Annotated in this window: 102 protein-coding genes, 2 pseudogenes and 2 riboswitches (2 of these 106 cut by a window edge); of the genes and pseudogenes, 73 read left to right on the forward strand and 31 right to left on the reverse strand. The window is 68.2% G+C overall.

Features of this window, described 5'->3' with window-relative positions; translation table 11 throughout:
• The 3 genes from trxA to ACT535_RS06315 all read left to right on the forward strand — a co-directional run.
• A protein-coding gene (trxA, locus tag ACT535_RS06305; RefSeq protein WP_476363714.1) for a thioredoxin crosses the window boundary here: on the forward strand, nt 1-251 show its 3' portion. It extends 223 nt beyond the left edge of the window; the window shows 251 of its 474 coding nt (coding positions 224-474); its start codon lies off the left edge, out of view; the stop codon is at nt 249-251.
• 90 nt (nt 252-341) lie between these two features.
• A complete protein-coding gene (locus ACT535_RS06310) occupies nt 342-680 on the forward strand; it encodes a Rieske 2Fe-2S domain-containing protein (protein ID WP_476363715.1) in 339 nt (112 codons plus the stop codon).
• 55 nt (nt 681-735) lie between these two features.
• Nucleotides 736-1959 (forward strand): NAD(P)/FAD-dependent oxidoreductase, encoded by a 1224-nt coding sequence (locus ACT535_RS06315; RefSeq protein WP_476363716.1) that lies wholly within the window; start codon nt 736-738, stop codon nt 1957-1959.
• Nucleotides 1960-2360: 401 nt separating this feature from the next.
• Here the strand turns inward: ACT535_RS06315 and aroB are convergent, their stop codons facing one another.
• Nucleotides 2361-4151 carry a 3-dehydroquinate synthase gene (aroB, locus tag ACT535_RS06320; protein ID WP_476363717.1) on the reverse strand — a complete coding sequence of 597 codons (1791 nt, stop codon included), beginning with the start codon at nt 4149-4151 and terminating at the stop codon, nt 2361-2363.
• Nucleotides 4152-4682: 531 nt separating this feature from the next.
• On the opposite strand from aroB, the gene ACT535_RS06325 reads away from it, so the two are divergent.
• The 4 genes from ACT535_RS06325 to ACT535_RS06340 all read left to right on the forward strand — a co-directional run bounded on the left by ACT535_RS06325 (nt 4683) and on the right by ACT535_RS06340 (nt 10739).
• The gene (locus tag ACT535_RS06325) at nt 4683-6995 is read left to right on the forward strand and encodes an ATP-binding protein (RefSeq protein ID WP_210254635.1); all 2313 of its coding nucleotides are present in this window, start codon (nt 4683-4685) and stop codon (nt 6993-6995) included.
• 245 nt (nt 6996-7240) lie between these two features.
• A complete protein-coding gene (locus tag ACT535_RS06330) occupies nt 7241-8827 on the forward strand; it encodes a serine hydrolase (RefSeq protein WP_476363718.1) in 1587 nt (528 codons plus the stop codon).
• 37 nt (nt 8828-8864) lie between these two features.
• On the forward strand, nt 8865-9362 hold the full coding sequence (locus tag ACT535_RS06335; RefSeq protein WP_476363719.1) for a DUF6790 family protein: 498 nt from the start codon (nt 8865-8867) through the stop codon (nt 9360-9362).
• 30 nt (nt 9363-9392) lie between these two features.
• Entirely contained in the window at nt 9393-10739 is a 1347-nt protein-coding gene (locus ACT535_RS06340; RefSeq protein ID WP_476363720.1) for an ABC1 kinase family protein, read from the forward strand.
• A gap of 178 nt (nt 10740-10917) precedes the next feature.
• On the opposite strand, the gene ACT535_RS06345 is transcribed toward ACT535_RS06340, so the two are convergent.
• Together ACT535_RS06345 and ACT535_RS06350 are read right to left on the reverse strand one after the other, a co-directional pair.
• Nucleotides 10918-11631 carry a sulfate transporter family protein gene (locus tag ACT535_RS06345; RefSeq protein WP_476363721.1) on the reverse strand — a complete coding sequence of 238 codons (714 nt, stop codon included), beginning with the start codon at nt 11629-11631 and terminating at the stop codon, nt 10918-10920.
• A gap of 118 nt (nt 11632-11749) precedes the next feature.
• A complete protein-coding gene (locus ACT535_RS06350) occupies nt 11750-12244 on the reverse strand; it encodes a DUF3574 domain-containing protein (RefSeq protein WP_476363722.1) in 495 nt (164 codons plus the stop codon).
• 189 nt (nt 12245-12433) lie between these two features.
• Here ACT535_RS06350 and ACT535_RS06355 point away from each other — a divergent pair, with 189 nt between their 5' ends.
• The 8 genes from ACT535_RS06355 to ACT535_RS06390 all read left to right on the forward strand — a co-directional run bounded on the left by ACT535_RS06355 (nt 12434) and on the right by ACT535_RS06390 (nt 21620).
• Nucleotides 12434-13084: a TetR/AcrR family transcriptional regulator gene (locus ACT535_RS06355; RefSeq protein WP_476363723.1), complete on the forward strand. Its 651-nt coding sequence runs from the start codon at nt 12434-12436 to the stop codon at nt 13082-13084.
• A gap of 101 nt (nt 13085-13185) precedes the next feature.
• Nucleotides 13186-14430, forward strand: a complete 1245-nt coding sequence (locus ACT535_RS06360; protein ID WP_476363724.1) for an efflux RND transporter periplasmic adaptor subunit — start codon at nt 13186-13188, stop codon at nt 14428-14430.
• Nucleotides 14430-17561, forward strand: a complete 3132-nt coding sequence (locus ACT535_RS06365) for an efflux RND transporter permease subunit (protein WP_476363725.1) — start codon at nt 14430-14432, stop codon at nt 17559-17561. Before ACT535_RS06360 ends, ACT535_RS06365 begins: the two co-directional genes overlap by 1 nt.
• 120 nt (nt 17562-17681) lie before the next feature.
• On the forward strand, nt 17682-18146 hold the full coding sequence (locus ACT535_RS06370; protein WP_476363726.1) for a nuclear transport factor 2 family protein: 465 nt from the start codon (nt 17682-17684) through the stop codon (nt 18144-18146).
• Nucleotides 18146-18709: a TetR/AcrR family transcriptional regulator gene (locus ACT535_RS06375; protein WP_476363727.1), complete on the forward strand. Its 564-nt coding sequence runs from the start codon at nt 18146-18148 to the stop codon at nt 18707-18709. Before ACT535_RS06370 ends, ACT535_RS06375 begins: the two co-directional genes overlap by 1 nt.
• Nucleotides 18710-19001: 292 nt before the next feature.
• Nucleotides 19002-20120: a methionine ABC transporter ATP-binding protein gene (locus tag ACT535_RS06380; RefSeq protein ID WP_476363728.1), complete on the forward strand. Its 1119-nt coding sequence runs from the start codon at nt 19002-19004 to the stop codon at nt 20118-20120.
• On the forward strand, nt 20113-20799 hold the full coding sequence (locus ACT535_RS06385; protein ID WP_476363729.1) for a methionine ABC transporter permease: 687 nt from the start codon (nt 20113-20115) through the stop codon (nt 20797-20799). The genes ACT535_RS06380 and ACT535_RS06385 overlap by 8 nt, the downstream gene beginning before the upstream one ends.
• A gap of 29 nt (nt 20800-20828) precedes the next feature.
• A complete protein-coding gene (locus ACT535_RS06390; RefSeq protein WP_476363730.1) occupies nt 20829-21620 on the forward strand; it encodes a MetQ/NlpA family ABC transporter substrate-binding protein in 792 nt (263 codons plus the stop codon).
• A gap of 18 nt (nt 21621-21638) precedes the next feature.
• Here the strand turns inward: ACT535_RS06390 and tam are convergent, their stop codons facing one another.
• Nucleotides 21639-22412: a trans-aconitate 2-methyltransferase gene (tam, locus tag ACT535_RS06395; RefSeq protein ID WP_476363731.1), complete on the reverse strand. Its 774-nt coding sequence runs from the start codon at nt 22410-22412 to the stop codon at nt 21639-21641.
• A 343-nt stretch (nt 22413-22755) separates the two neighbouring features.
• Nucleotides 22756-23790: a glutamine synthetase beta-grasp domain-containing protein gene (locus tag ACT535_RS06400; RefSeq protein WP_168460985.1), complete on the reverse strand. Its 1035-nt coding sequence runs from the start codon at nt 23788-23790 to the stop codon at nt 22756-22758.
• A gap of 538 nt (nt 23791-24328) precedes the next feature.
• Between ACT535_RS06400 and ACT535_RS06405 the strand changes: the two genes are divergently transcribed.
• The 4 genes from ACT535_RS06405 (at nt 24329) to ACT535_RS06420 (ending at nt 27790) form a co-directional block, all read left to right on the forward strand.
• The gene (locus ACT535_RS06405) at nt 24329-24526 is read left to right on the forward strand and encodes a DUF2735 domain-containing protein (protein ID WP_476323462.1); all 198 of its coding nucleotides are present in this window, start codon (nt 24329-24331) and stop codon (nt 24524-24526) included.
• Nucleotides 24527-24631: 105 nt separating this feature from the next.
• Entirely contained in the window at nt 24632-24946 is a 315-nt protein-coding gene (locus tag ACT535_RS06410; protein ID WP_168460989.1) for a hypothetical protein, read from the forward strand.
• 378 nt (nt 24947-25324) lie between these two features.
• Nucleotides 25325-27031, forward strand: coding sequence for a uracil-xanthine permease family protein (locus tag ACT535_RS06415; RefSeq protein ID WP_476363732.1), 1707 nt, complete (start codon nt 25325-25327; stop codon nt 27029-27031).
• 78 nt (nt 27032-27109) lie between these two features.
• Complete coding sequence (locus tag ACT535_RS06420; protein WP_476363733.1) at nt 27110-27790, forward strand: hypothetical protein; 681 nt, start codon at nt 27110-27112, stop codon at nt 27788-27790.
• A gap of 1 nt (nt 27791) precedes the next feature.
• Here the strand turns inward: ACT535_RS06420 and ACT535_RS06425 are convergent, their stop codons facing one another.
• Genes ACT535_RS06425 through ACT535_RS06440 form a run of 4 tightly spaced genes read right to left on the reverse strand, consistent with a single transcriptional unit; the run spans nt 27792 to nt 32896 of the window.
• On the reverse strand, nt 27792-28349 hold the full coding sequence (locus ACT535_RS06425) for a sarcosine oxidase subunit gamma (protein WP_476363734.1): 558 nt from the start codon (nt 28347-28349) through the stop codon (nt 27792-27794).
• Nucleotides 28342-31347, reverse strand: coding sequence for a sarcosine oxidase subunit alpha family protein (locus tag ACT535_RS06430; RefSeq protein WP_476363735.1), 3006 nt, complete (start codon nt 31345-31347; stop codon nt 28342-28344). Before ACT535_RS06430 ends, ACT535_RS06425 begins: the two co-directional genes overlap by 8 nt.
• Nucleotides 31347-31634 (reverse strand): sarcosine oxidase subunit delta, encoded by a 288-nt coding sequence (locus ACT535_RS06435; RefSeq protein ID WP_476363736.1) that lies wholly within the window; start codon nt 31632-31634, stop codon nt 31347-31349. Before ACT535_RS06435 ends, ACT535_RS06430 begins: the two co-directional genes overlap by 1 nt.
• Nucleotides 31635-31642: 8 nt before the next feature.
• Nucleotides 31643-32896: a sarcosine oxidase subunit beta family protein gene (locus tag ACT535_RS06440; RefSeq protein WP_476363737.1), complete on the reverse strand. Its 1254-nt coding sequence runs from the start codon at nt 32894-32896 to the stop codon at nt 31643-31645.
• Nucleotides 32897-33381: 485 nt separating this feature from the next.
• Between ACT535_RS06440 and ACT535_RS06445 the strand changes: the two genes are divergently transcribed.
• From ACT535_RS06445 to ACT535_RS06470, 6 genes are read left to right on the forward strand one after another with little or no spacing between them, the layout of a single operon-like run.
• Nucleotides 33382-34302: an AAA family ATPase gene (locus tag ACT535_RS06445; protein WP_051460815.1), complete on the forward strand. Its 921-nt coding sequence runs from the start codon at nt 33382-33384 to the stop codon at nt 34300-34302.
• Nucleotides 34303-34315: 13 nt separating this feature from the next.
• Nucleotides 34316-35302, forward strand: a complete 987-nt coding sequence (locus ACT535_RS06450) for a DUF58 domain-containing protein (RefSeq protein ID WP_476363738.1) — start codon at nt 34316-34318, stop codon at nt 35300-35302.
• Nucleotides 35299-35931 carry a DUF4381 domain-containing protein gene (locus ACT535_RS06455; protein ID WP_476363739.1) on the forward strand — a complete coding sequence of 211 codons (633 nt, stop codon included), beginning with the start codon at nt 35299-35301 and terminating at the stop codon, nt 35929-35931. The genes ACT535_RS06450 and ACT535_RS06455 overlap by 4 nt, the downstream gene beginning before the upstream one ends.
• Nucleotides 35928-36986 (forward strand): vWA domain-containing protein, encoded by a 1059-nt coding sequence (locus tag ACT535_RS06460; protein ID WP_476363740.1) that lies wholly within the window; start codon nt 35928-35930, stop codon nt 36984-36986. The genes ACT535_RS06455 and ACT535_RS06460 overlap by 4 nt, the downstream gene beginning before the upstream one ends.
• Entirely contained in the window at nt 36986-39019 is a 2034-nt protein-coding gene (locus ACT535_RS06465) for a vWA domain-containing protein (RefSeq protein WP_476363741.1), read from the forward strand. The genes ACT535_RS06460 and ACT535_RS06465 overlap by 1 nt, the downstream gene beginning before the upstream one ends.
• Nucleotides 39016-40815: a BatD family protein gene (locus tag ACT535_RS06470; RefSeq protein WP_476363742.1), complete on the forward strand. Its 1800-nt coding sequence runs from the start codon at nt 39016-39018 to the stop codon at nt 40813-40815. Before ACT535_RS06465 ends, ACT535_RS06470 begins: the two co-directional genes overlap by 4 nt.
• Nucleotides 40816-40899: 84 nt before the next feature.
• Here the strand turns inward: ACT535_RS06470 and ACT535_RS06475 are convergent, their stop codons facing one another.
• A complete protein-coding gene (locus tag ACT535_RS06475) occupies nt 40900-41793 on the reverse strand; it encodes a LysR substrate-binding domain-containing protein (protein ID WP_476323497.1) in 894 nt (297 codons plus the stop codon).
• Between the two features lie 126 nt (nt 41794-41919).
• Here ACT535_RS06475 and ACT535_RS06480 point away from each other — a divergent pair, with 126 nt between their 5' ends.
• The 7 genes from ACT535_RS06480 (at nt 41920) to ACT535_RS06510 (ending at nt 48321) form a co-directional block, all read left to right on the forward strand.
• Nucleotides 41920-42630 carry an isochorismatase family protein gene (locus ACT535_RS06480; protein WP_168461011.1) on the forward strand — a complete coding sequence of 237 codons (711 nt, stop codon included), beginning with the start codon at nt 41920-41922 and terminating at the stop codon, nt 42628-42630.
• A 232-nt stretch (nt 42631-42862) separates the two neighbouring features.
• Entirely contained in the window at nt 42863-43930 is a 1068-nt protein-coding gene (locus ACT535_RS06485) for an ABC transporter substrate-binding protein (protein WP_476363743.1), read from the forward strand.
• Nucleotides 43931-43941: 11 nt separating this feature from the next.
• Nucleotides 43942-44868 (forward strand): ABC transporter permease, encoded by a 927-nt coding sequence (locus tag ACT535_RS06490; RefSeq protein ID WP_168461015.1) that lies wholly within the window; start codon nt 43942-43944, stop codon nt 44866-44868.
• 7 nt (nt 44869-44875) lie between these two features.
• Complete coding sequence (locus ACT535_RS06495; RefSeq protein WP_168461018.1) at nt 44876-45682, forward strand: ABC transporter permease; 807 nt, start codon at nt 44876-44878, stop codon at nt 45680-45682.
• Nucleotides 45683-45694: 12 nt separating this feature from the next.
• Nucleotides 45695-46750 (forward strand): ABC transporter ATP-binding protein, encoded by a 1056-nt coding sequence (locus ACT535_RS06500; RefSeq protein WP_476363744.1) that lies wholly within the window; start codon nt 45695-45697, stop codon nt 46748-46750.
• A gap of 41 nt (nt 46751-46791) precedes the next feature.
• Nucleotides 46792-47766, forward strand: a complete 975-nt coding sequence (locus ACT535_RS06505) for a dipeptidase (RefSeq protein ID WP_476363745.1) — start codon at nt 46792-46794, stop codon at nt 47764-47766.
• Nucleotides 47767-47793: 27 nt separating this feature from the next.
• Nucleotides 47794-48321, forward strand: coding sequence for a DUF5943 domain-containing protein (locus ACT535_RS06510; RefSeq protein WP_476363746.1), 528 nt, complete (start codon nt 47794-47796; stop codon nt 48319-48321).
• 69 nt (nt 48322-48390) lie between these two features.
• On the opposite strand, the gene ACT535_RS06515 is transcribed toward ACT535_RS06510, so the two are convergent.
• Nucleotides 48391-49875: a carbohydrate porin gene (locus ACT535_RS06515; RefSeq protein WP_168461029.1), complete on the reverse strand. Its 1485-nt coding sequence runs from the start codon at nt 49873-49875 to the stop codon at nt 48391-48393.
• Nucleotides 49876-50277: 402 nt separating this feature from the next.
• Here ACT535_RS06515 and ACT535_RS06520 point away from each other — a divergent pair, with 402 nt between their 5' ends.
• Entirely contained in the window at nt 50278-51441 is a 1164-nt protein-coding gene (locus tag ACT535_RS06520; RefSeq protein WP_476363747.1) for a GGDEF domain-containing protein, read from the forward strand.
• Here ACT535_RS06520 and ACT535_RS06525 read toward each other — a convergent pair.
• Nucleotides 51408-52361: an HpcH/HpaI aldolase/citrate lyase family protein gene (locus tag ACT535_RS06525; protein WP_476363748.1), complete on the reverse strand. Its 954-nt coding sequence runs from the start codon at nt 52359-52361 to the stop codon at nt 51408-51410. The genes ACT535_RS06520 and ACT535_RS06525 overlap by 34 nt on opposite strands.
• Nucleotides 52362-52434: 73 nt before the next feature.
• Nucleotides 52435-53358 carry a LysR family transcriptional regulator gene (locus ACT535_RS06530; RefSeq protein ID WP_476363749.1) on the reverse strand — a complete coding sequence of 308 codons (924 nt, stop codon included), beginning with the start codon at nt 53356-53358 and terminating at the stop codon, nt 52435-52437.
• 104 nt (nt 53359-53462) lie between these two features.
• On the opposite strand from ACT535_RS06530, the gene ACT535_RS06535 reads away from it, so the two are divergent.
• The 8 genes from ACT535_RS06535 (at nt 53463) to cls (ending at nt 63208) form a co-directional block, all read left to right on the forward strand.
• Nucleotides 53463-54635 (forward strand): MFS transporter, encoded by a 1173-nt coding sequence (locus tag ACT535_RS06535; protein ID WP_476363750.1) that lies wholly within the window; start codon nt 53463-53465, stop codon nt 54633-54635.
• A gap of 223 nt (nt 54636-54858) precedes the next feature.
• Nucleotides 54859-55830 carry an ABC transporter substrate-binding protein gene (locus ACT535_RS06540; RefSeq protein WP_476363751.1) on the forward strand — a complete coding sequence of 324 codons (972 nt, stop codon included), beginning with the start codon at nt 54859-54861 and terminating at the stop codon, nt 55828-55830.
• A 10-nt stretch (nt 55831-55840) separates the two neighbouring features.
• Nucleotides 55841-56662 carry an ABC transporter permease gene (locus ACT535_RS06545; protein ID WP_476363752.1) on the forward strand — a complete coding sequence of 274 codons (822 nt, stop codon included), beginning with the start codon at nt 55841-55843 and terminating at the stop codon, nt 56660-56662.
• An 8-nt stretch (nt 56663-56670) separates the two neighbouring features.
• Nucleotides 56671-57522, forward strand: a complete 852-nt coding sequence (locus ACT535_RS06550; protein ID WP_476363753.1) for an ABC transporter ATP-binding protein — start codon at nt 56671-56673, stop codon at nt 57520-57522.
• Nucleotides 57523-57598: 76 nt separating this feature from the next.
• Nucleotides 57599-59476 (forward strand): sensor histidine kinase, encoded by a 1878-nt coding sequence (locus ACT535_RS06555; protein ID WP_476363754.1) that lies wholly within the window; start codon nt 57599-57601, stop codon nt 59474-59476.
• Complete coding sequence (locus ACT535_RS06560; protein WP_476363755.1) at nt 59466-60833, forward strand: sigma-54-dependent transcriptional regulator; 1368 nt, start codon at nt 59466-59468, stop codon at nt 60831-60833. Before ACT535_RS06555 ends, ACT535_RS06560 begins: the two co-directional genes overlap by 11 nt.
• 15 nt (nt 60834-60848) lie before the next feature.
• Nucleotides 60849-61694 carry a beta-keto acid cleavage family enzyme gene (locus ACT535_RS06565; protein ID WP_476363756.1) on the forward strand — a complete coding sequence of 282 codons (846 nt, stop codon included), beginning with the start codon at nt 60849-60851 and terminating at the stop codon, nt 61692-61694.
• Between the two features lie 68 nt (nt 61695-61762).
• Entirely contained in the window at nt 61763-63208 is a 1446-nt protein-coding gene (gene cls, locus ACT535_RS06570; RefSeq protein WP_476363757.1) for a cardiolipin synthase, read from the forward strand.
• Between the two features lie 50 nt (nt 63209-63258).
• On the opposite strand, the gene ACT535_RS06575 is transcribed toward cls, so the two are convergent.
• Complete coding sequence (locus tag ACT535_RS06575; protein ID WP_476323555.1) at nt 63259-63777, reverse strand: MarR family winged helix-turn-helix transcriptional regulator; 519 nt, start codon at nt 63775-63777, stop codon at nt 63259-63261.
• Between the two features lie 139 nt (nt 63778-63916).
• Between ACT535_RS06575 and ACT535_RS06580 the strand changes: the two genes are divergently transcribed.
• From ACT535_RS06580 to ACT535_RS06625, 10 genes are all read left to right on the forward strand, one after another.
• Entirely contained in the window at nt 63917-65194 is a 1278-nt protein-coding gene (locus ACT535_RS06580) for an amidohydrolase/deacetylase family metallohydrolase (protein ID WP_168461055.1), read from the forward strand.
• Nucleotides 65191-66054, forward strand: a complete 864-nt coding sequence (locus ACT535_RS06585) for an alpha/beta hydrolase (protein ID WP_476363758.1) — start codon at nt 65191-65193, stop codon at nt 66052-66054. Before ACT535_RS06580 ends, ACT535_RS06585 begins: the two co-directional genes overlap by 4 nt.
• Nucleotides 66051-68408, forward strand: a complete 2358-nt coding sequence (locus ACT535_RS06590; RefSeq protein ID WP_476363759.1) for a xanthine dehydrogenase family protein molybdopterin-binding subunit — start codon at nt 66051-66053, stop codon at nt 68406-68408. The genes ACT535_RS06585 and ACT535_RS06590 overlap by 4 nt, the downstream gene beginning before the upstream one ends.
• Nucleotides 68405-69268, forward strand: a complete 864-nt coding sequence (locus ACT535_RS06595; protein WP_476363760.1) for an FAD binding domain-containing protein — start codon at nt 68405-68407, stop codon at nt 69266-69268. The genes ACT535_RS06590 and ACT535_RS06595 overlap by 4 nt, the downstream gene beginning before the upstream one ends.
• Nucleotides 69265-70476: a xanthine dehydrogenase family Fe-S subunit gene (locus ACT535_RS06600; RefSeq protein WP_476363761.1), complete on the forward strand. Its 1212-nt coding sequence runs from the start codon at nt 69265-69267 to the stop codon at nt 70474-70476. Before ACT535_RS06595 ends, ACT535_RS06600 begins: the two co-directional genes overlap by 4 nt.
• Nucleotides 70477-70514: 38 nt before the next feature.
• Nucleotides 70515-71669, forward strand: coding sequence for an ABC transporter substrate-binding protein (locus tag ACT535_RS06605; protein ID WP_476326352.1), 1155 nt, complete (start codon nt 70515-70517; stop codon nt 71667-71669).
• A gap of 100 nt (nt 71670-71769) precedes the next feature.
• Nucleotides 71770-72642 (forward strand): branched-chain amino acid ABC transporter permease, encoded by an 873-nt coding sequence (locus ACT535_RS06610; RefSeq protein WP_476363762.1) that lies wholly within the window; start codon nt 71770-71772, stop codon nt 72640-72642.
• Nucleotides 72639-73688, forward strand: coding sequence for a branched-chain amino acid ABC transporter permease (locus ACT535_RS06615; protein ID WP_476363763.1), 1050 nt, complete (start codon nt 72639-72641; stop codon nt 73686-73688). The genes ACT535_RS06610 and ACT535_RS06615 overlap by 4 nt, the downstream gene beginning before the upstream one ends.
• A gap of 29 nt (nt 73689-73717) precedes the next feature.
• Complete coding sequence (locus ACT535_RS06620) at nt 73718-74494, forward strand: ABC transporter ATP-binding protein (RefSeq protein WP_476326354.1); 777 nt, start codon at nt 73718-73720, stop codon at nt 74492-74494.
• On the forward strand, nt 74487-75191 hold the full coding sequence (locus ACT535_RS06625) for an ABC transporter ATP-binding protein (RefSeq protein ID WP_476363764.1): 705 nt from the start codon (nt 74487-74489) through the stop codon (nt 75189-75191). The genes ACT535_RS06620 and ACT535_RS06625 overlap by 8 nt, the downstream gene beginning before the upstream one ends.
• A 37-nt stretch (nt 75192-75228) precedes the next feature.
• Here ACT535_RS06625 and ACT535_RS06630 read toward each other — a convergent pair whose 3' ends face one another.
• The gene (locus ACT535_RS06630; protein WP_476363765.1) at nt 75229-76119 is read right to left on the reverse strand and encodes an N-formylglutamate amidohydrolase; all 891 of its coding nucleotides are present in this window, start codon (nt 76117-76119) and stop codon (nt 75229-75231) included.
• A gap of 41 nt (nt 76120-76160) precedes the next feature.
• Between ACT535_RS06630 and ACT535_RS06635 the strand changes: the two genes are divergently transcribed.
• Both ACT535_RS06635 and rpsU read left to right on the forward strand, forming a co-directional pair.
• A complete protein-coding gene (locus ACT535_RS06635; protein WP_168461077.1) occupies nt 76161-76976 on the forward strand; it encodes a transglutaminase-like domain-containing protein in 816 nt (271 codons plus the stop codon).
• A 135-nt stretch (nt 76977-77111) separates the two neighbouring features.
• On the forward strand, nt 77112-77396 hold the full coding sequence (gene rpsU / locus ACT535_RS06640; protein ID WP_168461079.1) for a 30S ribosomal protein S21: 285 nt from the start codon (nt 77112-77114) through the stop codon (nt 77394-77396).
• A 42-nt stretch (nt 77397-77438) separates the two neighbouring features.
• Here rpsU and ACT535_RS06645 read toward each other — a convergent pair whose 3' ends face one another.
• Nucleotides 77439-77810, reverse strand: coding sequence for a hypothetical protein (locus tag ACT535_RS06645; protein WP_476363766.1), 372 nt, complete (start codon nt 77808-77810; stop codon nt 77439-77441).
• 143 nt (nt 77811-77953) lie between these two features.
• On the opposite strand from ACT535_RS06645, the gene ACT535_RS06650 reads away from it, so the two are divergent.
• From ACT535_RS06650 to ACT535_RS06665, 4 genes are all read left to right on the forward strand, one after another.
• The gene (locus tag ACT535_RS06650) at nt 77954-78145 is read left to right on the forward strand and encodes a hypothetical protein (protein WP_476363767.1); all 192 of its coding nucleotides are present in this window, start codon (nt 77954-77956) and stop codon (nt 78143-78145) included.
• Between the two features lie 199 nt (nt 78146-78344).
• Nucleotides 78345-78554, forward strand: coding sequence for a cold-shock protein (locus ACT535_RS06655; RefSeq protein ID WP_024278120.1), 210 nt, complete (start codon nt 78345-78347; stop codon nt 78552-78554).
• A gap of 162 nt (nt 78555-78716) precedes the next feature.
• Entirely contained in the window at nt 78717-78914 is a 198-nt protein-coding gene (locus ACT535_RS06660; protein WP_476323590.1) for a transcriptional regulator, read from the forward strand.
• Nucleotides 78915-79223: 309 nt separating this feature from the next.
• Nucleotides 79224-79898 (forward strand): L,D-transpeptidase, encoded by a 675-nt coding sequence (locus ACT535_RS06665; protein WP_168461094.1) that lies wholly within the window; start codon nt 79224-79226, stop codon nt 79896-79898.
• Between the two features lie 12 nt (nt 79899-79910).
• Here the strand turns inward: ACT535_RS06665 and ACT535_RS06670 are convergent, their stop codons facing one another.
• Complete coding sequence (locus ACT535_RS06670) at nt 79911-80720, reverse strand: YfaZ family protein (RefSeq protein ID WP_476363768.1); 810 nt, start codon at nt 80718-80720, stop codon at nt 79911-79913.
• 22 nt (nt 80721-80742) lie between these two features.
• Nucleotides 80743-82848, reverse strand: a complete 2106-nt coding sequence (locus tag ACT535_RS06675) for an alkyl/aryl-sulfatase (RefSeq protein WP_476363769.1) — start codon at nt 82846-82848, stop codon at nt 80743-80745.
• Nucleotides 82849-82990: 142 nt separating this feature from the next.
• On the opposite strand from ACT535_RS06675, the gene ACT535_RS06680 reads away from it, so the two are divergent.
• Nucleotides 82991-83692: a Crp/Fnr family transcriptional regulator gene (locus ACT535_RS06680; RefSeq protein WP_476363770.1), complete on the forward strand. Its 702-nt coding sequence runs from the start codon at nt 82991-82993 to the stop codon at nt 83690-83692.
• Between the two features lie 87 nt (nt 83693-83779).
• Here ACT535_RS06680 and ACT535_RS06685 read toward each other — a convergent pair whose 3' ends face one another.
• The 5 genes from ACT535_RS06685 to ACT535_RS06705 form a co-directional block, all read right to left on the reverse strand.
• The gene (locus ACT535_RS06685; protein ID WP_476363771.1) at nt 83780-84658 is read right to left on the reverse strand and encodes a manganese catalase; all 879 of its coding nucleotides are present in this window, start codon (nt 84656-84658) and stop codon (nt 83780-83782) included.
• 30 nt (nt 84659-84688) lie between these two features.
• Entirely contained in the window at nt 84689-85201 is a 513-nt protein-coding gene (locus tag ACT535_RS06690) for a ferritin-like domain-containing protein (protein ID WP_476363772.1), read from the reverse strand.
• 162 nt (nt 85202-85363) lie between these two features.
• Nucleotides 85364-86182 (reverse strand): SDR family NAD(P)-dependent oxidoreductase, encoded by an 819-nt coding sequence (locus ACT535_RS06695; RefSeq protein ID WP_476363773.1) that lies wholly within the window; start codon nt 86180-86182, stop codon nt 85364-85366.
• 11 nt (nt 86183-86193) lie between these two features.
• Nucleotides 86194-87363: a zinc-dependent alcohol dehydrogenase gene (locus ACT535_RS06700; protein WP_476363774.1), complete on the reverse strand. Its 1170-nt coding sequence runs from the start codon at nt 87361-87363 to the stop codon at nt 86194-86196.
• 269 nt (nt 87364-87632) lie between these two features.
• Nucleotides 87633-87962, reverse strand: coding sequence for a hypothetical protein (locus tag ACT535_RS06705; protein ID WP_168461124.1), 330 nt, complete (start codon nt 87960-87962; stop codon nt 87633-87635).
• A 334-nt stretch (nt 87963-88296) separates the two neighbouring features.
• Between ACT535_RS06705 and tkt the strand changes: the two genes are divergently transcribed.
• Nucleotides 88297-90252, forward strand: coding sequence for a transketolase (gene tkt / locus ACT535_RS06710; protein WP_476364002.1), 1956 nt, complete (start codon nt 88297-88299; stop codon nt 90250-90252).
• A gap of 31 nt (nt 90253-90283) precedes the next feature.
• Entirely contained in the window at nt 90284-91243 is a 960-nt protein-coding gene (locus tag ACT535_RS06715; RefSeq protein WP_476363775.1) for a D-2-hydroxyacid dehydrogenase, read from the forward strand.
• Between the two features lie 189 nt (nt 91244-91432).
• Here ACT535_RS06715 and ACT535_RS06720 read toward each other — a convergent pair whose 3' ends face one another.
• The 6 genes and pseudogenes from ACT535_RS06720 to ACT535_RS06745 form a co-directional block, all read right to left on the reverse strand.
• The gene (locus tag ACT535_RS06720; RefSeq protein ID WP_476363776.1) at nt 91433-93379 is read right to left on the reverse strand and encodes a TRAP transporter large permease; all 1947 of its coding nucleotides are present in this window, start codon (nt 93377-93379) and stop codon (nt 91433-91435) included.
• A gap of 2 nt (nt 93380-93381) precedes the next feature.
• Complete coding sequence (locus tag ACT535_RS06725) at nt 93382-94407, reverse strand: TRAP transporter substrate-binding protein (protein ID WP_476363777.1); 1026 nt, start codon at nt 94405-94407, stop codon at nt 93382-93384.
• 53 nt (nt 94408-94460) lie between these two features.
• Nucleotides 94461-95348, reverse strand: a pseudogene (locus ACT535_RS06730) (NAD(P)-dependent oxidoreductase); the annotation flags it as partial.
• Between the two features lie 43 nt (nt 95349-95391).
• On the reverse strand, nt 95392-96411 hold the full coding sequence (locus tag ACT535_RS06735) for a transketolase C-terminal domain-containing protein (RefSeq protein ID WP_168461148.1): 1020 nt from the start codon (nt 96409-96411) through the stop codon (nt 95392-95394).
• Entirely contained in the window at nt 96408-97247 is an 840-nt protein-coding gene (locus ACT535_RS06740) for a transketolase (RefSeq protein WP_168461150.1), read from the reverse strand. Before ACT535_RS06740 ends, ACT535_RS06735 begins: the two co-directional genes overlap by 4 nt.
• An 89-nt stretch (nt 97248-97336) precedes the next feature.
• Entirely contained in the window at nt 97337-98086 is a 750-nt protein-coding gene (locus ACT535_RS06745) for an SDR family oxidoreductase (protein WP_168461152.1), read from the reverse strand.
• Nucleotides 98087-98242: 156 nt separating this feature from the next.
• On the opposite strand from ACT535_RS06745, the gene ACT535_RS06750 reads away from it, so the two are divergent.
• Nucleotides 98243-99130 (forward strand): LysR substrate-binding domain-containing protein, encoded by an 888-nt coding sequence (locus ACT535_RS06750; protein WP_168461154.1) that lies wholly within the window; start codon nt 98243-98245, stop codon nt 99128-99130.
• Nucleotides 99131-99163: 33 nt separating this feature from the next.
• Here ACT535_RS06750 and ACT535_RS06755 read toward each other — a convergent pair whose 3' ends face one another.
• Nucleotides 99164-100126 (reverse strand): LysR family transcriptional regulator, encoded by a 963-nt coding sequence (locus ACT535_RS06755; RefSeq protein WP_168461156.1) that lies wholly within the window; start codon nt 100124-100126, stop codon nt 99164-99166.
• A 217-nt stretch (nt 100127-100343) separates the two neighbouring features.
• On the opposite strand from ACT535_RS06755, the gene ACT535_RS06760 reads away from it, so the two are divergent.
• From ACT535_RS06760 to ACT535_RS06815, 12 genes and pseudogenes are all read left to right on the forward strand, one after another.
• Nucleotides 100344-101435: an ABC transporter ATP-binding protein gene (locus ACT535_RS06760; protein ID WP_168461158.1), complete on the forward strand. Its 1092-nt coding sequence runs from the start codon at nt 100344-100346 to the stop codon at nt 101433-101435.
• Nucleotides 101436-101477: 42 nt separating this feature from the next.
• Nucleotides 101478-102200: an HAD-IA family hydrolase gene (locus ACT535_RS06765; protein WP_168461160.1), complete on the forward strand. Its 723-nt coding sequence runs from the start codon at nt 101478-101480 to the stop codon at nt 102198-102200.
• Between the two features lie 20 nt (nt 102201-102220).
• Nucleotides 102221-103525: an NAD(P)/FAD-dependent oxidoreductase gene (locus tag ACT535_RS06770; protein WP_476363778.1), complete on the forward strand. Its 1305-nt coding sequence runs from the start codon at nt 102221-102223 to the stop codon at nt 103523-103525.
• 62 nt (nt 103526-103587) lie between these two features.
• Nucleotides 103588-104625, forward strand: a complete 1038-nt coding sequence (locus tag ACT535_RS06775) for an ABC transporter substrate-binding protein (protein WP_476363779.1) — start codon at nt 103588-103590, stop codon at nt 104623-104625.
• An 81-nt stretch (nt 104626-104706) separates the two neighbouring features.
• The gene (locus ACT535_RS06780) at nt 104707-105579 is read left to right on the forward strand and encodes an ABC transporter permease (RefSeq protein WP_476363780.1); all 873 of its coding nucleotides are present in this window, start codon (nt 104707-104709) and stop codon (nt 105577-105579) included.
• Nucleotides 105580-105581: 2 nt separating this feature from the next.
• Nucleotides 105582-106376, forward strand: coding sequence for an ABC transporter permease (locus ACT535_RS06785; protein ID WP_476363781.1), 795 nt, complete (start codon nt 105582-105584; stop codon nt 106374-106376).
• Between the two features lie 68 nt (nt 106377-106444).
• The gene (locus tag ACT535_RS06790; RefSeq protein ID WP_476323652.1) at nt 106445-106798 is read left to right on the forward strand and encodes a cupin domain-containing protein; all 354 of its coding nucleotides are present in this window, start codon (nt 106445-106447) and stop codon (nt 106796-106798) included.
• Between the two features lie 28 nt (nt 106799-106826).
• Nucleotides 106827-107753 carry a 2-hydroxyacid dehydrogenase gene (locus ACT535_RS06795; RefSeq protein ID WP_476363782.1) on the forward strand — a complete coding sequence of 309 codons (927 nt, stop codon included), beginning with the start codon at nt 106827-106829 and terminating at the stop codon, nt 107751-107753.
• 11 nt (nt 107754-107764) lie between these two features.
• Nucleotides 107765-109258 carry an NAD-dependent succinate-semialdehyde dehydrogenase gene (locus ACT535_RS06800; protein WP_476363783.1) on the forward strand — a complete coding sequence of 498 codons (1494 nt, stop codon included), beginning with the start codon at nt 107765-107767 and terminating at the stop codon, nt 109256-109258.
• A gap of 34 nt (nt 109259-109292) precedes the next feature.
• Nucleotides 109293-110366 (forward strand): tartrate dehydrogenase, encoded by a 1074-nt coding sequence (locus tag ACT535_RS06805; protein WP_476363784.1) that lies wholly within the window; start codon nt 109293-109295, stop codon nt 110364-110366.
• Nucleotides 110367-110966: 600 nt separating this feature from the next.
• Nucleotides 110967-111069: riboswitch (glycine riboswitch) on the forward strand.
• Between the two features lies 1 nt (nt 111070).
• Nucleotides 111071-111185, forward strand: a riboswitch (glycine riboswitch).
• A 63-nt stretch (nt 111186-111248) separates the two neighbouring features.
• Nucleotides 111249-112541: a D-amino acid dehydrogenase gene (locus tag ACT535_RS06810; protein ID WP_476363785.1), complete on the forward strand. Its 1293-nt coding sequence runs from the start codon at nt 111249-111251 to the stop codon at nt 112539-112541.
• A 135-nt stretch (nt 112542-112676) separates the two neighbouring features.
• Nucleotides 112677-112961 (forward strand): annotated as a pseudogene (locus tag ACT535_RS06815) (DDE-type integrase/transposase/recombinase); the annotation flags it as partial.
• A 72-nt stretch (nt 112962-113033) separates the two neighbouring features.
• Here ACT535_RS06815 and ACT535_RS06820 read toward each other — a convergent pair.
• A protein-coding gene (locus ACT535_RS06820; RefSeq protein ID WP_476363786.1) for an ABC transporter substrate-binding protein crosses the window boundary here: on the reverse strand, nt 113034-113644 show its final stretch. Its footprint extends 646 nt past the window's final position; the window shows 611 of its 1257 coding nt (coding positions 647-1257); the start codon falls outside the window, past its right edge; the stop codon is at nt 113034-113036.

Genomic DNA, 113644 nt, shown 5'->3' on the forward strand with positions numbered 1-113644 from the left:
GCGGCCCCTGCAAGACCATGGCGCCGGTGTTCGAGGCTCTTGCGGCGGAGTTCGAGCCCCACGTGCGCTTCGCCAAGGTGGACACCGACAAGGAGCGGGAGCTGGCCGACTATTTCCGCATCAGCTCCATTCCCACCCTGAGCTTCATCGCCAATCGCAGCGAGGTCGCCCGGGCAGCCGGTGCCATGTTCGCGGGCGACCTCAGGCGCTGGCTCTATGATGCCCTCTCCCGCGCGGAGGAGGCGAAATAGCGTCGGCTTTCCGACAATTGGAGCGGTTCCGGGCTGGCCCTGATCTTGCGATACCCCTGCCGGAGCTTCACCGGACAGGACGCGCGCGCCATGGCCTTCACCGTCATCTGCAACAAGGACGCCCTTGCCGAGGGCGCCATGGGCCTCTTCCAGGTCGGCAAGAAGAGCGTGCTGCTGGTGTGGCCCACGGGCGGGGAGATCAAGGCCTATCGCGGGCGCTGCCCCCATGCCGACATGCCGCTGACCGAGGCCACCTTCGACGGCAAGACCCTCATGTGCACGCACCACATGTGGGGCTTCGACTGCGCCACCGGCAAATGCTCCACCCACCTCGTGCGCAATGCGCTGCACCCGTATGAGATCAAGATCGAAGGCGACGAGATCCAGGTGGACGTCGGCCCCGTGAAGCCCGCCCGCGCCCCGGCCTGATCTCCGTCGCCGACCCGCGCCGCCTGCCCTATGCTGGGGCCGGGAGGCTCCGGCAATGACACAAGACGCAGGGAAACGGCGCATCATCGTGGTGGGAGGCGGCTTCGCCGGCCTGTGGGCCGCTGCCGCGGCGGCGCGAGCGCGGGAGCTGTTCGGCCTCACACCCGCCGCGCTGGACATCGCCCTCGTGGCGCCGGACCCGTTCCACACCATCCGCGTGCGCTGCTACGAGGACGACCTCGCCGCCATCCGCCTGCCGCTGGACGATCTTCTCGCCCCCATGGGCGTGACGCGCATCGAGGCGGCGGTGACGACCATCGCTCCCGCCGCCCGCAGCCTCGCCACCGAGGCCGGCACGCTCGTCTACGACCGGCTGATCCTCGCCGCCGGCAGCGCCCTTACGATGCCGGACATTCCCCGCGCGCAGCCCACCTTCGACGTGGACAGCTATGCCGGGGCCGAGCACCTCGCCGCCCATCTTCGCACCCTCGCCTCCGGCCCGCGCGATGCGGCGGCTGGGACGGCCGTCGTCATCGGCGGCGGTCTGGCGGGGGTGGAGATCGCCTGCGAATTGCCGGGGCGGCTGCGCGCGCTTCTGGGAGACGGCGCACCCGTGCGCGTGGTTCTGGTGGATCGCCACGAGATCGGCGCCGCCATGGGCGCGGGCAAGGCGACCGTGCGTGCCGCCCTCGCGGCGTGCGGCGTGGAGGTGCGCAACCATTCCGGCATCGCGGCCGTGGAGGCGGATGGCGTGCGGCTCGCGGATGGCACGTCCATCCCCGCCCGCACGGTGCTCTTCACCACCGGCGCTCGCGCGAGCCCCCTCGCCAGCCAGCTCGGGGTGCCGCTGGACCGGCTGGGCCGGGTGGCCGTGGATGCTTTCCTCAAGGTAGAGGGCGTCGCCGATGTCTATGCGGCGGGCGACTGCGCGGTGGCGGCGGCGGACGATCTCGGCCACGTCACCGTCATGTCCTGCCAGCACGCCCGCCCCATGGGCCGCCTCGCCGGCCACAATGCGGTGTGCGACCTCGCCGGCCGGTTTCAGGAGCGCGTCGCCTTCTCCGCGCCAGACTATGTGACGGTGATGGACCTCGGGCCGGAGGGCGCGGTCTACACCTCAGGCTGGGACCGCGCGACGCTGGTGGCCTCCGGCGCCGAAGCCAAGACGGTGAAGCAGACCATCAATTGCAGCCGCATCTACCCGCCCGTGCCGGCGACGAAGGAGGCCCTGTTCGCCGCCGCCGCCCCGGTGCTGCAGGCGCGTCCGGCGGCGAAGTGAAGGAGAAGGTGGCAAGGCCTTCCCTCCCCTCAAACGGCCGTCGTCCTCCGACTTGATCGGAGGACCCATGTCGCCACCCGCCAGGATGGGGGGAGGCTGGAGCCCGCGGACGGATGGACCCTCCGGTCGAGCCGGAGGGCGACGTTGGTGCAACGGCGGATTGCCCGGGACAAGCCCGGGCATGACGGTCGTGAGCGGAGGAACGGCTATTCGGACGAGGCGCCCTCTCGCGCCCCGGACGCATGCAGCGCAGCGGAATGCGAGCCGGGGCCCAGCGCAATAGACCGCCGAAGGCGCTTCCGCCCACCAACAGCTCTAAGGCATTGCCCCGCTACGCGGCACTCCTGCGCTGGCCCCCGGATCAGCGCTCCGGCTGCGCCGTCGCTTGTCCGGGGAACAGCTCACCGCATCTCGGCGAGGAAGGCGCGGACCTCTTGCGGGTTCACGTCCTTGGCGATGAAGGCTTCGCCGATGCCACGCACGAGGATGAAGGTCAGCGCGCCGCGGCTCACCTTCTTGTCCTGGGCGATGAGGTCCATCAGCCCGTCGGTATCGGGCAGTTCGCCGGGCACGTCGGAAATCCGGGTCGGCAGGCCCACGGCCTCCAGATGCCGCACCACCCGCGTCACGTCCTGCCCCGAGCACAGGCCGAGCTTCGCGGAGAAGGCGAAGGCGAGCGCCATGCCGATGGAAACGCCCTCACCGTGGAGCAGGCGCTGGGAAAAGCCGGCGCCGGCCTCCAAAGCGTGGCCGAAGGTGTGGCCGAGGTTGAGGAGCGCCCGGTCGCCGGTCTCCTTCTCGTCGCGGGCGACGATGGCGGCCTTGGCCATGCAGCTCGCGGCCACCGCCGTGATGCGCTCCTGCCCGCCGCCGATCACGCCCGGCCAGTCGCGCTCCAGGGTCTCGAACAGCGCGTAGTCGCCGAGGAGGCCGTATTTCACCACTTCCGCATAGCCGGCCTTCACCTCGCGTGTGGGCAAGGTGTTGAGCGCCGCGGTGTCGGCCAGCACCAGAACCGGCTGGTGGAACGCGCCGATGAGGTTCTTGCCCTGGGGCGAGTTGATGCCGGTCTTGCCGCCCACGGAGGAATCGACCTGGCTGAGCAGCGTCGTCGGCGCCTGCACCACGTCCACGCCCCGGCGCAGCACGGCGGCGGCAAAGCCCGCGAGGTCGCCCACCACGCCACCGCCCAGCGCCAGCACGAGGTCGCGGCGCTCGATGCGGGCGGCGATCAGCCCCTCCACCACCTGCTCCAGCCCCGGCCAGCCCTTGGTTTTCTCTCCGGGCGGCACGACGATGGCGGTGTGGGGGATTCCGGCGGCATCCAGCGAGGCGGCGACGGTGGCGAGATGGCCGGCGGCCACCACGTTCTCGTCGGTGACGATAGCGACGCGCGCGCCCTTGCGCAGCGCCGTCACATGGGTGCCGGCCTCGGCCAAGAGGCCGGGGCCGATATAGATGTCATAGGGCTTGCCGGCCACGTCCACGCGCACGGTGCTGCGGGTGATCTCGCCCATGGGCAGGCCTTCGGCCTCGGCGGAGATGGCGGTGGCGGAGGAGAGGGGCGCCATGGCGTTGCCTTCGGGATGGGCGAGGAGATGGGCGTGGACGGCGCCGATCACCTCTTCCACCACCAGTTCGTGGACCACGTCGCGGCTGTCCACGGTCACGTCGGCGAGGGCATAGGTGTCGGCCCGCTGGGCGTGCAGCGCGGCGAGCTTCTGCGCCGGGTCGCCCTGGGCGAGGAGGGGGCGGTCGGTGCGCTTCTTCACGCGCCGCAAAAGGGTGTTGAGATCGGCCCGCAGCCAGACGGAGACGCCCTGGCGGCCCACCGCCGCGCGGGTCTCCGCATTCATGAAGGCGCCGCCGCCGGTGGCGAGCACGCACGGGCCGGAGTGCAGCAGGCGGGCGACGACGCGCTTCTCGCCCTCGCGGAACTCGGCCTCGCCGTGGCGGGCGAAGATTTCCGGGATGCTCATGCAGGCGGCGCGCTCGATCTCCTCGTCGGCATCGACGAAGGTGAGCCCCAGCCGCTTGGCCAGCCGCCGTCCCACGGAGGACTTGCCGGCCCCCGGCATGCCCACCAGCACGATGGAGCGCCGGCCGAGCCGTTTCAGCACCTCGGCGGAGGAGAGCGGCGCCGCCGTCTCGGTCTCGCCGGTGCGGGGCTCGGGGAACTTCTGCGATTGCACCGGCGGGTCCTCGTTCGCGGCTCTCGGGGTGATGGCGGGCCACGGGATGTGCGCCGCTGGCCGAGCCCTGCGGCTCTAGCATCCGCAAGGCGAGCCGGCAATGAGGGGGCTCCCGTGCCCGGGACAAGCGACACCGCAGGTGGAGCGCCGATCCGGGGTCCAGCGCAAAGCTCCCGCGACGCGGACAAAACCCGGAGCCGCGAGGCGTGGAAGCGCCTTTGGCGGCCTATTACGCTGGGCCCCGGCTCGCATTCCACTTCGTTGCATGCGTCCGGGGCGCGAGGGTCGTCCAGGGAGAAATGGGCGCAGCCCCCCTTCCGCCCTACCGCCGCAAGGCTTTCCGCCCATCACAAACCGAGGCGTGGCCGCAGTTTTATGCCTCTTGACTCACGCGGACTCTAGACAACAGCCCCCCGATTCGATTCCAATGGCCATGATTCGGAGAGATGCGGCACGTCCCTCCAGATCGAGGACGTGGGGGCGTGGGACTTAGGCCGTCCGGTGCCCCCGGAGACCCGGAGGAGACCGGCGATGGCACGCGCCAACGCTGCGAGCGTCGGCGCGCGCGACCAAGCCATGCGGGGCCTGGCAAGGTCGATCGCGCGCCCTGCCTACCAGCGCCTGCTGGATGCGGAGCCGGTCCTGCGCCGGATCGTCCCGGCCCTCATCGTCACCTTCCTCGGCGTGATCGGCGTCGGCGCGGTCGTGCAGGTGCACGCCCATCGCGTCGCCGAGCTGAACAACGCCAAGGACGACATCGCCCTTCTCGCCCTCGCCACCGCCGATGCGCTGACGCTGCGCGCGGGCAATGCGCTCGCCAAGGTGCCCGGGGCGCTGGCCGAGAGCCTGCCCCCCCGCGCCACCGAGGGCGGGCGGCGGGTGTTCGTCACCGATGGGCAGGGCCACGTCGTCGCCTCCGCTCCGCAAGGGGAAGCGCCGGCCAATCTCTCCGACATCCTCGATCCTTCCCAGCCCCTCGTCATCTTCGCCGAGCGGGCGGGCGTGCTCGAAGTGCCCTACGGCAAGGGCACCGCCCTCGCCACCGTGCGCAACCTGCAGGCGCCGCTGGGCCAGATCGTCTATCTCCAGCCTACCGAGCAGGCGCTGGCCTCCTGGTCGGACACCACGACGCTCACGGTGACGCTGTTCACCACCACCGGCGCGGTGCTGCTCATCCTCGGCTTCTCCTTCCACTGGCAGGCGAGCCGGGCGCGCGAAGCGGACGTGATCTACGAGACGGTGCGCCGGCGCATCGACACGGCGCTCAACCGCGGCCGCTGCGGCATGTGGGACTGGGACATGGCCCGCGGGCGCATGTACTGGTCCGACACCATGTTCGAGATCCTCGGGCTGGAGCACCGGGACGAACTCGTCTCCTTCGGCGAGATCTCCCGTCTCGTGCATCCCGACGACGGCGACCTCTACGAGCTGGCGCAGGAACTCGCCGAGCGGCCCGGCACCCCGGTGGACCGGGTGTTCCGCATGCGCACCGCCAAGGGCGACTTCGTGTGGCTGCGCATGCGCGCCGAAGTGGTGCAGCAGGCGGGCGAGGATGGCCCCCACCTCATCGGCATCGCCATGGACGTGACCGAGGCGCAGCGCATGGCGGAACGCACCGTCACCGCCGACATGCGCCTGCGCGACGCCATCGAGAGCATTTCCGAGGCCTTCGTGCTGTGGGACAGCCAGAACCGCCTCGTGCTGTGCAATTCCAAGTTCCAGTCGCTGCATGAGCTGCCCGACGAGACCATCGTCGCCGGCACGCCCTTCGACACCATCGCCTCCGTCGGCCGCCACCCGGTGACGCGCACGCCCCTGAAGCCGGAGGACAAGCCGGAGGAAGGCTCCCGCGCGTTCGAGGCGCAGCTCTCCAACGGCCGCTGGCTGAAGATCGCCGAGCGCCGCACCAAGGATGGCGGCTACGTCTCGGTGGGTACCGACATCACCACCATGAAGCGCCACGAAGAGCGCCTCATGGACAACGAGAAGCGCCTGATGGCGCTGGTCGCGGACCTGCGCAAATCCCAGCAGACCCTGGAGCACCAGGCCCAGCAGCTCGCCGAACTCGCGGAGAAATATTCGGAAGAGCGGAACAAGGCCGAGGACGCCAACCGCGCCAAGAGCGAGTTCCTCGCCAACATGTCCCACGAGCTGCGTACGCCGCTCAATGCCATCATCGGCTTCTCGGAGATCATGGAGAGCGGCATGTTCGGCCCGCTCGGCTCGGCGAAGTACGCGGAATACTGCTCGGACATCAAGGGCTCGGGCACCTACCTCCTCGACGTCATCAACGACATCCTCGACATGTCGAAGATCGAGGCGGGCCGCATGCAGCTTGAGGTGGAGAACGTGGCCCTCGGCGAACTGATCGCCGACGCCATGCGCGTCACCGCGGTGAACGGCGACGAGAAGGGCGTGGCCATGACCATGGAGGCCGCGGACAACCTCGTCATCAAGGGCGACCGCCGCGCGCTGAAGCAGATTTTGCTCAACCTCCTCTCCAACGCCGTGAAGTTCACCCCCGAGGGCGGCCGCATCGCGGTGAAAGCGCGGGTGAACGGGGCGGCGGCGGTGATCGCCATCGAGGACACGGGCATCGGCATCGCCAAGGGCGCGCTTGCCCGTATCGGCCGGCCGTTCGAGCAGGTGGAGAGCCAGTTCACCAAGACCCACAAGGGCTCCGGCCTCGGCCTCGCCATCGCCAAGTCGCTGGTGGAGCTGCACGGCGGCGCCATGCGCATCCGCTCCATCGAAGGCTCCGGCACCACCGTCTTCGTCCGCCTCCCCCTGGACGGCCGCGCGGCGAATTCGAACGAGACGCCGAGGCTCGCGGCGGTGATGTGAGAGGGGTGGGAGCCCTCCTGCCTCAGACACCTGCCTCGCGCCCGCTCTTTCTCCCCCAATTCGCCGTCATCGCCCGCCTTGTGCGGGCGATCCACTTTGGGGCCAGAGGGCTGCCCGGATTGGTCGCTAACCCCCGCCCGGTGCCGCCGCAATGGCACCCTGCCCTTGCGCGCGACGGCGCCCAGCCATTAAGCCTGTCGTGTGCGGGCGCACGGCACGATGCCCGCCACCGGAGGCCGCCCACGATGACGCCGCACAGCCTCGCCCGTCTCTTGCTCGCCCGCCCCCTGCTCGCCCTCGCCGCCCTCCTCGCGACCGCGCCCCTCCCCGCCCTCGCCCACGATCCCATCGACGGCTCGAAGCCGCCGCCGCAGACGTCCGGCGTGTCCATCCCGCCCGGCCAGATCGCGCGGGCGGTGAAGGAGATCGACTCTCTGGCGCAGGAGATGATGGCGCGTTCCGGCGTGCCCGGCCTCGCCGTGGTGGTGGTGCAGGATGGCAAGGTGCTGGCGCTCAAGGGCTATGGCGTGCGCAAGGCGGGCGAGGCGGCGCCCATCGATGCGGACACCGTGTTCCAGCTGGCCTCTTTGTCCAAGGCGGTGGGCGCGGGCGTGGTGGCGCATGAGGTGGGCAAGGGGCGCGTGAAGTGGGAGACGCCGGCGCGCACCCTGCTGCCGTGGTTCGCCCTGAACGATCCGTGGGTGACCGATCACGTCACCCTTGCCGATCTCTACAGCCACCGCTCCGGCCTGCCGGACCATGCGGGCGACGAGCTGGAGAGCATGGGCTTCGACCGCTGCCAGGTGCTGGAGCGGCTGAAGCTGCTGCCGCTGGCGCCGTTCCGCGCCAGCTATGCCTATACCAATTTCGGCCTCACCGCCGCCGCCGAGGGCGTCGCCACGGCGGCGGGCAAGGACTGGGCGGACCTCTCGGCCGAGGCGCTCTACAAGCCCCTCGGTATGGCCGCGACCTCCTCGCGCTTCGCCGATTTCATGGCCCGCCCCAACCGCGCCATCCCCCATGCGAAGATCGACGACCGCTTCGTGCCCAAATACCAGCGCGACCCGGACGCCCAGTCGCCGGCGGGCGGCGTTTCGTCCTCGGCGCGGGACATGGGGAAATGGCTCACCTTCGTGCTCGGCAACGGCACGTTTGAGGGCCGCGAGATCGTCCCCGCTGCCGCCCTGCTGCCGGCCATGCGGGGCGAGACCATCTCGTCTCCCGCCTATGCGGTCGATGCCCGCCCCGGCACCTATGGCTATGGCTTTAGCGCCGGCGTCTCCCCGGCCGGGCGGGTGACGCTCGACCATTCCGGCGCCTTCATCCTCGGCGCGGCGACGAATTTCGTGCTGCTGCCCTCGGAGAAGCTCGGCATCGTGGTGCTCACCAACGCCCAGCCCACCGGCGCGCCCGAGGCGCTGGCCATGAGCTTCATGGACATCGTGCAGTTCGGCGGGCTGACGCGGGACTGGTATGCCGCCTATCAGCCGCTCATTTCGCCCATGTACAAGCCGGCCGGCGCGCTGGCCGGCAAGGTGCGGCCGGAGCGGGCGGTGCCGCCGCAGCCCCTCGCCAGCTATACCGGCACCTATGGCAATGCCTATTTCGGCGACGCGACGGTGGTGGAGGAAACCGGCCGGCTGGTGCTCATCGTCGGCCCCCTGCCCCGCCGCTACGGCCTCGCGCCCTGGAGCGGCGACACCTTCACCTTCGCACCCGAGGGCGAGGAGGCCTACGCGCCGGGCACGGTCTCGCAGGTGACCTTCGCCGATGGGCGGATGACGGTGGAGATCTTCAACGACAACGGGCTCGGCACGTTTGCGCGCAAATGATCGCGCCCGCAAGTGACGGGCTGACAGGGAGAGCGCCATGGTCTTCTGGGTTCCGCTCATCGCCTATGCGGCGGTCCTCCTTTTGTCGGCGCTTTCCTTCGCCCGCCAGCCGGCGCCGCGCCGGCCGCTCGATCTCGCGCGGGCGCTGCTGCGCTACCTGAACCTCTTCCCCGTGGGGCTCATGGGGCTTTGGGGGGCGCTGGGACATCTCGTGTTCCCGGCGCAGTCCGCCGCGTCCATCGGCTGGGCGACAAGCCCGTTCCAGACCGAGGTGGGCCTCGCCAATCTCGGCATGGGGCTCGCGGGCCTCATCGCCGCCTCCTGGCGCGACTGGGGCTTCCGCGCTGCCGTGGCGGTGATGATGGCCGGCTTTCTCGGCGGGGCAGGCATCAACCACATCATCCAGATCGGCAAGACCGGCAATTTGGCCGCAGGCAATGCCGGTCCCATTCTCTATACGGACCTCCTCACGCCGCTTTTGCTGGTCATCCTCCTCGCCCTGACCTACCGATCCGACCGGGCCGCGCGCCCGTAGGACGGGACAAGCTGGAGCGCCTGGACGGGCATGGTGGACGAGGAAAGAAACCGCTTCTCCGCGCGCGCCGCGCGCTATGCCCGGGTGGGCGCCAATGTGGGCGGCGTCGCCGCGCGCATCGCCGGCGCCCGCCTCATGGGGCTCGACCGCGACGGCAACAATGCAGCCGCCCTCGCCTCCGCCCTCGGCGGGCTGAAAGGGCCGCTGATGAAGGTGGCGCAGCTCATGGCCACCATTCCGGACGTGCTGCCCCCCGAATATGCCGCCGAGCTTCAGAAGCTGCAGAGCGATGCCCCGCCCATGGGCTGGGCCTTCGTCCGCCGCCGCATGATGGCCGAGCTGGGCCGCGACTGGGAGCAGAGGTTCGCGAGTTTCGAGCACGCCCCCTCCGCCGCCGCCTCCCTCGGGCAGGTGCACAAGGCGGTGACGCTGGAAGGCGCCCGCGTCGCCTGCAAGCTCCAGTATCCGGACATGCAGGCCGCCGTGGAGGCGGACCTCGCCCAGCTCGACGTGCTCTTCTCCATCCACCGCCGCATGGACGGCGCCATCGACACCCGCGAGATCGCCCGCGAGATCGGCGAGCGGGTGCGCGAGGAGCTGGACTATCGCCGCGAGGCGAAGCACGCCGCGCTCTATGCCCATATCCTGAAGGACGAGCCCAAGGTCCGCGTGCCCGGTGTCCACCCCGATCTCTCCACCGGCCGGCTCCTCACCATGGACTGGCTGGACGGCGAGAAGATCCTCGGCTTCACCGACCATCCGCTGGCCGAGCGCAATGCGCTCGCCGAAGCCATGTTCGCCGCCTGGTGGCAGCCCTTCTCGCGCTTCGGGGTGATCCATGGCGATCCCCACCTCGGCAACTACACGGTCTTCTCGGTGGAGGGCCGCCCGGCGGGCATCAACCTGCTCGACTATGGCTGCATCCGCATCTTCCCGCCGCGCTTCGTGGCCGGCGTGGTGGACCTCTATCGCGGCCTGATGGCGGGCGACGACGCGCGGGTGGTTCATGCCTACGAGACGTGGGGCTTCAAGGGGCTGAAGCGCGAATTGATCGACGTTCTGAACATCTGGGCGCGCTTCATCTACGGCCCGCTCATGGACGACCGGGTACGCACCATCGCCGACGGGGTCTCGCCCGCCGCCTATGGGCGCAGGGAGGCGTTCACCGTCCACACCGCGCTGAAGCAGCTGGGGCCGGTGACGGTGCCGCGCGAGTTCGTGTTCATGGACCGCGCCGCCATCGGCCTCGGCGGCGTGTTCCTGCATCTGAAGGCGGAACTCAACTTCCACCGCCTGTTCGAAGATGCCATCGCCGACTTCTCCGCCGAGGGCGTCGCTGCGCGGCAGGCGGAGGGGCTGAAGGTGGCGGGGCTCTAGGCCTATCGCGTCCCGGACCAGCGACACCGCAGGTGGAGCGCCGATCCGGGACCCAGGAGAGACGGCGGCGAAGCCGGGCATGCCCGTCGCATCCCCGCTTGAGCCGCCTTCGGCGCACCCTTGCGCAGGACCCCGGCTCTCCCTCCGCTCACGCTCCGGTCGGCCGGGGACGCAACCGCTATCCCGCCCGCCCCTCGATCACCAGCGCCCCATCCGCGCCGCGCGCGGCCGGCAGGGGGGCGAGGCGGCGGTGGAGGTGGACCATGAAGGCGGTGCCGAACACCGGCAGGATGAGGTTGAGCACCGGCACGAACAGGATGGGCGCAATCAGCAGGCCCGCCACGAACACCGTCACCCCGTTCGCCCGTCTCAGCGCCCGCGCCTCTTCCGGCGAGCGATAGCGCATGGCGGCCAGCTCGAAATATTCCCGGCTGATGAGATAGGCGTTGGCCACATAGAAGATGATGACGTTCACCCCCGGCACCAGCAGCAACAGCAGGGCCGCGAGGTTCACCAGCAGCACCAGCCCGAAGAAGCGCAGGGAATAGAGCAGCGCGCGCAGGAACGGCTGCGGCTGGCCGGGCGGATCGTTTGGATAGGTCGCGGTCTCCACCCGCTCGGCCACGTCGTCGAGGAAGAGGCCGGCCACCAGCGAGGACACCGCCGGCATCAGATAGACCACGCCGAACACCAGCCCCAGCCCCGCGATGACGGCGAGCGTGGTCTCGATCCACGGATAGGACGTGATCTCGACGAAGTGCGTCAGCGCCGCCTCCAGCCCCACCGCGAGGGCCACGAGCAGCGCCAGCGCCAGCCCCATGGATTTCAGGAGCACGCCGCGCAGCAGCGGCGAGAAGGTCTGTCGCAGGGCGAGGATGGCGGCGGCGAGCATGATCGTTCCCGGTGAGCGCGGACCTTCAGGCGCAGGCGAGAGGTAGGGTGTGCGGCCCTCCGGCTCAAGTGCGGAAGGCAAGATCAAGCCCGCGCGGCGCCTGAGCGATGCACCACCATCACAGCGTGACGCGCACCGCGTTCGTCACCTGCAGAACGCCCCACTGGTGGAAGCGCTCGGAATAGAGCTTGCGGATTTCGGCCAGCTTGGCCGCCGCCTCCGGCGTGTCCGGGTGATAGATGAGCACGAGGCGCATGCCCTCGCGCACCACCTGCGCCGTGCCGTGGGCCTCGCCCTTCACCTGCCCGTAGGCGGCGACGACGGTGAGGCCGTCCGGGAAGCGGGGCGTCACCTCCTTGGCGAGGAAGCCCTCCCATTCCTGCTCGCTCACCCCGCTGCCGTCGGCACTGGCGAGGCCGAAGAGCAGCTTGGTCTCGATCATCACCACGCTCATGCCGGGCTGGAGCGTCGCGGGGGTGGACTCCTCGGCGCGGGCAGCGGCCAGGGGCAGGAGAAGACAGCCCAGCAGGAGCGCGGCGCATCGCCACGCTTGGCGGCGTTCGGTGGCAAGGGGCATGGCAAGCGAGGTCGGACGTAAAGTCGGAAGCGGCATGGGAATCGAGGCTCCGCGAGGACCCGAGGATTGGCGGCCCGGCGCCCGACCGCAAGCGCGACCGTCCGGTGCTTCGAGACGCCGGGCGGCCAAGGCGCGAACGAACGTTCACTCTTGCATCGGGGACGCGGCTGGACTATTGCGAACGAACATTCGCTCTCGTTCGCTCCAAGGTGCCGATCCGCCCAGATGTCACGCCCTTTGCCAGAGACTGCGCTCCGCGAGGCCGCCGCCCCCCGGCCCGATTACAAGCAGGAGCAGCGCAAGCGCATCCTCGATGCCGCCATGGTGTGCTTCGGCCGGGACGGCTTCCACGGCGCGTCCATGCAGAAGATCTGCGCCGAGGCGGGGATGAGCCCCGGGGCGCTCTACCGCTATTTCCCTTCCAAGGAATCCATCATCGCCGCCATCGTGGAAGGCGAGCGGTCCGAACGGCTCGCCATGTTCGACATGATTACGCAGGCGCCGTCCGTGCTCGGTGCGCTGGCGGCCTGCCTCGGCGAGTTGCTGAGCGGGCGCAACATGGCGACGGCGCGGCTCGGGCCGGAGATCATGGCCGAGGCGATCCGCAACGACGACCTGCGCAACACCATGGCCGCGTGCGAGGCGGAGACGAGCGTCCTGCTGGCCGAGGCGCTCACCACGGCGGTCAAGCAGGGCGAGATCGATCCGGCCCTCGACCTCGAGACGATCTGCATCGTGATCCAGCTCATCGGCGACGGCGTAATCCTGCATCACCAGCTTCATCCCGAATGGAAGCTGGAAGCGCGGATGCCGGCCATCGAGGCCATGGTCCGCCGCATGCTGGCCCCGGCCCAACCGAAAGCGGTGCCGGAATGACACGCACAATCAAGAACTGCATCTCCATCGCCTTACGTCACGGGAATGCCGCGGTTGAACCGCACGGTCCCGCGCTCCTTCGGAACGAGGTTCTTTCCACCATGTCCGCGTCCGTCCGCCCGGCGCTCCGTCCCGCCCCCTCTGCGGCCTCCCGCCTCGCCATCTCGGCCTCGCTCGTCCTCGCCGCCGGCGCCCTCCTCGCGCCGCCAGCGATCGCGGCCGAGCCCGCGAAGGCAGCCGAGGCCGCCCGTGCGTCGGCCCTGTCGGTGACGGTGGTGAAGCCGCGGCCGGACGCTATGGCCGACACGCTGCTCGTCACCGGCTCCATCAAGCCGCGCGAGGAGATCGAAGTGGGGCCGGAAATCGAGGGCTACCGCTTGGTCGAGATCCTGGTGGAGGCCGGCGACCGGGTCGAGAAGGGCCAGGTGCTGGCCCGCCTCTCGCGCGATGTGCTGGAGACCCAGCTCGCCCAGAACACCGCCTCCGCTGCCAAGGCCCGCGCCGCCATCGCCCAGCAGCAGGCGGCCCTCGACCAGGCCATCGCGCAGGAGACCGAAGCCACCTCCGCCGTGGAGCGCACCCGCCAGCTCAGCAAGACCGGCACCTCCTCCCAGGAGCAGCTGGAGCAGCGCGAGCGCGCGGCGAAGGTCGCCACCGCCCAGGTCATGGCCGCCCGCGAGACGCTCATCGCCGCCCAGGCGGAGGCGGTGTTCGTGAAGGCGCAGCGCGACGAGCTGGAGGTGAAGCTGAAGCGCACCGACGTGCGCGCCCCCGCCGCCGGCCTCGTGCTGTCGCGCGAGGCGAAGCTCGGCGCCATCGCGCTATCCACCCGCGCCGCGCCCTTGTTCCGCATCGCCGAGGACGGCGCCATGGATCTCGACGCCGACGTGCCGGAAGGCTCCATGCCGCGCATGAAGGACGGGCTTTCCGCCCAGGTCGTGCCCGCCGGCTTCGAGGAGCCCCTCGGCGGCAAGGTCCGCCTCGTCTCCGCCGAGGTAGACCGCGCGTCGCGCCTCGGCAAGGTGAAGATCGCTCTGCCCGACGACCCGCGCCTGAAGTCCGGCGCCTACGGACGCGCGGTGATCGCTCTCGGCGAGGTGAAGGGCCTCAGCCTGCCCCAGTCCGCCGTGATGTTCGATGCGGAGGGCGCCTATGTGCTCACCGTCACGGACGGCATCGTCGGCATCCAGCGCATCACGCCCGGCCTGAAGAAGGAGGGCCGCATCCTCGTCACCGAGGGGCTTTCCGCCGACGCCGACGTGGTGGCGCGGGCCGGCAGCTTCCTGCGCGACGGCGACCGGGTGACACCGGTGCGCTCGCAACTCTCCCTCGGCGAGGCGCGCTGATGGCTCTCAACGTCTCCGCCTGGGCGATCCGCAAGCCCGTCCCCGCCCTCGTCTTCTTCTTCATCCTGACGGCGCTCGGCATCGTGCATTTCCGGGAACTCCCGGTGACGCAGATGCCGAACATCGACCTGCCCATCGTCATGGTCACCGTCACCCAGTCCGGCGCCGCCCCGAGCGAGCTGGAGACGCAGGTGACGAAGAAGGTGGAGAACGCCATCGCCGGCATCTCCGGCGTCAAGCACATCACGTCCTCCATCAGCGAGGGGGCAAGCGTGACGCTGGTGGAATTCCACCTGGAAACGCTCGTGGACCGCGCCGTGAACGACACGCGCGATGCCATCACAAAGATCCGCATGGACCTGCCCCGCTCAATCGACGAGCCGCAGATCCAGCGCATCGACATCGAAGGCCTGCCCATCGTCACCTACGCGGTCTCCGCGCCGAACATGACGACGGAGCAGGTGAGCTGGTTCATCGACGACACCCTCGCCCGCGCCCTGCAGGGCGTGCGCGGCGTGGCGCAGGTGAAGCGGCAGGGCGGCGTAGACCGTGAAATCCGCATCGCGCTCGATCCCGACCGGCTGATGTCGCTGGGCATCACCGCGGCCGAGGTGAGCCGGCAATTGCGCGCCACCAATCTCGACGTCTCCGGCGGCCGGGGCGAGGTGGGCACGCAGGAGCAGCCCATCCGCACGCTGGCCGGCGCCTCCTCGGTGGAAGCGCTGGCCGACACCCGCATCGTGCTCTCCAACGGGCGCTCGGTGCGGCTCGGCGAGCTTGGCTCCGTGGTGGATGGCGCGGCCGAGCAGCGCGTGTTCGCCCGGCTCGACGGCAAGAGCGTGGTGGCCTTCGGCGTCTACCGCGCCAAGGGCTTCTCGGACGTGACGGTCTATGACCGCGTGACCGAGGAACTCGCCAAGTTGCGCGCCGCCCATCCCGACGTCTCCATCACCGAGATCGACACCACGGTCCGCTTCACCAAGTCGGACTACCAGAGCGCCATGCACACGCTGATCGAGGGCGCCATCCTCGCGGTCATCGTGGTGTTCCTGTTCCTGCGCGACATCCGCGCCACCCTCATCACCGCGCTCGCCATCCCGCTCTCCATCCTGCCTACCTTCTGGGTCATGGACATGCTGGGCTTCTCGCTGAATGCGGTGAGCCTGCTGGCGATTACCCTCGTCACCGGCATCCTGGTGGACGACGCCATCGTGGAGATCGAGAACATCGTCCGCCACATGCGCATGGGCAAATCGCCCTATCGCGCGGCCATCGAGGCGGCGGACGAAATCGGCCTCGCGGTGGTGGCGACCACCCTCACCATCGCCGCGGTGTTCGCGCCCGTGTCCTTCATGGGCGGCATCGCGGGACAGTACTTCAAGCAATTCGGCCTGACGGTCGCCATCGCGGTGCTGTTCTCGCTGGCCGTGGCGCGGCTCATCACGCCCTTGGTCGCAGCCTATTTCATGAAGGATACCGGCCACCGCGAGGGCCGCGACGGCGCCGTGATGCGGGGCTACGTGCGTCTGCTCTCGTGGTCGGTGAAGCACCGCTTCGCGACCATCGGGATGGGCATCGCCATCTTCGCCGGCTCCATCTGGCTGTCCACGCTGCTGCCCTCCGGCTTCCTGCCCACCAACGACATCTCCCGCGCCCTCCTCTCGGTGGAGTTGCCGCCCGGCAGCACCATCGGAGAGACGCAGAAGGTGTCCGACGAGATTGCCCGCGCGGCCCTCAGCCTGCCCGAGGTGAAGAGCGTCTATGCCACCGCCGGCACCGGCGGCTCGGGCGGCCTCGCGCTCACCTCCGGCGAGGTGCGCAAGGCGCAGATCGTCATCAATTTGAAGCCCCGCAGCGAGCGCAAGATCGACCAGAAGACCTTCGAGACCCAGTTCTCGAAGACGCTGGCGGCCATGCCGGACCTGCGCGTCTCGTGGAGCCAGAACGGTCAGAACACCCAGCGCGGCTTCCAGGTGATCCTCTCCGGCAGCGACGGCGCGGCCGTGGCCGAGGCCGCGGTGGCGGTGGAGAAGGCGGTGCGCGCCGACGTGCCCGAACTCGCCAACGTGGTCTCCTCCGCCGCCCTCGACCGGCCGGAAATCCGCATCGTGCCCAAGCTGGACGAGGCGGCGGAGCTGGGCGTCTCGGTGGACACCATCGCCGAGACGGTGCGCATCGCCACCATCGGCGACATCTCCGCCAACCTCGCCAAGTTCTCCGCCAAGGATCGGCAGATCGACATCCGCGTGCAGCTCGCCGAGAACGCGCGGACCCGGCTCTCCACCTTCGACGCGCTCAAGGTGCCCACGGCGTCGGGCGGCGCGGTGCCGCTCTCCGCCGTGGCGGACATCCAGTTCGGCAAGGGCCCGACCGCCCTCGACCGCTACGACCGCGCCCGCCGCGTGGCAGTGGAAGCCGACCTCGTGGGCGACACGCCGCTGGGCGACGCCCTCGCCAAGGTGAAGGCCCTGCCCGCGGCGCAGAACCTGCCGGCCGGCGTGACGCTGAAGGAGGCCGGCGACGCCGAGATCATGGCCGAGGTGTTCTCCGGCTTCGCCATGGCCATGGCGGCGGGCCTGATGCTGGTGCTCGCGGTGCTGGTGCTGCTGTTCCACGACATCCTGCAGCCCATCACCATCCTCGTCTCGCTGCCGCTGAGCGTGGGCGGCGCCTTCATCGCACTGCTCATCACCGGCAATTCGGTGTCCATGCCGGTGGTCATCGGCTTCCTGATGCTGATGGGCATCGTGACGAAGAACGCCATCCTGCTGGTGGACTTCGCCATCGAGTCCATGCACCAGGGCGTCGACCGCTTCACCGCCCTCATCGAGGCCGGCCGCAAGCGCGCGCAGCCCATCGTCATGACCACCATCGCCATGGTGGCCGGCATGGTGCCTTCGGCCATGGCGCTGGGCGAAGGCGGCGCCTTCCGCGCGCCCATGGCCATCGCGGTCATCGGCGGCCTCATCACCTCCACCGTGCTGTCGCTGGTGTTCGTGCCGGCGGTGTTCACGGTGATGGACGATTTGAGCCACTTCCTCGGTCGTATCTTCGGCCGCTTCATCGGCGGCAAGGACGAGCCGGAGGGCCACGGAATCCCGCCGGGCCTGCACCATCCGGCCGGCGAATAGCCCACCCTTCATCCCGCGATCCAGCGGCCCTCCCCTCCATCCGGACGGGAGGGCCGCTTGACTCATGCTGCCATCTGTACCATTCAGTACATTATTGACTGATCGGTACAGGAGAAACCCATGGCCCGCCCGCCGCTGCCGCCCTTCACCGTCGAGACCGCCGCGCAGAAGGTGCGCATGGCGGAGGATGCCTGGAACACCCGCGACCCGGAGCGCGTCTCCCTCGCCTACACGCCGGACAGCCGCTGGCGGAACCGCTCGGACTTCCTCACCGGCCGCCCCGAGATCGTCACCTTCCTCACCGCCAAGTGGCGGCGGGAGCTGGACTATCGCCTCATCAAGGAGCTGTGGGGGCTGAACGACAACCGCATCGCGGTGCGCTTCCAGTATGAGTGGCACGATGCCGATGGCGCGTGGTACCGCTCCTATGGCAACGAGCAGTGGGAGTTCGACGCCGAGGGCCTGATGCGCCGGCGCGAAGCCTCCATCAACGACGTGGCGATCGCCGAGAGCGACCGCCGCTTCCACTGGCCCCTCGGCCCGCGTCCGGCGGACCATCCGGGCCTCGCCGAACTGGGGATGTGATGGCACGAACGGTGGCCGAGCGCGCGGACATCCTGCCCCTTCTGGGCGAGGTGTTCCGCGAGCACGGATACGAAGGGGCAAGCCTCGCCCACATCACGGCCCGCACCGGGCTCGGCAAGGGCAGCCTCTATCACTTCTTCCCGGGCGGGAAGGAGGAGATGGCGGCGGCCGTTCTGGCCGAGATCGACGGCTGGTTCGAGGCCAATGTCTACGCGCCCCTGCGCGCGGATGGCGACCCCGCCGCCGCCGTGCGGGACATGCTGGCGCGCACCGATGCCTATTTCCGCTCGGGCCGGCGCGTCTGCCTCGTGGGCGTGTTCGCTTTGGGCGAGGTGCGGGACCGGTTCGGCGAACAGGTCGCCTCCTATTTCGCCCGCTGGCGCGATGCGCTCGCGGCCGCCCTCGCCCGCGCCGGCCTTCCCCCCGCTGAAGCCGACGACCGGGCGGAGGAGGCGGTGCTCGCCATCCAGGGTGCGCTGGTGCTGGCCCGCGCGCTCGATGATCCCGCCGTGTTCGGACGGGCGCTGGTGCGGCTGGGCCGGCGGCTGCTGGACGGGCTATAATTCAATAAATATAATCAACTTTATTCAGACTTGACGCGTTCGATAAAACGAACGATATTGCCTCCATGTTCGCCCCGGAACCGATGGGCCCTGCCATGATGATGTGTCGCTGACAGCCGCTGGAGCGGCGTGAAACCGCCGAATGCCGCGCAGAGCGTGGCCCTGTCCCGGTTGCGCCGACACCCATCCCTTCCCGAGCCGCCTGTTCCCCTGCCCTCCGCACCGTACCGCCGCGCCACCGCGCGTCACGAACGGCCGGATTGACGAACAGCCGGCGATGCCGGAGCCTTTCATGAATGCCCCCCTGACTTTGGCGGCCGCCGTGCCCACCCTTCCCGATCCGTCTCCCGTTCCCACTCCGGCGCGCTCCATCATCCGCTTCGAGCGGGTGGCGAAGACCTTTGCAGCCAGAAGCGGCCATGCGGCGGTGCATGCCCTCTCCGACATCACGCTGGATGTGCCGGAAGGCGCCATCCTCGGCGTCATCGGCCGCTCGGGGGCGGGCAAGTCCACCCTCATCCGCCTCGTCAACGGGCTGGAGAAGCCCACCGGCGGGCGCGTGCTGGTGGACGACGTGGATATCGGCGCACTCGACGAAGCCGCGCTGCGCAAGGAGCGCCGCTCCATCGGCATGATCTTCCAGCACTTCAACCTGCTGGCCCGCCGCACCGCCTTCGACAATGTCGCCCTGCCGCTGGAGATCGCCGGCGTGCCGCGCGCCGAGATCAAGGCGCGGGTGGAGCCGCTGCTCGATCTCGTCGGCCTCTCCGACAAGCGCGACCGTTACCCGGCCGAACTCTCCGGCGGCCAGAAGCAGCGCGTCGGCATCGCCCGCGCGCTCGCCACCCGCCCCCGCGTGCTGCTCTCCGACGAGGCGACCTCGGCCCTCGATCCCGAGACCACCGAACAGATCCTCGCACTGCTGCGCCGGGTGAATGCGGAGCTGAACCTCACCGTGCTGCTCATCACCCACGAAATGGCGGTCATCAAGGCGGTGGCCGACAAGGTGGCGGTGATCGACGGCGGCCGCATCGTGGAAGACGGCGCCACCTATGAGGTGTTCGCCCGCCCGCGCCACGCCACCACCCGCTCCTTCCTCGCCGCGCTGACCGCGAAGAGCCTGCCCCGCCGCGTCGCCGAGCAGCTTTCCGCCGAGCCGCGCGAGGGGCGCGACCAGGCGGTGCTGCGCATCGTCTTCACCGGCCAGCATGCGCAGGACCCGGTGCTGTCGCGCGTCTCCCGCCTGCTCTCGGTGGACGTGAACATCATCCAGGCCCAGGTGGACGAGATCGCCGGCACGCCGTTCGGTGTCATTGTGGTCTCGGTGCCGGGCGACGCGCCCACCGTGAGCGCCGTCATCAATGCCGTGGAACGGCTCAACCTGACGGCGGAGGTCCTCGGCTATGTTTGACATCACCTTCGGCCTGCTGCCGCCCACCATCGTCGACCTCATCATCGACGCCACCCAGCAGACGCTCTACATGGTGGCCGTCTCCGGCACGCTCGGCACGCTCATCGGCCTGCCGCTCGGCGTGTTCCTCGCCACCAGCCGCGCGGGCGAGCTGTTCGCGGCTCCGTGGCTCAACCAGAGCCTCGGCCTCGTGGTGAATGCGGCGCGCTCCACGCCGTTCATCATCCTCGTGGTCGCCATCATCCCCTTCACCCGCTTCGTGGCCGGCACCTCCATCGGCACCAGCGCGGCCATCGTACCGCTGACGGTGGCGGCGGCGCCCTTCATCGCGCGCCTTATCGAGGCGGCCATCCGCGAGGTGGACCAGGGGCTGGTGGAAGCCGCGCGGGCCATGGGCGCGAGCCCCATCCAGATCGTCGCCAAGGTGCTGCTGCCGGAGGCGCTGCCCGCCATTACCCTCGCCCTCACCCTCGCGGCGGTGTCGCTGCTCGGCTACTCGGCCATGGTGGGCGCGGTGGGCGGCGGCGGCCTCGGCGACCTCGGCATCCGCTTCGGCTACCAGCGCTTCATGCCGGAAGTGATGGCGGCGGTGGTGATCGTGCTCATTCTCCTCGTGCAGGCGGTGCAGACGCTCGGCGACCTTCTCGCCCGCCGCCTCGACAAGCGCAGCCGCGGCTGAGCGGCGCGCATCCACCCTTTCAAGTTCAGATGGAGGTTTCCATGAAGGCCCTTGCTCTGGCGCTCGCCGCCGGCATTTCGCTCCTCGCGTTCTCCGCTTCCGCCGAGACCATCAAGGTCGGCGTCACCCCCGGCCCGCACGCCCAGATCCTGGAGAAGGTGAAGGAAGAGGCGGCCAAGAAGGGGCTCGACATCAAGGTGATCGAGTTCTCCGACTATGTGGTGCCCAATGCCGCGCTGTCGTCCGGGGACCTGGAGGCCAATTCCTTCCAGCACCAGCCCTATCTCGACAACCAGATCGCCGATCGCGGCTACAAGATCGTCTCCGTGGGCACCACGGTGAACTTCCCCATCGGCGTCTATTCCACCAAGTATAAGAAGTTCGAGGACATTCCGGCCGGATCGTCCATCGGCATTCCCAACGACCCCACCAATGGCGGCCGTGTGCTGCTGCTGCTCGCCGACAAGGGCATCATCAAGCTCAAGGACGGCGTGGGCGTGAAGGCCTCCGTGGTGGACGTGGTGGAGAACCCGAAGAAGCTGAAGTTCGTGGAGATCGACGCGGCCGAGCTGCCCCGCTCCCTCCCCGACCTCGCGGCGGCGGGCATCAACACCAATTATGCCAAGGAAGCCGGCCTCGACCCGGTGAAGGACCCCATCCTGCGTGAGGACCCGAAGGGTCCTTACGTGAACGTCATCGCCGTGCGCGCCCAGGACAAGGACAAGCCGTGGGTGAAGACCTTCGTCGAGACCTATCACTCGCCGGAGACGCGCACCTTCATCCTCGAAACCTTCAAGGGCGCGGTCCTGCCGAGCTGGTGAGGCCTTTGGGGTGAAGTTTTACTTCACCGCCACGATGAAAAAGCGGGGGAAGGCGAGGAGCACCTTGCCATCCACCCGCGGCAGGTAGGACTCGGTGAGGCGGTCGGCGTATTCCTCCACGAACTGCGTGCGCTCGTCGCCCTCCAGCGGATCGATGAAGGGGCGCAGGCCCGTGCCCTTCACCCATTCGACGATGGCCGGGATGCCGTCGAGCGGGTGGTTGTAGATGGTGTGCCAGAGGTCCACCGCCCCCGCGTGGGGCTTCAGCATGTCGTAATAGGCGCCGGGCTCCGGCAGCACGGTGCGGGCCCGGGTGGCGGCGTGGAGCGTGTCCGCCCACGGGCCGGCCATGGCGGTCTCGCGCATGGCGACGTGGGACGGCTCCTCCAGATTGTCCGGCATCTGCACCGCCAGCACCCCGCCCGGCGCCAGCAGCGACATGAGGCGCGGCAGCAGGGTCTCGTGGTCCGGCACCCATTGCAGCACGGCGTTGGCGTAGATGAGGTCCGCCGGTCTGGGCAGGGTGAAGGTGGAGGCGTCCGCAAGGTCGAATGTCACGCCCGGCAGGCGCGCGCGGGCCGCCTCCAGCATGGCCGGCGAGGTGTCGAGGCCGAGCACTTCCGCGCCGGGAAAGCGCTCGGCCAGAAGCTCGGTGGAATTGCCGGGGCCGCAGCCGAGATCCACCACGAACGCCGCCTCCTGAAGCGGCACCGCCGCGAGGAGATCGCGCGCGGGGCGGGTGCGCTGGTCCTCGAACTTCAGATACTGGCTGGCGCTCCAGTCGGCGGGCATCGGCGGCTCCGGTCGCAAGGCAGGGGACGGGCGCCACGGCGCGGCGCCGCAAGGGATATCCCTGCTTATAGCAGCTTCGCCGCGAAGGCGACGGACGCGGCGAAGCCTTCGCGCGGCGCAGTGGCGCGGGCAGGCTGAGGACATCAGGAGAGAGGGGCGCGGACTGCGGGGGCTCGACGGCGGAAGCCGGAGGACGCCGGACGATTGCGCGGTGCGTTCGGTGACGCGATGCCGGCGATGGCAGGAGCAATCAGTGGCGGGAGCAGTCGGCGACAGGAGGCGGGCGCTCCCGACCTCGGAAAAAACGCCACGGCGCGGGCGGAGCCGCGCCGTGGCGAAGTCGTCAGGCCGCAGCCGAGACGTCGGTGGGAACCGACGCGATGGTCTTCAGGATCTGGGAGGCGATCTGGTAGGGGTCGCCCATGGAGTTCGGGCGGCGATCCTCGAGATAGCCCTTGTAGTCGTTCTTCACGAAGGAGTGCGGGACGCGGATGGACGCGCCACGGTCCGCGACACCGTAGGAGAACTTGTTCCACGGCGCGGTTTCATGCTTGCCGGTGAGGCGCATGTGGTTGTCCGGGCCATAAACGGCGATGTGGTCCTCGAGGTTGGCCTCGAAAGCCGCCATCAGCTTCTCGAAATACGCCTTGCCGCCCACTTCACGCATGTAGGAGGTGGAGAAGTTGGCGTGCATGCCCGAGCCGTTCCAGTCGGTGTCGCCGAGCGGCTTGCAGTGGAACTCGATGTCCACGCCATACTTCTCGGTGAGACGCAGGAGCAGGTAGCGGGCCATCCACACTTCGTCGGCGGCCTTCTTGGAGCCCTTGCCGAACACTTGGAATTCCCACTGGCCCTTCGCGACTTCCGCGTTGATGCCCTCGTGGTTGATCCCGGCGGCGAGGCAGAGGTCGAGGTGCTCCTCGACGATGGTACGGGCGACGTCGCCCACGTTCTTGAAGCCGACGCCCGTGTAGTAGGGGCCCTGCGGCGCGGGATAGCCGGCCTCGGGGAAGCCGAGCGGACGGCCGTTCTTGTAGAAGAAGTATTCCTGCTCGAAGCCGAACCAGGCGCCGGCGTCATCGAGGATGGTGGCGCGCTTGTTGGTCGGGTGCGGGGTGACGCCATCGGGCATCATCACTTCGCACATCACCAGGGCGCCGTTGGTGCGGGCCGGATCGGGATAGACGGCGACCGGCTTCAGCACGCAGTCCGAGCTGCGGCCCTCGGCCTGCTGGGTGGACGAACCGTCGAAGCCCCAGAGCGGCAGCTCCTCGAGGCTCGGGAACACGTCATATTCCTTGATCTGGGTCTTGCCCCGGAGATTGGGAACCGGGGTGTAGCCGTCGAGCCAGATATACTCGAGCTTAAACTTTGGCATTGCAGTCTCTCTGAGCCGATGACGTGAAATTCGGGACTTTGCTTCTCGAACTCTTTGATTCAGGAACTCTTTGAAGCGTCCGGCCGTGAAGGATCCACCGGCCGCGGGGGCCGGCACATATCTAGCAATCCGCGTGCCAGCGGCGACCCCGTAGCCGGACAAGGGCTTTTTGCCCGCGGCCGCAACGTCAACTGCCCATTGCTGCATCATGATTAGGCCGAAGCCTTAGGCGCACCGCACACGCCGTGTGCACGTCGCACCTGCCAGCCTCACGGGGCGAAAGTTCTGCCGCCTCTGGGGAACAAATCCGCGGCACCCGCGCTTGGAGAAGGGCAATCCGCTGCACTGCGAAAGACGCGCGCGGGCCATGCAGCAAACGCGCAAATAAAAGAGATAAGTGACCTCAATTTATATGTGCCTAAAAATTAGGCGTTAAACTAGATTAAGCTCACATCGATGTATATGTGGGATGCAAATCATGTTATGAAGTTCCCAAGTGATGGCGCCTAGGAGGCTCATCGGACAGGAGACCGGAGTGATGACTGCGAACCACGAGCGCGAGACGGCGAAAATCTATGTCTTCCCAGTGAAGAATGGCGCGAAGAACGGCATGCCCTCGAAAGAGGCGAAATGGGCTGCCGAGATCGCCGCCGTGGGAGCCGCGCAGGCCGTGATCGGTAGCAGCTGGTATCACGAAGAGGCGGTGAAGGCCGCCGACCTCCCCAACCGCCGCTGAGCGACCGGGCAGGGCCGGCGCCCGTCGCCGGCCATCCCGCGCCCGCGCTGGACCGCTTCTTGCGTGACGTCCTCCCCGAGACCTCTTCGGGTAGGACTTGCGACAATGGCCCTCGACCTCAACACGGAATGGACGAACGCGGAGCTGGCCGCCCTTATCGGCTCCGTCGTGGATGATCGCGACTGGCGTCTGGAAGTGAGCAAGGGCGGCATCGCCTCCCTCGCCGACAAGACCGCCAATCCCACTGGCGCGGATTATGACGAGGGCCTGCACGGCTTCTTCGAGACCTGGATGGCTGGCACCGATTTCGTCGGCCCCTCGGCCGCGGGCGACAAGGACCTGATCGGCAAGATCGCCACCGCGCTGCGGGCCAACTACCCCACGCTGAAAGCTGACAAGTTCATCTACGTGGCGCTGTAGGCGCGCCGGGCGGATCGGCCCGGCCCGAACAAAGCCAAGCCGGATGCCCGGGCGGAGAATCTGGCCCGCGCGACCGTGCGCGCGAGCTAAGGGTCATCCTGCCGCTCCGGCAATTTCCCTTTTTGCGAAAACCCTTTAGGCTCGCCCGGTCGTTTCAGCCGGGTCGCTCCATGCCGCTGCGCTCAGCCTTGCCGCCAATCCCCGCATGTCCCCCGTCGCCCCGTGCCCTGTCGTCCGACGCGGGTGATTCGCAACGTTCGGGGGCGTGCGGTGACGCCCAGGCGCCCTCCCCCGCCAGCGCCCGCTCGCCGCCCTGAGCTTCGGCGGCGGACAGAGTTCAGATAGAGCCGCGCAAGCGGCCGGGGGTGGGAGGGGCGCGTGGGAAGCGGCAGGCTGCGTTACGATCACGATTCACATCCGCCGCTCCCCGTACTGGTCGGCGCGGTGGCCCAGCACATGGGCCTGATGGCGGTGACTTTGGTGTTCCCGCTGCTGGTGGCGCAGGCCGCCGGCGCCGATGCCGAGTTGCAGCGGCGCTATCTCGACCTCGCCATGCTGGCCATGGGCGTCGCGACCCTGTTCCAGTGCTGGGGACGGCCCATCCTGTTCCTGCGGCGCGTCGGCTCCGGCTATCTCCTGCCGGCCGTGTTCACGGCCGTCTATCTGCCCGCCGGCCTCTATGCCGCCCGTACCGGCGGGCTGGAGGCGGTGGCGGGCATGACCATCGTGGCGGGCCTTGCGCAGGTGCTGTTCAGCCGGGTCATGCATCGCATGCGCCCCTTCCTGCCCATCGAGATCGTCGGGCTGGTGGTGACGCTGCTCGGCATCATCCTCGGCGTCGTCGCCATCAAGCTGATGGTCGGCTACAGCCAGTCAATGGCCGACGTCACCCTCACCGGCACCGGCGGCGCGGTGGCCGGCCTCGTGGTGATGATCATCCTCGCAGCCTGGGGCAGCCCGCCATGGCGCGCCATGGCGGTGCTCGTGGGACTTGCGGCAGGCACCGTGGTGCATCTCGCCCTCGGCCTCGGCACGCCGCGGCCTGAGGTCTCCGTGAAGCCCCTGCTGGAGCTGATCCGCTGGCCACTGGTGACGCCAAGCTTCAGCATCGGGCTGCTCCCCGGCTTCCTCGCCGGGGCGCTCGCCGCCATCCTGCGCAGCTTCGGCGACATGGTGGCGAGCCAGCGCGCCAACGATCCGGAGTGGCGCCGGCCGGACTATCCCAACATCGAGGCCGGCGTACTGGCCGATGGCCTCGGCACCCTGTTCGCGGGGTTGATCGGCACCTTGGGCCTCAACACCTATTCGGCCAGCGTCGGGCTCGCCGTCGCAACCGAGGTGAAGGCCCGGCGGGTGGGGCTGGGCGTCGGCATCGGCTGGATCGCCCTCGCCTTCATCCCCGGCTCGTCGGTGGCGGTGATGGCGATTCCCCGCCCGGTGCTCGGGGCCGCATTGCTGTTCGCCTCCGCCTTCATCGTGCTGTCGGGCATCTCCATCCTCGGCCAAAGGATGCTGGATGCGCGGCGCACCATCGTGGTGGGCCTCGGTTTCCTCATCGGCATTTCCTTCGACGAGATCCCGGACTTCTATGCGCGTGTGCTGTCCGCAACGGCGCAGGAGCTGCTCACCTCCTCTTTGGTGCTCGGCCTGTTCACCGCGCTCGTGCTCAATGCCCTGTTCCGCATCGGCGCGGTGAAGAGCCGCCGGCTCGTCTGGTCTCCGGCTCAGGGCCATGCGATCTTGCGCCAGTTCCTCATGGACAGCGCGGCCGCCGATGGCGCGCGCACCGAGGAAGTGGGGCGCATCGCGCAGATCGCCGAGGAATTCGCCACCGCCGCCCCCTCCCTCGCAGAGGGGCCGGTGGAGGTGACGACGCGGTTCGATGAATTCGTGCTGGATGTGTCCTTCGCCTGGACCGGCGGCGCGCTCCAACCGGGGCCGAAGCCCTCCTTCGATTCCAGCGTGGACGAGGAGGCCATGCTCAACGGCGTCACCTTCCTCCTCATCACCCGCCTCGCCGACCGCACCCACCGCCGCATCCTGCCGGACGGTCGGCAGGAGCTGCGCTGCGAGGTGGACCAGTAGGTGAGCGCCGCATGGCGGGCCTCAACTGTCGGTGGTAAGCCTGTTCTGATCCGATCGCGCGACCTTGGGGGCAGGACCATGCCGATCTTCCACGCCACTGGCCGGACCCGCGCCGGCCTCGCGCTCGGCTTTCTCCTCCTCCAGGCCGGCTCCGCCACGGCGGCGACGGCGCCGGGGGCGACCGATCCGAAGAAATTCCAGAGCTATCTTTATTCGGACGCCTACAGGGCGGCCCTGTCAGCCGCGTGGCAGAAGGTGCCCCCGGTCTCCCTGCCCGCCTGCCCCACCCTCACCGACAGCAACACGTCCGTGACACTGCAGCAGGACGTGGCCTTCGACGCCAAGGGCCTGCCGAAGTCCGGCGCGTGGTGGGGACATTATACCGTGGCCGGCTGCGGCACGGAGCGGATCATCAACATCCTGTTCCGGGCCGAGCCCTCGGGCGTGCGCTTCCTCGTGACGCTGCCGGGCCGCACCCGCGCCAATGTGGTGCTCCAGCGCGACGGGCTCACCTATGCCTTCATCGGCGCCGGCACGAAGGTGGCCGACTGCAAGGACATGGAGGTGGCAGACACCGCGTTCGAGGGCTTCGGCCTCTCCCCCGGCGACAAGTCGGCGCCGGAGAGCGGGCCATGGCGCGAGACATGGACCGTGGCCGCCTGCGGCAGGATGCTGGCGGTGCCGCTGGAATTCATTCCGGACGCCACCGGCACCACCATCAACCAGCGCCCGGCCGAGATCCGGGAGCTGAAGAAGTAGCTCAGGCGAACTCCCGCGCCGCCTCCTGAAGGAAGGCGTGGACATAGGGCGCGAAGGAGCGCCAGCACTCCACGCGGAAGTCCGCGCCCGTGCGCACCAGCACCACCTCGGCCTTGCCGAGCAGCGTGCGCGTGGCCGCGCCGGGCGGAAAGGCGGCATCGCTCAGGTCCAGCGCGATCCCGGCGTTGAGGATGTCCGCCGCGTGCGGGCCGCTCACGAGGAACGCCGCATTGCGGTGCCCCACCGCCACCAGCGAGAAGAAGCGGCCGGCGAGATCCCCCGCGATTGCGGGCGCGGCGGCCTCCCCCTCCCCTTCGGGACAGATGAGCAGCCATTCGCCCGGCCCGATCCGAGCGGCGAAGCGCTCCGGCGTGCCGCGCACGCTGTTCAGCGGGCCGGAAAGATCGAAGCCCCCGGCCATCGCCGGCAGTTCCGCGCCGCGCGGCGCCTTCATCTGCAGCACGAACCGGTCGGAGGCCGGCAGCACCCGCACCAGGCCGGACGCGGTCGGGGCGAAAATGGGCGCCCGCCGTGGGTGGATGGAAACCCGCTCAGGCATGAACGCCCCCTTCCACAAGACCTTCCACCCGTTTGCCCTCGGGATCGAGGAACACCGGAGCCACCACCGTCACCGCCGTGAAGCCGGCCGGCGTCGTCACATGCAGCGTCTCCCCCATCCGCGCCCGCCCGCCGGAGACCAGCGCCAGAGCGATTGGGTGGCCGAGGGTGGGGCTGAGATAGGAGGAGGTGACATGCCCCAGCATTCTCATGGGCATGGGCTGGGCGGTATCGGCGACGATCTGCGCCCCCTCCTCCAGCACGGTGCGCCCGTCCGCGGAGAGAAGGCCGACCAGTTGCTTGCGGTCCGCCCGCGCCATGTCCGGCCGCGCGAGGGAGCGCTTGCCGACGAAATCCTTCTTCACCTTGGAAACCGTGCCGGAGAGGCCGAGGTCGTCCGGCGTCACGGTGCCGTCCGTCTCCTGCCCGACGATGATGAAGCCGCGCTCCGCGCGCAGCACATGCATGGCCTCGGTGCCGTATGGCGTGATGCCGAAGTGCTGGCCGTAGCCGAACAGCGCCTCCCACACGGCTTGCGTGAAATCCGCCGGCACGTTGATCTCGAAGCCGAGCTCGCCGGTGAAGGACACGCGCATCAGCCGCGTAGGCACGCCGAGAATCCGCCCCTCGCGCACCGCCATATGGGGGAAGGCTTCCGCTGAGAGATCGATGCCGGTCACGAAGGGCGCCAGCACGTCCCGCGCCCGCGGCCCCTGCACGGCGATGACGCCCCATTGCTCGGTGATGGAGGTGAGGAACACGTCGAGGTCCGGCCACTCCGTCTGGAGGTAATCCTCCATATGCGCCATCACCCGCGGCGCGCCGCCGGTGGAGGTGGTGACATGGAAGCGGTCGCTCGCCATGCGGGCGACGATGCCGTCGTCGAGGATGAAGCCGTCTTCCTTCAGCATCAGGCCATAGCGGCACTTGCCGGGTTCCAGCTTCGTCCAGGCGTTGGGATAGATGCGGTTCATGAACTCGGCCGCATCCGGCCCCACCACCTCGATCTTGCCAAGCGTGGAGGCATCAAGCAGGCCGACGCTCTCGCGCACCGCCCGGCATTCGCGGGCCACCGCCGCGTGCATGTCCTCCCCCGCCTTCGGGAAGTACCAGGCGCGGCGCCACAGGGCGACGTTCTCGAACTTGGCGCCCTGCTTCACCGCCCACTCATGCAGCGGCGCGGTGCGGATGGGATCGAACGTCTCGCCCCGCGCCGTGCCGACGATGGCGCCGAAGGTGACCGGCGTATAGGGCGGCCGGAAGGTCGTCGTGCCCACCTGCGGGATGTCCTTGGCCAGGATCTCCGACACGAGGCCGAGGGCGGCCATGTTGGAGGTCTTGCCCTGGTCGGTGGCCATGCCGTTGGTGGTGTAGCGCTTCACATGCTCGACGCTCTCGAACCCCTCGCGCACGGCGAGGCCGATGTCCTTGGCGGTCACGTCGTTCTGGAAGTCGAGAAAGGCGCGCACCTTCTTGGGGTCCGCATCGGTGGGCAGCACCCGCGCCGGCCTGAAGCCGGTGGGGGTGGCCGGCACCGCCGCGAAGGCGCGGGCCGAAGGCGCGCCGGCGGCGTCCGCCCCGGCCGCCCAGCCCTCGGCGAGGATGGCGGCAAGGTCATAGGTGCCCTTGCACGCGCCGGCCGAGCGTTCCGCCTGCACGGATGTGCCCGGCACGAAGGCGTCGATCTCGCTCCGGAAGACGAGCTTGCCGCGCGACTGGGAGAAGAGATGCACCGCCGGTGTCCAGCCGCCGGACATGCCGACGCAATCACACGGCAGCGTCCTCCGCACGCCGACGCGCCCGCCCGAAAGGGGCGCCACGATCAGCCCCGTCACCCCCTTGCCACCGGTGGAGCCGACCACCGTATGCCCGGCGAGAATCTCGATGCCGGAGGCCAGCGCCCGCTCGGGGCCGATCTCGGCCTCGGGGCGCAGGTCCACGAGGGTCACCGCCAGCCCCACGGCCTTCGCATCCGCCGCCGCGCGATAGGCGGAGGCGCCGTTGGTGGCGAAGACGATGCGGCGGCCCGGCGCTACCGCATAGCGGTTCACATAGGTGCGCACGCTCTCGGCCAGCAGGATGCCCGGCCGGTCATTGTCGGCGAAGGCCAGCGGGCGCTCGTGGGCGCCGGTGGCAAGCACCACCTCCTTGGCGCGCACCTGCCACAGCCGTTCGCGCGGCAGCTTCGGGGCCGGCGCTGCGAGGTGGTCGGTGAGGCGCTCGGTGAGGACGACGTGGTTGTGGTTGTAATAGCCGAAGGCCGTGGTGCGGCTGAGAAGGGTGACGTTCGCCCGCGCGGCCAGCGTCTTCAAGGCATCCGCGACGAACGCCGACGCGCTCTTGCCATCGAGGGTGGAGGTGACATCCGCCAGAAGGCTGCCGCCCATCTCCGCCTGCTCGTCGGCGAGGATCACCCGCTTGCCCGCCTCGGACGCCGCCAGCGCCGCCGCGAGGCCGGCCGGCCCGGCGCCCACCACCAGCACGTCGCAATGGGTGTTGCGATGGACGTAGCGATCCGCATCCGGCACATCCGGCGCCACGCCGAGCCCGGCGGCCGCGCGGATGGCCGGCTCATAGAGCTTGTCCCAGAAGGAGCGCGGCCACATGAAGGTCTTGTAGTAGAAGCCCGCCGTCAGCACCGGAGCGACGAGATCGTTCACCTGCCCGATGTCGTGCTCAAGCGATGGCCAGTGGTTCTGCGAGGACACCTTCAGGCCCGCAACCGCCTCCACCACCGTGGCGCGGTTGTTGGGATCTGCCCGACCGGGGCCGCGATCCACGCGGAAGAGGGCGTTGGGTTCGTCCGCCCCATGGGTCAGCACGCCGCGCGGCCGGTGATATTTGAACGAGCGGCCCACCAGCTTGATGCCGTTGGCGAGGAGCGCCGAGGCCAGCGTGTCGCCCTCGTAGCCCTCGACGGTGCGGCCGTTGAAAGTGAAGGCGAGCGGCTTCGCGCGGTCGATGCAGCCGCGGCCGGTAAGGCGGAATTCCTGCGCCATCAGCGGCCTCCCGTGACATCTGGGCGCGGCTGGCCCATCTCGTAGGTGGTGATGAAGGCGTCGCTCACCGTATTACGCAGCGCATTGAACCAGCGGCCGCAGCCGTGGGCGTGCAGCCAGCGCTCAGCGTGGACGCCCTTCGGGCTCTTGCGCAGGAAGAGATATTCGGCCCAGGCGGCATCATCGAGGGCGTCAGGATCGGCCGGGCGGGCGATGTGCGCCTCGCCGCCGCAGCGGAATTCCACCTCGGGACGCGGCCCGCAATAGGGACAGGGAACGAGCAGCATCTGAAACCTCAGTGCGCCACCGCCGCCGCCGCCGCCTCGTCGATGAGGTGGCCGGTGCGGAAGCGGTCGAGGGTGAAGGGGGCGTTGACGGGGTGGGGCTCGTCGCGGGCGATGGTGTGCGCGAACACATGGGCCGAGCCCGGCGTCGCCTTGAAGCCGCCGGTGCCCCAGCCGCAGTTCACATAGAGCCCCTTCACCGGCGTCTTGCCGATGATGGGCGAGCGGTCCGGCGTCACGTCGACGATGCCGCCCCAGTTGCGCAGCATCTTCATGCGCGTGAATTCGGGAAACAGCTCGCAGATGGCATCCAGCGTGTGGGTGGTGATGTGGAGGCCGCCCTGCTGGCTGTAGGAGACGTACTGGTCCGTGCCCGCGCCGATGACGAGTTCGCCCTTGTCGGACTGGGAGATGTAGGCGTGGACCGCGTTGGACATGAGCACGCAGGGAAAGCACGGCTTCACCGGCTCGGAGACCAGCGCCTGCAGCGGAAAGCTTTCCAGCGGCATCCGCACCCCGGCCATGGCCATGACCATGGAGGTATGTCCAGCCGCCGAGACGCCGATCTTCTTTGCCCCGATCGGCCCGCGCGTGGTCTCGACGCCTGTCACGGCGCCGTCCGGCCCGCGGTTGATGGCGGTGACCTCGCAATTCTGGATGATGTCGACACCGAGCGCATCGGCACCGCGGGCATAGCCCCACACCACCGCATCATGCCGTGCCGTACCGCCGCGCCGCTGGAGCGCCCCGCCGAGCACGGGATAGCGGATGTCGGGAGAGATGTTCAGCGGGGGGCAGAACTCCTTGGTCTGTTCCCGCGTGAGCCACTCATTGTCGATGCCGTTGAGGCGGTTCGAATAGACGTGGCGCTTGAAGCTCTGCACGTCGTGCTGGTTGTGCGCCAGCATCAGCACGCCGCGCTGGGAGAACATGACGTTGTAGTTCAGCTCCTGGGAGAGCCCTTCCCACAGCTTCACCGCGTGCTCATAGAGGGCGGCGCTTTCATCATAGAGGTAGTTGGACCGGATGATGGTGGTGTTGCGGCCGGAATTGCCGCCGCCGATCCAGCCCTTTTCCAGCACCGCGATGTTGCGGAGCCCGTGCTCCTTCGCGAGGTAATAGGCGGCGCCGAGCCCATGGCTGCCGCCGCCGATGATGAGAGCGTCGTAGGCGGGCTTGGGCGTCGGGTTGCGCCACTGGCGGCTCCAACCCTGATGAGCGTTCAGCGCCTCGGCGAGGAGGGTGGGAAGCGAGAAGCGGCGCATCGGTTTCCCTGATGGGTATCCAAGGGTGTCCCCTGTTCGACCGCGACAATGCGCCCGCCCGCCGCCCTGCTCTCGTGGAAATGCGACGACAAACTGGAATGCAGGCGACACCGCCGCCTGCCTGCCCCTCCGTCTGCCGCTGCGCCGTCTGCCCCTCCGGTAGCGGCGCGGCGGGTCAGAAAATGGCGCCATCCCTCAAAAATGAACGCAAGATAAGGTGTGACGCGGAAGCCGCGACGCTATAAGGAGCCGACGAGGCGCTCTTCCGGCGGTGGTGCAGGGAGGACCGCCGTCCCGCCATGGCGCCGACGGGCCCGTGGCCGAACCCGAAAGTCGAGCGCGAGCAAGAGATGAGCACGAGCCGAGACGCGTCCTTCCTCGATGCCGCGCGCCGGGAGCCGCCCGCCGCCTCCTCCGCCCGTCCGCGCCCCCCGGTCATCGACCGCACCAGCCTCGCCCGCGCCTTCGACGACCTCTCGGTCTACATGAATGCCTGCATCCTCGGGCAGCCGGCCTTCGTGGAGCTGCTGCTCATCGCCGTGCTCGCCGATGGCCACCTTCTGGTGGAAGGCGCGCCGGGCCTTGCCAAGACCAAGGCCATCAAGGCGCTGGCCCACGCCATCGACCTCACGGACCAGCGCATCCAGTTCACGCCGGACCTTCTGCCCTCCGACCTCACCGGCACCGACATCTACCGGCCGGAGGATGGCAGCTTCCAGTTCCAGGAAGGGCCGGTGTTCCACAATTTCATCCTGGCGGACGAGATCAACCGCGCGCCCGCCAAGGTGCAGTCGGCGCTGCTGGAAGCCATGGCGGAGCGTCAGGTGACGGTGGGGCGCACCACCCGCCGCCTGCCGCCGCTCTTCATGGTGATGGCGACCCAGAACCCCATCGAGCAGGAAGGCACCTATCCCCTGCCCGAGGCGCAGCTCGATCGCTTCCTCCTGCATGTGCGCATCGACTTCCCGGACCTCGACGCCGAGCGCCAGATCCTGCGCCTCGTGCGCGGCGAGGCGCGCGGCGAGTCGCCCGATTTCGGCGCGCCGCTGCCGCAGGAGGTGGTGTTCGCCGCCCGGCGCGAGGTGCTGGCCGTGCACATGGCGGAGCAGGTGGAGGAATATCTGCTCCAGCTCGTGCAGGCGACGCGCCGCCCCGAGCTTTACGGCGCCGATCTCCAGGGCCTGGTCGGCTTCGGCGCCAGCCCGCGCGGCACCATCGCCCTCGACCGCTGCGCCCGCGCCCACGCCTGGCGGCGCAAGCGCGACTATGTGATTCCCGAGGACGTGCAGGCCATCGCCAAGCCCGTGCTGCGCCATCGCGTGCTGATGACCTTCGAGGCCGAGGCCGACGGCGTGACCAGCGACGACTTCATCGACCTGCTGCTCGCCCGCGTGCCGGTGGGCTGAGGCGACACACTCCATGGCCGAGCGCGATCCGCTCCGGGGCGTCGTTGCCCGCCTCGCCGACCTGGTGGCGGCGCGTCCGCGCGTCCAGGGCGGCTTCTCGGGCGGCAAGCGCGTCAGCAGCCAGCTCTACGGGGGCCACAGCTCCTCCTTCCGCGGCCGCGGCATGGAGTTCGACGAGGTGCGCGTCTATCACCCCGGCGACGATGTGCGCACCATCGACTGGCGGGTGACGGCCCGCACCGGCAAGCCGCACACCAAGCTGTTCCAGGAAGAGCGCGAGCGCCCGGTGCTGGTGCTGGTGGATACGCGCGCCTCCATGCGCTTCGGCACGCGCGACTGCTTCAAGTCCGTGCTGGCGGCCAAGGCGGCGGCGGTGCTGGCCTGGATCGGCATCGGCGGCGGCGACCGGGTGGGCGGGCTGGTGCTGGCGCCCTCCGGCATCATCGCGCTGCGTGCCGAGCGCACCCGCCGGCGCATCCTCGCCTTCGTGCGCTCCATCGCCGACGCCACCGCCGAGCGCCTCGGCCCGCCCGGCTCGGAGCCGACATTGGGCGAGGCGCTGGCGCGGCTGCGGCCGCTGGTGAAGCCCGGAACGCTGATCTTCCTCGTCTCCGATTTCGCCGACCTCGACGAGCACGCCGCCCGCGAACTCGGCCGCATCGCTCTGGACGGGCACGTCACCTGCCTGTTCGTCTATGACCGGCTGGAGACGCAGATGCCCTCCGGCGGCGTCTTCCCCGTCACCGACGGGGTGTCGGTCGCCCGGCTCGACGACAGCCGTACGGCGCAGCGGGACGGCTATGCCCGCCGCTTCGCCGAACGGCGCGGCGCGCTGGAGCGGCTGTGCCGCGAGCGTGGCCTCACCCTCATGGACCTCGAGACCGGCTGCGACCCGGCGGAGATCCTCAATCCCGAGCGGATGCGGCAGGCGGCGGTCTCGGCCCGGGCCGGCGCAGCCGGGGCCATCGCCCCCGGCACAGGACGGACGGGGACGCGATGACCAGCCCCGCGCTCGCGCCCGACACCTCCGTTCCAGCGGCCAGCACCGGCCCGACGACCCTCATTCCGCCGCCCGGCACGGCGACGCCGCCCAATTTCCAGACGCCGGATTTCCTTAACGGAGCGCCGCCCGCCACCCCGCCCGTACCGGGCTCGGCCGAGGACCCGCTGGCGGCGCTGCGCGACATCCACCTGCCCCCCGACGTGCCGTTCTTTCCGCTGGCGCCGGGCTGGTACATGCTCGCCGGGCTAGTGGTGCTGGTCGCCATCATCCTTGCCGTGCGCGAGTGGCGCTGGCGGCAAACGCTCGCCTACAAGGCCCTGAAGATGTTCGACGCCGAAGTCGGCCGCGCCGAGCCGGAGGACACCCACGCCGTCGCGGTCGCCGCCTCGGACGTGCTGCGCCGTCTGGTGCGCGCCGAGTCCGGCGAGGCGAAGGCGACGCTCACCGGCGAGGCCTGGGCCCGCCTGCTCGTCACCGGCCGCGCCCCCTTCGCCCCGCGGGAGGCAGCCTTCCTCGCCCGTGCCCCCTACATGCCGCCTGAGACGGCGGAGCAGGTGGCCGCCGGCAGCATCACCCCCGCCGCCCTCGCCGACGCGGTGCGGCGCCATATCCGGGCGCGCCGATGATCACGCTCGCCTGGCCCTGGATGCTGGCGCTGCTGCCGGCCCCTCTCCTCGCTTACTTCGCGATACCGCGCGCCCGCGAGCAGAAGGCCGGCGCGCTGCGCCTGCCCTTCTTCGCCGCCCTCGCCCGGGCCGGACTGGTGACGCCCGGTCGGCCGGCCTGGAGCAAGACGCGCCTTGCCGCGCTCGCCTTCATCTGGACGCTGCTCGTGGTCGCCGCCGCCCAGCCCATCTATGTGGGCCGGCCGGTGGAGGTTCCGGTCGAAGGGCGCGAGATCATGCTGGTCATCGATCTCTCCGCCTCCATGGCGCAGCGCGACCTTGCCCTCACCAGACCCATGGACCGCCTGCAGGTGGTGAAGCAGGTGGCGGACGACTTCATCGCCCGCCGCGCCGGCGACCGGGTGGGCCTCATCCTGTTCAGCACCCGCGCCTATGTGCAGGCGCCCCTCACCCTCGACCGCCGGGTGGTGCGCGACCTGCTCGCCCAGGCGACCATCGGCATGACCGGGCGCAACACCTCCATCGGCGACGCCATCGGCCTCGCGGTGAAGACCCTGCGCGATGGTCCGGCGAAGGAGCGGGTGGTGGTGCTGCTCACCGATGGCGCCAACACCTCCGGCGTGCTCGATCCGCTCCAGGCCGCGGCCATCGCCGCCAAGGAGCATCTGCGCATCCACACCATCGGCGTCGGCTCCGATGCCGGGGAGTTCATCCCCGGCGCGCCCATGAACCCGTCCTCCGACCTCGACGAGGGCGCGCTCAAGGCCATTTCCGGCCTCACCGGCGGCAAGTATTTCCGGGCCCGCGACCAGCAGGGGCTCGCCGGCATCTATGCCGAGATCGACAAGCTGGAGCCGGTGGCCGGCGATCCGCAATATGTGCGTCCGGCCCTCACCCTGTTCTTCTGGCCGCTCGGTGCCGCGCTGGTCGCGAGCTTCCTGTTCGCCGCCATCTTGCTGCTGCGCCTGCCCACCCGCCGCGCGGCCGATGCGCCCGCCCCGCAGGACGCCCCGGCGGGCGAGACCCCGGCCCTGCCGGTTGCGGAGGCGCGCTGATGGCGAGCTTCCACTTCCTGCGGCCGGAATGGCTCCTGGCGCTGCTGCCGGCGGCGCTCCTCGCCGGATTGCTCCATCGCCGGCTGCGCGAGGGCAGCAACGACTGGGCGCGCGTGGTGGACCCCCACCTCCTCGCCCACCTCGCCCTGCCGGGGCGGCGCGCCAGCGGGCAATGGCCGGCCGTGCTGCTGTTCGCCGGCTGGGTCGCCGCCGTCTTCGCCATGGCCGGCCCCACCTGGCAGAAGCTGCCCCAGCCGGTGACGGGCCGGCTCGATCCGCTGGTGATCGCGGTCAACCTCTCCCCGACCATGAACGCCCCGGACGCCAGCCCCTCGCGCCTCGTCGCCGCCCGCTACAAGATCGCCGACGTGCTCCAGCGCATGCGCGGCAGCGAGGTGGCGCTGGTGCTCTATTCGGACATCCCGTTCGCCGCCGCGCCGCTGACCGAGGATGCCCACGTGGTGGCGCAGATGCTGCCGGACCTCTCCACCAACCTCATGCGCGGCAATGCCAATCGCCCGCAGGATGCCATCGCCATGGCCGTCGACCTGCTCAAGGGGGCTGGGGCGGTGAGCGGGCGCATCCTGCTCGTCACCGACGGCCCGGGCGACGAGCCGGGCAAGACGCAGGCGGCGGCGAAGGCGGCCGCGGCGGACGGCTACAAGGTCAACGTGATCGGCGTCGGCGCGGGCGGGGCCAACGGCGCACCGGCGGTGGACACCGCGGCGCTGACAGCCATCGCCTCGGCTGGCCAGGGCGCCTACACCCCGCTCACCGCCGACGATCGTGACATCGCCTACGCCCTGCCCCCGGCGGCCAGCTCGAACGGCGCCGTCACCGACAGTGAGGGCTTCACCGCCGACGTGTGGGCGGACATGGGGCCTTATGTGCTGCTTCTCGCGGTCCTGCTCGCTCCCCTCGCCTTCCGGCGCGGCTGGATCGCCGTCCTCGCCGTCGCGGCCCTTGGCGGGCTCGCGTCGCCGCAGCGGGTGCAAGCACAGACGTTCCAGCAGAACCTCACGCAGAACCTGCCGCAGAGCTGGGCGGACCTGTGGTGGCGGCCCGACCAGCAGGGCGCGGCGGACTTCGCCCGGGGCGACTTTGCCGCCGCCGCGCAGAAGTTCGAGGACCCGGCCTGGAAGGCCGCTACGCTTTACAAATCCGGCGACTATTCCGGTGCCGGTGCGGCCTTCTCCCGCCTGCCCGGCGGCGACTACAACCGCGGCAATGCCCTGGCGCGCGCCGGGCGGCTCGAAGAGGCTGTGGCCGCCTACGACAAGGCGCTGGCCGCCGAGCCCGACCATGCCGACGCCAAGTTCAACCGCGATCTGGTGCAGAAGCTGATCGACGCCAAGAAGAAGCAAGAGGAAGAAAAGCAGAAGCAGGACCAGAAGCAGAACCAGGCCGGCGGCGGTGGTGGGCAGGATCCGAACAAGGACCAGAAGCCCGACCCCAAATCTGACCAGAAGCAGAAGCAGGACCAGAAGCCCGGCGGGGACAAGCCGCAGGACGCACAGAACAACCCGCAGCCGGGTCCCCTCCCCCCGCCTGCGCCGTTGCCGCCACGCCGTCCGCCCGAGCTGGCGCAGCAGCCGCCCGCTCCGCCCCGCCAGCAGCCCCAGGAGCAGGCGCAGCAGGCGCCGCCGCCCGATTCCCCGCCCCAGCCGTCGCAGCAGCAGCCCGCCAAGGAGCAGCCGGAGACGATGGCCGGCGACATCCCTGCCGAGCCGGTGACGCCCAAGGCTCCCCCGCCGCCCATGCCGGACGACAAGGACGGCGGACCGGACACCGCCAAGCAGGACCCCAACGCCGCCTTCTCCGCGCCGCCGACCTCGCCCTCCCAGGTCGCGCAGCCGAAGCCGCCCCAGCCGCCGGCCCAGACACCCCCGGCCGTGGCGTTCAGCGACGACGACCAGAGCCGCGAGCAGGCGCTGCGGCAGGTGCCGGACGATCCCGGCGGGCTGCTGCGCGCGCGGATCCGGTCCCAGTACACCGGCGCGCCGGTCTTCCTCTCCGAGGGAGATGCACAATGATCCGCGCCGCCCTCCGCACCGGCCTCGTCTGCCTCGCGCTCGCGCTGTGGGCGACGGCGGGCTTCGCCGCGGCCTTCAAGGCCACGGTGGAAAAGCCCCCCGCGGACCAGGGCGACACCTTCGAGCTGGTGCTCAGCGTGATCGGGCGCGACAGCCTGGAGCCGCCCAACATCAGCCCCCTCAACAGGGACTTCGAGATTCTCGATCGCGGCAAGCGCAGCCGCATGGAGAGCGTCAACGGCCGCATGGTGGAGGTGAACGAATGGGTGCTGACGCTGGCGCCCAAGCGCGCCGGCCATCTCGTCATCCCCGCCCTCACCCTCGGCAGCGAGACGAGCGCCCCCATCGAGATGGACGTGGCGCCGGGCTCCATCGCCGAACCGCCGGACGACGGCCCGGTCGCGCTCTCCGTTGACGTGCAGGGCACCCCGCCCTTCTACCTCCAGAGCGAAATTCCCGTTGTCGTGCGCATGTACGACCGCATCGGCGCGCTTGAGGCGCAGGCGGACCAGCCCGCGGCGGATGGCGCCACCTTCACCCCGGACGGCACGCTGAAGCGCTATAGCCGCGTCTATGACCGCCAGCGCTACCGCGTGGTGGAGCTGCGCTACATCATGCGGCCGCAGCGCACCGGCACCATCCAGATCGCTTCCGTGGCCCTGCGCGCCTCCATCCCCGCCTCCCCGCCCGGCGCGCAGGAGCAGGCGCGCGCGCTCGGGCGTCCCGCCATGCCGTGGCTCGGCGGCAATTTCGATTCGGGCCGCAAGGTCACGGTGTTCGCCAATCCGGTGGAGGTGACCATCCAGCCCCGCCCGGCCGGCGTGACCGGCTGGTTCCTGCCGGCCCGCGCGGTGCGCCTCAAGGAGACCTGGAGCAGCCCGCCGGCCAAGGCGAAGGTGGGCGTCGCCCTCACCCGCACGCTGCGGCTGGAGGTGCAGGGCGCGAGCCCCGCCCAGCTGCCGCCGCTGAAGCCGGCCGAGACGGAGGGCGTGCGCCAGTATGCCGACGAGGAGCATCCCGAGGCCGCCCAGGTCGGAGGCGCGCCCGGCGCCGTCGCGGAAGTCCATATCACCGTGGTGCCGACCCGCAGCGGGTCGATCACGCTGCCCGCCATCACGGTGCCCTGGTGGAACATCGCCGCCAGCCGGGCCGAGACCGCCCAGCTTCCCCCGGTGACGCTGGAAGTGTCGGGATCGGCCGACCCCGCCGGCCTCGCCCCGCCGCCGGCGCCCGCGGCGAAGACTACACCCAAGCCGCAGGCGGCGCCCGCCGACGATGCCGGCCCGCTGCCGCTCCGCGACATGGCCGCCATCGCCCTGGTGGTGGTGATGATCGCCGGCTTCCTCCTGTTTTCGGGCCGGCGCGCCGGGCGCAAGGCCAGCGCCGTCGCCGAGCCGCCGGAGCGGCCCGATCTCCGCCGCCCGGCGCGCCCCGGCCGCCCGTCCCCGACGCGCCCCGCCGTGCGGCGGCCCAGAATGGTGACGCCCGACGAGAAGACCGCCGCCGGTGCGGTGGAAGCCGCCTGCAGGGCCGGCCACGCCACCGCCGCCTATCGCGCCTTTCTCGACTGGAACCGGGCCTCAGGGCCGGGCCATGCGGGCACGGCTTCCGCCCGCACGCCGGCCATGGCGGCGGCGCTGCATGAGATCAGCCGCCACCTCTATGCGGGGGAAGGAGACACCTGGGACGGCCGCGGCTTCAGCTCCGCCTTCGCCGCCGAGCGCAAGGCCGCCCGGACGCCGCCAAAGGCCGGCACCGCCCGGGGGCTCGCCCCGCTCTATCCGAAAGCGCGCTGAGGGCGGCCCCGCCCTCAGAAAAAGCCCGCGCGGCGACGGAGCGAAAGCCCCGGAAAGCCCGCGCGGCGACTGAGCGAAGCTCGCTCAACTCCCGCCCCACACCCGCCGCATGTAGTCGGTGAAGACCGTCACCGCCGGCGCACGCACGGGGGTCGCCCAAGCGGCGCAGGTGACGAGCTTGTCGGCCACGTCGTCGAGATCGCGGATGACGATGCCGCGCCGCTGCAGGTTCCGCACGCAGCTGGCATAGACCGACACCCCCGCCCCCGCCGCTACCAGCCCGAAGATGCCTTCCGAGGAGGACGCCTCCTGCACGATGCGCGGGGTGAAGCCGGCGCGGTGGCACACAGCGAAGAAAGCGGTGCGGAACGCGCCCCAGTTCTGGCCCGAGCCCAGCACGAACGGCTGGTCCGCGAGGTCGGCGAGGCGCAGCACGCGCACGTTGGAGAGGGGGTGGGTGATGGGCAGCAGCGCCACGTAACGGTTGTCGTCGAAGGCGTAGCTCGCCATGCCCGCCTCCTCGAACGGGCCGATCATGAAGCCGATGTCGATGCGGTCCGCGAGCAGCGCCTCCTGCTGCTGCAATGTCGGGGTGAAGGACAATTCGAGCCGGATCTCCGGACGGTAGCGGCTGAAGCTGTTGAGAAATTCCGGCAGCCGGCCGTTGATGGCGAAATCCATGTAGCCGATGCGCAGAACGCCGACCTCGCCGCCCGCGGTACGCCGCGCGCTGGTCACCGCCCGCTCCAGCCGCGCCAGCGCCTCCCGGCTTTCCGCGAGGAAGGCCTTCCCGGCCTCGGTGAGCACCACGGTGCGGGTGGTGCGGGCGAACAGCGGCACGCCCACGTCCTGCTCCAGATCGCGGATGAGGCGGCTCATGCCCGGCTGGGTCATGTGGGCCCGCTGGGCGGCGCGGCCGAAGTGCAGTTCCTCGGCGAGGAGCACGAAGCAGCGGACGTGGCGAAGATCGAAGCGCATGCCTATTGATACCACATGAGATATCAATAGCGGCGAAATTAGAATTTCCCAAGCCGGCTGACCTCGCCCAATCTTCTCCCTGCGAGCCCGGTGGCAACGGGCACAAAACCATCAGGGATCAAGGACATGGCCTTCGAGGAAGACCTCGACGCAGCGCTGACACGCGCCTTCGAGCAGGCAACCCAGCTTTACCAGCGCAACGGCTTCCAGCGGCGGGTCGGCTTCGGTCGGCGGCCGGCGCTCATCAATGTGGACCTCGCCAATGCGTGGACCCGCCCGGGCAACCCCTTCACCTGCGAGAAGATCGACGACCAGATCATCCCCGGCGTGCAGGCGCTGCTCGCCGCCTGCCGGCGCAACGGCCATCCGGTCGTCCATGTCACCACCTGCTATCAGGTGACGGACGAGACCAAGGCCGCAACCGACATGGGCCTTTGGCACCACAAGATCCCGATCGAGGTGGTGGATCAGGCCAAGCCCGAGCTGTGGGCCATCGACAGCCGCATCGAGCCCGTGGCGGGCGAGCAGGTGCTTATCAAGAAGCGGGCCTCGGCCTTCCACGGCACCTATCTCGCCGGCTTCCTGCGCGCCAACAACGTGGACACCATCCTCGTCACCGGCGTCACCGCCTCGGCCTGCGTGCGCACCACTTTGTGCGACGGCCTCGCCGAGGGCTTCCGCACCATCGCGGTGAAGGAATGCATCGGTGATCGGGTGCCCGGCGCCGTGGCCTGGAACCTGTTCGACATCGACGCCAAGTTCGCCGACGTGGAGCCGCTGGAGCGCTGCATCGCCTATCTCGACGAGGTGGGCGGCAAGTCCAAGGCGGCCGCGTGATCTTCTCGGACCGCCGTCATGCCCCGGCTTGTCCGGGGCATCCACCCGGCCGCCGCCGCGGTGCTTCCTATGCGGGAGCCGCCCCGGCCCATCGGTGGATCCCCCGGACAAGCCGGGGGATGACGGTCGGTCGTGGGGCAAGCGCGCGTGCACAAGAGTGAATTCCCCGGCGGCGCCCCCCAGCGCCGCCGGCTTTAAGCGTTCGACTTCAAATCATAATCCAGAGGCGAACATGACCAAGCTCATCACCCAGCTCACCGGCGCCCCCTCCCGCCGCGCCGTCCTCGCCGGCCTCGGCGCGGGCGCGGCCGCCCTCTCCCTGCCCGGCCTCGCCCGCGCGCAGGACAAGACCCTCGTCGTCTCCAACTGGGGCGGCGACTGGAACGAGCGCACCATCAAGTTCGTGGAAGCCCCGCTGGTGGAGAGCCAGGGCATCAAGATCGTCCGCGACCTCGGCATGGAGCCCGAGCGCAAGGCGAAGCTGATCGCCGAGAAGCGGCTGCGCCGTGGCACCATCGACGTCATCCACATCAACGAGGGCGACAGCGTCGAGCTTTACGGGCAGGAGGTGATCGAGAACATCGACTTCTCCAAGGTGCCGAACTACGCGAACGTGGTGCCGGCGCTGAAGTCCAAGCCCTTCTTCGTGCCGTGGCTCTACAGCGGCGTGACGATCATCTACAACAAGGACAAGGTGCCGAACCCGCCCAAGTCCTATGCCGAGCTGTGGGACAAGAAATGGGCCGGAAAGATCGGCCTCACCAACCAGCTCTATTTCAACTACATCATGATGGCCGGCCTGATTAAGGGCGGCAACGTGACGAATACCGAGGAAGGCAAGGCCCGCCTCCTCGAGCTGAAGGAGCTGACCCAGCCCCGCATCTATGCCGCCCACCAGCAGCTCGGCGCGGGCCTCGTCAATGGCGAGGTGGATATCGCGGTGAACTACAAGGCGCGCGGCCTGCAATGGGCCAATGACGGCGCCCCCCTCGCCATCGGCTACCCGTCCGAGGGCGCCATCGCGGTGATGTTCGGCGCGGCCCTGCCGAAGAAGGCGCCGAGCCCGGATTTGTCCTACATCTATTTCAACGCCATGCTGGACCCGAAGGCCATGGCCGGCTTGGCTGGCGCGAGCTTCTACGCTCCGGCCAACGGCAAGGCGGAACTGTCCCCCGAACTCAAGGCGAAGGTGGACTTCACCGCCGCCGAGGCCGCCGCGCTGAAGTTCCCGGATTACGCGCACGTGGCCAAGAATACGGCGGAATGGCTGGAGTGGTGGAACAAGAACATCGCCCGCTGAGCGAGGCCGACATGTCCTCCTCCGCAAGCTCCGGCGCCACCGCGCCGGCGGCGACAGCATCCCCGCCCGCACCGCGCGGGCGGGAGGGTCGGCGGCTCGCCCCCGCCTACGGCCTCACGGCGCCCGCGACGATCTACGTTCTGCTGGCGCTGATGGGGCCGTTGGCGCTGATGTTCCGCTATTCGCTGAACCGGTTCGTGCCGGGGCAGATGATGGTGGAGGCGCTGACGCTCGATAATTACGCGCGCTTCTTCGCCGACAGCTTCTATCAGGAGGTGCTGGGCACCACGCTCTGGATCTCCGCCCTCTCGACGCTGCTGTGCCTCGTGGCGGGCTTCCCGGTCGCCTACTTCCTCGTGCGGCAGGCAAGCGACAAGTGGAAGGGCCGGCTGCTCCTCCTCATCGTGCTGCCCCTCCTCATGGGCAATGCGGTGCGCACCGCGGCCTGGATGGTCATCCTCGGCGACAAGGGGCTGTTCAACGCCGTCATCGAGACGGTCGGCCTCTCGCCGGTGAAGCTGATGTACACGCCCACGGCCGTGGTCATCGGCCTCGTCTCGGTGCTGCTGCCCTTCATGATCGTGACGCTCCAGAGCGTCATCGAGGGCATCGACGCGAACCTGGAATCCGCCGCCCAGTCGCTCGGCGCCTCGCATCTCACCGTGCTGTGGCGCGTGGTTCTGCCGCTGGCGCTGCCGGGCATCCTCGCCGGCACCATGCTCTGCTTCATCCTCTCCATGAACGCCTATGCGACGCCGGTGCTCATCGGCGGGCCGAGCTTCCATATGATGGCGCCAACCGTCTACCAGCAGGTGGCGAAAGCCATGAACTGGCCGTTCGGCGCGGCGCTCGCCTTCGTGCTGATGGCGGTGACTTTGGTGCTCACCACCACCGCCAACGTCCTGGTGCAGCGCCGCTACCGGCGCTGGAGCGAGTGAGGAACCGATGGGACTTCTCGCCGTCAACCGCATCTATGCCGCCATCACCGCCGTGGTGCTCGCCTTCGTGGTGCTGCCGCTGGGCGCGGTGATCTGGGTCAGCTTCTTCGCCAACCGCATCCTCTCCTTCCCTGCGACGGGCTATACGCTGGACTGGTATGCCCGCGCGTGGGCGCTCGACTCCTTCCGCAACGGCTTCATCACCAGCGTGGAGACGGCGCTGGTGGCGGTGGCGATCTCGCTGGTGCTGGGCGTGCCGGCGAGCCTCGCGCTGGTGCGCTACCGCTTCCCCGGACGCGATGCCATCCAGACGCTCCTCCTCTCGCCCATGGTGGTGCCGGGCATCGTCGGCGGCGCGGCGCTGTTCATGGCCTTCATCGAGCTGGAGATCCTGCTGGACGTGGACATCTCCGGCACCCTGCCGGGCCTGTTCGTCGCCCACGGCCTCATCGCTTTGCCGTGGACGGTGCGCCTCGTCACCGCCTCGCTGGTGGGCATGAGCCCCTCCTATGAGGAGGCGGCGCAATCGCTGGGGGCGGGGCGGCTCACGACCTTCTTTCGGGTGACGCTGCCCATCATCAAGCCGGGCATCGTGGCGGCGGCGCTGTTCTCCTTCGTCATCTCCTTCATCGATCTGGAGAAGTCGATCTTCCTCGTGGGGCCGGGGCGCACCACGCTGCAGATCGCGCTCGTCTCCTATCTCGAATGGAATCTGGATTCGACCGTGGCGGCGGTGGCGACCGTCCAGATCCTCATCATCGGCGTGCTGCTCCTGGTGTCGGACCGCTACGCCCGCCTCTCCCGCGCCTTCTGAGGAGCGTGCCCCATGTCCGATGTCGTGCTGCAATCCATCGTCAAGCGCTACGACGCCATGACCGCCGTGGACCACGTGTCCCTCACCATCGGCGAGGGAGAACTGGTGGCGCTGCTCGGCCCCTCCGGCTGCGGCAAGACCACGACGCTGCGCATGGTGGGTGGCTTCATCCCCGTCACCGAAGGGCGCATCCTCGTGGGCGGACGCGACCTCACCCACCTGCCACCCAACAAGCGCAACATGGGCTTCGGCTTCCAGAACTATGCGCTGTTCCCGCACATGAGCGTAGCCGAGAACGTCGCGTTCGGGCTGGAGATGCGCAAGCTTCCGAAGGCGGACATCGCCCGTAAGGTCAAGCTCGCCCTCGACCGGGTGAAGCTCGCGCACCTCGCCGAGCGCCTGCCCAAGCAGCTCTCGGGCGGCCAGCAGCAGCGCGTTGCGCTGGCCCGCGCCCTTGTCATCGAGCCGGACGTGCTTCTTCTGGACGAGCCGCTCTCCAACCTCGACGCGCAATTGCGCCACGAGATGAAGACCGAGATCCGTACCCTGCAGCAGCAGCTCGGCATCACCACCATCTTCGTCACCCACGACCAGGACGAGGCGCTGTCGGTGGCCGACCGCGTGGTGCTCATGCGCAACGGCAGAATCGAGCAGCAGGGCGCACCGGACGATCTGTTCGGCCGGCCCGCCTCCCGCTTCGCCGCCGAGTTCATGGGTGTGGCGAACCTGCTTCCCGGGCAGCTCGCCGGCGTCGGCAGCTTCCGGCTAGCGAGCGGCGAGGAGGTGCGCGTCGATCCGGCGGGCGTCTCCGGCGATCTCTCCCTCGCGGTGCGGCCGGAGCGGCTGGTGCTCGACGGCGCGGACGACGACCACAATGCCCTTCCCGCCGTGGTGGAGCTCGCCACCTATCGCGGCCTCGTCATCGACTATCGCGTGGCCACCGCCTCCGGCCTCGTCCTCATCGCCCGCCGCCCCTCGCCCGCCGTGGGCGGCCCCGCCCCGCTCCAGCCCGGCCAGCCAGTGCGCGTCTCCTGGCATCCCGACGCCGGCACGCTGGTGGCAGCCTGAGCCTTCCCGAATTTTCGCGTCCCAATAAAGGGGGAAACCCGGTGTCCGATCTCCACGACAAGCTCATCGTCATCGACGGGCTCATCATCTCCGACTTCTCCCGTCCCGTCTTCGAGGACATGCGCAAAGGCGGCCTCACCGCCGCCAACTGCACCTGCTCCATCTGGGACAACTTCACCGAAACGATGCGCAACATCGCCAAGTGGAAGAAGGATTTCGCGGCGAACGCGGACCTGATCTCCCAGGTCTACACCACCGCCGACATCCTGAAGGCGAAAGAGGACGGCAAGACCGGCATCATCCTCGGCTGGCAGAACACCACCGCCATCGAGGACCATCTGGAATATCTCGAGCTGTTCCACGAGCTGGGCGTGCGCATCATCCAGATGACCTACAATACCCAGAACTGGGTTGGCTCCGGCTGCTATGAGAGCCGCGACAGCGGCCTCTCCGACTTCGGCCGCGACGTGGTGGCGGAGATGAACCGCCTCGGCATCTTGTGCGACCTCTCCCATGTGGGTCCGAAGACGTCGGAAGACACCATCCTCGCCTCGAAGCAGCGCGTCGCCTATTCCCACTGCCTGCCTGCGGGCCTCAAGGCGCACCCGCGCAACAAGACCGACGAGCAGCTGCGCTTCATCGCCGACAAGGGCGGCTTCATCGGCGTCACCATGTTCCCGCCCTTCCTGAAGAAGGGACCCGCCTCCACCGTCGCCGACTATGTGGAGGCGATGGAATATGTGATCGACATCGCCGGCGAGGATGTGGTGGGCGTGGGCACAGACTTCACCCAGGGCTACGGCAAGCCCTTCTTCGACTGGATCACCCACGACAAGGGCGCCGGCCGCAAGCTCACCGACTTCGGCGAGGTCATCAATCCGGAAGGCTTCCGCGTAATCGGCGACTTCCCCAACCTCACCGCGGCGATGGAGAAGCGCGGCTGGTCCACCGGTCGCATCGAGAAGGTGATGGGTGGAAACTGGCTGCAGTTGCTGAAGGATGTTTGGGGAAAGTGAGTCCCCCTGCTCCGGAGCGAGGTCCTGATGGCGAAGCCTGAAGTCGAGATCGACGTGGACGAGGCCACCGGCCGCTGGTTCGTGGACAAGATGCCCATGATCCTCGTGCCGCAGCACTTCTACAACAACAACCACTTCGCCATCGAGGCGGCTTTGGGGGCGGAGGCGTTCGACGCGACGCTGGCGCCCGCCGGCCGGCTCTCGGCCTTCGTGTGGTGCGAGCGGCAGGCGCAGGTCTATGGCCTCGCCGGCGCGGACGTGTTCGCGCATTACATGAAGCGCCTGTCCCAGCGCGGCTGGGGGCGCTTTTCCATCCTCGCGCTCGACCCGGCGGCGGGGACGGGAACGATCCGGCTCGATCACTCCTCCTTCGTCACCGAAGCGACGAAGGGAGCTGGCCGCAAGCTCTGCTACATGTTCGCGCCGTGGCTCGCCGGAGCGCTGGAATTCGTCTGCGAGCAGGCGGGCGCGCCGCGCCGGCTTCAGGCCCGCGAGGTGCAATGCGCCGCCGAGGGCTTCGACCATTGCCTGTTCGAGGTGACGCCCGCCGCGTGATCGCAGAACGGCAGGCACAAAAAAGCCGGGCGGCGCGCATCTTGCGGCCGCCCGGCTTTTTACGTCGGATCAGTAGTTGATGGTGGTGCGCACGCCGAACACGGCGGCATTCTTGATTAGGGAGATGCCGAGCGGATCGTTCGGGTTCAGCAGGCCGCCGCCAGGATTCCAGATGTACTGGAAATCGGGCTGAATGGTCCAGCCGGGCATCACCTGCGCCGAATAGGTCACTTCCAGCACCGTCTCGCTGCTGCGGATCGGGTAGTAGGCACCGTTGTAGACGGCAGTGTAGAGGTCGGCCTGCTGGGCCGCGCTGGTCACCCGCGCATTGCCGAAGGCGACGCCGAACGCGTCGTCTTCGCGGCCCGGGACGAGGCCCTTGAAGGTGACGCCGCCGTCCCAGTAGAGGCCGATCTGGTTCTGCTCGCTCGGCGCCGCGGTGACGCGGCCGAACACGCTGATGCCCTTGTCCTTCGTGCCGGGCTTGCGCCAGATCATCTGGTCGATGATGGCGTAGAACGTGTAGTCGCCCTGAATCTGCTTCGCCCAGCCGATGGAGGCGGGATTGGCCAGCGGCACGCCGAAGATGTCGTAGACCTGGCTGTCGAACGAGTTGGAATTGTACCAGCCGCCGACCTTCACGGTGCCCGGCAGCCAGGCCGCGTTCTCGCCCTTGTTGTAGCTGTAGCCCACTTCGCCGATCACGAAGACGCCCTGATTGACGATGAAGTTCAGGCCGTACTTGTTCTCTTCCTGGGGATCGCCGCAGCAGGGCGCGGGATTGCCGTTGAACAGGCCGAGGAGCACGGTCCAGTTCTCGTCCGGCACCCACTTCACGCGTACGCCGGGGGTGGCCAGCGGATAGGCCGGACCACCGCTCGGCAGGTCGGCGGCGAACGAGGCCGGCCAGCCGAAGGTGGAATTCAGGAACAGCGAAGCGTTGTCGGAAATGGCGAATTCCGAATCGGCGGCCAGCTGGCCGAAGCGGATGGAGGACTTGCCGTCGCCGAACGCCTGCTCGATGTAAAGCTCGAACAGGCGGGTGGTGGAGAGGGCGTCGATGCCGCTGACGCCCATGATGTTGCCGAGATACTGGCCGGAGAAGCCCGAGCCCTGGATCTGCAGCACGCTGGCGTGGAAGGTCGCGCCCTTCCAGTTGAACAGTTTGTCCAGATCCGCATCCAGCGAGAAGAGGAAGCGGCCGTTATAGGCGGTGCCGGTGCCGAGGCCGCCCTCGGTGTTGCGCCAGAGTTCGCCGATGTAGTTCACGCCGATCTTGATGCCGGCTTCCGCCAGCTTCGGACGGTAGCCGCCCCAGTCGCCGAGCCAGCCGAGCTGCGGGGCGATGGAGGGCTCGGCCTCCTCTTCCGCAGGCGCGGCCGCGGCGGGCGCCTTGGTTGCCACGTCGGCGGCGTGGGCGGTGCCGAGCATGGGCGCTGCGAGCAGCGCACCGGCGGCGACGCCGGCCAGAAGATAGCGGGCGAGAAGGGATCGCGTTCCGGCAAGGTCCCCGCGGCTGCCGCGGGCGGCGGTCCGAAACACGGTGTCCAGCATCTCAAAGTCCCCCAATCGGTAGAAGGATCGCGGCAGATGGCCCGAACTGCCTACCTCGCCGGCACGACTACCATGTTACAGCGCGGCCTGCCGCAAGGCTGAAAAAGGCCCGCAAATCGCCGCTAACGGGCGGGATTGGGGGCGAGCGGCCACGCTTTGTCAATCAGGGAAGCGCCCTTATTGATATAGAATATCTCTAAACTGGCGGTATCAAGATGATGGGAATTTTCGGCACCACGCGCGAATAGCTGAGACTTTTCCGTCGATTATGTCGCCTGATTTTGTTACCGCCTACGTGGACCGCCAGCCGGCCGGGACGGCGGGGCATGATGGTTCCGCGGCAGATGTGGTAACTATGCAACGCCACGCCGGCGACATGACGTGGGCCAGCCAGGGAGCGCGATGACCGACGCCACATTCCTGCTGCTCATCAACTGCGCGATCGGCCTGACCTTCGCGGCAGCCTTCCTCGGAACCAGCTGGCGGTCCTCGATCCGCCTCGGGCGCTGGTGTGCCGCGGCATTCGTGTGCGCGGCCGCCACCGTCATCATCGAGGCGCTGGCCCGCGACATCCCTTCCGTCCGGCTCGCCTCCACCCTCTCGTTCGGCTCGTTGGTCGCCGCGCTGTTCTTCATCACGGCGGGACTGCAGGACCATTACCGGCCCGATTCGTCCCTCCGGTGGCTGGGCGCAGCGTCTGTCGGGGCGGTGGCGTTCACAGCGCTCGTGGGGGTCGATCTGCCGCGTGGGGGCTGGGCGCAGGCGGTGACCTACCAATTGCCGTTCGCGGCCATGACGGCGTTCGCCGCCGGCATCGTCCTGCGGCACGCCCCCCGGCGGGCGGTGGATCTGGTGCTCGCCGCCGTGCTGGGGCTCTGCGCGCTGCAATTCGCCGCCAAGTCCGTGCTCATCCCGATGAACGGGGCCGACAACGGCGTCCGCGATTATCTTCTGAGTTCCTACGCCCGCTATTCGCAGACCGCCGGCAGCATCCTGTCTCTCATGCTCGGCGTCGCGCTGCTCGCCCTCGTCGTGACGGAGGTGATCGGCGAGGCCACCGGCCGGCTGGAGCGGGACGGCCTTTCCGGGGTCCTCACCCGCACCGCCTTCCTTGAGCGCGCGGAGCGGCTGGCGGAGACCGCGCCGGCGGGAACGCGGGCCGGCCTGCTCATCTGCGACCTCGATCACTTCAAGTCGATCAACGACCGGTTCGGCCATCCGGCCGGCGACGAGGTGATCCGCCGGTTCGGCGCGCTGCTCGCCGCCTGCGCGGGCCCGCAGGATGTGTGCGGGCGCATCGGCGGCGAGGAATTCTGCCTGCTGCTGCCCGCCGCCGACGCTGAGTCCCTGGCTCGTATCGCCGCTTTGCTGAAGACCGGGGCAGAGCAGATGCGCTTCGCCTGGCTGCCGGAGGAGCAGCGCATCACCGCCAGCCTCGGCGGCACGCTGGTCGCGCCCGGCGAGCCCCTCGCCTCCGCCATCCGCCGCGCCGACGTCGCCCTCTATCAGGCCAAGGCGGATGGGCGGAACCGCTACCGGATGGCGGAACGCCCAGCGGCCGCCTGACCGCTTTCCCCCAGCGCCGCCGCCCGGGCGAGAAGGCGCTTCGCCGACAGATAGAACGGCACCTCGATGAGCAGGTCACCGAGCCGCGCCCGGTCCTGCCCGGCCGCGCGGGCGGCCTCGAAGGCGGCGACGACCGCCTCCGCCTCGGTGATGTCGGCGGCGGAGGGGGTCATCACCGCGTTGATGAGCGGGATATGGCTGGGCTCCACCGCGCTCTTGGCGCTGTAGCCGAGCGCCCGGCCCGTGCGGGCATCGGCGGCGCAGCCTTCCGGGTCGGCGAAGGTGTAGGGGCAGTCGATGGAGAGCACCTTCGCCGCCCGGGCTTCCAGATGCAGGCGCTGGCGGGCATAGGCCAGTTCCACCGCCGCCCGGCTGCGCGGCGCGTCGAGGTCTTCCGCGAGATCCTCGGTGGAGCACAGGACGGCCGTCACGCGCGGGCTGGCGGTGGCGATGGCATAGGTCTGCATGATGCCGCGCGCCGTCTCGATGTTCGGCACGATCTCGATGGCACCCGGCGGCAGGCCGAGCCGCGCCTCGTGGCGCGTGATCTCCGCATCCAGCGCGATGACCTGCGCGGGCTCGGCGATCTTGGGCAGATGGATGGCGTCCGGCCGCCCCTCAATCACGCCCGCGAGGTCGGCGAGGCCGTCGCCCTCCAGCGGGTTGATGCGCACGCAGGCGACGATGCCGGCCGCGCGCCACGCCGCCATCACCTCGGCCGACATGGCCCGCGCCGAGGCCCGCAGCTCCGGCGGCGTGAAATCCTCCAGTTCCTGGATCAACGCATCCGCACCGCAGCCGACGGCCGCCATCAGCGCGCTCTTGTCTCCGCCGGGGGCGAACAGCCAGCTACGCCTGAGCGCCGGTGGCCGGCGCGCGCCATCCTGCTGCGCGGTGGTCTTCTGCTCTGTCGCCGACATGGGTCTTCCTCTCCCGAGGCGGCGAGATGAGCCGGAACGCGCCAGGCGCACAAGAGGCTCGCGCGCGGCGACGTCAGGCTCCCGGATGCGCGCCCCGGAGCTTTTCGGCGAGGAAATCCACGAAGACGCGTACGCGGGCCGGCGTGTTGGCACCGCCCACGAACACCGCATGGATGCTCTCGCGGTCCTGCGGATTGAACGCTTCGAGCAGCGGCACCAGCGCGCCGCTGGCAAATTCGCCGCGCGCATTGGCTTCGTCGATGTGGAAATTGCCGACGCGGGTGATGCCGACGCCCTGCGCCGCGAGCTGCACCAGCGTCTCGCCATTGTTGGCGGTTATGTTGCCCTTCACCTCCAGCATGTAGTCGCGCCCGTCCTCGCGGAACGGCCAGCCCGGCTCGATGCGACGGAAGCTGAAATCGAGGCAATTGTGCCGGGCAAGGTCTGCCGGCACCCGGGGCGTGCCATGGCGCGCGAGATAGGCCGGGGATGCGATGACGGTGCGTCCCGTCTCGCCGAGGCGCCGGGCGGTGAGCGGGCTATCGGCGAGGGGACCGAAGCGGATGGCCACGTCCACGCGACCACCGAGCACGTCCGCGATCTCGTCGCTCAGCTCCATCTCCACCTCGATGTCCGGATAGCGCGCCACGAATTCGCCGAGCAGCGGCACGATGACGAGGCGGCCATGGGCCATGGAGGCGCTGACGCGGATGCGGCCGCGCGGATTGGCCCGGTCGGCTAGCGCGGCTTCCGTCTCGTCGATGTCGGCAAGGATGCGCCGGGCGGCGCGGGCATAGGCCTCCCCCTCCTCGGTGAGGCGCAACTGGCGGGTCGTTCGCACCATGAGGCGGACACCGAGCCGTGCCTCGATCCGGGCCACGATACGGCTCACCGCCGATGGGGTGAGGCCCAGCTCCCGGGCGGCGCCAGAGAGGCTCCCCGCGCACGCGACCTTGAGGAAGGCGGCCATCTCTCCGGTCCGGTCGGGGCGATCCATTCGTGACTCCGGCGCACAGATGCTGGTCTCGGATGCTCTCTATTGCTGCACTGCAATGTCAACCATATTCCGGGACAACACGATTTGCCCCGGAGTTTCCTCCCATGAAGATCAACCTGCCGCTGGTGGCGCTCGCCATCGGCGCCTTCGGCATCGGCGTCACCGAATTCTCGCCCATGGGGATGCTGCCGATCATCGCCACCGACCTCGGCGTCTCCATTCCCGCCGCCGGCCTGCTGGTGAGCGCCTATGCCTTCGGCGTGCTGGTGACCGCCCCCATCATGACGCTCGCCTTCGCCAGCATGCCCCGACGCCGTCTGCTGGTGCTCTCCATGGGCATCTTCACCGTAGGCAACCTCATCTCCGCTTTCGCCGACGGCTATTGGATGCTGCTCGCTGGCCGCATCGTTACCTCGTTCAATCACGGCGCCTTCTTCGGCGTCGGCGCGGTGGTGGCGGCGAGCGTGGTGCCGGCGGACAAGCGCGCCGGGGCGGTGGCAGCCATGTTCTCGGGCCTCACCATCGCCACCATCGGCGGCGTTCCGATCGCCGCCTGGGTGGGCGAAGCCATCGGCTGGCGCGCGGCCTTCTTCGGCATCGCCATCATCGGCGCCGTGGCCATGCTGGCGGTGCGCCTCTCTTTGCCCCCGCTGGAGGTGGAAGGCGAGAGCGACATGCGCTCGGAGCTGAAGGTGCTCATGCGCGGCCCGGTGCTCGCCGCCTTGCTGCTGACCGTGGTCAGCTCCAGCGCCATGTTCACCGTCTTCACCTATATCGCGCCCATCCTGCAGGTGGAGACCGGCGCCGCCTCCGGCTTCGTCACCGCCATGCTGGTGGTCTATGGGCTGGGTCTGGCGCTGGGCAACTGGCTGGGCGGGCGCTTCGCCGACCGCTCGCTGGACGGCACGCTCATCGGCTCGCTGACGGCGGTGGCGGTGCTGCTGGTGCTGTTCGTCCCCGGCATGCGCTCGCATCTCGCCACGGTGCCGCTCGTCTTCCTCTGGGGCATCGCCAGCTTCGCCCTCGTGCCGCCGCTGCAGATGCGGGTGGTCCACGAGGCGGCGGAGGCGCCGCACCTCGCCTCGGCCATGAACATCGGCGCCTTCAACCTTGGCAATGCGCTGGGCGCTGCGCTGGGCGGGGCGGTGATCGATGCCGGCCTCGGCTATCCCGCCGTCTCCCTTGCCGGGGCAGGCACGGCCCTCGCCGGCCTCGCCTTTACCCTGCTGCTGCGGCGCGGTCGCCAGCGGACCGAAGCCGCTCCAGCCTGCGGCTGACGCCTGCCCTCGCAGCAGTGCGGGTCTCCAGCGGTGGCGGAATTCCGCCGCCGCCACGCCGCGGGTGGCGGAATTCCGCCGCCGCTCCCGCGGCGGTCGGAAAAAGTTTCAATGATTGCTGTACGTTAACATAGATCCGCAGCTGCCGCATGGGTGGCATGCGCAGTGCAAAGGCTGGCGTATCCGAACCGGCACCAACGCCGGGACCTCTGGGAGACGCGCCGTGCTCAAAAAACTCCGCCTCACCGCCACCCTTCTGTCTGCCGTCCTGATGTCCGCCGCCGCTGCGGGCGCGGCATCCGCGCAGGAGACGGTGCGGGTGGGCAACCTCAAGCTCGCCCATTTCGCCGGCGTCTCCTACATGAAGGAGATCGCGCCGAGCTGCGGCATCACTATCGACCTCAAGCTCTTCCCCAAGGGTCCGGACGTGATGCAGGCGATCCTCGCCGGCGAGCTGGACGTGGGCGCCACCGCCTCCGAGGCGGCGATTTCCGGCCGTGGCAACGGCGCGCCCATCTATATCGTCGGCGGCTTCGCCAGCGGCGGCGCGCGCCTCCTGGCGACCCCCGACAGCGGCATCAAGTCGGTGTCCGACATGAAGGGCAAGCGCGTGGGCGTCACCCGCGGCTCCATCCAGGAAGTGCTGCTGGCCGCCGAGCTGGGCAAGAACGGGATGTCCGCCAAGGACATCACCATCGTCTATCTCGGCTATCCCGACCTCAACCAGGCGCTCCTGCAGAAGCAGGTAGACGCCATCATGCAGACCGAGCCGCAGTCGGCGCAGGCCATCGCCCGCGGCTTCGGCGTGGAGGTGCTGAAGCCCTACGACACGCCCATCGGCTCGCCCATCCGCACGCTGGTGATGAGCGAGAAGTTCTACAAGGAACACCCCGAGACGGCGAAGAAGCTGATGGACTGCTTCGTGAAGGCGCAGAAGACCTTCATGAACGACCCCAAGGCCGCCGAGAAGTTCGTGACGCAGGACGTGTTCAAGGGCCAGCTCACGGGCGAGGAATTCCAGGAAGCCCTCGCCAACTCGCCCTACTCCCTCGACATGAGCGCCGACCACATCCAGAAGACCACGGACGTGATGGCCAAGTACGGCGTCGGCAAGATGTCCGCCCCCGCCAAGGCCGAGGACTGGGTGAAGCTCGACCTGCTGAATGCCGCCAAGGCTTCCAATGGCGTGAAGTGAGGGCGACCAAATGAACATCTCGCGCTTCAAGGCGCTCGGCGAGGGGCTGCTCGTGCCCGTCGCCGTGCTCCTCATCTGGCAGGTCGCCTGCTCGGCGGGCTGGGTGAACCCCATGGTGCTGCCCTCCCCCGCCGCCGTCGCGGCGCGCTGGTGGAGCTACCTCGCCCCGCTCGAACCGTTTGATCCGGCGACGGAAAGCCGGATCGCGTGGATCTTTTCCGGCGAGTTGATCCACGATTCCCTCGCCAGCCTGTCGCGGGTGGTGATGGGCTTCGTCGTCGGCGCGGGCCTCGCGCTGCCGCTGGGCCTGTTCATGGGCACGAGCGATTCCATCTATCGCTACGTGAACCCGCTGATGCAGGTGCTGCGGCCCATCCCGCCCATCGCCTACATCCCGCTGTCCATCCTGTGGTTCGGCCTCGGCAATGCGCCGGCGGTGTTCCTCATCGCCATCGGCGCCTTCTTCCCGGTGCTGATGAACACCATCGCCGGCGTGCGGCACGTGGACAGCATCTACATCCGCGCCGCCCGCAGCCTCGGCGCGAGCCGCCTCACCATCTTCCGGCGGGTGATCCTGCCGGCGGCGACGCCCTACATCCTCTCCGGCGCGCGCATCGGCATCGGCACCGCCTTCATCGTGGTGATCGTGGCCGAGATGATCGCCGTCAACAACGGCCTCGGCTTCCGCATCCTGGAGGCGCGGGAGTATTTCTGGTCGGACAAGATCATCGCGGGAATGCTGACGATCGGCCTCATCGGCCTCGCCATCGACCTCGCCGTCAGCCGCCTGAACAATCATCTGCTGCGCTGGCATCGCGGCCTGGAATCGTGAGGAACGCCATGTCCATCGCAACGTCCCTCGCATCCATGCCTTCCCCCGCCGCCCTCGCACACACGGCCTCGCCCCACATCGTGGTGTCCGAGGTGGACAAGCGCTTCGTCATTCCGGGCGGCGAGATCGTCGCCCTGAAGGACATAGACCTCACCATCAACCAGGGCGAGTTCGTGTGCCTGCTCGGCCCCTCGGGCTGTGGCAAGTCCACTTTGCTGAACGCCATCGCCGGCTTCTCGGCCCCCACCACCGGCACCATCACGGTGGACGGCCGCGCGGTGAAGGATCCGGGGCCCGACCGGGGCATGGTGTTCCAGGAATATGCCCTATTCCCGTGGATGACGGTGGCGCAGAACATCGCCTTCGGCCTCGAGATCAAGGGCATGAGCCGCGCCCAGATCGAGCCCAAGGTGAACGAGCTCCTCGCCATGCTGAAGCTCGCGGAATTCCGCGACCGCTTTCCCAAGGACCTCTCCGGCGGCATGCGCCAGCGCGTGGCCATCGCCCGCGTGCTGGCGCTCGACAGCCCGGTGATGCTGATGGACGAGCCGTTCGGCGCGCTTGATGCCCTCACCCGCCGTTCGTTGCAGGATGAACTCATCCGCATCTGGTCGGCGACGGGCAAGACCATCGTGTTCGTCACCCACTCCATCGAGGAATCCATCTATCTGGCGGACCGCATCGTCGTGCTCACCTACCGGCCCGGCACCATCAAGCGGGACATCAAGGTGGACCTGCCGCGCCCACGGGACAGCGCTTCCACCGCCTTCAACGAGCTGAAGCGGGAGCTGTCCGCCCTCGTCACCGCCGAGCAGCACCGCTTCGAGGAGGTCGAGGTCAAAGGCTTGACCACCGACTGAGGGCGGACCAGCATCCGGCCTCCATGGCCGGGCCGCAAATGGCCCGGCCGCACCACCTTGAGGACGCAGGATATTCATGCAAGCGAACCGCATCACGGCCCTCGGTGCCGTGCTGTCCGCCGTGCTGGCGGCGGCTGCGGTTTTCGCCGTTCTGGAAGCCGGCGAGATGGCCGAAGCGCGGGTGGGCGAGCGCCTCGCCTCCGATGCGCGCCACCGGGCGGAGATCTATGCCCAGAGCCTCGAAGGCGCCATCGAGCGGTTCGGCTATTTGCCCGCCGCCGCCGCCCTCGATGAAAACGTGAAGCGCCTCCTGGCCACGCCGGCGGATGGCGAACAGGTGGCGCGGGTGAATGGGTATCTCGAAACGCTGAACCGCGCCGCCGGCGGCACCGTGCTCTATCTGCTGGCGCCCGGCGGCATGACCATTGCCGCCTCCAACTGGAACACGCCGGAAACCTACGTGGGCACCGATTTCAGCTATCGCCCCTATTTCACCGAGGCCATGGACGGCCGCACCGGCCGCTTCTACGCGGTGGGCACGCTCACCGGCGTGCCCGGCTATTTCATCAGCGCGCCGGTCATGGCGGAGGGCAAGGTCGCGGGCGTGGTGGCGACCAAGGTCAACCTCGATCCGCTGGAGGCCGTCTGGCACGAGGCCGCAGATACCGTGCTGGTGGCGGACGAGCACGGCATCGTCTTCCTCGCCTCGGACCCGAAGTTCAAGTTCCGCGCGCTTCGGCCGGTCGACGCCACGGCCGCCGCGGAGATGGCCCGCACCCGCCAGTATGGCCACAAGTCCTATCCTTTGCTGCGCATGGGGCGGGGCGAGGACGAAGGCGGCCTCAAGGTGCTGTCGGGCTCGGACATCAGCCCCGCCGGCAGCGTTCTGCGCGACGAGAAGGACCTTGCCACCTACGACTGGCGACTGCTGCTCTTCACCGATGCCGCTCCCGTGGTTCTGGCGGGGCGCTCGGCCCGCATCGGGATGACGCTGGCGCTGGTGATCCTGGGCCTCATCGGCCTCTACTGGCGCCAGCATCTCAAGCGCGCCCGCGAAACCCTCGCCGCGCAGGCGGCGCTCGCAGCCGCCCATCGCGAGCTGGAGGGCAAGGTGGCGGAACGCACCGCCGACCTCTCCGCCGCCAACACCCGCCTCGCCGCCGAGATCGAGGAGCGGCGCCGCGCCGAGACCGACCTGCGCGCCGCGCAGGACGAGCTGGTGCAGGCCGCCAAGATGGCGACCCTCGGCCAGATGGCGGCCGGCGTGACCCACGAGCTGAATCAGCCCCTCACCGCGCTCCGGGCGCTGGCCGACAACACCACCAAGCTGCTCCAGCACGGCCGCGAGGAGGATGCGGAGGCGAACCTCGCCCGCATCGCCGCGCTGGTGGACCGCCTCGGCAAGATCACCGGCCAGCTCCGCGCCTTCGCCCGCCGCACCTCCAGCGAGAAAGGCCCGGTGGATGCCGCCGCGGTGCTGGCGGAAAGCCTCGCCATCCTCGCCCCGCGCCTGCGGGCATCGGGCGCGCGCGTCGTCAGCGCCCTGGCCCCCGACGCCACGCAGGTGATGTTCGAGCCCATCCGCCTCAGCCAGGTTCTGGTGAACCTCGTGGGCAACGCCCTCGACGCGGTGAAGGGGCGGCCGGACGCGGCGGTCCACGTCGTCTCGCATCGGGAGGGCGGCCGCATCGTCCTTACGGTGGAGGACAATGGACCGGGCCTTGCGGAAGGTGCGGCGGAACGCATCTTCGACCCCTTCTTCACCACCAAGCCGGCCGGCGAGGGGCTGGGGCTGGGCCTGCCCATCTCGCTGGCCATCGCCCGCGATTTCGGCGCCACCCTTTCGGCGCGGACACGGGCAGAAGGCGGCACCGCCTTCGATCTCGTGATGGACGCCGCCGAGGCCGAAGAGCCCCTCACCTTGCCTGCGGAGCCGTTGCGCCATGTTTCCTGAACGCGCCCTCTCCGCCGAGGCCCCCCGCCACGCCAGCCGCCCCCGCGTGCTGCTGGTGGACGACGAGGAGATGATCCGCCTCTCCATCGAGCAGACCCTGGACCTCGCCGGCATCTATGTGGCCTCGTTTGCCAGCGCCGAGGACGCCCTCCCGGCCATCGGCCGGGATTATCCCGGCATCGTCGTAACAGACGTGCGCCTGCCTGCGCGGGACGGGCTGGAGCTGCTGGCGGATATCCGCCGGCGCGATCCGGAGCTGCCGGTTGTGCTCATCACCGGCCATGGCGACGTGGCGATGGCGGTCAGCGCCATGCGCGAGGGCGCCTACGATTTCATTGAGAAGCCGTTTGTCAGCGATGCCTTCGTGGAGGTGGTGAAGCGCGCGCTGGAGAAGCGCGCGCTGGTCCTCGAAAATCGCCGCCTGCGCACGGCGCTCGACCGGGGCGATGCCATCGAGCGTCATCTCGTCGGCCAGTCGGCGGCCATGCGGCGGCTGCGGGATGATATTGCGCAACTCGCCTCCACCAGCGCCGACGTGCTGGTATTGGGCGAGACTGGCGCGGGCAAGGAGCAGGTCGCCCGCGCCTTGCACGAGGGCGGCGCGCGGCGCGACAAGGCCTTCGTGGCCGTCAATTGCGGCGCCATCCCCGAAAGCATGTTCGAGAGCGAGATGTTCGGCCATGAGGCCGGCGCCTTCACCGGGGCCGGCAAGCGGCGCATCGGCAAGATCGAGCACGCCTCCGGCGGCACGCTCTTCCTCGACGAGGTGGAGAGCATGCCCCTCGCCATGCAGGTAAAGCTGCTGCGGGTGCTGCAGGACCGGCGCATCGAGCGCCTCGGCTCCAACACGCCGGTGCCGGTGGACCTGCGCGTCATCGCCGCCACCAAGGAGGACCTCGGCGCGCTGGCCGATGCCGGACGCTTCCGGAAGGACCTGTTCTTCCGCCTCGACGTGGTGAAGCTCTCCTTGCCGCCGTTGCGGGAGCGGCGCGAGGACATCCCACTCCTCTTTGAGCTGTTCCTGGTGCAGGCGGCGGTGAAGTACCAGCGGCCGGTGGTGGAGGTTCCTCCCTCCTTGCGACGCGCCCTGATGCTCGCCGACTGGCCGGGCAACGTGCGGGAGCTGAAGAATGCCGCCGAGCGCCACATGCTCGGCTTCCTCGCGCCGGATTTCACCGGCGGCGCCGCTGCCGCGCCGAGCCTCAACGAACTGCTGGACCGGGTGGAACGCCTCGTCATAGAGGATGCGCTGAAAGCTTCCGGCCACCGCATCTCCGCCGCCGCCCTCGCCCTCAACATTCCGCGCAAGACCCTGCACGACCGCATGAAGCGGCTCGGCCTCACCACCACCGACTGACACATCCGGACCGTCATGACCGCTACCGCCCCTGCCGAGGCCCTCCTCTGGCCGCCGCTTGTCATCGCCAACGCACCCAACGGCGCCACCCGCACCAAGGCGGACCACCCTGCCCTGCCGATGACCGCGGCGGAGCTGGCGCGCAACGCGGCGGAGATCGTCGAGGCGGGCGCCGCCCTCATCCACATCCATGTGCGCGATGCCGAGGGCCGGCATCTCTTGGATGCGGACGCCTATCGCGCGGCCACCGCCGCCATCCGCCGGGAGGTGGGCGACCGGCTGGTCGTGCAGGCCACCTCGGAAGCGGCCGGGCGCTACACCGCGCCGGAGCAGATTGCGGTGGTGCGCGCCCTGCGGCCGGAGGCGGTCTCCCTCGCCTTGCGCGAGATCATCCCCAATGAGGCGCATGAAGCCGCCGCCGCAGACTTCTTCGCCTGGCTGCGGCGCGAGCGCGTCCTGGTGCAGATCATCCTTTATTCGGCGGAAGAGGTGCTGCGCTATCACGCGCTGAAGGGGCGCGGCGTGCTGGGCGAGGGCGAGGATTTCCCCCTCTTCGTGCTCGGCCGCTACACCAGCGGACAGGTGTCGACGCCGGCCGATCTGGTGCCCTTCCTCGCCGCCGGTACGCCGCCCCGGCTGTGGGCCATGTGCGCCTTCGGGCCGAAGGAAAACGCGTGCGCCACCGTCGCCGCCGGCCTCGGCGGCCATGTGCGCGTCGGCTTCGAGAACAATCTCTTCGCGCCGGACGGCACGATGGCGGAGAACAATGCCGCGCAGGTGCGGCGCGCGGCAGAAGGCGCACGGCTGCTGAACCGGCCGCTCGCCACCGCCGACACGCTGCGCGGGCTCTACGCGGCCTGAGGGCGTTCGCGCGGGCGGCGAAGATGATCTAGAACGGCAGCGCTTCTCTCTCGGGGCGTGCCGCCGACATGCAAGATTCCGCCGTCCTCACCTGGGCGCTGTTCGCCGCCCATCTGACGCTCCAGATCATCTTCATCGTCCGCGCACTGCTTCGACCGCACCGCGAGCCGTCCTCGCGCATGGCCTGGGTGCTGGTGATCGCCCTGGCGCCGGTGGTGGGCGTCGTGGCCTACATCCTGTTCGGCGAGGTGAACCTCGGGCGCAAGGCGGTGGAGCGGTTGCGCGCGGCGGTGGCGGAGCTGCCGCCGGCCGAGGGCGTCGCCGGGCCATCCGCGGAAGCGCAGATCGCCGAGCGCCATGTCCCGCTGTTCCGCGTCGGCCAGTCGGTGAACCATTTCCTGCCGGTGGCCGGAAACCGGGCCGAGCTGCTGCCGGACTCCGCCGCCGCCATCGCCGCCATGGTCAAGGACATCGATGCCGCCCGCTCGAGCGTCCATGTGCTCTTCTACATCTGGCTCGATGATGCGAGCGGGCGCTCCGTGATGGAGGCGCTGAAGCGCGCGGCGGGGCGTGGCGTGGTCTGCCGCGCCATGGCGGACGATCTCGGTTCGCGCGCGCTCATCCGCTCGCCCCTGTGGCGCGACATGGCGGCGGCGGGGGTGCATCTCGCGACGGCCCTGCCCATCGGCAACCCGCTGCTGCGCCCGTTCAAGGGGCGCATCGACATGCGCAACCACCGCAAGATCGTGGTGATCGACAACCGCATCACCTATTGCGGCAGCCAGAACTGCGCCGATGCCGCCTTCGCCGTGAAGGCGAAGTTCGCCCCCTGGGTGGATGTGATGGCCCGCTTCGAGGGGCCCGTGGTGCGGCAGAACCAGCATCTTTTCGCCAGCAACTGGATGGCGCAGGTGGAGGAAGACCTCGCTCCCCTCTTCACCGAGCCCCTGCCGCCGCCGCAGCACGGCTTCGTGGCGCAGGTGATCGGCACCGGCGCCGGGGTGCGCTACTCGGCCATGCCGGAGACCTTCGTCGCCTTGATGAATGCCGCGCGGCGCGAACTCGTCATCACGACACCCTATTACGTGCCGGACGAGCCCCTGCAGGCAGCGCTCTGCTCCGCTGCCCGGCGCGGGGTGGCCACCACAATCGTGTTCCCGAAGCGCAACGACAGCTGGATCGTCGCCGCCGCCAGCCGTAGCTATTACAGCGAGCTGCTGGAGGCGGGCGTGCATATCCGGGAATATGTCGGCGGCCTGCTGCACGCCAAGACGCTGACCCTCGACGGCGAGATCACGCTGATCGGCTCCGCCAACATCGACCGCCGCAGCTTCGAGCTGAATGCGGAGAACAACATCCTCCTCTGCGACGGCGCCTTCACCCACGCCATGCGGGCGCGCCAGCAGGTGTTCCTCGATGCCGCGACGCCGGTGACGCAGGACGACGCCGACGCCTTCAGCGCACCGCGCCGCCTGTGGAACAACACGATCGCGATGCTTGGACCGGTGCTCTAGCCGCCTGCCCGATTACGCGCCGCCCACTTTTTAGGCGGCCGCGGACGAAATCACAGCAGGTCGGACGACGCCTGCCGCCCGCCATGGGCCGCGACGATTTTCTTCATGGCCTCAATAAATTGCCGGCGCTCCTCGGGCGCGAGCATCTCCACCGTCACCGCATGGGCGCGGCGCGCGGCGGCCTCCATCTCCTCCAGCATGCGACGGCCCTCATCGGTCAGCGAGCAGCTTTGCGAGCGCCGATCCGTGGCCGAGGTGCCGCGCCGCACCAGGCCCCGCGCCTCAAGGCGCTTCAAGGCTCCGGTGGTGGTGGTGCGGTCCAGCGCGACGATGCGCGAGAGGGTGGTCTGGTCCGCCTCCTCACGCCCCGCCAGCGCCGACAGGAGGCTGTACTGCACGGGCGTTACGCCGAACGGGGCACACAGCTCAGAAAACAGGCTGACGTGGATCTGGTGCACCCGTCTCGCAAGGAAGCCGGGGCGGTCGGACAGCGGCCATTCCGCATCGGCGACGACCTCGGGTTCAACGTTGGAGCCCTTTGAATCTTTACGCGATCTCGTCACGACCATCCCCTCTGGCGCCCGGCGCCGATCTCGAAAAATTGATCCAAATCAAAACTGGCACGCCCCCTGCATTTGAAAAATGCGACGTATGCTTCGCTTTTCCAGAAGCGGTCCCAACGACCGCACGCAGGAACGGAGACCCCTGATGGCTGAACCCGCCGGCTACGATATCCTCCTCAAGGGCGGACATGTCATCTGCCCTGCCAACGGCATCGACGGCATCCGCGACGTGGCCGTCCGCGACGGACGCATCGCCGCCGTGGAGGAGACGATCCTCCCCTCCAGCGCCACTGAGACCATCGACGTCTCCGGCAAGCTGGTGCTGCCGGGCATGATCGACACCCACGGCCATATCTACCAGTACGTGACCGGGCGCTTCGGCCTGAACCCGGATATGGTGGGCGTGCATTCCGGCGTCACCACCGTGATCGACCAGGGCGGCCCCTCCTGCATGACTCTGCCGGGCTTCCGCAAGTTCATCGCCGAACCGTCCGACACGCGCATCTATGCCTTCCTCTCGGCCTATCTCGTGGGCGGCCTCGAAGGCCATTACTACCCCAACCTCTACAGCCCGGACTGCGTGGACATCGACGCCACCGTGCGCTCCGCCGTCGCCAACCGCGACCTCGTGCGCGGGATCAAGGGCCATGCGGAGATCGGCGGCTTCGCCCGCTGGGGCATCAAGGTGATGGAAATGGCGGCGGAGATCGCCCGCCGCGCCGAAATCCCGCTCTACGTCCATTTCGGAACGCTCTGGGGCTTGCCGGAAAGCGGCGCCAACGGCGAGGATGCCGACACGATCCTCGAGCGGGTCATCCCGCTGCTGAAGGAGGGCGATGTGCTGGCCCATCCCTTCACCCGCCATCCCGGCGGCTTCGTGAACCAGAAGGGCGAAGTGCACCACGTCATCCAGGCGGCCCTCGACCGCGGCCTGAAGGTGGATGTGGGCCACGGCAGCCACTTTTCCTACCGGCTCGCGAAGAAGGCCATCGCCGCCGGCGTCGTCCCGCACACGCTGGGCGCCGACATGCACGGCTACAACACCCATGTCCCCGCCCCCGCCGGCACGCCGGAGGAGCACTATGACGACGAGAACCACCCCTTCAAGGGCCAGGCGCGCTTCAGCCTCACCCAGGCCATGAGCTCCATGATGGCGCTCGGCCTCTCGCTGGAGCAGGTGGTGCCCATGGTCACCATCAACCCGGCGAAGATGATCGGCCTCACCGACCGGGTGGGCTCCCTCACCGTGGGCTATGCGGCCGACATCTCGGTGCTGGACGACAATCGCGGCCGCTTCCTTTTGCGCGACAACGAGGACACCAAGGTGGTGGCCGAGCGCCTGCTTACCCCCGCCTTCTGCCTGCGCGCCGGCAAGAAGTTCGATGCCGACGCCGTCATCCTGCCCCGGGCGGTGGCGGCGTGAGCCCGGCATCCGCAGCCGTTCGGCCTGCCCCGCAGGAGGTCTGGAACACCCTGTCCCAGGCCGAGCGGGATGCGGCCTACAACAACAATGCCGCGGTGAAGGACAGCGCGGCATGGGTGGAGGCGCGCGACAAGGCGGCCCCGCGCTTCCGCGCCGCCACGCACGCGCATCTGGACATTCCCTACGGCCCCGGCGCGCGGCAGAAGCTGGACATCTATCCCGGCACGCTGGGCGCGCCCTGCCTCGTCTTCATCCATGGCGGCTACTGGCAGCGCAACAGCCGCGAAGTCTTCGCCCATTATGCGGAGGGTCTCCTCGCCCACGGCTGGTCCGTGGCGCTGCCGAGCTACACGCTGGCACCTGAGGCGCGCCTCGGCGCGATCGTCGCCGAGATGGGCGCAGCCCTCGATCTCATCGCGAAGGACGGCCCTCAGTATGGGCTCACCGGCCCGGTGGTGGTCTCCGGCTGGTCGGCGGGTGCGCAGCTGGCGGTGATGCAGCTGGACCATCCCGCCGTGGCCGCCGGCCTTGCCATCTCCGGCGTCTATGAGCTGGCGCCGCTGCGCGACACCTTTCTGAACGCCGCGCTGGACCTGACGGACGCCGAAATCGCCGCCTGCTCGCCGCTGCGCCATGCCCCGTCGCCGAAGCCGCTCGCCATCGCCTACGGCACGGCCGAAGTGCCGGCGCTGGTGCATGATTCCCGCGCGCTGGCGGCAAAGCGCGTGGCCGCCCATGCGCCGGGTGCGCTGCTGCCCATCCTCGGCGCCAACCACTTCTCCATCCTGGACGAGCTGCGTCGCCCCGACGGCCTTCTGGTGCGCGCCGCGCTCGACCTGATGCCGGGAGCCCACGCATGAGCGAGCCGCGCACGAAAGAGGGCGTCGGCGCCCGTCTTCCCCGCAAGGAAGACGACCGGCTGATGCGCGGGCGCGGCCAGTTCATTGCCGATATCCGCCTCGCGGGCATGCAGGATGTCGCCTTCGTCCGGAGCCCGCTGGCGCATGCGCGCATCCGCGCCATCCATGTGCCGGAGGACCTGAAGGGCCGCGTCTTCACCGCCGCCGACCTCGACGGGGTGAAGCCCATCCGCGCGGTCTCCGGCCTGCCCGGCTTCAAGGTGTCCGAGCAGCCGGTGCTCGCCACGGGAAAGGTGCGGCAGGTGGGCGAGCTCATCGCCATGTGCGTTGCCGACACGCGCGCCGAGGCCGAGGACATGGCCGCCCGCGTGGAACTCGACCTCGAAGAGCTGCCCGCCCTCCACGACATGCTGGAGGCGAGAAAGCCCGGCGCGGCGCTGGTGCATGAGCACTGGGGCGACAATGTCTTTCTGGAAAGCCTCGTGAACATCAACATCGAGGCCGCGTTCGACGCGCCGGTGAAGGTCTCGCGCACCATCTCCACCGCCCGCCAGTGCATGGCGCCCATCGAGGGGCGCGGCACGGTGGTGCATTTCGATAACCGGTCCGACCAGCTGGTGGTGCACACCGCCAGCCAGATGCCGCACATCGTCCGCTCGGGCCTCTCCGAATGCCTGGGGCTGGAAGAGGGCCAGGTCCGCATCATCTCGCCGGATGTGGGCGGCGGCTTCGGCTACAAGGCCATCCTGCTGACGGAAGACGTCTGCCTCGGCTGGCTCGCGCGGAAGATCGGCCGGCCGGTGCGCTGGCTGGAGGATCGCCGCGAGCACCTGACCGCGAGCGCGAACTGCCGCGAGCACCATTACGAAATCACGCTCTATGCCGAGCGCGACGGCACGCTGCGCGGCATCGATTGCGAGGCGAGCGTGGATAGCGGCGCCTATTCCGCCTATCCCTTCTCCGCCTGCCTTGAGGCCGCCCAGGTGGCGAGCATCCTGCCCGGCCCCTACGATTTTCCCGCCTATCGCTGCCGCACCTGGTCGGTGGCCACCAACAAGTGCCCGATCCTGCCCTATCGCGGCGTGGCCCGCACCGGCGTGTGCTTCGCGCTGGAAGTGGCGCTGGACGCGCTCGCCGCCGAACTCGGCCTCGCCCCCGAAGTGGTGCGGCTGAAGAACCTCGTGCGGCCGGAACAGATGCCGTTCGACAACATCACCAACAAGCATTTCGACAGCGGCAATTATCCGGAAGCGCTGCGGCAGGCGCTCGACGCGATCAAGGTCGATGCGGTGCGCACGCGCCAGCTCGCGGGGGAGCCCGACGGCCGCCGCATCGGCCTTGGCCTCTCCATCTATTGCGAGCAGGCGGCGCACGGCACCTCGGTCTATTCCGGCTGGGGCATTCCCATGGTGCCCGGCCATGAACAGGCCGGCGCGCGCCTGACGCCGGACGGCGGGCTGGAACTGCGCATCGGCGCCCATTCCCACGGTCAGGGGCTGGAGACGACGCTGGCGCAGGTGGCGCACGAAATCCTTGGACTGCCCGTCGCCCGCACCCGCCTCGTGCATGGCGACACGGCCATGACGCCCTATTCCACCGGCAGCTGGGGCTCGCGCGTGATGGTGATGGCCGGCGGCGCCGTGGCCACCGCCTGCACCGAGCTTTCCGACCGTATCCGCCGCATCGGTGCGCACATGCTGCAGGCCCGGCCGGAGGATGTGCGGCTCGAAGCCGGGCGCGTCATCGGCCCCTCGGGCGACGTGACCATCCAGCAGGTGGCCCACACCTGGTATCGTCGCCCGCAGGACCTGCCGGCGGACGTGGACCCGCATGGCCTCGAAGTCACCGCCGGGTACAAGCCGGTGCGCGACAGCGGCACCTTCAGCTACGCCGCCCATGCGGTGGTGGTGGCGGTGGACCCGGACCTCGGCGAGGTGGAAATCCTCGACTACGCCATCGTGGAAGACGGCGGCACGCTGGTGAACCCCATGGTGGTGGACGGCCAGATCATCGGCGGCCTCGCCCAGGGCATCGGCACCGCGCTCTACGAAGAGATGGCGTTCGACGCCTCCGGCCAGCCGCTGGCCTCGACGCTGGCGGATTATCTCCTGCCCGGCGCGCCGGAAGTGCCCATGCCCTTCATCGGCCACATGGAAACGCCCTCGCCCTACACCAAGTTCGGCGTGAAGGGCATCGGCGAGGGCGGGGCCATCGCGCCACCCGCCGCCATCGCCAACGCCATCAACGACGCGCTGCGCCCGCTGGGCGCTGAGATGCTGCGCTCCCCCGTGACGCCCCGGCGCATCGTGGAGCAGGTGCTGGCGGTGCGCGCCGGCGAAAGGAGCGCGGCATGAAGCCCGCCCCCTTCCGCATCGAGCGCCCGCGCACCATCGCCGACGCCATTGCGCTGCTCGCCTCCGGCGGAGACGGCGCGAAGGTGATGGCCGGCGGCCAGTCCCTCGGCCCCATGCTCAATTTGCGGCTCGCGACGCCCGATCTCATCGTTGATCTGTCCGGCATCGACGAACTTCGCACCGTGCGCGAAGAGGACGACCACATGGTCTATGGCGCCCTCGTCACCCACGCCGACGTGGAGGACGGTCGCGCCCCGGACGTGGGAACGAACATCCTCCGGCGGGTGGCCGGCGGCATCGCCTATCGCGCGGTGCGCAACCGCGGCACCATGGGCGGCAGCCTCGCCCATGCCGACCCGGCCGCCGACTGGGTGAACGCCCTGTCTGTGCTCGGCGCTGAAGTCGAGATCGCCGGCCCGGCTGGCACGAGGCGCCTCCCCCTGAGCACCTTCCTCGCCGGGGCTCTGGCGACGGCGCTGGAGCCGGGCGAGATCCTCGTCGGCGTGCGGGTCCCCAAGGTGCCCGCCACCGCCCGCTTCGGATACGTGAAGCACTGCCGCAAGGTGGGCGAGTTCGCCCATGCCATCGGCGCCGTGCTGATCGATCCCACTGCCGGGACCGGCCGGGCGCTGATGGGCGCCATCGACGCGCCGCCCCTCGTCTTCGCTGACGCTGCGCCACTGTTCGGCGGCCGCATCGATGCCGGCTTTGCCGCCCGCTTCGATGCCCCCGCCGCCGACGCGGCCCTCGGCGCCGCCGGCCTGACGGACGCGGTGGATCGCCACGTCCATGTGGAAGTGCTGCGCCGCGCCGCCGCGCAGGCCGCCGGCCTCTTCACCGACACGCGGAGCGCCGCATGACCGCTTCGCCAAGGCCCGAGACCACCGCCATGGGCGCGTCCCGCATGATTTCGCTGACCCTCAATGGCCGACCCGTGACGGCCGAGGCGGAGGGGCGGACCAACCTCGCCGATTTCGTCCGCGACACGCTGGACCTCACCGGGACCCATATCGGCTGCGAGCACGGCGTGTGCGGCGCCTGCACCATTCTCGTGGACGGCGAGCCTGCGCGCGCCTGCCTCTCCTTCGCCGGCGCCTGCCAGGGCGCGGATGTCGTCACCATCGAGGGGCTGGACGACGATCCCGTCACCGCCGAGTTGCGCGCCGCCTTCAATCGCGAGCACGCGCTCCAGTGCGGCTTCTGCACGCCCGGCATGCTGGTGTCGGCCCGTGACCTCGTGCTGCGACTGCCGGAACCGGACGATACGCGCATCCGCCTCGGCCTCGCCGGAAACCTCTGCCGCTGCACCGGCTATGCGGGCATCGTGAAGGCGGTTGCTTCCGTCATCGCTGCGCGACGCGCGCAGGGCATCGGCCCGATGACCGCCGAGCGCCGCCTCGGCCCGGTGGGCGCGCGGACGGGCGGCGCGGTTTCCGCTGCGCCGCCAGCCGCCGTCGCCGCCCCTGCGGTTCCCTCCGCCGCCATGGTCCTCGCCGAGGATTTCACGCCCGCCCACAGCTTCGAGCAGAGCTTCGAGGTGCCCTTCCCGCCGTCGGAGGTGTTCGCCTTCTTCAGCCGAATCGAGGAGGTTGCCGCGTGCCTGCCCGGCGCGGTCATCGACGCCATGCCTTCGCCGGACAACGTGCAGGGCGGCATGCGGGTGAAGCTCGGCCCCATCGCCACTACCTTTCGCGGCAGCGCCCGCATCGGCCGCGATGACGCGACCCGGAGCGGCACCATCCATGGCGCGGGCGCCGACGGTCGCTCGCGCACGGAAGGCCTCATCCGCTATCGCGTCACAGAGGGCGTCGCCCCTGGCACCGCCCGCGTGGCGCTCGACGTGGGCTACACGCTGAAGGGTCCGCTGGCCCAGTTCGGCCGCCCCGGCCTCGTCCGCGAGGTGGCAGGCCGCCTGATCGGCGAGTTTGCGGCGAACCTCGAAGCGCGCCTCTCCGGGAGCGAGGCCCCGCCCGCCGAGGCGCGCGGCCTCGATCCGCTGAAGCTTCTCATCTCCCTCGTTTCCGACCGCATCGGCCGCCTGTGGCGCCGTGGCGGCCCATCCGCTTGACCCTGACTGCCCTTCGAGACTGGAGACCATCCATGTTGATGTCACGCCGCACCACGCTCGCCGCCCTCGCCTTCAGCCTTCTCGCCGGCACGGCCTTCGCCGCCGACACCATCAAGATCGGCGTCAACGAGCCCCTCACCGGCGCCTTCGCGGCCTCGGGCACCTATGTGGTGAATGGCGCCAAGATCGCCGCCGACGAGATCAACGCCAAGGGCGGCATCCTCGGCAAGAAGGTCGAACTGGTCATCGAGGACAACAAGAGCAACCCGACCGAGGCCGCCTCGGTGGCGGAAAAGCTCATCACCTCCGACAAGGTGCCGGTGCTGATGGGCGCGTGGGGCTCCTCGCTGACGCTGGCCACCATGCCGAAGCTGGAAGAGTATTCCGTGCCGATGCTGGTGGAGACGTCCTCCTCCGGCAAGATCACCACCTCCGGCAACCCCTTCATCTTCCGCATATCGCCGCCCTCCTCCGTCGAGGCCGAGGCGTTCGAGCCCAGCGTCAAGAAGCTCGGCCTGAAGAAGGTGGACTTCCTCGTCATCAACAACGACTGGGGCCGCGGCGCTGCCGCCGACTTCTCCAAGATGCTCAAGGCCAACGGCGTCGAGGTCGGCCTCGTGGAAACCATGGACCAGTCGGCGCAGGACATGAGCGCCCAGCTCGCCAAGCTGAAGGCCTCCGACGCCGACACCATCATGGTGACGAGCGCCGTGGACCAGCTCACCCTCCTGTTCAAGCAGATGGCGGCGCTTGGCCTGAAGAAGCGCATCATCACCACCGGCGGCTCGCAGAACCCGGACCAGATCATCGCCCAGGCCGGCGCGGCGGCGGACGGCACCATGCACCTCACCACCTTCCTGCCCTGGTGGCCGGAGAAGACCCCGAACCCCGAGGCCACCGCCTACTTCCTCAACGAATGGAAGAAGCGCGGCTTCGACTTCGCCGGCGCCACCGAGAGCTTCCGTGGCTATGACGGCATCCGCACGGTCGCGGCCGCCATCGCGGCGGGCGGCGGCACCGACCCCGCCTCCATCCAGAAGGGCTTCTGGAAGGTGGACTTCATGGGCCTCAACGGCCCCATCAAGTTCAACAAGAGCGGCCCGGCGGGCAAGGAAAGCGGCCAGTCCAAGCCGAACGTCTACATCATCGAAATCTCCGGCGGGAAGGTGAACCAGGTTCAGCTCGGCGGCTGAGCCGGCGCTTCGTAAATCCCCGCCCTCGGGCGGCGCTTCAGGTGAGGGACGGCGAAGGCCGCCCCTTACCCTGCCCCGAACGCCAGACCGGACAGGCCAGATGGACCAATTGCTGCAACACATCTTCAACGCGCTGGTGCTCGGCGGCACCTATGCGGTCTTGGGCATCGGCCTCACCTTGATCTTCGGCATCATGAACGTGGTGAACTTCACCCACGGTGCCCTCTACACCTTCGGCGGCTACGCCATGTATCTGGCCGCCGTAGCGCTGGGACTGAACTTCTTCGTAGCGCTGCCGGTGGCCCTCGTGGCGGGCCTCGTGCTCGGCGCCCTCATCGAGTTCACCCTGCTGCGGCCGCTGCGGCGCTCGGACATCGACACCACCATGCTGGTGATGATCGGGGCCGGCATCATCATGCAGTCCGGCACGCTGTGGATCTTCGGCGGCGTGGCCAAGGCCGTGCCCACGCCCTTCCCGGCCCAGCCGCTCACCTTCGGGCCGGTGTCGCTCTCCTATGTGAACCTGTTCGTGCTGTGCGCGGCGGTGGCGCTCATCGCCATCACCTATTTCACCATCAACGGCACCAAGCTCGGCCGCGCCATGCGCGCCACCTTCCAGGACCATGATACGGCGTCCCTGATGGGGGTCAACGTCTCCCTCATCTACACCGCCACCTTCGCCATCGGCTCGGCGTTGGCATCGGCCGCCGGCGCGCTGCTGGGTCCTGTCTATGTGGTGACGCCGCAGATGGGCGACCTCGCGGCGGTGAAGGCCTTCGCCATCGTCATCCTCGGCGGGCTCGGCTCCATTTCGGGCGCCACCATCGGCGGCTTCATCCTCGCCTTCGCCGAGGAGCTGGGCGCCGGCTACATCTCCTCGGGATATCGCGACGCCATGGGCTTCCTCATCATCATCGCGGTTCTGCTGGTGAAGCCCACCGGCCTGTTCGCGCGTGCGGAGCGGATCGGATGACGCGCTTCATCGCCCCCCTCTTCCTCGTCGTGTTCGCCCTGCTGCCGCTGGGCCTGACCGACCCCTACCTGCTCAATGCCCTCATCATCACGGGCATCCTCACCATCTGCGCCATGAGCCTGAACCTGCTGCTCGGCTTCACCGGGCAGCTCAGCCTCGGGCACGTGGCCTTCTTCGGCATCGGCGCCTATGTGAGCGCGCTCACCGCGCTGGGCTTCGACGTCAGCCTGCCCTTCGGCCTGCGCGTGACCCACGAGGGCGGCGCGCCGCTGCTCGGCTTCGTGCTCGCCATCGTGATCACCGGGCTCGCCGGCTATCTCATCGGGCGGCTGTCGTTCCGAGTGCGCGGCGCCTACTTCGTCATCGTCACCATCTCGTTCGCCGAGGTGGTGCGGCTCGTCGCGCTGAACTGGGTGGAGCTGACACAGGGGCCCCTCGCCCTCACCGCCATTCCCAACATGGTGCTGCCGGTGCCCAGCCTCGGCGATGTGGCGCTGCGCTCCAAGATGCAGAACTATTATCTGGTGCTGGCGGTTGGGGTGGCGAGCTATCTCCTCATCGCGCGGCTCGTCGCCTCGCGCTTCGGCCGGGCGATGCGGGGACTGAAGGAAAACGAATCCCTCGCGCTCTCCCTCGGCATCAACGCCACCCGCACGCTCACCATCGCCGCCACCGTTTCGGCGGCCATGGCGGGGGCGGCGGGCAGCCTCTATGCCCACTACATCCGCATCATCGATCCGGACGTGTTCCTGTTCTCCTACACGGTCACCATGGTCATCATGGTGGTGTCGGGCGGCAAGGGCACGCTGGCGGGGCCGCTGGTGGGCGGCATCATATTCGGCCTGCTGCCGGTGGCGCTGCGCCCGGTGATGGCGCCGGAAGCGCAGTGGATCGTCTACGGCGCCATCCTCATCGCCATCCTGTTCTTGATGCCCCGCGGCATCGTTCCGGCGCTGGAAGGCCTCGGCGAACGCATCGCCGCTCGCCGCAAGGCCGGCGACAAGCCGACCGACGTGTTGCCCGCCAAGATGGGAGCGAACCCGTGAGCGCCATCCTGAATGTCGAGCACGTGGGCATGAAGTTCGGCGGCCTCACAGCCATCGCCGACCTGCATTTCGATGTGCATGAGGGCGAAATCCTGAGCCTCATCGGCCCCAACGGCGCCGGCAAGACCACCGCCTTCAACATCATGACCGGCTTCCTGAAGCCGACGCAGGGCCGGGTGCTGTTCCGCGGCCGCGACCTCTCGCAGACGCGGCCCAACGAGATCGCGCGGCTCGGCCTTGCCCGCACCTTCCAGCGCACCAGCGTGTTCGCCGACGACAGCGTGCGCGACAACGTGCTGATTGGCCTGCACCGCCACGGCGACGACCAGCGCGCCGCGGCCCTCCTCGACCGCCTGTTCCCCACCCCCGCCGCCCGGCGGGCGGAACATGCGGTGCGCGAGCGGGCGGACGCCATCATCGACATGGTGGGCCTCACCGCCCGCGCCGGCGACAAGGCGGGCTCCCTCTCCTATGGCGAACAGCGCCTCGTGGGCTTCGCGCTCGCCCTGGCGGTGGAGCCGAAGATGCTGCTGCTGGACGAGCCGGTCTCCGGCATGAACGCCTCGGAAACGCAGGGCTTCGTGCGCCTCATCCGCAAGGTGCGGGACGAGGGCGTCACCATCCTCCTCGTGGAACACGACATGCCCATGGTGATGGAAGTGTCCGACCGCATCGTCTGCCTCAACTACGGGCGGCTGATCGCGGAAGGCCCGCCGGAGGCCATCCGCACCGATCCCAAGGTTATCGAGGCCTATCTCGGCAAGAGCGCCGCGAAGCTGGAGCAGCGGGAGGCAGCGCATGCTTGAGATTTCCGATCTCGTCTGCGGGTACGGGCAGGTGGCGGCGCTCCGCGGCATCTCGCTGACTGTGGGCGAGGGGCAGTTGGTGGCGCTGGTGGGCGCCAACGGCGCGGGCAAGTCCACGACGCTGCGCACCATCTCCGGCCTCGTGCCGGCGCGCTCCGGCTCCATCCGCCTCAAGGGCGACGACGTGACCCGCGCCGGGCCGCAGAAGATGCTGAAGCTGGGTGTCGCGCACTGTCCGGAAGGCCGGCGGGTGTTCCCGCACATGAGCGTCTCGGAAAACCTCGCCATGGGCGCCTATCTGCGCGCCAGCGATGCCGGGCTGAAATCCGACTACGAGCGCATCTACACGAGCTTTCCCCGCCTCGCCGAGCGCCGCCACCAGATGGCGGGCACGCTTTCCGGCGGCGAGCAGCAGATGCTGGCCATCGGCCGCGCGCTCATGTCGAGGCCGCGCCTCGTGCTCTTCGACGAGCCCTCGCTGGGGCTCGCACCCAACATCGTGGAGCAGATGTTCGCCATCATCGGCTCCATCCGCGACGCCGGCACCACCGTTCTGCTGGTGGAGCAGAATGCCTTCGCCGCGCTGGAACTGTGCGACTACGCCTACCTGCTGGAAGCCGGGCGCATCGTCATGTCCGGCAAGGGCGCGGACCTCATCGACGATCCGCACGTGCGGGCGGCCTATCTCGGCAGCTGAGCCACCTCGCCCGGGCCTGCCCCGCCGCGCGGGCAGGTCAATCCTGGAGCAGCGGGCTTCTCGCAGCCAGTTGGCCGGCGTCTTCGAGCCGCGCGGCGGCGGCCCTGAAAAGGGGCGCCAGCCGCTCCGCCCATTGCCGCTGGCCGTCGGGGTGGGTCACCAGATCCTGCCGAATCTCGATGCCCACATGGGGGATGCCGTGCCGCTCGCCGTGCTCCGGGATGGTCCAGTCCGTCTCTTCGCTCACCGCGTAGGGCTCATTGTCGCCCACGGTGAGCGCGGCATCGGCGCGCAGTAGCGGAAGCAGGGCCTGCGCGAGCCGGCTGTCGCGGTGATGAAGCAGGCCCGCGTGCCACGGCCGCACGAAGCCAGCGAAAATCGGCGTGAAACTGTGCATGGCGATGAGGAGGACCGGCGCGCCAGCCGCCTGCCGCCGATCAAGTTCGGCTGCGATGCGCGCGTGATAGGGCACGAAGATTTCCGCCTCGCGCACCCGCCGCTCCTCCACTCCGATCCCCTGGTTGCCGGGCACGGGCGTCGCGTCGCTCTCCACCGGGATGGATTGCGCGACGCCCCGCGGCCGGTTGCAGTCGATCAGCAGGCGAGAATAGTTCTGTTGAATGAGCGTGGCATCGAGTAGGTCTGACAGAGCCTGGCAGACGCCGGCGATGCCGATGTCCCACGCGATGTGGCGCTCGCGGTCCATCGGCGAGAGGCCGAGCGTTCCGACCGAGCGGGGAAGCCTGTTTCCCGCGTGATCCGCGACGAGAAGGAACGCGGAACGACCTTCGGGATTTAACACCGTGACCGGCGGAATGTCGTCCGCCGTCAACAGGGAAACAGGCGCGCTCACGTCAGGACCTTTCCGGCACGGGCCAATGGCGTCGAGCTCGAACGAGCGCGACAGCCCCGGGGCCGCGCGCACCATAACCGATCCGCGGGCCATGTCCGCACAGAGCTGAGGCCCACATGCTGATTCACGCCGGCTACGAAATTACTTACGGTTGCCCGCAGCCGACGCCCATGATTCTCACCCTGAGCGTCCATCCCTCGCGGGTGAGCGATCTTTTGAACCCCGACCGGGTGATGTTCGACCCGCCGCTTGCCGCCAACACCTATCACGACAGCTTCGGCAATTTCTGCCATGTCATCGAGGCGCCGGCCGGCGGCCTCACCATGCGCACCGATTTCGTCATCCGCGACAGCGGACTGCCCGACGACGTAGCCCCCGATGCGCCCCAGCATGCCCTCGGCGACCTGCCGGTGGATGTGCTCCTCTTTCTTCTGGGCAGCCGCTATTGCGAGACCGATCGCCTCAGCGCATTCGCCTGGTCGAAGTTCGGCCACCTGCCCAAGGGCTGGCCACTGGTGCAGGCCATCTGCGATTTCGTCCACAATCACATCGCGTTCGGCTATGCCCATGCCAGCCCGCTGAAGACCGCCTTCGACGCCTACACCAGCAAGGAAGGCGTGTGCCGCGACTTCGCCCATCTCGCCATCACCCTGTGCCGCTGCATGAACATTCCGGCCCGCTACTGCACCGGCTATCTCGGCGACATCGGTGTTCCGGCCGATCCGGCGCCCATGGATTTCAGCGCGTGGTTCGAGGTCTATCTCGGCGGGCGGTGGTACACGTTCGACGCCCGGCACAACACGCCCCGGGTCGGCCGCATCCTCATGGCACGGGGGCGGGACGCCACCGATGTGGCGCTCGTGACGTCCTTCGGTCCGGCGACACTTACGTCGTTCAAGGTGGTGACGGACGAGGCTGCGGCGGCCGCATAGGTGGATGGCGACGAAGCCCATCGCTTTGGCGGCCCGTCCCCTCTACACTCCCCCCACACCGGCCACGGCCGGCCTCCGGGCAAACGGCCAGACCTCTGGCCGGGGAACCGGGCTGATCTTCAGATTGGATATCTTTTGCAGGTTCTCGTCAGAGACAACAATGTCGAGCAGGCCCTCAAGGTTCTCAAGAAGCGCATGCAGCGCGAGGGCATCTTCCGGGAGATGAAGCAGCGCAAGGCCTATGAGAAGCCTTCCGAACGCAAGGCGCGCGAGCATGACGAGGCGGTGCGTCGGCATCGCAAGGCTGCGCGCAAGAAGGCGCAGTATGAAGGCCTGATCGCCGCCCCCAAGCGCCGCGCCCGGCCGGCGAATGGCCGGGGCCCGGCAACCGGCGCGGCACCGTCTTCCACCGCCCGCTGAGTCTGATGGTGGGCTGGGGCGCAGGCCCCGGCTCCGCCCCGCTCAGTAGAACGGCCGGGCGAGGCTGGTCGACCCGAGGCGCTTGCCGTCCGCGTCGAGGGCCTCGACGGTCCAGGTGTAGATGCCGCCGACACACGGTGATCTGTAGGACACGGCACCCCGCGGGATGGCGCCGCGCGGGGGAAGCTGCACATCGGCCCCACCCAGCTCCCGCCCGCTCGGCCCCACCAGAGCGAACCGCAGCTTGGCGGTGCCCGCCGGTACGTTGCCCACCTGGAATTCCGGGCTGTTGGGCCGCGGCGCGCACAGGGTCGTTCCGAGCCAGGTGAAATCCAGCGTCATGTCCGGGACGTTCGCCCAGGCGGGGGATATGCTTGCCGAGATGAGGCAGGCCAGAACATACGTCTTTTTCATGACAGCTCCTTCAGCTTCCGCTTCGAAGCCGCGATGATCCTAGCATAGGTGGCCCGCGGACCCGCACCAAAACTATGGGGCAATTCTTTCGTCTCGACGAGAATTGATCGCGCCCGCGCGTAAAACCGTGCTAAAGGGAAACGATGAACACTAAATTTGACGCCGACGGCCTCGTTGAGTTCGTCGCAGGCTTCCGATCCCCGCAAGGGCGGTTCAGGATCGTTCGCATCATGCCGCATGACAAGGGCGAGCCGAGCTATCGCGTAAAAGGCGAGCACGAGGCGTTCGAGCGGATCGCAAGAGAATCCGAACTGCGGCGCCCCGGCGAAATATAGGCGGCAAATAGAGGGGCGCGGATAAAAATTCCGGGCCTTGCTATCAACACAATAGGCCCCTATGTTGTGTTTGTCTGAATTTGACGGCTGATTTTCTGACGCCAAGCCGCGTCTGACGATACCTCCCTTCAATTTCTAACTTCTTGTTCAGCTCGATCGCTCGGGCTGAGCACCCACGCGCGATTGAAAGGAAATCGTCATGAATATCGGTACCGTGAAGTGGTTCAACGCCACCAAGGGCTTCGGCTTCATCCAGCCCGACAACGGCGGCGCTGACGTGTTCGTGCATATCTCGGCCGTCGAGCGCGCCGGAATGCAGGGCCTCGCCGAAGGCCAGAAGCTCCAGTTCGATATCGTCCGCGACAACAAGTCCGGCAAGAACTCGGCCGGAAACCTCCAGGCCGCGTGACATCGTTCTGGCGGACCACGGATGTACTGGCCGCTGGACTGATGTACACTGAGTTCGAGAAAGGCCCCGCCTGCATAGGCGGGGCCTTTTTCTTTATCTTCTTTTCTTTATCTTAGTCCTCGGGCTTCCACCGGGATCATGGTATCCTTCGGAATGACCCCAATGACCACACATCAGAAGACCCTCTCCAGCGCAGAGAGCCGGCGTCAGCTGGACGAATCCATCGAACGCGCCATGGAACGCAACAGGGGCGAACTCGAAGCGGTGCGCGCGAAGAGCGCGCGGCTGCGGGCCCTCCGCGAGGCCAGCGAAAAGGAAGCCGCGGCCGCACCGCCCCCCAAGCGCCGCCGCAAGGCCTGACGCGAGACGAACGGATCAGAGGGCCCGCGATGCCTGCCGGCGACGCACGCTCCCGGTGACGGTTGAGGCGTTGACGACAGACGGAATTGCCACACCTCCCGCCGGGACACCCTATCCCGAACTCGGCCAAGCCGCGCCAGAACAGCGCCGATACAAGCCTTCCCTGACGCATGGCAGCCCTGCACGGCGAAGCCTGACGCTTGCCAGCCGCGCCGCTTGGCGGCAAAGTCCGCGCCGAAAAATGCTTAACGGGGCGTCCGGTGCGGACGCACCGCTGGCAAATGCACAAAGGGATACTGCGAGATCATCATGAGGGACGACGTCGCCATGTCCGGGCTCGGGTCCGGCGCAATCAGCCGCCGCTCTTTCCTGCTCGGCTCCGCCCTCGGCCTCGGTGCGCTCGGGCTGGCGGGCTGCTCCGCGGACGTCATGAGCCTTGCTGAGGCACAGAAGCTCTACGGGCCGATGCCCAACGAGAAGTTCCCCATCCCCGCGCCCGACATCAGCAAGGTCAACCCCAAATATTACCGCCGGACCGTCAGCTACGAGAGCAATGAGGCGCCCGGCACGATCATCGTCGATCCGAGCAATTATTACGTCTACCGCATCGAGGGCGAGGGCAAGGCGACCCGGTATGGCGCCAATGTCGGCCGCGCCGGCTTCCTGTGGAGCGGCGACGCCTATGTGGGCCGCAAGGGCGAATGGGCGACCTGGACCCCGCCTAAGGAGATGATCAAGCGCCAGCCGGAAGCCGCCAAGTGGGCCAACGGCATGCCGGGCGGACTGGAAAATCCCCTCGGCGCCCGCACGCTCTATCTCTACCAGAACGGCCAGTACACGCTCTACACCATCTATGCGAGCAGCGATCCCGAGTCGATCGGCACCGGCGTCACCAGCGGCTGCGTCGGCCTGCTCAGCCAGGACATGATCGACCTCTACGAAAAGACGCCGGTGAAGACCAAGGTCGTGGTGCTGCCGGCCTGAGGCGCGAGCGCCTCAGAACTCCAGTTTCAGCCCCACCAGCGGCCCCTGCTGCACGGCGTCGAAGACGAAGCCGCCGCGGTCGTAATTGATGCCGACCGCGCGGTAGCCGGCGAGCATGGACAGGTTCCTGTTGAAGCGATAGCCGACCGCGGCGGCAACATCCCAGTCCAGCTGGGCGCCGCCGGCACCGGCCAGCGCCCAGCCGGTGAGGTAAAAGCTCGGGTTGATGGCGTAGGTGCCGCGAAGGCCGACGAGGCCATCGACCCATGTCGCACCGTCATTGGGCGACAGGCCGTTGAGAAGCCCGCCATAGAAGGCAAGCCCGGTGTCGAAGTGCCAGATCCGCGCCGCGACGGCGATATCGAGATGGCTCTCTCCGTCCCTGAGCAGGCTATAGCCGGCGCCCACCGTGCCTGCGGTCGCAGCGAAAGACAGCTCCGCCGTCAGCGCCAGCACGCCTTGCGGCGTCGCCGTCTCGTGGGACAGGTCGAGATAGACCAGATCGCCGAACAGGCTGAAGTCGCCATGGCGCGCTTCCACCATGGCCATCGCCGCAAAATCGAGGTGATCCAGCACATCCCGGAACGGGAGGTCGAAATCGACCCGCGGCAGGCCGAACTGGGCCGTCTGCCCCGAGTTTCCGGCCGCCCACAGATAGGGCATCACCGAGAAGGTCCAGGTGTCCGGATCAGCGCTCTCCACTTGTTTCGGCGCGGGCGGCGGAGCAGCGAGATCCGCCGCGGCGGCGCTGCCGGCGAGGCTGGCGAGCGTGAAGAGGGCCGGCAGCAAGCGCCGGCCCATGGCGTGGTTTAGACAGTCCATCGTCGTTCCGCCTGCCGCGCCACTATTCCGCGATGATCTTTTCGGGCACCGCCTCGAAGCCGTCGGCGGCCACGACCTCCTTCGGCCGCGCCCGCGTGCCGGGCATCACCTCGAAGCGCGGATCGAAGTCCACCATGGTTGCGGCCAGCTTCGCGAGGATGCTGACATCGCCGGAGACCTTCGCGGTGCCGTCGGCGATCTGGGCCGCAAGGGTCTTCGTTCCCATCATGGTCTGCTCGAGGTCCGAGCGGTTGATGGTCAGCGTCAAATCAGGCTTCTCCGACTGGAAGCCGGCGATGTTGGTGAGCGTGGCGTTGTCCAGCTCGACGATGAACTTCTCGCCATTGTCCGGCGTGGAGAGGTTGATGGTGAAGCGCAGCCCCTCCGCCTTCCGGCTGTCCATGCGGATGCCAAGGAAGTTCAGGAACAGCTCGGTGGTCATGGCGCGGATGACGTCCGGGCTCGATGAGCTCGCCTTTTCGCCCTGGGAGATGCCGGACCGCAATTCATAGGCGCCGTTGAGGAAGCTGTTGCGCAGGCCGGGGTTTTCCTGCTGGTAGCCGATCTGCTCGAAGATGTCGGCCAGAAGCTCCCGCGCCTCGGTGTTCTGCGGCTCGGCCTGCACCAGCTTGTTCACGATCTCGACGGCGAGCATGTATTTGCCCTCGTCATGCAGCGCGCGGCCGCGGGCAACGATCTTGGCGCTGCCGCCCATCATCTCCACGTAGAGGGGCGCGGAGTCGGACGGCGAGAGCGGGATCAGGGTCGCCGGGTTGCAGTCCCAGAAGCCGAGATAGCGCTGGATCACGCCGCGCGCATTGTGCTGCGCCGAGCCGTGATAGCCGCGGCATTCCCACTTGGCCTGAAGGCTTTTCGGCACCTCGTAGACGTTGTGGATCTCGTTGATGGTGACGCCCTGATTGGCGAAGTGCAGCACCTGGTTGTTCAAATTGGCATAAAGATCACGCTGGGCGCGCAGCACCTGCTGGATGCGGGCATTGCCCCAGCGCGGCCAGTGGTGGGATGCGAACATCACCTCCGCCTGAAGCCCGAAGCGGTAGAGGGCTTCCGAGATGTACTTCGACCAGGCGAGAGGATCGCGGATCTGCGCGCCGCGCAGCGTGTAGATGTTGTGAAGGGTCGCGGTGACGTTTTCCGCCATCCACAGGGCCTTGAGGTCGGGAATCCAGGTGTTCATCTCCCGCGGCGCCTCGGTGTTCGGGGTGTTCTGGAACACCATCCGCACCCCGTCGACCTCCAACTCCTCGATGGGCTCGCGCACGAAGTGCGTGGGCGCGATCAGCCCCACGGCGCCCGCCGAGACACGCGTCCCAAGCCCCTGGCCCACGTAGCCGTGGGGGGCCGCCGTGAGCAGCAGGCCATATTGGTAGAACAGCCGGCGATTCATGGCGTTACCGGCGTAGACGTTCTCGGAGACGGTGAAGTCCATGAAGTCGGCCGGGGCGATGATCGGCACCTTGCCGGAGCGCACGTCCTTTTCATCCACGATGCCGCGCACGCCGCCCCAGTGGTCGCCGTGGGTGTGGGAATAGATGATCGCCGAGACCGGCAGCCCCTCGCCCTTGTGGGCCTGGAAGAGCTTCCACGCCGCACGGGCCGTCTCGGTCGAGACGAGCGGATCGAACACGATCCAACCGGTCTTTCCGCGCACGAAGCTGATGTCGGAGAGGTCGAAGCCGCGCACCTGATAGATGCCGGGCACCACCTCATAGAGCCCGTAATTGTTGTTGAGCCGACAGATCCGGTGCAGCGAGGGATGGATGGAGTCGAATTCCTCCTGCTGGTCGAGGAACTGGAAGCTCTTCATGTCCCACGCCACATGGCCGGCATCGGCGGGAATGACCATTTCCGTCATGGGCGCGATGAGGCCGCGCTTCTGCTCCTCGAAGTCGCGCGTATCGTCGAACGGCAGCCCCTCGCGCGCGGCCTTGAGCACCGCGACCGTGTGCTTGGAAGGCGCCTTGCCGCGGGGATGGAAATGGCCGGCGAGTGACGGCGCGGGCGTATCGGCGTGGGCCGCCGTGCCCTCCATGAGGAAATTGCTGCCGATGGCGAAAGCTGCGGCGGAGGCGGGAGCGGACTTCAGGAGATCGCGCCGGGAAACCATGGACGTTGCCTCTTTTTGATCCCGCTTCGGCGGCCGAACATGCCTCTCGGCCGCAGCGCGGGACGGTGATTTGGCTTCGACCTTAGTTGATCAGAACCGGCCGGATTGGGTAGATTTCCGCAATCTAAGCTGGAGCCCCACCATGAACCGGCCGACCGAGTTGGACGCCCTGCGTGCGCACGGCTGGCTGTCGGAAACGGCGGAGTCGTTCCGCAATGCGGTGCTCGAACGCTGCGTGCTGAAGCGCTACCCGCGGGGCGAGACGCTGTATCGGGCCGGCGACGAAGCAGGGGGGCTTTATGGCCTCGTGGACGGCGCCTTCGGGGTGATCGTCGCGCCCGGTGCGCGGGCGCCCTTCCTCGGCATCCTGGCGCAGCCCGGCTTCTGGATCGGCGAAGCCTCCGTCATCACCCGCGGCCCGCGCGCCATCGGCATCGTGGCCGCGCGCGACAGTCTCGTGGCGCATCTCTCGCTCGGCCAATGGGATGCGATCGTGCGGGCGGATGCGCAGGCGTGGCGCTGGCTCGCCTTCCTGACGCTGCGCAATGAACTGTTTGCCCTGGCGGTGATCGATGCGCTCCGCATGCGCCGCTCCGAAGACCGGCTCGCCGCCATCCTCGCCGTTCTGGCCATGGGCGCGGATGCCGGCGCCAGGGCCGCAGCCGCGGCGGAGCGCCAGGTGATCGAGATCAGCCAAGACGATCTCGCCTCCATGGCGAACCTGTCCCGTTCGAGCGCCGGCCGCATCCTCGACGCATTCGAGGCGCGCGGCCTCATCAGCCGGAGCTATCGGACGGTGACCGTACTCAATCTCGAAGGGCTCCGGCGCCGGCGCGAGGCCTGACGCGCCGGGATACGAAAAGAAGGCCCGGAGGACCAGCTGTCCTCCGGGCCCGAGAACCCGGCGTAGGAGGGACGAGGCTCGCCGGGTCTATTCCGCAGCCGACGGAGCGGCGGGCACCGCCGCGGTGCCATACATGCGGGGATCGGCATCGCCGAGCAGGCCATCGTCGTCGGCGAGCGGGCGGATTTCGTCGTAGGCAAGTTCGCCCTGCCCGTCCGGCGAGCGCCCCTTGGCCCATTGCCCGGCTCTGGCCTGCGTGCCTTCGGAGGCGTCGATATAGAGATAGGAGACGTCCTGCATCTCCATCTCGCGCGGGAAGTTGGCCGGCACGGGCGTGCGGTCGAAGCCTTCCTCCTCCAGTTCCTTGATGGCGGCGAGCCACTGGTTCTGGTGCATGGTGTCCCGCGCGATGAGGAAGGACAGCATGTCCCGCACGCCGGTGTCGCTGGTGAGATTATAGAGGCGGGCCACCTGCAGTCGGCCTTGGCTCTCTGCCGTGAGGTTGAAGCGGAAATCGGCGAGAAGATTGCCGCTGGCGGTCATATAGCCCGCCGTCCAGGGATTGCCGGCGCTGTCCACCGGGCGCGGGCCGGAGCCGGCGACGATGGCATGCTGCGGGTTCATGCCGGCCATGATGGCATCCTCGATGCGCGCGCCGCCGAGGATGGCGCCCACGGCGGAATCCTTCGCGGCATTCTCCTGCGCTTCCACCGGAGAACTTTCGAGGAGGCGCGCGATCATGGTCGCGAGCATCTCCACATGGCCGATCTCCTCGGTTCCGATGTCGAGGATCATGTCGCGATATTTCTGCGGCCCCCGGCAGGACCAGCCCTGCCAGAGGTAGCTCATCATCACGCTGATCTCGCCCCACTGCCCGCCCAGCGGCTCCTGCAGAAGCTTGGCGAACAGGGGATCAGGCGCGTCGGGCTTGGCGTGATACTGCAGCTGCTTGCGATGGATAAACATGAAGGTCTCTCCTTGGCGCCATAGGCCACGTCAGCGGTTCGCCTTCTCGCCGGCGGTCTCGAGCGCGATGTAGCGCTGCGTGACCTGCGGCAGGTGCATTTCCAGCCATTCGGCCATGGCTTGCTCTTCCTCCAGCGAGGCCTTCAGCAACGGCACCGCCGCCAGCGAGCCGCAGGCTTCCGCCATGGTCACCAGGGAGCGATAGGCGGCGATCTCGTAGTTCTCGAAGGCGTAGTCCGCGAAGGAGTTCTTGAGGATCTCGTCGCCCGCCATGGAATGGCCGAGGGCGGCCATGTTGCCCATGAAGGAAGCCGCGGCATCCTTGAACGCGGAATTGTCCTCGCCGAGGCTGGCGAGGATATCGTCCAGCCGCTTGAGCTGGCCGTTGGTCTCCTCCACATGGGTGCGCAGCCGGGCGGAAAGTTCGGGATAGTTCTCCAGCCGGTCGATCTGCCGGTTCATGATGGAAAGCGCTTCGTTCTCCACCGCATGGGCATTCCTGAGGCCCACGACGAAGAGGTCTCGGGTCGGGCTCGTCGCCATTTGCCATCTCCAATGGATGTCTGATTTTCGGGGCCCAGGTGCCGCGGCCACCAGATGGGTAAGGTCTGGAACCGCTTATTGTTCCGTAAGGTAAAGTTTAATTCGGTGAAAATGCCGCTTCTGCTAAGCAAGCTTCACCGATTGGACAGTATTGTGCCGCTTCTAGCGCTGCCCTGATCCCGGCTCAGCCATCTTGCGATGCTGCGCGGCAAGCAGTGCTGCCGGCGTGACATTGGCGATGGCGCTCTCGATGCGGTTTTTCCATCCCGCCACCACATCGCCCTCGCCGGACATCATGGCGTCATAGCCGGCACGCGCGACGTCGGCGGGGTCGTCCTTCTCGGCCTGCCCCACCTGCGTGTCCATCAGGTCCGCGCGCTCGAAGAACTCGGTCTGCGTCGGCCCCGGCATCAGGCAGGTGACGGTGATGCCGGTGTCCTTCAGTTCGTTGCGCAGCGCCCAGGCGAAGGAGTCGATAAAGGCCTTGGTGCCGTTGTAGACCGCCTGGAAGCTGCCGGGCATGAAGCCCGCGATGGACCCCGTGATGAGGATGCGGCCGGAGCCTTGCCGCCGCATGGCGTTGCCGATGCGGTGGATGAGATAGATTGTCCCCGTGACGTTGGTGTCCACCACATGGCGCGCGGCGTTGAAATCCTGATCGAGGAAGCCTTTGCCGAGCCCGTGGCCGGCATTGGCACAGAGCACCTCCACAGGCCGCCCGAGGCGCTCCACTTCGGCACAGAGTTTGTCCACCCCCCCGATCGTGGCAAGATCCGTCTGGAGGGAATGAACCTCTGCTCCCGTGGCGCTCAGAGCCTCGGCAGCGGTCTCGATGTCGGGTTGATCTGCGGCGATGACCAGATCGAAGCCGTCCCGCGCCAGCAGCAGCGCCAGCTCGTAGCCGATGCCGGAGGATGCGCCCGTCACGACAGCGAGGGCGCGCCCATCGGGGGCGCGGGTTTGGGGATTGGCCTCAGCCATGGCGTGTCCTTTCAGGGCTTGAGGACGACCTTGATGCAGCCGTCCTTCTTGTCGCGGAACTGCGCGTAGAGGTTCGGCCCGTCTTCCAGGCCGGCGCGATGGGTGATGACGAAGGAGGGATCGATGTCGCCGTTCTGGATGCGCTGCATCAGGATCGGCAGGTAGCGCTGGACCGGGGTCTGGGCCATGCGGAAGGTGAGGCCGCGATTGATGGCCGATCCCATGGGGATCTTGTCCAGAAAGCCGCCATAGACGCCGACGATGGAGACGACGCCAAAGTTGCGGCAGCACTGGATCGCCTGCCGCAGCACGTGAGGCCGGTCCGTGCCCATGAAGGTCGCGACCTTGATGCGGTCGATGCGGGCATAGAGCGAGGATGAGGCGTCCGCCTCGGTGCCCACCGCATCGATGCAGGCGTCGGCGCCGCGGCCGTTGGTCATGTCGCGAATGCGCGCGTAGATATCTTCGTCCAGAAAATCGAGCGTCTCCGCGCCGCCAGCCCGCGCCAGAGCGAGGCGCTCGGGCACGGTATCGATGGCGATGACGCGTTCCGCACCCAGCATGAAAGCGCTGCGGATGGCCATCTGACCCACCGGTCCGCAGCCCCAGATGGCCACGGTCTCGCCGCCCTTCAGGTCGCAGAATTCGGCCGCCATATAGCCCGTGGGGAAGATGTCGGAGAGGAAGAGCACCTGCTCGTCGGTGAGCCCGTCCGGCACCTTGATGGGGCCGACGTCGGCATAGGGCACGCGCAGGTATTCCGCTTGGCCACCTGAATATCCGCCAAGCATATGAGAGTATCCAAAGAGGCCCGCCGGGGAATAGCCCCACATCTCCTCGGCCATCTTGTGGTTGGGGTTGGAGCGCTCGCAGCCGGAATAGAAGCCGCGCCGGCAGAAGAAGCATTCGCCGCAGGAAATGGTGAAGGGCACCACCACACGGTCGCCCACCTTCAGGTTCGATGCGCCGCTGCCGACCTCCACCACCTCTCCCATGGTCTCGTGCCCCAGCACGTCGCCATGTTCCATGGAGGGGATCACGCCGTCATAGATGTGAACGTCCGAGCCGCAGATGGCGCAGGCCGTCACTTTGATGATCGCGTCGCGCGGATGCTGGATTTGAGGGTCCGGAACCTGCTCGCATCGAATGTCGCCTTTGCCGTGGAAGGTCAGCGCCTTCATCAAAGCCTCCTGCCCGGAGCGCGCCGCCGCGCCCATGTGGAACCGCCGGAATGTCCGTCGATCTCCACTTGCGAACAGCCGGGGGGAGCGGTTGTTCCTCCGGCAAGGCTTTGAAATCAAAGATTTACGGCAGCGTCCGTGCTTCCTGCGCCGAGGAAGGAGGCGGGAGCGCGAAGGCGTCTCAGTCCCGTTGGGGGCGCGCATCCCGCTGATGGGCGGGGCCGCAGCGATGGGCGCATCCGCCGCGCCAGATGCGGATTGCGGCCCGCTCAGCTCGCAAAGCTGGCCGCAGCCAACCCCAGCACCAGAAGTCCCGCCGCGACCAGCGCCCAGGTGCCCCAGTTGGGGGGCGCATTCGCATGGGCGCGGTTGTCCTCCTCGCTCTGCGGGCGATAAAGCTCGCCGACGCTGGGGTCGCCGTCCGCGATGCGGTCGCCCTTCTCCGGTGGGCGCCAGTCCTGCTGCGGGGCATGGCCGCCGGCCTCATCATCCGTCCCCAGCGGCGCGGCGGCGAAGTCCGGCCCGCGCACCTTGTCGCGGTTCCGGCCGGTGTCGGTGGCGTGGCGGGTCCGCTCGGCATCCGATCCGTCTTCGGTCATGGCAACGCTCCTTTCGCTCATGTCTGTTCTGGAGAAAGAAGTGCCCTGCCCCGCGAGACGTTCCCGGCGTATCCGCAGCGGCTCCCCCGCCCCGCTTTCGGGATGAACGGAAGAAGCCGCAACCGGGTGAAAATTCACCACACCGGTGAATCGTCTTCAGCAATCGGTGTGTATTTCGCGTTACCGGCCTCAAGCCGCTTTCGGCATCATCGCGCCCCTAAAAGACCAAGGCACGATGAGGAGACGAACGTTGAGCGGCCAAACCCCTGCCCCCATTGGCGATGTCGCCATTTCCGCCCACGCTGGCGGGCCCCTTTCGGCGGCGCTCCAGCCCATGGCGCATGCGATCCGCTTCCTCGCGGTGGACGCCATTCTTGCGGCGGGCGAAGGTCATCAGGGCGTTCCCCTCGGCATGGCCGAGATCGCGACGGTGCTCTACAGCCGCCACCTGAAGTTCGATCCGGCCGATCCCACCTGGCCGGACCGCGACCGGGTGGTGCTCTCCAACGGGCACGGCTCCACCCTGCTCTATTCGTTGCTGCACCTCACCGGCTATCACCACATCTCACTCGACGCGGTGAAGAGCTTCCGTGAACTCGGCTCAACCTGCGCCGGCCATCCGGAATACGAGCCCGCCGCCGGCATCGAGACCACCACCGGTCCCCTCGGGCAGGGCATCGCCAATGCGCTGGGCATGGCCATCGCCGAAGCTCACCTCAATGCCCGCTTCGGCGACGACCTCATCGATCACCGCACCTGGGCCTTCGTCGGCGACGGCTGCCTGCAGGAGGGCGTGGGGCAGGAGGTGATCCAGCTCGCCGGCCACCTGAAGCTCGGCAAGCTCACCTTCTTCTGGGATGACAATGCCATCACCGATGATGGCTCCACCGAGCTGTCCATCTCCGAGAATGTCGCCGAGCGCTTCCGCGTCGCCGGCTGGCACGTGGTCGAGATCGACGGGCACGACATCGATGCGGTCGATGCGGCCATCCGCGCCGCCAAGGCCGATCCCCGCCCCTCCATGATCGCCTGCAAGACCACCATCGCCCGTGGCATCCCGCGCCTCGAAGGCCAGCGCGGCGGCCATTCCGGCAAGCTCTTCCCCGAAGATCGTGCCGCCATGGCCGCGCGCTTCGGCTGGACCGGCGGCAGCTTCGACATTCCGGCCGACATCGGCGCCGACTGGCGGGCCACGGGCGCGCCGGGCGCGCAGGCTCGGGCGGCCTGGCGCAAGCGGCTCGCGGCGGCGGGCAATCAGGTGCAGGACGAATTCCACCGCACCATCTCCGGCACGCTGGCCGCCGGGGCGCGCGAGGCCATCCACGCCTACAAGGCGAAGGTGGCGGCCGAGGAGAAGGCGGACTTCTCCATCGCTACTTCCGGCGACATCGCCGCGGCGCTCTATGAGATCCTGCCGGACATCATGACCGCCTGCGCCGATCTGGAGGCTCCCACCAACCACAAGCGCCAGCTCTCCGCCTTCACGGCGAAGGACCGCGGTGGCCGCTACATCCATTGCGGCGTGCGCGAGCATGCCATGGGCTCGCTCGCCAACGGCATGGCGGCCCACGGCGGCGTCATCCCGCTGGCCGTCACCTACCTGCCCTTCTCGGACTACGAGCGCCCGGCCCTGCGCATGGCGGCGCTCATGGGGCTGCCGGTGAAGTTCGTGTTCAGCCACGATTCCATCGGCATCGGCAAGAATGGCCCGACCCACCAGCCGGTAGAGATCATCGCCTCGCTGCGCGCCATGCCCAACATGACGGTGCTGCGCCCCTGCGATGCCATCGAGGCCGCCGAGGCGTGGGAGATCGCTTTGGATCATCGCACCGGCCCGGTGGCCCTCGTCTTCGCGCGCCAGTCCCTGCCGGCGCTGCGTCGCGACGGCGGCGCGGAGAACCACTCGGCCCGCGGTGCCTATGTGCTTCAGGAGGCCGAGGGCGGCCCGCGCCGTGTCACGCTCATCTCCACCGGCTCGGAAGTTCAGATCGCCGTGGAAGCCCGCGCCCAGCTACAGGCCGAGGGCATTCCCACGGCGGTGGTCTCCATGCCTTGCTGGAGCCTGTTCGAGGCTCAGGATGCCGCCTACCGCAATGCGGTGCTTGGCGCCGGCACCGTGCGCGTCGCGGTGGAAGCGGCGGTGAAGTTCGGCTGGGAGCGCTGGATCGGCGAGGATGGCGGCTTCGTCGGCATGACGGGCTTTGGTGCCTCCGGCCCGGCGGATGCGTTGTACCGGCATTTCGGCATCACCGCCAAGGCCGTGGCCGACGCCGCCCGCGTCCGCCTCTGAGCCTGTCGCGCCAATCGGAAAGACCAAGACCATGCACAGGATCGTCGTTCTCGACCGCGACACCATCGCGCCGGAAGTGAATGTCCGCCGCCCGTCCTTCCCCCATGAGTGGGTGGAATATGATCGCACCAGCGCAGGCGAGGTGATCGAACGGGCGAAGGACGCCACCATCCTCATCAACAACAAGGTGGACCTTCGGGCCGCCACACTCGCCCAGTTGCCCAACCTCAAGCTCATCGCCATCGCCGCCACCGGCACCGATTGCGTGGACAAAAAGGCTGCGGCGGCGCGGGGCATCCCCACGGTGAACATCCGCGGCTATGCCAAGGCCACCGTGCCGGAGCACACCTTCGCGCTGCTGCTCTCCCTCGCCCGCTCCATCGTGCCCTACCGGGCCGAGGTGCTGGAGGGCGCGTGGCAGGCGGCGCAGCAGTTCTGCTTCTTCACCAACCCCATCGTGGACCTCGCGGGCCGCCGGCTCGGCATCGTCGGCGCCGGCGTGCTGGGCTCGCAGGTGGCCGGCATCGCGCGCGCCTTCGGCATGGACGTGGTGTTCTACGATCCCGGTGCAAAGCCCGGAACGGCGGGCGTCGTCAGCCTCGACGAACTGATCGAGACCTCCCACGCCATCACCCTGCACTGCCCGCTCACGGAAGAGACGCGCGGCATGTTCGACTTGTCCGCCTTCCGGCGCATGAAGAACCGGCCGATCCTCATCAACACCGCGCGCGGCGGGCTGATCGTGGAGGAAGATCTGGAGATCGCCCTCGATGAGGGGCTGGTGAGCGCCGCCGGGCTCGACGTGACCCTGCCCGAGCCCCCGGCGCCCGACAGCGCCTTCATGCGGCTCGCACGCCGGCGCAACGTCATCTGCACGCCGCACATCGCCTGGGCCTCGCTGGAAGCGCAGCAGGCGCTGACCGACCAGCTCATCGACAATGTCGAGAACTTCGTCGCCGGCGCCCCCACCAACGTGGTCTCGCCGGACTGAGGCAGCTGGCAACGTTTCAGTCCCGGCGAGCCGCGCCGGCCGGATCATGGTCCGGCCGGCGTTTTCTTTTGCCCTGCGAACAGGGCACAAAAAAAGACCCACCGGCGAACCGGCGGGCCTTCAGGCTAGGGAGCTTGTGAGCAAAGGGGGGCCCAGTCTGCGCCGGGCTCCCTCCTCAAGGCAGGACACTCAGGGCAGGAAGCCGATGGAGATCCACGGCACGGCGGCCACCACCGCCAGCGCGATGAGCAGCACCAGCATGTAGCCGACGATGGGTTTCATGCCCTCGTCCGGGTTCACGTCGCCGATGGCCGTCGCACAGTAGTAGCCGACGCCGAAGGGCGGCGCGAACAGGCCGATGCCCATGGCGAGGATCACCACCATGGCATAGTGGACCTCGTGGATGCCCATCTGCCGCGCGATCGGGAACAGGAGCGGCCCGAACAGCACGATGGACGGGATGCCCTCCAGCACCGAGCCGAGGATGATGAAGGCGAGGATGGAGACCACCATGAAGGTCGCCGCGCCGCCCGGAAGGCCGGACATCACCCTGGCGAGGTTCTGCGAGAAGCCGGACTGGGTGAGCGCCCAGGCCATGCCCGTCGCCGCGCCGATGATGAGCAGGATCGCGCCGGAGAGCGCGGCCGTGCTGATCATCATCGGAACCACCCGGCTCCACTCGAACTGACGGTAGACGAGCAGGCCCACCACCACCGAATAGATGATGCCGATGGTGGAGACTTCCGTCGCCGTGGCGATGCCCTCCATCACCGCGCCGCGGATCACGAACGGCAGGGCAATGGCCGGCAGCGCGATGCCCGCGGACCACAGGATGTCCTTGGCCGAGACGCGCTTGACGTTGGAGAGGTCGTCGTTGCGGTAGCGGTAGCGCACGAGGAGGCACAGGGCGAGGCCGAGCACCAGGGCGGGCAGAAGGCCGCCGGTGAACAGCGCCGCAATCGAAACGCCCGTGACCGAGCCGATGGTGAGCAGCACGAGGGAGGGCGGGATCGTCTCCGTCTGCGCGCCAGTGGCGGCGAGCAGGGCCACGAGATCGCCCTTCTTGGCGCCGCGCTTCACCATTTCCGGGAACAGCACGGGCGTCACCGCCGCCATGTCCGCCGCCTTCGAGCCGGAGATGCCCGAGACGAGATACATGGCGCCGATCAACACGTAGGAGAGGCCGCCGCGCACATGCCCCAGAAGGCTCGCGAGGAAGCCCACCAGCGCCCGCGCCATGCCCGTCATCTCGATCAGCAGGCCGAGGAACACGAACAGCGGCACGGACAGCAGGATGAGGTGGCTCATGCCTTCGTCCATGCGCCCCACCACCACCGCGAGCGGCGTCGTGGTCGTGAAGGTGAGGTAGCCCACCGTCGCGAGGCCGAACGAGAAGGCGATGGGCACCCCGGCGAACACCGACGCCGCCACGAGGCCGACGAGGAAGATGAGCAGATTGTAGTTGCCCAGCGTCTTCAGCCAGGGCGAGGCCACATGGCCGAGGGCGACCGCCAGGACGAGGCAGATACACACCACCGCCACCTGCTTCGGATTGACCGCGCGCAGCAGCTTCAGGAAGCTGACCAGCGCCATGAGCCCGATGCCGATGGGCAGAGCCGCCGCCTTCCACGTGTTCGGCACGTCGAGGGCCGGCAGCGTCACGAACATCTCGTCCTCGGCATACTCGATGGCGGGGTGCAGCACCGCCACGAGGAAGACGAGGGGCGCGGCGAGGGCCAGCGTCTCCAGCACCGACCTCACGCGCGGCGAGGCCATGCTGACGAAGGCGGTCATGCGCATGTGGCTGTCGCGCTGGAGGGCCAGCACGGCGCCGAACATGGCGAGCCAGATGAACAGGACGGACGCAAGCTCGTCCGACCATACGATGGGGCTGTGCAGCGCATAGCGCTTCACCACGCCGACGAAGAGCACGGTGATCTCGGCCAGCACGAGGGCGGCGGCGAGATATTCCACCACCCGGCAGAGGGCCGTCTCCACGCCGAAGACGGCGCGGCGCCAGCCGGTGGGAAGCGCCGGGGGCGGCGCGTCCTCCGTGGCGTAGGCTTCGTGCAGCGCGTGGGTTTCGTCCAGCGCATGCCCGGGCGGCGGCATGGAGTGGGATACGTGCTGGGACATGCTCACCCCCCGAGCTTGCCGACGGCGGCCTCGAGCAGGCCCCACGCCTCGTCGCCATACTTGGCCTTCCACTCGCCGTAGAAGGGGGTCGAAGCCAGCGCCTTGCGGAACAATTCGCGGTCCACGTCGATGAAGGTGATGCCCTTGGCGGTGAGGTCGGCGCGCAGGCTCTGGTTGAGCGAGGCGATGTCGGCGCGCTGGTCCACAGCCGACTTGTCCAGCTCGCGGGTAACGACGGCGCGCACATCCTCCGGCAGCGTGCCCCAGGCGCGGCGGTTGCCGAGGATGACGTAGCCGTCCCACACGTGGCCGGTCATGGAGCAGGACTTCTGCACTTCGTAGAGGCGGGTGGAGGCGATGATCGCGAGCGGGTTCTCCTGGCCCTCGACCACCTTGGTCTGGAGCGCGGAATAAAGCTCGTTGAAGTTGATCGGCGTGGCGCCGGCGTTCAGCGACTTGAACACCGAGGTCAGCATGGGCGCCGGCGGGACGCGGATCTTGAAGCCGTTCAGATCCTGCGGGGTGCGGATCTCGCGGGTGGACGAGGTGATCTGGCGGAAGCCGTTGTCCCAGAACTTGGCGGGTGCAACGAGGCCGGTCTTTTCGATCTGCGCGCGGATATACTTGCCGAGATCGCCGTCCACCGCCTTCCACACGGTCGCGTAGTCGGGGAAGGCGAAGCCGGTGTTGACGATGCCGGAAACGGGCACCAGCGTCGCGAGGATCGAGGTGGAGAGATTGAAGAACTCCACGCCGCCCGAGCGCACCTGGGCGAGCAGGTCGGTGTCCGAGCCAAGCTGGTTGGCCGGGAACAGCTTGATCTCGACCCTGCCGGAGGTGGCCTCGCGGATGCGATCGAGGGCTTCCTGGGCGCGCTTGTTCACCGGGTGGGTGGGGTCCTGGCCGGTGGCGTACTTGTAGGTGAATTCGGCAGCCTCGCCCCGGCGGGTCAGGATGCTGAACAGGGGCAGCGCGGCGCCTGCGGCCAGCACGTGACGGCGGGTCAGGCCGGTCTTGGTCGGTTTCATGGTGTCTTCTCCCTAGTGTGCCGTTTCGGCGGCTTGATCGTTGGAAAGAGGGACTAGGCCCGGCCCTGCAGGGCGCGGTAGGCGGCGATCACCTGGCTGTCGTCCTCGGCGCCCCGGCCACGGCCGGAGACGGAGAGGAACATCTGGTGGGCGGTTGCCGCGAGCGGCAGCGCGGTCTTGGCGCCGGCGCCGGCTTCGAGAACGATGCCGAGATCCTTCACGAAGATGTCCACCGCGCTGGTCACGCGCGGCTCGGTCTCCAGCATGCGGGGGCCGCGATCCTTCAGCATCCAGCTGGAGGCGGCGGAGCCGGAGACGATGTCGAGCATGGCGTTCATGTCGAGGCCGAGCGTCTCGGCCAGCGACAGCGCCTCGCCGGCGACCGCCAGATGCACCCCGCACAGGAGCTGGTTCACCGCCTTGGCGGTGGCGCCCTGCCCGGCCTTGTCGCCCAGCAGCACCACCTTGGAGCCCATGGCGTCCAGCACCGGCTTCACCTGCGCGAACAGGTCTCCCGCCGCCGCGACCATGATGGTGAGGCTGCCGGCTTCCGCCCCGACCACACCACCCGAGACGGGGGCATCCACGAGACGGCGGCTCTGGGCCTCCACGCGCTTGGCGAGGGCCGCGACGGCGGCGGGCGGGCAGGTGGCCATGAGGATGACCGTGCCGCCCTCAGGCAGATGCGCCAAAGCGCCCGCGCCGAACAGGATGTCGTCGGCCTGGGCGGCATTCACCACCATCAGCACCACGGCATCCTGGCCGGCGAAGGCCTCTGCGAGGCTGGCCGCAGCCACGCCCCCGGCACCGGCGAGCTTCGCCCCGGCCTCGGGCCGGATATCGAAGCCCGTCACGGCGAAGCCGGCACGGGCGAGGTTGGCCGCCATCGGCAGGCCCATGGAGCCGAGCCCCACAAAGCCGATCTTCTTCATCGTTTCCTCCCGCTCGGCCCGCCCCTCTTGCCGGGGGCTGGGACCGGATGAATTACTTGAGCCAGCCCTTCACCTGCGCCGAGAGCGCGTCGGTGGAGATGCCGTAGCGATCATGCAGGGTGGGCAGCGCGCCGGCGGCCAGGAACTCGTCCGGCAGGCCGATCATGCGGAACGCGGGGTGGACGCCCTCGCGCATCAGCAGTCCCGCCACCGCCTCGCCGAGGCCGCCTATGACGGTGTGGTTTTCCACCACAACCACGAGGCGGCCGGGCTTGGCGCAGGCTTCCAGAATGGTCGCGGTGTCGAGGGGCTTGATGGTGGGCACGTGCAGCACGCCCACGTCCACGCGGTCCGCCTCAAGGGCCTTGGCGGCTTCGAGCGCCCGCATGGTCATGATGCCGGACGAGATGAACAGCACCTCGTAGCCGTCGCGCAGCATCTTGGCCTTGCCCAGCTCGAAGGTGTAGCCGTACTCGTCGAGCACGAGCGGCACCTGGCCGCGCAGCAGGCGCATGTACACCGGGCCCTTGTGGGCCACCATGGCCGGCACCGCCTGCTCGATCTCGTGGGCGTCGCAGGGGTCGATGACCGTCATGTTCGGAATGGCGCGCATGAGCGCCAGATCTTCCGCCGCCTGGTGCGAAGGGCCGTAGCCGGAGGTGAGACCCGGCAGGGCGCAGGCGATCTTCACGTTGCGGTCTTCTTCCGCAATCGTCTGGTGGATGAAGTCATAGGCCCGGCGCGAGGCGAACACCGCATAGGTGGTGGCGAAGGGCGTGAAGCCTTCCGCCGCGAGGCCCGAGGCGGCGCCGAACAGCAGCTGCTCGGCCATGCCCATCTGGTAATAGCGGTCCGGGAAGGCCTGCTGGAAGATGTGCAGGTCCGTATACTTGCCGAGGTCCGCCGTCATGCCGACGATGGAGGGATCGTTCTGCGCAGCCTTGACCAGCGCATGACCGAACGGGGCCGGCTTGGTGCGCTGCCCCTCGCCCGCGATGGACGCGATCATGGCGGAGGTGGTCAGGCGCGGCTTGGCGGGGGTATCAGCCTTGGCGGCGGGAGCGGGTTTCATGCGGGCTTCCTCTCGTCGAGGGCGGCCAGGGCCAGCTGCCACTCATGGGCATCCACACGGATGAAGTGGTTCTTGTCGCGCGCCTCGAGGAAGGGGATGCCCTTGCCCATGAGGGTGTCGGCGATGATCATGCTGGGCCGGCCGCCATTGGCGGTCTTGGCCGCATCGAAGGCGTTGCGTACGGCGTCAAGGTCGTTGCCGTCCACCCGCTGCACGAACCAGTTGAAGGCTTCCAGCTTCTCCGGCAGCGGCTCGAAGCCGAGCATGGAGGTGGAGGGGCCGTCCGCCTGCTGGTTGTTCACGTCGACGATGGCGATTAGGTTGTCGAGCTTGTAATGGGCGGCCGACATGATGGCCTCCCACACCGAGCCCTCGTCCAGCTCGCCGTCGGAGAACAGGGTGTAGACCCGGCTGTCCGAGCCCTTGCGCTTCAGGCCGAGGCACTTGCCCACCGCGATGGACAGGCCGAGGCCGAGCGAGCCGCCGGACATCTCCATGCCTGGGGTATAGGCTGCCATGCCGGACATGGGCAGGCGGCTGTCGTCGAAACCGTAGGTCTCCAGCTCGTCCTCGGGGACGATGCCGGCCTCGATCAGCGCCGCGTAGAGCGCGATCGCATAGTGGCCGTTGGAGAGCAGGAAGCGGTCGCGCCCCTCCCATTCGGGGTTCTGGGGCTCGTAGCGCATGGCGTGGAAATAGGCGGTGGCCAGCACGTCGGCGATGTCGAGAGCCTGGGCGATATAGCCCTGCCCCTGCACCTCGCCCATGCGGATGGCATGACGCCGGATGTTCCAGGCGCGCCGCTCCAGCGAGACGTTGGAAGTTGTCGTGGTCATTGTCCCTGTTCCTGTCGAGGAACGCCCGCGCGAGGACGGGTCCGGCCGCCTTGCGACCGCCGACCCGCACGCGCCGTGGCGGACCGGGATTAGTGGATCAGCATGCCGCCGTTGACGTCGATCACCGCGCCGGTGACGTACGCAGACAGGTCGCTGGCGAGGAACAGATAGATGCCGGCCACGTCGCTCGCGTCGCCGAGGCGATTGAGCGGGATGCCCTTCAGGATGTCCTTGCGCATCTCGTCGGTCAGCTTGCCGCCGGTGATGTCGGTCTGGATCAGCCCGGGGGTGACGCAATTCACGCGGATGCCGTCAACGCCGAACTCACGGGCCATCGCCTTGGCAAGGCCGAGCACGCCGGCTTTCGCGGAGGAATAGTGCGGGCCGCCGAAGATGCCGCCGCCACGCTGCGCGGACACCGACGACATGCAGGCGATGGAGCCGGACTTACGCGCCTGCATGTGCGGGATGAACACCTGGCTGAGGAACAGGACGCCCTTGCAGTTGATGTCCTGGATGCGGTCCCAGCTCGCCTCGTCGATGTCGAGGGTCTTCACCGGCTGGGTCACGCCGGCATTGTTGACGAGGATGTCCACATGGCCGAACGCGGCAATTACCGCATCGGCGGCCGCCTGGCAGGACGCCTTGTTGGCGACGTCGCAGCCGACGCCGATATGCTGCGGGCCGAGCTCGGCGGCAGCGGCCTTGGCGGCGGCCTCGTCGATGTCGAGAATGGCGATGCGCGCGCCATGGGCGGCGAACAGCTTCGCCGTGGCAAGACCAATGCCGCGGGCGCTGGCCGCCCCCGAAATGGCGGCGGTCTTGTTCTGAAGCAACATGGTTTCCTCCACGAGGGGCCTCTTTTTGTAAGGGTGATACTGGCTCGCCTTTTCCCGGCTGAAAAACGCAAAAATTGCGCGAATGGATGAACCATGCTCATCTAACGCCTCCAACCACCCGCCCTTCCCCAGCGGCTTCCTTCATGAGTGATCGGCATGAAGCGCCTTCCCCTCTCCGCCCTCCAGGCCTTCGAATCCGCCGCGCGACGCGGCTCCTTCCGCGTTGCCGGCGAGGAGCTGGGCATATCGCCAAGCGCGATCAGCCACGCGGTGCGCAAGCTGGAGGATCTGATGGGCGCGGCCCTGTTCGAGCGTGAAGGTCGAGCGGTGCGGCTCAATCCGGCGGGAGAGGCGCTGATGCGCCATGTGGCGGCCGGCTTCGACGAGATGCGGCAGGGCATCGAGATGGTCGGCGCCCGGTCGGTGAACCTACTGCGGCTGCATTGCGCGCCCTCGCTGGCGGCACAATGGCTGCTCCCCCGGTTGCGCACGCTGCTCGCCAAGCAGCCGGGGCTGGAGGTGCGACTCGCGGCGGGGGTGGACTATCCCCGCTTCGAGCATGACGAGTTCGACGCCGACATCTGCTATGGCCCGCCTCGGCAGGAGGGGCTGATCGTCGTGCCCCTCGGCGAGGAGACGGTGACGCCCTTGTGCGCGCCGGAAATGGCCGCGCGGATATCAGGACCGCTGGACCTGCTCGAACACGACCTGATCGAGAGCGACAACAAGCGCGTGCGCTGGAACCACTGGTTCGAATCCAACGGCGTCGCCCCGCCCGGCCCGCGCGGGTCACGCTTCGACCGCTCCTTCATGGCCATCGCGGCAGCGGTGGACGGGCTCGGCATCGCGCTCGAATCCACCCGCCTCGCCGAGCGCGAGATCGCCCGCGGCCAATTGGTGGCGCCGCTGGCCGGCAAGGCCAACGACGTCACCTATGTGGGGCACTATCTGGTCTTCCCGCGTGCCGCGAAAGCGCGGCGGGCTGTGCGCATGTTCGCCACCTGGATCACGCAGGAACTTGACCTGCCGACGCCGCGCATCTGAGGACACGGCTCTTCCGCACGAACCCGGCCCGGATCACGGCACCAGACGCGCCCCCTGCTCCAGCACCTCGTCGAGGCCAAGCTGGGGATGGAGTTCGGCGACGACGGCGATGTCTTCCTGGATGCGGGCGATGATCCAGTCCCGCACCTCGGTTACGATCGCCCGCGCGGCCTTGTCGCGCGAGCGCACGAACTGGCAGTGCCGCCCGGTCGTCATCAGCCGTGGGCTCGCGGGAATGAGCATCTTGTTGCGCAGCCAGTGGCAGATCACATTCAGCCAGCCCAACGCCACGCCCTGCCCCAGCAGCGCCGCCTGCACGACGATGGCGTAGTCCGAGAAGATCATCGAATTGACGGCCGAATTTGGGTCTTCGGGAAAGAACAGATGCGACCAGTCGGGCTGCGCCTCGCTGAGGAAGATGAGCGTCTCCTCGGTCGCCTTCAGCGGACCGCGGTGCGCTTCGCTGTAGCCGGGGCTGCAGATGGGCAGCAGCGTCTCGGGCATGATGTAGGCCGCCTCGTGCCGCTCGTCCGGCCCGTTGACGAAACGCATGCCGAGATCGACGTCGGTGACCGGCCCGGTCAAGGCGGACATGATGAGCTCGAACCGAAGCTCCACGGTCGGGAAGGTGCGCTTCAGTTCCGCCATGTGCGGCATGATCCAATGGGTGGTGAACCCCGTCGAGACCGAAAGGGTCACGGTCTCCACCCCCGCATTGCGATCCTCGATTTCCCGCAGCGCATGCTCGATGCCGGAAAATCCCCGCGAGATGGCCTCGTACAGAATGAGCCCGGCCTCGGTGAGCGTCACGCCCCCGGGCAGGCGGTTGAACAGCACGGTTCCGATGTGGTCCTCGAGGCGGCCGATCATGCGGCTGACCGCGGCCGGCGTGACATTCAGCTCGCCGGCCGCGCGGGCGAAACTCCCGCAGCGCGCCGCGGCCTCGAACGTGAAGAAGCCGTTCATGGACGGCAGGGCAAGCCGGATTTTGCGCATTTACATGATGTAACTTAGCCGGGATTTTTTTTCAATTGAACCGGCAGCGCAACGTTGGTCTTCTAAGGCCCAACGAAGGCTCGCGAAGAGCCATAAAGCCAGAGACACAGGGGAACGGCATCGCGACGGCGAGCGGACGTGCGCACGCGCACGGGCCTTTTCGTCTGGCCGCACATGCGATGTAACGTTGCCGCGTTGCTTTTCAGAGCGGGGCAAGATGACCAGGCCAGCATCTTCCGGAACCGTCGGCGTATCGATCCGGAACGCCACCAAACACTACGCCGGCTTTTGCGCCCTCAACGACGTCAGCCTGGAGGTGGCGCCCGGCGAGTTCGTTTCCGTGCTCGGGCCCTCCGGGTCGGGCAAGACGACGCTGCTGGGCATCCTCGGCGGCTTCGTCCAGCCCTCCTCCGGGTCGGTCTTCCTGGGCGAACGGGACATCACGTTCGCCCCGCCGCACAAGCGCGACATCGGAATCGTGTTCCAGAACTACGCGCTCTTTCCGCACATGAGCGTCGCCGAGAACGTGACCTTTCCGCTGCGCGCCCGCCGCATGCCGAAGTCCGAGTGGCCTGCCAAACTGAAGGCGGCGCTGGAGATGACGGAGCTTGGTGGCTACGGCGACCGCAAGATCCACGAATTGTCCGGCGGCCAGCGCCAGCGCGTCGCGCTCGCCCGGGCGATGATCTTCGAGCCGCGGCTCATCCTGATGGACGAGCCGCTTTCGGCCCTCGACAAGCAATTGCGCGAGACGATGCAGATCGAACTCAAGCATCTGCATCGCAAGCTGGCCGCCACCATCATCTACGTGACGCATGACCAGCGCGAAGCGCTGACCATGAGCGACCGTATCGCCATCATGAACAAGGGACGTATCGTCCAGGTCGATGCGCCGGAGCGGCTGCACGATCATCCGGTGAATTCCTTCGTGGCCGGATTCATCGGCGAGGCGACGCTCCTGCCGGTGTCGCGCATCGACGACAACAGCGTCGATCTGGGTGGCACGCGGATCGTCTCGGGGCGGCCGATCCCGCACAATCTCAAACTCTTCCTCGCCATCCACTCCGAGAAGCTCACGGTGGTGCAGGACGGCGCGGACACCTCCGCGAACATCCTCACCGGCACCGTTTCGGAAGCGCTCTATCAGGGCGAGAGCGTGCGCATGTTCGTGGATCTGGACCACGGCGCGCGGCTGAGCCTGAGGGTGCCCAGCAATCACGAAAACCGCTCCCGGATGAAGGCGCCGGGCGAACGCATCGCCGTCCGCCTGCATCCCGACGACACCATCGTGGTGCCTCAGGCGCCCTGACTTCCCCGCCCCCGAATGCGAGATTCACAAGGAAAGCGTAAGATGAAGCTCTCTCAGTTCAAGGTCCTGACGTTCGACGTGGTCGGCACGCTCATCGACTTCGAGACGGGTGTCCTGAACGCCGTGCGCGCGCTGGGCGGCCCGAAGGCCGTGGCCGCCAGCGACGACGACATCTTCGAGCCCTACAAGCGCGGTCGCGACAAGTTCTATGGCCGGTCTTCCTTCGCCATGAAGGACGTTTATCTGTCCCTCGCGGCGGAACGCGGCTTCAACGACGATGAGGCCACCGCCGAGGCCTTCCAGCTCGCCGTGCTGCGCTGGCCGGCGTTCGCGGATTCGGTGGACGCCCTGCGGCGGCTGCGCAAGAATTTCCGCCTCGTCGCCATGACCAATGCCGACCGCACCGCCTTCTCGGCCTATTCGGCGACACTCGAAAACCCCTTCCACGACAGCGTGACCTGCGACGAGACGGGCTGCGCCAAGCCGGATCCGCGCTTCTTCGCCTTCAACAAGGGGCGCCAGTCCGCCCACGGGTTCCGCCAGTCGGAGATCCTGCATGTGGCGCAGAGCCAGTATCACGACATCGGCGTCGCCAAGGCCGAGGGCTACACCACCTGCTGGATCGAGCGGCGCCAGGGCCTCAAGGGCTTCGGCGGCACGCCCGACCCGAAGGTGCTGACCAAGCCCGACTTCCACTTCTCCACGCTGAAGCAGCTTGCGGATGCCGTGGACGCGGAACTCGACACCTCCCGCGCGGCAGCCTGAGCGAAAGAAAGCACGACACCATGGTCACCCCCGCGCTCCCGACCGACATTCCTTCGCTATGGCAAGCGACGTCGGTCGCTCGACCTGAGTTCACGAGCGCGAGCGGTGACCAGAGTTTCGACGTGGCGGTGATCGGTGGCGGCTATACCGGCCTCACCACCGCTCACTATCTGGCCAAGGCCGGGCTTGCGCCGGTGGTGCTGGAAGCCAACGGCATCGGCTGGGGCGCCAGCGGGCGCAATGGCGGTGTGGTCTCCGGCAAGTTCCGGCTGGGCTTCCGGGACATCGCCACCCGGCACGGCATCGACACCGCCCGCGCGATGCACGATCTCGGCATCGAGGCCATCGCGCATGTGGGCGAGCTGATCACGGAGCTGGGCATCGCGGGGGCGGACTACCGCCCCACCGGCTCGCTCCGCTGTGCCCACAACGCGCATACGCTGGAGCAACTGAAGACCGAGGCCGAGTGGCTGCGCGGGGCGCTCGGCGACACCGCGATCTCCATCCTGACCAAAGAAGAGGTCGCGGCGGAGACGGGCTCGGACGGCTTCACCGGCGGCATGCTGAACACCCATGGCGGCATCATCCATCCGCTGAACTTTGTCCTCGGCCTCGCCGCCGGGCTCAAGGCGGCGGGCATCGCCATCCATGAGCGCTCGCCGGTCCTGAGCCTGCGCCGCGAGGGCGCGGGCGTGGTGATCGAGACGCCTGATGCGCGTATCACCGCCCGGCAGGTGGTGATCGCCACCAATTCCTATTCCGACATCACCCCCGCCACCGCGGCGGTGCGTACCTCCATCATTCCGTTCCGTTCCGCCATGATCGCGACCGAGCCGCTGGCCGGCACGCCCGGTGCACATCTGCTCAGCACCGGGCGGAGCTACACCGAGACGCGGCGCATGATGCGATGGTTCCGCAAGGCCGGCGACCGGCTGCTCTATGGCGGCCGCGGCGCCTTCGGAAAGACCGATCGGCAGAGCGCCTACGCCGCGCTCGAAAAGGCGATGGTGCGGCAGTTTCCGGAACTCGCGCAGGTGAAGGTGACCCACCGCTGGTCCGGCCTCGTCGCCATGACCATGGACAGCCTCCCCCATCTCGGGCGGCTCGATGACCGGATCGTCTACAGCGTGGGCTACAACGGCACCGGCGTCGCGCTGGCCTCCGGCATCGGACGGCATGTCGCGGATCTGGTGACGGGGCGCCGGCCCGACCTCGGGCTCATCACCCGGCAGCCGCTCCACCCCATTCCCTTCTATGCCCTGCGCGAGCCGGCGGTACGGCTGGTCGCGGGCGCCTATCAATTCCTCGACGCCATCGGACGATGACGGCGAACGAGCAAAAAGCTTCCAGACGGCAAGGGCCCGAAGCGGCCAAGAGGAGAAAAGGCATGCGCTTTTCAGTCTCGATCCCGGTGATGACCGCGGCGCTAGCCCTGTCGGTGGCCACCGCCTCTGCAGAGCAGATCACCTTCGTCTCGCAGGGCGGCGCGTATCAGGAGGCCCAGACCAAGGCCATCCTGAATCCCGCGGCCAAGCTGCTCAGCATCACCATCAACCAGGACAGCGCGCCCGATGCCTGGCCGGTCCTGAAGACCCAGGCCGCCACCGGCAAGCCCATCTGGGATGTCATCGACGCGCCGACCACCATCTGCGTCCGCGGCGGCGACCAGGGCATGGTGGAGAAGCTGGACTTCTCGAAGATCCCCAATGCAGCGTCCATGCCCGCGCAGTACAAGACCCCCTATTCGGTGGCCTACGAGTTCTATTCGTCGGTGCTCGCCTACAACAAGAAGAAGTTCGCCAGCAAGGCGCCGCAGACCTGGGCGGACTTCTGGGACGTGAAGGCCTTCCCCGGCACCCGCGCCCTGCGCAACCATCCGCAGGCCACCATGGAAGCCGCCCTGCTCGCCGATGGTGTGCCGGCCGACAAGCTCTATCCGCTCGACGTGGACCGGGCGTTCAAGAAGCTGGAGCAGATCAAGCCGCACATCACGGTGTGGTGGACCTCCGGCGCCCAGTCGGCGCAGCTCCTGGCCGATGGCGAGATCGACATGGAGATGGCCTGGAACGGCCGCGTCGCCGCGGTGATGAAGGAAGGGGCTCCGGTGAGCTTCACCTTCAACCAGGGCCTGCTGCAGGAAACCTCCCTGTGCATCGTGAAGGGCGCGCCGAATCTCGAGACCGCCTACAAGTTCGTGAATGCCGCCATGACGCCGGACATCCAGGCGAACTTCCCCGCCTATATCGACTACGGCCCGGGCAACCCGGCCGCCTACGCCACCGGCAAGATCTCGCCCGAGCGCACGGCCCAGATGCCGAGCGCTCCGGAGAATGCGTCCAAGCAGGCGCTGGTGTCGCAGGCCTGGTGGGCCTCGCCCGCCGGTGAAGACGCCATCAAGCGCTGGGCGGGCTTCGTCCAGAAGTAAGGCCCCGCGGCAATGCCTCTTTCGGGGCGGGCCGGCGCCCGCCCCGCACCACTGCTCCCAAAGATCCTCCAGGAGCCCGCCATGTCGGCCTTGTCAACCGATCCGTCGCTTGCCCACAAGAGGGGGGAGCAGCGTCTCGTCCTGCTGCTGCTCGCGCCCTCGCTTGCCGTGGTCGGCTGCCTGCTGATCGTGCCGCTGTGCTGGCTGGTGTGGCAGTCGGTGCGCCAGGATGGCGCCTTCACGCTGGCCCACTATGCGCGGTTCTTCAGCGATCCCGTCTACTGGACGACCTTCCTGCAGACTTTCCGCATCGCCTTCATCGTCACCGCGGCGACCGTTCTGCTCGGCTATCCCATCGCCTATGTGGCGGCCGGCGCATCGCGGCGCTGGAGCATCGTCATCCTCGCGATGGTGATCCTGCCCTTCTGGACCAGCGTGCTCGTGCGGGCCTACGCCTGGCTCATCCTGCTGCAGCGGCGCGGCCTCGTGAATTCGTTGCTGACCGATCTCGGGCTGATCCAGGACCCGCTGGCGCTGGTCAACAACGAGCTGGGCACCGTGATCGCGACCGTCCACATTCTTCTGCCCTTCATGGTGCTGCCGCTCTACGCCACCATGCAGAAGATCCCGGCAGAACTCACCATGGCGGGCGCGAGCCTCGGGGGCTCGCCCTTCTACGTCTTCACGCGGGTGTTCCTGCCTTTGTCGCTGCCCGGCGTCGTCGCCGGCATGGTCCTCGTCTTCGTGCTGACGCTGGGCTTCTACATCACGCCGGAACTCCTGGGCGGCGGGCGCACCTACATGGTCTCCATGCTCGTTTCGCGGAACATCGAGGTCTACAACGAGTGGGGCGCCGCCTCCTCCATCAGCATCGTGCTGCTCGCCTGCGTCTTCCTCATCTTCCGGCTGGCGAGCCTCATCATCCCGTTTGAACGCATCATGGGGGCGCGCTGATCATGTCCCTCTCCCGCATCGTCCTGTACGTGGCCGTGGGCCTCATCCTCGTCTGGCTGATGATCCCCGTCCTCATCATCATTCCGATGTCCTTCTCCGGCGCCCGCTTCCTCGCCTTCCCGCCGCCCTCATGGTCGCTCAGGTGGTACGAGGCCTATCTGGAAAGCGCCGCGTGGATGCAGGCGACCCGCGTGAGCCTGATCCTCGCCGTGTCGAGCGCGATCATCGCGACCGTGCTGGGAACGGCGGCGGCCTATGCGCTAAACCTCTCCACGTCGCGCCTCGTGCGCAGCCTGCAGGTGGTGCTGCTCCTGCCGCTCGTCGTGCCCATCGTCATCACCGCCGTCGGCGTCTTCCTCGTCTATGCCAACGTCGGACTGCTCGCGACCATGAGCGGGCTCATCCTCGCCAACGTCATGCTCGGCCTGCCGTTCGTCATCATCTCGGTGCTGACAGGCTTGAGGAAGTTCGATCCGGCGCAGGAGATGGTCTCCCGCAGCCTCGGCATGAACCGGCTGCGCACCTTCTTCATCGTAACGCTGCCGCAGATCCGCCCGAGCGTCATCTCCGGCCTGCTGTTCGCCTTCATCTCGGCGCTGGACGAGACAGTGGTCGCCATCTTCGTCTCGGGCGGCGAGAATCAGACGCTGACCAAGCGCATGTTCACGGCGCTGCGCGACGAGATCGACCCGACGATTGCGTCCATCAGCACGCTGTTGACGGCGGTGTCCTTCCTGATGGTGATCCTCGTCGCCCTGAGCGCCCGCACGGCGCCGCGCAAGAACGCCGACGCCTGACCTCCCCTATTGGCCGCAGGACGACCGGCCCCCGCCGGCGTCCCATCCTGCTGCCCGGAACCACGACCATGAGCAACCTCATCGCCTTCGACCTCGCCGCGCCCGGAACGCCGCGCGAAAGCAAGCCGGCACCGGACCGGCTGATCGCCGGCGACCCGAGCTACAAGACCTGGGAAATCGCGGCAGCCGGCCACAGGGACATCCGCACCGGCATCTGGGAGGCGACGCCCGGCGTCACGCGCTCCATCAAGGGCGAGACCTGGGAATATTGCACGATCCTCTCCGGCGTGGTCGTGTTGACGGAGGATGGCGGCGCCCCACGCCGCTTCTGCGCCGGCGACACCTTCGTGCTGCGGCCGGGCTTCGTCGGAACCTGGGAAACGCTGGAGACCGTACGCAAGCTGTGGGTCGCCGTTTCCTGAACCCACTCAAGTACATCAGGCTTCACCCATGGCACTCCTCTACATGGCCGATCCCGCCCGGGGCGAGATCTGGCGCCGGCTGATCGGCGAAATGGCACCGGATATCGACGTGCGCATCTGGCCCGACATGGGAGACCCGGCCGACATCCGCTGGGTCGCCGTCTGGGACGTGCGGGTGGATCTCGCCGCAACGTTTCCGAACCTCGAAGTGATCTTCTCCACCGGGGCCGGCGTGGACCACCTCGACCTCACCCGCATCCCGCCCCGCATTCCCGTGGTGCGCATGGTGGAGCCCGGCATCGTGGAGGGCATGGTCGAGTACGTGACCATGGCCGTCCTGGCGCTTCACCGCGACCTGCCGACCTATATCGACCAGCAGAAGCGGCACCTCTGGGCGCAGCATTATGAAACGCCGGCAGCGCAACGGCGCGTCGGGATCATGGGGCTCGGCTCGCTGGGACAGGCGGCGCTCGGCCCGCTCGCGGCCTTCGGCTTTCCGCTGGCGGGCTGGAGCCGCTCGCCCCGGGATATCCCGAAGGTGGAGACCTTCGCGGGCGAGGCCGGGCTCTCCCCGTTCCTCGCACGCACCGACATCCTCGTCTGCCTTCTGCCGCTCACCGCCGAGACGCGGGGCATTCTCGATGCGCGGCTGTTCGCGCGGCTGCCGGTGGGCGCCCGGATCGTCAATGCGGGCCGCGGTGGCCATCTGGTGGCCGAGGATCTGGTCGCCGCCCTCGATGCCGGCACCCTCTCGGGCGCGGTGCTCGATGTGACGGAGCCGGAGCCGCTGCCGCCGGAGCATCCGTTCTGGAGCCATCCCCGCATCCTGCTGACGCCCCACGTCGCGAGCCTCACCCGGCCTGAGACCGCCGTGGTCAGCCTGCTCGAAAATCTCCGCCGCCACGCCGCAGGCGAGCCGATGGTCGGCCTCGTCGAACGCAGCCGCGGCTATTGAAAGTCTCGCCCATGTCTCTCGCCGCTGAACACGTCCTCAACCTCGCCGACCCGAGCCTCCTCGTCCAAGCGGCGTTCATCGGCGGGCAGTGGTGCGCCGCCGATGACGGCGCGACGCTCGCCGTGGAGGATCCCGCCACCGGCCGGACCGTGGGCACCGTTCCGGCCTGCGGCGCGGCCGAGACGCGGCGTGCCATCGAGGCGGCTGAGACCGCATTCCGTTCCTGGCGCGCGGTGCCGGCGGCGGAGCGCGCGCGCCTTCTGGAGCGCTGGAACGACCTGATCCTCGCCAACACCGCCGACCTCGCACGGATCATGACGGCCGAGCAGGGCAAGCCCCTCGCCGAGGCGGAAGGGGAAGTGCGCTACGGCGCCTCCTTCGTGAAGTGGTTCGCGGAGGAAGCGCGGCGCATCTACGGCCGCACCATCCCCGCGCCCGGGGCCGACCGGCGCATCCTGATGCTGGAAGAGCCCATCGGCGTCACCGCCGCCATCACGCCGTGGAATTTCCCCATCGCGATGATCACCCGCAAATGCGCGCCGGCCCTCGCCGCCGGCTGCACCATGGTCATCAAGCCGTCGGAGCTGACCCCATTCTCCGCCCTGGCTGTGGTGAAGCTCGCCGAGCGGGCCGGCATTCCCGCCGGAGTCATCTCCGTGGTGACGGGCCTGCCGGCCGCCATCGGCGATGAACTCACCTCGAACCCCGCGATGCGCAAGATCTCCTTCACCGGCTCAACCCGAGTCGGCGCCCATCTCATGCGCGCCTCGGCGGGGACGCTGAAGAAGCTGAGCCTCGAACTCGGCGGCAATGCGCCCTTCATCGTCTTCGACGATGCAGACCTCGACCTCGCGGTGGAGGGGGCCATGGCCTCCAAATTCCGCAATGCCGGACAGACCTGCGTGTGCGCCAACCGCATCCTGGTGCAGGCCGGCATCCATGATGCCTTCGTCGCCCGTCTCGGCGCGCGGATCGCGGCACAGAAGGTCGGCCCCGGCACGGCGCCCGGCGTCGCCATCGGTCCGCTCATCAACCGCGCCGCCGCCGAAAAGGTGCATGCGCACGTCGCCGATGCGCTGGCCAAGGGTGCGCGCGTGGCGCAGCAGGCCGACACGTCCTGTGCGGACGGAAACTTCGTCGCGCCCCTCCTCCTCACCGGTGCCACCACCGACATGCGCCTCGCCAACGAGGAGACCTTCGGCCCCGTCGCCCCGGTGTTCCGGTTCGAGACCGAGGCGGAGGCAATCGCCATCGCCAACGGCACGCCCTACGGCCTCGCCGCCTATTTCTTCACCGAGGACATGCACCGCGCCTGGCGGGTCGGCGAGGCGCTGGAATTCGGCATGGTCGGGCTCAACACCGGCGCCATCTCCATGGAGGTCGCGCCCTTCGGCGGCGTGAAGCAGTCCGGGCTTGGCCGGGAGGGCGGCTACCTCGGCATCGCCGAATATCTGGAGCCCAAGGCCTTCCACATGGGCGGGCTGCGCCTCACGGCCGCCGTCTGACCCCAATCTCCCACATATCGCAGGAAACGTGACCATGGCCGCAAGACACTATCGCATCGCCGTCATCCCCGGAGACGGCATCGGCAAGGAAGTGATGCCCGAGGGCGTGCGCGTGCTGGAGAAGGCGGCGGCGCTCTATGGCTTCAGCCTCGATCTCGCCTGGCACGACTTCGCCTGCTGCGACTACTACGCCCGCCACGGCGAGATGATGCCGGCGGATTGGAAGGATCGGGTCGGCACATCCGACGCCATCCTGTTCGGCGCGGTGGGCTGGCCGGACACGGTGCCGGACCATGTCTCGCTCTGGGGCTCGCTGCTCCAGTTCCGGCGCGAGTTCGACCAGTATGTGAACCTCCGCCCGGTGCGGCTGATGCCGGGCGTGCCCTGTCCCCTCGTCGGGCGCAAGCCGGGCGACATCGACTTCTGGGTGGTGCGCGAGAACACGGAGGGCGAATACACCTCCATCGGTGGGCGCATGTATCCCGGCACGCCCCGCGAGCTGGTGATTCAGGAAACCGTCATGTCGCGCCACGGCGTGGACCGGGTGCTGAAATTCGCGTTCGAGCTGGCCATGCGGCGGCCCAACAGGCACCTGACCTCGGCCACCAAGTCCAACGGCATCGCAATCACCATGCCCTATTGGGACGAGCGGGTGGAAGCGATGGCGGCGACCTATCCGGAGGTGCGCACCGACAAGTACCACATCGACATCCTCACCGCGCAGTTCGTGCTGCATCCGGACCGGTTCGACGTGGTGGTCGCTTCCAACCTGTTCGGCGACATCCTCTCCGATCTCGGCCCCGCCTGCACCGGCACCATCGGCATCGCGCCCTCCGGCAACATCAATCCAGACCGCACCTTCCCCTCGCTGTTCGAGCCGGTCCACGGGTCCGCCCCGGATATCGCCGGAAAGGGCATCGCCAATCCGGTGGGCCAGATCTGGTCGGCGGCCATGATGCTCGAGCATCTCGGGGAAATGGACGCCGCCGCGGCCATCGAGCGGGCCATCGAGCAGGTGCTGGCCGATCCTGCGGGGCGCACGGCCGACATCGGCGGAACCGCCAACACGCTCAGCTGCGGAAAGGCGATCGCCGATGCCCTCGCGTGAGCAGAAATTTCTCCGCACCGTTCGGGTTTCCGGACGGTGCGGAGAAAAGCTATCCCAGGTCAATCAGGCGTGCGGGGAAAGGCGCTTCTCCGGGCGGTTGCCGCTTGCATCTTCGCTGATAGTCTCCATCGCGTGTGGTGCGTTGGGTAGAGTCCTTTCTGCTTAGGTTGAATGAACCTGAGCATCGGACTTACCTCGATCACTTTCACAGAAAGCGATTTGCCTCAAGCATCGGATCGCGATGCTTGAGGCGCGTGGTCTCGCAAGTCGTTGGTGTTCGGCGCTGGCAGCCCCGAACACCTGCTCCACCTTCATGAAAGTCGCCCCCCTGCAGCGGTGTGAAGCAGCCTGACTTCGGCCGCTAAGGTGACGAGTGTGACCTGAGACCGTCTTCTCCTCCGGTTAGAAGAAAGTCCGAGGGTTGATTTGAAGCGCCCCCCATTTCTAGGCTATCCGGAGCTGGAAAATTCCGGGGTCAGGGGCTCAGGTCAAGTGGAATGGGCCGGTGCCGGGATGACCAGCATCTTTGATAAATGTCTTTCCGCCTCACGCGAGCTCTTGAGCATGTCGTGATTGTGTGCAATTGGTCATGCGTCTGATAATGATTATGCGGGAGAGATCGACAGTCCTCCTGGGCACATGTCGGCGCCGACGGAGCAACCCCCCAAGGAAACTCTCAGGCATAAAGGACCGCATAATCAGGACGATCTGGAGAGAGGCGCCGCCCGGTCGGCGAGCGCCCACCGAAGGGGAAGCCCGAATGACGGCCTTAGTGCGCCGTCCAACTCGGGGCGAGCTCTCAGGTACCGAGACAGATTGGGGACGGTCGGCTGGATGCCAGAGGCATCCATGTCATGTAGTCCTCAAGCGCGGGAGAGCCCCATGCGCAATATTGCCGTCATTGGAGCTGGTATAACCGGTATTACCACCGCTTATGCCCTGAGTGAGCGTGGGTACGACGTCACCGTCATAGATCGTCAGCGCTACGCGGCGATGGAAACATCCTTCGCTAACGGAGGGCAGCTTTCAGCCTCCAATTCTGAAGTCTGGAATTCCTGGGCAACTGTGCTTAAAGGCATCAAGTGGATGTTCAGGCAGGATGCGCCGCTGCTGATGAACCCCACGCCTTCCTGGCACAAGTATTCCTGGATGGCTGAGTTTCTGGCCAATATCCCAAATTATAGAGCGAACACCATCGAGACCACTCGCCTCGCCATCCTGGCCCGCGACTACATGTTCTACATGGCGAAGCGTGAGGGCATAGATTTCAATCTCGAAAAGCGCGGCATTCTGCATATCTATCGAGACAAATCCGGCTTCGATGCGGCTTCCCGTGCCGGTGCGCTCTATACGCAAGGTGGGCTGTCGCGGCGAGCGCTAGGTCCCGCCGAGATCCATGAGATCGAGCCAACCCTCCATGGAAAATATTACGGCGGATTCTTCACGGAATCAGACTCAACTGGAGATATTCATCTATTCACACGCGGCCTCGCAAAAGCTTGCCGGCGCCGTAACGTCCGTTTCATCCATGACGCGGCTGTAGACTCAGTCAGGCATTCTTTTCAGGGCGCCCGACCTCGTATCGACATTTCGCTCACGATTGCCCCAGCGGATGAAGTTGGGCGCGCTATCTACGAGAGCCATAGCTTCGATGCTGTCGTGGTGTGTGCAGGCGTAGGCTCACGGGCAATTGGTGTTCAGTTGGGTGATCGTGTGAACGTCTATCCGGTGAAGGGCTATTCCATCACCGTGATGCTTGATGATGAGGCCAGCCAGAATGGGGCGCCCTGGGTGAGCCTGCTCGACGACCAGGCCAAGATTGTTACAAGCCGCCTAGGGAAAGATCGCTTTCGCGTTGCTGGGACAGCTGAGTTTAACGGTGAGAACCGCGACATTCGTGCGGATCGCATTCATCCTCTAGTGGAGTGGACACGGAAGCTGTTTCCGGGGGCGTCCACGGCGCGGGTGGTGCCTTGGGCCGGTCTGCGTCCAATGATGCCGGACATGATGCCTCGCGTCGGACCCGGCAAGCGGCTTGGCGTGTTCTACAACACGGGCCATGGGCATCTCGGCTGGACCCTGTCAGCTGCGACTGCTCAGATGATCGCTGAGACGGTGGCCATTGATATTCCGCTGGAACCGTCCTCGCCAATGCGCAGCATCTCGGCGCAGTAGCGCGCAACGGCGGTTCAAACTGCTCCCGCTTAAGTCATCAGGTGCGTTTTTGTCTTAGAACGACTTAGGCATATTGATGGGGTGAGAGTGTGAACGGCCCCCGGTTTGCCGGAGGCTCCAGGTCCTGAGAAGGTGGAAGGACGTCAACTCGCTCGCTGCACCGTGGCGCGCCTGATGCGAAGCGCGGGTCTACACGGTGTGATCCGCCGCAAGCCCATGCGCACCACGGTGGCCGACAAGGGGGCTCCGTGCCCACTCGATCATGTGAACCGGGTCTTCCATGCGCCGGCGCCGAACAGGCTTTGGCTCTCGGATTTTACCTATGTCAGCACCTGGTCGGGCTTCGTCTACGTTGCCTTCGTCATCGACGCCTACTCCCGTCACATCATCGGCTGGCGCGTATCGCGAACCGCACATGCCCACTGCCGAAGCGCCATCTGGAGACCGCCAATTTGATTCCGCCAAAGTAGTACTAGAGGTTTGGAGTTGCGATTATCGTGGCGGCCCGTCGAGCTGCATGCAGCCGCCCTCATCGATGGGACGAACAATGTCTGCCGCCTTCACTGTGCGGCGCACCTTAAGGATATCCCAAGGAGCTTTTACCTCACCCGGACCTTTCGCCTCGAGTAGATACTGGTCGTTCATCAGCCGTCCGTCGGACCGTATTGTTGCGCCAGGTGCATAGAAGTCGTTCAGGGGCATGGCCTTCATCTGGCGCATGTTTGTCAGTCCGTCATGACTCCTGGTCTCGGAGACCGCGCGCAGATAGTGGCGAACAGCGCTGTACACGCCGGCGTGGATTTCCGTCGGCATATTGCCGTTGCTTTGCGCGGCGAAGCGCTTCGCAAATGCGCGGCTACCCTCATCGCGATCCCAATAGAAGCCCGAAAGATACTGAAGTCCCTTGGCATTTTCCGGGCCGAGCGCCTTCACATTGTTCAGGAACATGACGAATACAGCATATCGTACGCTTCCTTCCATGCCGAACTCACGCGCCTGTTTGATCGCGTTCATGGCATCGGCGCCTCCGGCTGCCAGCCCGAGCACCTTGGGGCTTGCCGCCTGAGCCTGAAGCAGGAAAGATGAAAAGTCATGATTCAGCA

Source organism: Xanthobacter sp. DMC12, assembly GCF_056314105.1.

Bases quoted from the DNA above. Each gene is read 5' to 3' on its own strand.
- ACT535_RS06310 (WP_476363715.1), top strand. From the start codon at position 342: ATGGCCTTCACCGTCATCTGCAACAAGGACGCCCTTGCCGAGGGCGCC.
- ACT535_RS06315 (WP_476363716.1), top strand. From the start codon at position 736: ATGACACAAGACGCAGGGAAACGGCGCATCATCGTGGTGGGAGGCGGC.
- ACT535_RS06325 (WP_210254635.1), top strand. From the start codon at position 4,683: ATGGCACGCGCCAACGCTGCGAGCGTCGGCGCGCGCGACCAAGCCATG.
- ACT535_RS06330 (WP_476363718.1), top strand. From the start codon at position 7,241: ATGACGCCGCACAGCCTCGCCCGTCTCTTGCTCGCCCGCCCCCTGCTC.
- ACT535_RS06335 (WP_476363719.1), top strand. From the start codon at position 8,865: ATGGTCTTCTGGGTTCCGCTCATCGCCTATGCGGCGGTCCTCCTTTTG.
- ACT535_RS06340 (WP_476363720.1), top strand. From the start codon at position 9,393: ATGGTGGACGAGGAAAGAAACCGCTTCTCCGCGCGCGCCGCGCGCTAT.
- ACT535_RS06345 (WP_476363721.1), bottom strand. From the start codon at position 11,631: ATGCTCGCCGCCGCCATCCTCGCCCTGCGACAGACCTTCTCGCCGCTG.
- ACT535_RS06350 (WP_476363722.1), bottom strand. From the start codon at position 12,244: ATGCCGCTTCCGACTTTACGTCCGACCTCGCTTGCCATGCCCCTTGCC.
- ACT535_RS06355 (WP_476363723.1), top strand. From the start codon at position 12,434: ATGTCACGCCCTTTGCCAGAGACTGCGCTCCGCGAGGCCGCCGCCCCC.
- ACT535_RS06360 (WP_476363724.1), top strand. From the start codon at position 13,186: ATGTCCGCGTCCGTCCGCCCGGCGCTCCGTCCCGCCCCCTCTGCGGCC.
- ACT535_RS06365 (WP_476363725.1), top strand. From the start codon at position 14,430: ATGGCTCTCAACGTCTCCGCCTGGGCGATCCGCAAGCCCGTCCCCGCC.
- ACT535_RS06370 (WP_476363726.1), top strand. From the start codon at position 17,682: ATGGCCCGCCCGCCGCTGCCGCCCTTCACCGTCGAGACCGCCGCGCAG.
- ACT535_RS06375 (WP_476363727.1), top strand. From the start codon at position 18,146: ATGGCACGAACGGTGGCCGAGCGCGCGGACATCCTGCCCCTTCTGGGC.
- ACT535_RS06380 (WP_476363728.1), top strand. From the start codon at position 19,002: ATGAATGCCCCCCTGACTTTGGCGGCCGCCGTGCCCACCCTTCCCGAT.
- ACT535_RS06385 (WP_476363729.1), top strand. From the start codon at position 20,113: ATGTTTGACATCACCTTCGGCCTGCTGCCGCCCACCATCGTCGACCTC.
- ACT535_RS06390 (WP_476363730.1), top strand. From the start codon at position 20,829: ATGGAGGTTTCCATGAAGGCCCTTGCTCTGGCGCTCGCCGCCGGCATT.
- tam (WP_476363731.1), bottom strand. From the start codon at position 22,412: ATGCCCGCCGACTGGAGCGCCAGCCAGTATCTGAAGTTCGAGGACCAG.
- ACT535_RS06400 (WP_168460985.1), bottom strand. From the start codon at position 23,790: ATGCCAAAGTTTAAGCTCGAGTATATCTGGCTCGACGGCTACACCCCG.
- ACT535_RS06405 (WP_476323462.1), top strand. From the start codon at position 24,329: ATGACTGCGAACCACGAGCGCGAGACGGCGAAAATCTATGTCTTCCCA.
- ACT535_RS06410 (WP_168460989.1), top strand. From the start codon at position 24,632: ATGGCCCTCGACCTCAACACGGAATGGACGAACGCGGAGCTGGCCGCC.
- ACT535_RS06420 (WP_476363733.1), top strand. From the start codon at position 27,110: ATGCCGATCTTCCACGCCACTGGCCGGACCCGCGCCGGCCTCGCGCTC.
- ACT535_RS06425 (WP_476363734.1), bottom strand. From the start codon at position 28,349: ATGCCTGAGCGGGTTTCCATCCACCCACGGCGGGCGCCCATTTTCGCC.
- ACT535_RS06430 (WP_476363735.1), bottom strand. From the start codon at position 31,347: ATGGCGCAGGAATTCCGCCTTACCGGCCGCGGCTGCATCGACCGCGCG.
- ACT535_RS06435 (WP_476363736.1), bottom strand. From the start codon at position 31,634: ATGCTGCTCGTTCCCTGTCCCTATTGCGGGCCGCGTCCCGAGGTGGAA.
- ACT535_RS06440 (WP_476363737.1), bottom strand. From the start codon at position 32,896: ATGCGCCGCTTCTCGCTTCCCACCCTCCTCGCCGAGGCGCTGAACGCT.
- ACT535_RS06445 (WP_051460815.1), top strand. From the start codon at position 33,382: ATGAATGCCTGCATCCTCGGGCAGCCGGCCTTCGTGGAGCTGCTGCTC.
- ACT535_RS06450 (WP_476363738.1), top strand. From the start codon at position 34,316: ATGGCCGAGCGCGATCCGCTCCGGGGCGTCGTTGCCCGCCTCGCCGAC.
- ACT535_RS06455 (WP_476363739.1), top strand. From the start codon at position 35,299: ATGACCAGCCCCGCGCTCGCGCCCGACACCTCCGTTCCAGCGGCCAGC.
- ACT535_RS06460 (WP_476363740.1), top strand. From the start codon at position 35,928: ATGATCACGCTCGCCTGGCCCTGGATGCTGGCGCTGCTGCCGGCCCCT.
- ACT535_RS06465 (WP_476363741.1), top strand. From the start codon at position 36,986: ATGGCGAGCTTCCACTTCCTGCGGCCGGAATGGCTCCTGGCGCTGCTG.
- ACT535_RS06470 (WP_476363742.1), top strand. From the start codon at position 39,016: ATGATCCGCGCCGCCCTCCGCACCGGCCTCGTCTGCCTCGCGCTCGCG.
- ACT535_RS06475 (WP_476323497.1), bottom strand. From the start codon at position 41,793: ATGCGCTTCGATCTTCGCCACGTCCGCTGCTTCGTGCTCCTCGCCGAG.
- ACT535_RS06480 (WP_168461011.1), top strand. From the start codon at position 41,920: ATGGCCTTCGAGGAAGACCTCGACGCAGCGCTGACACGCGCCTTCGAG.
- ACT535_RS06485 (WP_476363743.1), top strand. From the start codon at position 42,863: ATGACCAAGCTCATCACCCAGCTCACCGGCGCCCCCTCCCGCCGCGCC.
- ACT535_RS06490 (WP_168461015.1), top strand. From the start codon at position 43,942: ATGTCCTCCTCCGCAAGCTCCGGCGCCACCGCGCCGGCGGCGACAGCA.
- ACT535_RS06495 (WP_168461018.1), top strand. From the start codon at position 44,876: ATGGGACTTCTCGCCGTCAACCGCATCTATGCCGCCATCACCGCCGTG.
- ACT535_RS06500 (WP_476363744.1), top strand. From the start codon at position 45,695: ATGTCCGATGTCGTGCTGCAATCCATCGTCAAGCGCTACGACGCCATG.
- ACT535_RS06510 (WP_476363746.1), top strand. From the start codon at position 47,794: ATGGCGAAGCCTGAAGTCGAGATCGACGTGGACGAGGCCACCGGCCGC.
- ACT535_RS06515 (WP_168461029.1), bottom strand. From the start codon at position 49,875: ATGCTGGACACCGTGTTTCGGACCGCCGCCCGCGGCAGCCGCGGGGAC.
- ACT535_RS06520 (WP_476363747.1), top strand. From the start codon at position 50,278: ATGACCGACGCCACATTCCTGCTGCTCATCAACTGCGCGATCGGCCTG.
- ACT535_RS06525 (WP_476363748.1), bottom strand. From the start codon at position 52,361: ATGTCGGCGACAGAGCAGAAGACCACCGCGCAGCAGGATGGCGCGCGC.
- ACT535_RS06530 (WP_476363749.1), bottom strand. From the start codon at position 53,358: ATGGATCGCCCCGACCGGACCGGAGAGATGGCCGCCTTCCTCAAGGTC.
- ACT535_RS06535 (WP_476363750.1), top strand. From the start codon at position 53,463: ATGAAGATCAACCTGCCGCTGGTGGCGCTCGCCATCGGCGCCTTCGGC.
- ACT535_RS06545 (WP_476363752.1), top strand. From the start codon at position 55,841: ATGAACATCTCGCGCTTCAAGGCGCTCGGCGAGGGGCTGCTCGTGCCC.
- ACT535_RS06550 (WP_476363753.1), top strand. From the start codon at position 56,671: ATGTCCATCGCAACGTCCCTCGCATCCATGCCTTCCCCCGCCGCCCTC.
- ACT535_RS06555 (WP_476363754.1), top strand. From the start codon at position 57,599: ATGCAAGCGAACCGCATCACGGCCCTCGGTGCCGTGCTGTCCGCCGTG.
- ACT535_RS06560 (WP_476363755.1), top strand. From the start codon at position 59,466: ATGTTTCCTGAACGCGCCCTCTCCGCCGAGGCCCCCCGCCACGCCAGC.
- ACT535_RS06565 (WP_476363756.1), top strand. From the start codon at position 60,849: ATGACCGCTACCGCCCCTGCCGAGGCCCTCCTCTGGCCGCCGCTTGTC.
- cls (WP_476363757.1), top strand. From the start codon at position 61,763: ATGCAAGATTCCGCCGTCCTCACCTGGGCGCTGTTCGCCGCCCATCTG.
- ACT535_RS06575 (WP_476323555.1), bottom strand. From the start codon at position 63,777: ATGGTCGTGACGAGATCGCGTAAAGATTCAAAGGGCTCCAACGTTGAA.
- ACT535_RS06580 (WP_168461055.1), top strand. From the start codon at position 63,917: ATGGCTGAACCCGCCGGCTACGATATCCTCCTCAAGGGCGGACATGTC.
- ACT535_RS06590 (WP_476363759.1), top strand. From the start codon at position 66,051: ATGAGCGAGCCGCGCACGAAAGAGGGCGTCGGCGCCCGTCTTCCCCGC.
- ACT535_RS06595 (WP_476363760.1), top strand. From the start codon at position 68,405: ATGAAGCCCGCCCCCTTCCGCATCGAGCGCCCGCGCACCATCGCCGAC.
- ACT535_RS06600 (WP_476363761.1), top strand. From the start codon at position 69,265: ATGACCGCTTCGCCAAGGCCCGAGACCACCGCCATGGGCGCGTCCCGC.
- ACT535_RS06605 (WP_476326352.1), top strand. From the start codon at position 70,515: ATGTCACGCCGCACCACGCTCGCCGCCCTCGCCTTCAGCCTTCTCGCC.
- ACT535_RS06610 (WP_476363762.1), top strand. From the start codon at position 71,770: ATGGACCAATTGCTGCAACACATCTTCAACGCGCTGGTGCTCGGCGGC.
- ACT535_RS06615 (WP_476363763.1), top strand. From the start codon at position 72,639: ATGACGCGCTTCATCGCCCCCCTCTTCCTCGTCGTGTTCGCCCTGCTG.
- ACT535_RS06620 (WP_476326354.1), top strand. From the start codon at position 73,718: ATGAAGTTCGGCGGCCTCACAGCCATCGCCGACCTGCATTTCGATGTG.
- ACT535_RS06625 (WP_476363764.1), top strand. From the start codon at position 74,487: ATGCTTGAGATTTCCGATCTCGTCTGCGGGTACGGGCAGGTGGCGGCG.
- ACT535_RS06630 (WP_476363765.1), bottom strand. From the start codon at position 76,119: ATGGTGCGCGCGGCCCCGGGGCTGTCGCGCTCGTTCGAGCTCGACGCC.
- ACT535_RS06635 (WP_168461077.1), top strand. From the start codon at position 76,161: ATGCTGATTCACGCCGGCTACGAAATTACTTACGGTTGCCCGCAGCCG.
- ACT535_RS06645 (WP_476363766.1), bottom strand. From the start codon at position 77,810: ATGAAAAAGACGTATGTTCTGGCCTGCCTCATCTCGGCAAGCATATCC.
- ACT535_RS06650 (WP_476363767.1), top strand. From the start codon at position 77,954: ATGAACACTAAATTTGACGCCGACGGCCTCGTTGAGTTCGTCGCAGGC.
- ACT535_RS06655 (WP_024278120.1), top strand. From the start codon at position 78,345: ATGAATATCGGTACCGTGAAGTGGTTCAACGCCACCAAGGGCTTCGGC.
- ACT535_RS06660 (WP_476323590.1), top strand. From the start codon at position 78,717: ATGACCACACATCAGAAGACCCTCTCCAGCGCAGAGAGCCGGCGTCAG.
- ACT535_RS06665 (WP_168461094.1), top strand. From the start codon at position 79,224: ATGAGGGACGACGTCGCCATGTCCGGGCTCGGGTCCGGCGCAATCAGC.
- ACT535_RS06670 (WP_476363768.1), bottom strand. From the start codon at position 80,720: ATGGACTGTCTAAACCACGCCATGGGCCGGCGCTTGCTGCCGGCCCTC.
- ACT535_RS06675 (WP_476363769.1), bottom strand. From the start codon at position 82,848: ATGGTTTCCCGGCGCGATCTCCTGAAGTCCGCTCCCGCCTCCGCCGCA.
- ACT535_RS06680 (WP_476363770.1), top strand. From the start codon at position 82,991: ATGAACCGGCCGACCGAGTTGGACGCCCTGCGTGCGCACGGCTGGCTG.
- ACT535_RS06685 (WP_476363771.1), bottom strand. From the start codon at position 84,658: ATGTTTATCCATCGCAAGCAGCTGCAGTATCACGCCAAGCCCGACGCG.
- ACT535_RS06690 (WP_476363772.1), bottom strand. From the start codon at position 85,201: ATGGCGACGAGCCCGACCCGAGACCTCTTCGTCGTGGGCCTCAGGAAT.
- ACT535_RS06695 (WP_476363773.1), bottom strand. From the start codon at position 86,182: ATGGCTGAGGCCAATCCCCAAACCCGCGCCCCCGATGGGCGCGCCCTC.
- ACT535_RS06700 (WP_476363774.1), bottom strand. From the start codon at position 87,363: ATGAAGGCGCTGACCTTCCACGGCAAAGGCGACATTCGATGCGAGCAG.
- ACT535_RS06705 (WP_168461124.1), bottom strand. From the start codon at position 87,962: ATGACCGAAGACGGATCGGATGCCGAGCGGACCCGCCACGCCACCGAC.
- tkt (WP_476364002.1), top strand. From the start codon at position 88,297: ATGGCGCATGCGATCCGCTTCCTCGCGGTGGACGCCATTCTTGCGGCG.
- ACT535_RS06715 (WP_476363775.1), top strand. From the start codon at position 90,284: ATGCACAGGATCGTCGTTCTCGACCGCGACACCATCGCGCCGGAAGTG.
- ACT535_RS06720 (WP_476363776.1), bottom strand. From the start codon at position 93,379: ATGTCCCAGCACGTATCCCACTCCATGCCGCCGCCCGGGCATGCGCTG.
- ACT535_RS06725 (WP_476363777.1), bottom strand. From the start codon at position 94,407: ATGAAACCGACCAAGACCGGCCTGACCCGCCGTCACGTGCTGGCCGCA.
- ACT535_RS06735 (WP_168461148.1), bottom strand. From the start codon at position 96,411: ATGAAACCCGCTCCCGCCGCCAAGGCTGATACCCCCGCCAAGCCGCGC.
- ACT535_RS06740 (WP_168461150.1), bottom strand. From the start codon at position 97,247: ATGACCACGACAACTTCCAACGTCTCGCTGGAGCGGCGCGCCTGGAAC.
- ACT535_RS06745 (WP_168461152.1), bottom strand. From the start codon at position 98,086: ATGTTGCTTCAGAACAAGACCGCCGCCATTTCGGGGGCGGCCAGCGCC.
- ACT535_RS06750 (WP_168461154.1), top strand. From the start codon at position 98,243: ATGAAGCGCCTTCCCCTCTCCGCCCTCCAGGCCTTCGAATCCGCCGCG.
- ACT535_RS06755 (WP_168461156.1), bottom strand. From the start codon at position 100,126: ATGCGCAAAATCCGGCTTGCCCTGCCGTCCATGAACGGCTTCTTCACG.
- ACT535_RS06760 (WP_168461158.1), top strand. From the start codon at position 100,344: ATGACCAGGCCAGCATCTTCCGGAACCGTCGGCGTATCGATCCGGAAC.
- ACT535_RS06765 (WP_168461160.1), top strand. From the start codon at position 101,478: ATGAAGCTCTCTCAGTTCAAGGTCCTGACGTTCGACGTGGTCGGCACG.
- ACT535_RS06770 (WP_476363778.1), top strand. From the start codon at position 102,221: ATGGTCACCCCCGCGCTCCCGACCGACATTCCTTCGCTATGGCAAGCG.
- ACT535_RS06775 (WP_476363779.1), top strand. From the start codon at position 103,588: ATGCGCTTTTCAGTCTCGATCCCGGTGATGACCGCGGCGCTAGCCCTG.
- ACT535_RS06780 (WP_476363780.1), top strand. From the start codon at position 104,707: ATGTCGGCCTTGTCAACCGATCCGTCGCTTGCCCACAAGAGGGGGGAG.
- ACT535_RS06785 (WP_476363781.1), top strand. From the start codon at position 105,582: ATGTCCCTCTCCCGCATCGTCCTGTACGTGGCCGTGGGCCTCATCCTC.
- ACT535_RS06790 (WP_476323652.1), top strand. From the start codon at position 106,445: ATGAGCAACCTCATCGCCTTCGACCTCGCCGCGCCCGGAACGCCGCGC.
- ACT535_RS06795 (WP_476363782.1), top strand. From the start codon at position 106,827: ATGGCACTCCTCTACATGGCCGATCCCGCCCGGGGCGAGATCTGGCGC.
- ACT535_RS06800 (WP_476363783.1), top strand. From the start codon at position 107,765: ATGTCTCTCGCCGCTGAACACGTCCTCAACCTCGCCGACCCGAGCCTC.
- ACT535_RS06805 (WP_476363784.1), top strand. From the start codon at position 109,293: ATGGCCGCAAGACACTATCGCATCGCCGTCATCCCCGGAGACGGCATC.
- ACT535_RS06810 (WP_476363785.1), top strand. From the start codon at position 111,249: ATGCGCAATATTGCCGTCATTGGAGCTGGTATAACCGGTATTACCACC.